Source organism: Escherichia sp. MOD1-EC5495 (genome assembly GCF_002965965.1).
GTDB lineage: Bacteria > Pseudomonadota > Gammaproteobacteria > Enterobacterales > Enterobacteriaceae > Escherichia > Escherichia ruysiae.
Window position 1 is genome coordinate 1 of record NZ_PTRI01000015.1, and the last position, 115,343, is coordinate 115,343.

General features: G+C 51.7%; 109 protein-coding genes, 1 tRNA gene and 2 pseudogenes (1 of these 112 running past the window's edge). 34 read left to right on the plus strand and 78 right to left on the minus strand.

The features are described from left to right. A partial coding sequence (locus BEG40_RS13355; RefSeq protein WP_123058468.1) for an Rpn/YhgA-type helix-turn-helix domain-containing protein occupies window positions 1-231 on the plus strand: 231 nt, incomplete at its 5' end. Further along, a pseudogene (locus tag BEG40_RS13360) lies at window positions 232-432 on the plus strand (Rpn/YhgA-type helix-turn-helix domain-containing protein); the annotation flags it as partial. A gap of 47 nt (window positions 433-479) precedes the next feature. On the opposite strand, the gene BEG40_RS13365 reads toward BEG40_RS13360, so the two are convergent. After that, the gene (locus BEG40_RS13365; RefSeq protein WP_105285547.1) at window positions 480-1,691 is read right to left on the minus strand and encodes a nicotinamide mononucleotide deamidase-related protein YfaY; all 1,212 of its coding nucleotides are present in this window, start codon (window positions 1,689-1,691) and stop codon (window positions 480-482) included. A gap of 99 nt (window positions 1,692-1,790) precedes the next feature. After that, window positions 1,791-2,333: a YfaZ family outer membrane protein gene (locus BEG40_RS13370; RefSeq protein ID WP_000712687.1), complete on the minus strand. Its 543-nt coding sequence runs from the start codon at window positions 2,331-2,333 to the stop codon at window positions 1,791-1,793. Window positions 2,334-2,610: 277 nt separating this feature from the next. Here BEG40_RS13370 and nudI point away from each other — a divergent pair, with 277 nt between their 5' ends. Further along, complete coding sequence (gene nudI / locus BEG40_RS13380; RefSeq protein ID WP_001249882.1) at window positions 2,611-3,036, plus strand: nucleoside triphosphatase NudI; 426 nt, start codon at window positions 2,611-2,613, stop codon at window positions 3,034-3,036. Between the two features lie 38 nt (window positions 3,037-3,074). Here the strand turns inward: nudI and ais are convergent, their stop codons facing one another. After that, window positions 3,075-3,677 carry a lipopolysaccharide core heptose(II)-phosphate phosphatase Ais gene (gene ais, locus BEG40_RS13385; RefSeq protein WP_016158670.1) on the minus strand — a complete coding sequence of 201 codons (603 nt, stop codon included), beginning with the start codon at window positions 3,675-3,677 and terminating at the stop codon, window positions 3,075-3,077. Window positions 3,678-3,993: 316 nt separating this feature from the next. Between ais and arnB the strand changes: the two genes are divergently transcribed. Genes arnB through arnF form a run of 7 tightly spaced genes read left to right on the plus strand, consistent with a single transcriptional unit; the run spans window position 3,994 to window position 11,344 of the window. Next, on the plus strand, window positions 3,994-5,133 hold the full coding sequence (gene arnB / locus BEG40_RS13390; RefSeq protein ID WP_105285548.1) for a UDP-4-amino-4-deoxy-L-arabinose aminotransferase: 1,140 nt from the start codon (window positions 3,994-3,996) through the stop codon (window positions 5,131-5,133). A gap of 3 nt (window positions 5,134-5,136) precedes the next feature. Then, window positions 5,137-6,105, plus strand: a complete 969-nt coding sequence (gene arnC, locus BEG40_RS13395; RefSeq protein ID WP_000461645.1) for an undecaprenyl-phosphate 4-deoxy-4-formamido-L-arabinose transferase — start codon at window positions 5,137-5,139, stop codon at window positions 6,103-6,105. Beyond that, a complete protein-coding gene (arnA, locus tag BEG40_RS13400) occupies window positions 6,105-8,087 on the plus strand; it encodes a bifunctional UDP-4-amino-4-deoxy-L-arabinose formyltransferase/UDP-glucuronic acid oxidase ArnA (protein WP_105285549.1) in 1,983 nt (660 codons plus the stop codon). Before arnC ends, arnA begins: the two co-directional genes overlap by 1 nt. Then, a complete protein-coding gene (gene arnD / locus BEG40_RS13405) occupies window positions 8,084-8,974 on the plus strand; it encodes a 4-deoxy-4-formamido-L-arabinose-phosphoundecaprenol deformylase (protein ID WP_105285550.1) in 891 nt (296 codons plus the stop codon). Before arnA ends, arnD begins: the two co-directional genes overlap by 4 nt. Further along, window positions 8,974-10,626, plus strand: coding sequence for a lipid IV(A) 4-amino-4-deoxy-L-arabinosyltransferase (gene arnT, locus BEG40_RS13410; protein ID WP_016158674.1), 1,653 nt, complete (start codon window positions 8,974-8,976; stop codon window positions 10,624-10,626). The genes arnD and arnT overlap by 1 nt, the downstream gene beginning before the upstream one ends. Continuing rightward, entirely contained in the window at window positions 10,623-10,958 is a 336-nt protein-coding gene (arnE, locus tag BEG40_RS13415; protein WP_105285551.1) for a 4-amino-4-deoxy-L-arabinose-phosphoundecaprenol flippase subunit ArnE, read from the plus strand. The genes arnT and arnE overlap by 4 nt, the downstream gene beginning before the upstream one ends. Beyond that, window positions 10,958-11,344 carry a 4-amino-4-deoxy-L-arabinose-phosphoundecaprenol flippase subunit ArnF gene (gene arnF, locus BEG40_RS13420; protein WP_000523875.1) on the plus strand — a complete coding sequence of 129 codons (387 nt, stop codon included), beginning with the start codon at window positions 10,958-10,960 and terminating at the stop codon, window positions 11,342-11,344. The genes arnE and arnF overlap by 1 nt, the downstream gene beginning before the upstream one ends. On the opposite strand, the gene pmrD is transcribed toward arnF, so the two are convergent. The 9 genes from pmrD to BEG40_RS13465 form a co-directional block, all read right to left on the minus strand. Then, window positions 11,338-11,604, minus strand: a complete 267-nt coding sequence (gene pmrD, locus BEG40_RS13425; protein ID WP_010350632.1) for a signal transduction protein PmrD — start codon at window positions 11,602-11,604, stop codon at window positions 11,338-11,340. The genes arnF and pmrD overlap by 7 nt on opposite strands. Window positions 11,605-11,713: 109 nt before the next feature. Next, the gene (gene menE / locus BEG40_RS13430) at window positions 11,714-13,069 is read right to left on the minus strand and encodes an o-succinylbenzoate--CoA ligase (RefSeq protein WP_105285552.1); all 1,356 of its coding nucleotides are present in this window, start codon (window positions 13,067-13,069) and stop codon (window positions 11,714-11,716) included. Continuing rightward, entirely contained in the window at window positions 13,066-14,028 is a 963-nt protein-coding gene (gene menC, locus BEG40_RS13435) for an o-succinylbenzoate synthase (RefSeq protein WP_105285553.1), read from the minus strand. Before menC ends, menE begins: the two co-directional genes overlap by 4 nt. Then, complete coding sequence (gene menB / locus BEG40_RS13440) at window positions 14,028-14,885, minus strand: 1,4-dihydroxy-2-naphthoyl-CoA synthase (RefSeq protein ID WP_000639990.1); 858 nt, start codon at window positions 14,883-14,885, stop codon at window positions 14,028-14,030. The genes menC and menB overlap by 1 nt, the downstream gene beginning before the upstream one ends. A 14-nt stretch (window positions 14,886-14,899) precedes the next feature. Next, entirely contained in the window at window positions 14,900-15,658 is a 759-nt protein-coding gene (menH, locus tag BEG40_RS13445) for a 2-succinyl-6-hydroxy-2,4-cyclohexadiene-1-carboxylate synthase (protein ID WP_105285554.1), read from the minus strand. Then, window positions 15,655-17,325, minus strand: coding sequence for a 2-succinyl-5-enolpyruvyl-6-hydroxy-3-cyclohexene-1-carboxylic-acid synthase (gene menD, locus BEG40_RS13450; RefSeq protein WP_016158678.1), 1,671 nt, complete (start codon window positions 17,323-17,325; stop codon window positions 15,655-15,657). The genes menH and menD overlap by 4 nt, the downstream gene beginning before the upstream one ends. An 88-nt stretch (window positions 17,326-17,413) precedes the next feature. Beyond that, the gene (menF, locus tag BEG40_RS13455) at window positions 17,414-18,709 is read right to left on the minus strand and encodes an isochorismate synthase MenF (RefSeq protein WP_105285555.1); all 1,296 of its coding nucleotides are present in this window, start codon (window positions 18,707-18,709) and stop codon (window positions 17,414-17,416) included. Window positions 18,710-18,787: 78 nt separating this feature from the next. After that, entirely contained in the window at window positions 18,788-19,093 is a 306-nt protein-coding gene (gene elaB, locus BEG40_RS13460; protein ID WP_000070621.1) for a stress response protein ElaB, read from the minus strand. A 54-nt stretch (window positions 19,094-19,147) separates the two neighbouring features. Further along, window positions 19,148-19,609 carry a GNAT family N-acetyltransferase gene (locus tag BEG40_RS13465; protein WP_000568143.1) on the minus strand — a complete coding sequence of 154 codons (462 nt, stop codon included), beginning with the start codon at window positions 19,607-19,609 and terminating at the stop codon, window positions 19,148-19,150. 64 nt (window positions 19,610-19,673) lie between these two features. Between BEG40_RS13465 and rbn the strand changes: the two genes are divergently transcribed. Next, complete coding sequence (rbn, locus tag BEG40_RS13470) at window positions 19,674-20,591, plus strand: ribonuclease BN (RefSeq protein WP_105285556.1); 918 nt, start codon at window positions 19,674-19,676, stop codon at window positions 20,589-20,591. A gap of 122 nt (window positions 20,592-20,713) precedes the next feature. On the opposite strand, the gene BEG40_RS13475 is transcribed toward rbn, so the two are convergent. Then, window positions 20,714-22,477: a vWA domain-containing protein gene (locus BEG40_RS13475; protein ID WP_105285557.1), complete on the minus strand. Its 1,764-nt coding sequence runs from the start codon at window positions 22,475-22,477 to the stop codon at window positions 20,714-20,716. Between the two features lie 136 nt (window positions 22,478-22,613). On the opposite strand from BEG40_RS13475, the gene BEG40_RS13480 reads away from it, so the two are divergent. Further along, a complete protein-coding gene (locus tag BEG40_RS13480) occupies window positions 22,614-23,585 on the plus strand; it encodes a M28 family metallopeptidase (RefSeq protein WP_105285583.1) in 972 nt (323 codons plus the stop codon). 101 nt (window positions 23,586-23,686) lie between these two features. Continuing rightward, window positions 23,687-24,190 carry a YfbM family protein gene (locus BEG40_RS13485; protein ID WP_000525339.1) on the plus strand — a complete coding sequence of 168 codons (504 nt, stop codon included), beginning with the start codon at window positions 23,687-23,689 and terminating at the stop codon, window positions 24,188-24,190. 68 nt (window positions 24,191-24,258) lie between these two features. Here the strand turns inward: BEG40_RS13485 and nuoN are convergent, their stop codons facing one another. The 14 genes from nuoN to lrhA form a co-directional block, all read right to left on the minus strand. Continuing rightward, window positions 24,259-25,716, minus strand: a complete 1,458-nt coding sequence (gene nuoN / locus BEG40_RS13490) for an NADH-quinone oxidoreductase subunit NuoN (RefSeq protein WP_000156703.1) — start codon at window positions 25,714-25,716, stop codon at window positions 24,259-24,261. A gap of 6 nt (window positions 25,717-25,722) precedes the next feature. Continuing rightward, entirely contained in the window at window positions 25,723-27,252 is a 1,530-nt protein-coding gene (nuoM, locus tag BEG40_RS13495) for an NADH-quinone oxidoreductase subunit M (RefSeq protein WP_000926452.1), read from the minus strand. A gap of 165 nt (window positions 27,253-27,417) precedes the next feature. Beyond that, window positions 27,418-29,259: an NADH-quinone oxidoreductase subunit L gene (nuoL, locus tag BEG40_RS13500; protein WP_001056629.1), complete on the minus strand. Its 1,842-nt coding sequence runs from the start codon at window positions 29,257-29,259 to the stop codon at window positions 27,418-27,420. After that, window positions 29,256-29,558 carry an NADH-quinone oxidoreductase subunit NuoK gene (gene nuoK / locus BEG40_RS13505; protein ID WP_000612644.1) on the minus strand — a complete coding sequence of 101 codons (303 nt, stop codon included), beginning with the start codon at window positions 29,556-29,558 and terminating at the stop codon, window positions 29,256-29,258. Before nuoK ends, nuoL begins: the two co-directional genes overlap by 4 nt. Further along, a complete protein-coding gene (gene nuoJ, locus BEG40_RS13510; protein ID WP_000393513.1) occupies window positions 29,555-30,109 on the minus strand; it encodes an NADH-quinone oxidoreductase subunit J in 555 nt (184 codons plus the stop codon). Before nuoJ ends, nuoK begins: the two co-directional genes overlap by 4 nt. 11 nt (window positions 30,110-30,120) lie before the next feature. Further along, complete coding sequence (gene nuoI / locus BEG40_RS13515; protein ID WP_000172749.1) at window positions 30,121-30,663, minus strand: NADH-quinone oxidoreductase subunit NuoI; 543 nt, start codon at window positions 30,661-30,663, stop codon at window positions 30,121-30,123. A 14-nt stretch (window positions 30,664-30,677) separates the two neighbouring features. Continuing rightward, window positions 30,678-31,655 (minus strand): NADH-quinone oxidoreductase subunit NuoH, encoded by a 978-nt coding sequence (gene nuoH, locus BEG40_RS13520; RefSeq protein ID WP_000118685.1) that lies wholly within the window; start codon window positions 31,653-31,655, stop codon window positions 30,678-30,680. Beyond that, entirely contained in the window at window positions 31,652-34,378 is a 2,727-nt protein-coding gene (gene nuoG, locus BEG40_RS13525) for an NADH-quinone oxidoreductase subunit NuoG (RefSeq protein WP_105285558.1), read from the minus strand. The genes nuoH and nuoG overlap by 4 nt, the downstream gene beginning before the upstream one ends. 52 nt (window positions 34,379-34,430) lie before the next feature. Next, window positions 34,431-35,768, minus strand: a complete 1,338-nt coding sequence (gene nuoF, locus BEG40_RS13530; RefSeq protein WP_000789511.1) for an NADH-quinone oxidoreductase subunit NuoF — start codon at window positions 35,766-35,768, stop codon at window positions 34,431-34,433. Beyond that, window positions 35,765-36,265 carry an NADH-quinone oxidoreductase subunit NuoE gene (nuoE, locus tag BEG40_RS13535; protein WP_000545042.1) on the minus strand — a complete coding sequence of 167 codons (501 nt, stop codon included), beginning with the start codon at window positions 36,263-36,265 and terminating at the stop codon, window positions 35,765-35,767. Before nuoE ends, nuoF begins: the two co-directional genes overlap by 4 nt. Before the next feature lie 2 nt (window positions 36,266-36,267). Next, window positions 36,268-38,070 carry an NADH-quinone oxidoreductase subunit C/D gene (nuoC, locus tag BEG40_RS13540; protein ID WP_000247878.1) on the minus strand — a complete coding sequence of 601 codons (1,803 nt, stop codon included), beginning with the start codon at window positions 38,068-38,070 and terminating at the stop codon, window positions 36,268-36,270. An 89-nt stretch (window positions 38,071-38,159) separates the two neighbouring features. Then, the gene (nuoB, locus tag BEG40_RS13545) at window positions 38,160-38,822 is read right to left on the minus strand and encodes an NADH-quinone oxidoreductase subunit NuoB (protein ID WP_000386733.1); all 663 of its coding nucleotides are present in this window, start codon (window positions 38,820-38,822) and stop codon (window positions 38,160-38,162) included. A gap of 15 nt (window positions 38,823-38,837) precedes the next feature. Beyond that, window positions 38,838-39,281 (minus strand): NADH-quinone oxidoreductase subunit NuoA, encoded by a 444-nt coding sequence (gene nuoA / locus BEG40_RS13550; RefSeq protein ID WP_000062994.1) that lies wholly within the window; start codon window positions 39,279-39,281, stop codon window positions 38,838-38,840. Window positions 39,282-39,909: 628 nt separating this feature from the next. Then, entirely contained in the window at window positions 39,910-40,848 is a 939-nt protein-coding gene (gene lrhA, locus BEG40_RS13555) for a transcriptional regulator LrhA (RefSeq protein ID WP_000622297.1), read from the minus strand. 920 nt (window positions 40,849-41,768) lie between these two features. On the opposite strand from lrhA, the gene alaA reads away from it, so the two are divergent. Both alaA and yfbR read left to right on the plus strand, forming a co-directional pair. Next, entirely contained in the window at window positions 41,769-42,986 is a 1,218-nt protein-coding gene (gene alaA / locus BEG40_RS13560; RefSeq protein ID WP_000074519.1) for an alanine transaminase AlaA, read from the plus strand. Between the two features lie 83 nt (window positions 42,987-43,069). Continuing rightward, window positions 43,070-43,669, plus strand: coding sequence for a 5'-deoxynucleotidase (gene yfbR / locus BEG40_RS13565; RefSeq protein WP_105285559.1), 600 nt, complete (start codon window positions 43,070-43,072; stop codon window positions 43,667-43,669). Between the two features lie 86 nt (window positions 43,670-43,755). On the opposite strand, the gene BEG40_RS13570 is transcribed toward yfbR, so the two are convergent. The 4 genes from BEG40_RS13570 to yfbV form a co-directional block, all read right to left on the minus strand. Next, window positions 43,756-45,588 (minus strand): SLC13 family permease, encoded by a 1,833-nt coding sequence (locus BEG40_RS13570; RefSeq protein WP_001012878.1) that lies wholly within the window; start codon window positions 45,586-45,588, stop codon window positions 43,756-43,758. Between the two features lie 86 nt (window positions 45,589-45,674). Beyond that, window positions 45,675-46,325, minus strand: a complete 651-nt coding sequence (gene hxpA / locus BEG40_RS13575; RefSeq protein WP_001203422.1) for a hexitol phosphatase HxpA — start codon at window positions 46,323-46,325, stop codon at window positions 45,675-45,677. 10 nt (window positions 46,326-46,335) lie between these two features. After that, window positions 46,336-46,830 carry a YfbU family protein gene (locus tag BEG40_RS13580; RefSeq protein ID WP_000426118.1) on the minus strand — a complete coding sequence of 165 codons (495 nt, stop codon included), beginning with the start codon at window positions 46,828-46,830 and terminating at the stop codon, window positions 46,336-46,338. Window positions 46,831-46,913: 83 nt separating this feature from the next. Further along, the gene (gene yfbV, locus BEG40_RS13585; protein WP_000106629.1) at window positions 46,914-47,369 is read right to left on the minus strand and encodes a terminus macrodomain insulation protein YfbV; all 456 of its coding nucleotides are present in this window, start codon (window positions 47,367-47,369) and stop codon (window positions 46,914-46,916) included. Between the two features lie 337 nt (window positions 47,370-47,706). Between yfbV and ackA the strand changes: the two genes are divergently transcribed. The 3 genes from ackA to yfcC all read left to right on the plus strand — a co-directional run bounded on the left by ackA (window position 47,707) and on the right by yfcC (window position 52,841). After that, window positions 47,707-48,909, plus strand: a complete 1,203-nt coding sequence (gene ackA, locus BEG40_RS13590) for an acetate kinase (protein WP_000095696.1) — start codon at window positions 47,707-47,709, stop codon at window positions 48,907-48,909. A 74-nt stretch (window positions 48,910-48,983) separates the two neighbouring features. Beyond that, window positions 48,984-51,131 (plus strand): phosphate acetyltransferase, encoded by a 2,148-nt coding sequence (gene pta / locus BEG40_RS13595; protein WP_000086701.1) that lies wholly within the window; start codon window positions 48,984-48,986, stop codon window positions 51,129-51,131. Between the two features lie 189 nt (window positions 51,132-51,320). After that, entirely contained in the window at window positions 51,321-52,841 is a 1,521-nt protein-coding gene (gene yfcC / locus BEG40_RS13600; RefSeq protein ID WP_105285560.1) for a putative basic amino acid antiporter YfcC, read from the plus strand. 32 nt (window positions 52,842-52,873) lie between these two features. On the opposite strand, the gene yfcD is transcribed toward yfcC, so the two are convergent. Genes yfcD through yfcF form a run of 3 tightly spaced genes read right to left on the minus strand, consistent with a single transcriptional unit; the run spans window position 52,874 to window position 54,726 of the window. Then, window positions 52,874-53,416 (minus strand): NUDIX hydrolase YfcD, encoded by a 543-nt coding sequence (yfcD, locus tag BEG40_RS13605; protein ID WP_000437935.1) that lies wholly within the window; start codon window positions 53,414-53,416, stop codon window positions 52,874-52,876. A 58-nt stretch (window positions 53,417-53,474) separates the two neighbouring features. Continuing rightward, window positions 53,475-54,026, minus strand: coding sequence for a phosphodiesterase (yfcE, locus tag BEG40_RS13610; RefSeq protein WP_010351461.1), 552 nt, complete (start codon window positions 54,024-54,026; stop codon window positions 53,475-53,477). A gap of 55 nt (window positions 54,027-54,081) precedes the next feature. Further along, window positions 54,082-54,726, minus strand: coding sequence for a glutathione transferase (yfcF, locus tag BEG40_RS13615; RefSeq protein WP_000042422.1), 645 nt, complete (start codon window positions 54,724-54,726; stop codon window positions 54,082-54,084). Window positions 54,727-54,860: 134 nt separating this feature from the next. Between yfcF and yfcG the strand changes: the two genes are divergently transcribed. From yfcG to BEG40_RS13630, 3 genes are read left to right on the plus strand one after another with little or no spacing between them, the layout of a single operon-like run. Next, window positions 54,861-55,508 (plus strand): GSH-dependent disulfide bond oxidoreductase, encoded by a 648-nt coding sequence (gene yfcG / locus BEG40_RS13620; protein ID WP_105285561.1) that lies wholly within the window; start codon window positions 54,861-54,863, stop codon window positions 55,506-55,508. A 56-nt stretch (window positions 55,509-55,564) separates the two neighbouring features. Beyond that, window positions 55,565-55,927, plus strand: a complete 363-nt coding sequence (gene folX / locus BEG40_RS13625) for a dihydroneopterin triphosphate 2'-epimerase (protein ID WP_000068454.1) — start codon at window positions 55,565-55,567, stop codon at window positions 55,925-55,927. 20 nt (window positions 55,928-55,947) lie between these two features. Beyond that, window positions 55,948-56,841: a TIGR01777 family oxidoreductase gene (locus tag BEG40_RS13630; protein WP_016158689.1), complete on the plus strand. Its 894-nt coding sequence runs from the start codon at window positions 55,948-55,950 to the stop codon at window positions 56,839-56,841. A 46-nt stretch (window positions 56,842-56,887) separates the two neighbouring features. Here BEG40_RS13630 and rpnB read toward each other — a convergent pair whose 3' ends face one another. From rpnB to pdxB, 16 genes are all read right to left on the minus strand, one after another. Then, window positions 56,888-57,778, minus strand: coding sequence for a recombination-promoting nuclease RpnB (gene rpnB / locus BEG40_RS13635; RefSeq protein ID WP_016158690.1), 891 nt, complete (start codon window positions 57,776-57,778; stop codon window positions 56,888-56,890). A 196-nt stretch (window positions 57,779-57,974) separates the two neighbouring features. After that, entirely contained in the window at window positions 57,975-58,748 is a 774-nt protein-coding gene (hisP, locus tag BEG40_RS13640; protein WP_105285562.1) for a histidine ABC transporter ATP-binding protein HisP, read from the minus strand. Window positions 58,749-58,755: 7 nt separating this feature from the next. Continuing rightward, window positions 58,756-59,472, minus strand: a complete 717-nt coding sequence (locus BEG40_RS13645) for an ABC transporter permease (RefSeq protein ID WP_000569957.1) — start codon at window positions 59,470-59,472, stop codon at window positions 58,756-58,758. Then, the gene (hisQ, locus tag BEG40_RS13650; protein WP_000965505.1) at window positions 59,469-60,155 is read right to left on the minus strand and encodes a histidine ABC transporter permease HisQ; all 687 of its coding nucleotides are present in this window, start codon (window positions 60,153-60,155) and stop codon (window positions 59,469-59,471) included. The genes BEG40_RS13645 and hisQ overlap by 4 nt, the downstream gene beginning before the upstream one ends. Window positions 60,156-60,244: 89 nt before the next feature. Next, on the minus strand, window positions 60,245-61,027 hold the full coding sequence (gene hisJ, locus BEG40_RS13655; RefSeq protein ID WP_000737621.1) for a histidine ABC transporter substrate-binding protein HisJ: 783 nt from the start codon (window positions 61,025-61,027) through the stop codon (window positions 60,245-60,247). Window positions 61,028-61,246: 219 nt separating this feature from the next. Beyond that, complete coding sequence (argT, locus tag BEG40_RS13660) at window positions 61,247-62,029, minus strand: lysine/arginine/ornithine ABC transporter substrate-binding protein ArgT (protein WP_000748253.1); 783 nt, start codon at window positions 62,027-62,029, stop codon at window positions 61,247-61,249. A gap of 263 nt (window positions 62,030-62,292) precedes the next feature. Continuing rightward, window positions 62,293-62,862 (minus strand): flavin prenyltransferase UbiX, encoded by a 570-nt coding sequence (gene ubiX / locus BEG40_RS13665; RefSeq protein ID WP_000825692.1) that lies wholly within the window; start codon window positions 62,860-62,862, stop codon window positions 62,293-62,295. Between the two features lie 94 nt (window positions 62,863-62,956). Continuing rightward, window positions 62,957-64,474, minus strand: coding sequence for an amidophosphoribosyltransferase (purF, locus tag BEG40_RS13670; protein WP_000334208.1), 1,518 nt, complete (start codon window positions 64,472-64,474; stop codon window positions 62,957-62,959). A 36-nt stretch (window positions 64,475-64,510) separates the two neighbouring features. After that, the gene (gene cvpA, locus BEG40_RS13675; RefSeq protein ID WP_000262106.1) at window positions 64,511-64,999 is read right to left on the minus strand and encodes a colicin V production protein; all 489 of its coding nucleotides are present in this window, start codon (window positions 64,997-64,999) and stop codon (window positions 64,511-64,513) included. A gap of 248 nt (window positions 65,000-65,247) precedes the next feature. After that, on the minus strand, window positions 65,248-65,910 hold the full coding sequence (gene dedD, locus BEG40_RS13680; RefSeq protein ID WP_000146984.1) for a cell division protein DedD: 663 nt from the start codon (window positions 65,908-65,910) through the stop codon (window positions 65,248-65,250). Continuing rightward, window positions 65,900-67,168, minus strand: a complete 1,269-nt coding sequence (folC, locus tag BEG40_RS13685; RefSeq protein ID WP_105285563.1) for a bifunctional tetrahydrofolate synthase/dihydrofolate synthase — start codon at window positions 67,166-67,168, stop codon at window positions 65,900-65,902. Before folC ends, dedD begins: the two co-directional genes overlap by 11 nt. A 69-nt stretch (window positions 67,169-67,237) precedes the next feature. Further along, on the minus strand, window positions 67,238-68,152 hold the full coding sequence (accD, locus tag BEG40_RS13690) for an acetyl-CoA carboxylase, carboxyltransferase subunit beta (RefSeq protein WP_000118402.1): 915 nt from the start codon (window positions 68,150-68,152) through the stop codon (window positions 67,238-67,240). 153 nt (window positions 68,153-68,305) lie between these two features. Next, window positions 68,306-68,965, minus strand: a complete 660-nt coding sequence (locus BEG40_RS13695; RefSeq protein ID WP_000364335.1) for a DedA family protein — start codon at window positions 68,963-68,965, stop codon at window positions 68,306-68,308. An 82-nt stretch (window positions 68,966-69,047) separates the two neighbouring features. Beyond that, on the minus strand, window positions 69,048-69,860 hold the full coding sequence (gene truA, locus BEG40_RS13700) for a tRNA pseudouridine(38-40) synthase TruA (RefSeq protein WP_105285564.1): 813 nt from the start codon (window positions 69,858-69,860) through the stop codon (window positions 69,048-69,050). Next, complete coding sequence (locus BEG40_RS13705) at window positions 69,860-70,873, minus strand: aspartate-semialdehyde dehydrogenase (protein WP_001289152.1); 1,014 nt, start codon at window positions 70,871-70,873, stop codon at window positions 69,860-69,862. Before BEG40_RS13705 ends, truA begins: the two co-directional genes overlap by 1 nt. A gap of 65 nt (window positions 70,874-70,938) precedes the next feature. Beyond that, window positions 70,939-72,075 carry a 4-phosphoerythronate dehydrogenase PdxB gene (pdxB, locus tag BEG40_RS13710; RefSeq protein WP_000699164.1) on the minus strand — a complete coding sequence of 379 codons (1,137 nt, stop codon included), beginning with the start codon at window positions 72,073-72,075 and terminating at the stop codon, window positions 70,939-70,941. A gap of 99 nt (window positions 72,076-72,174) precedes the next feature. Between pdxB and flk the strand changes: the two genes are divergently transcribed. Beyond that, window positions 72,175-73,170 (plus strand): flagella biosynthesis regulator Flk, encoded by a 996-nt coding sequence (flk, locus tag BEG40_RS13715; RefSeq protein WP_105285565.1) that lies wholly within the window; start codon window positions 72,175-72,177, stop codon window positions 73,168-73,170. Here the strand turns inward: flk and BEG40_RS13720 are convergent. After that, window positions 73,167-74,345 (minus strand): MFS transporter, encoded by a 1,179-nt coding sequence (locus BEG40_RS13720; protein ID WP_105285566.1) that lies wholly within the window; start codon window positions 74,343-74,345, stop codon window positions 73,167-73,169. The two genes, flk and BEG40_RS13720, sit on opposite strands and share 4 nt — an antisense overlap. A gap of 266 nt (window positions 74,346-74,611) precedes the next feature. Next, the gene (gene fabB, locus BEG40_RS13725) at window positions 74,612-75,832 is read right to left on the minus strand and encodes a beta-ketoacyl-ACP synthase I (protein WP_000817178.1); all 1,221 of its coding nucleotides are present in this window, start codon (window positions 75,830-75,832) and stop codon (window positions 74,612-74,614) included. A gap of 158 nt (window positions 75,833-75,990) precedes the next feature. Here fabB and mnmC point away from each other — a divergent pair, with 158 nt between their 5' ends. After that, entirely contained in the window at window positions 75,991-77,997 is a 2,007-nt protein-coding gene (gene mnmC / locus BEG40_RS13730) for a bifunctional tRNA (5-methylaminomethyl-2-thiouridine)(34)-methyltransferase MnmC2/FAD-dependent 5-carboxymethylaminomethyl-2-thiouridine(34) oxidoreductase MnmC1 (RefSeq protein WP_105285567.1), read from the plus strand. Between the two features lie 55 nt (window positions 77,998-78,052). On the opposite strand, the gene BEG40_RS13735 is transcribed toward mnmC, so the two are convergent. Genes BEG40_RS13735 through prmB form a run of 6 tightly spaced genes read right to left on the minus strand, consistent with a single transcriptional unit; the run spans window position 78,053 to window position 82,602 of the window. After that, window positions 78,053-78,331: a YfcL family protein gene (locus BEG40_RS13735; protein ID WP_000559764.1), complete on the minus strand. Its 279-nt coding sequence runs from the start codon at window positions 78,329-78,331 to the stop codon at window positions 78,053-78,055. Window positions 78,332-78,364: 33 nt separating this feature from the next. Next, the gene (gene epmC / locus BEG40_RS13740) at window positions 78,365-78,913 is read right to left on the minus strand and encodes an elongation factor P hydroxylase (RefSeq protein ID WP_001089209.1); all 549 of its coding nucleotides are present in this window, start codon (window positions 78,911-78,913) and stop codon (window positions 78,365-78,367) included. After that, on the minus strand, window positions 78,913-79,722 hold the full coding sequence (locus tag BEG40_RS13745; RefSeq protein ID WP_000447361.1) for a sulfite exporter TauE/SafE family protein: 810 nt from the start codon (window positions 79,720-79,722) through the stop codon (window positions 78,913-78,915). The genes epmC and BEG40_RS13745 overlap by 1 nt, the downstream gene beginning before the upstream one ends. After that, window positions 79,722-80,546 carry a penicillin-insensitive murein endopeptidase gene (gene mepA / locus BEG40_RS13750; protein ID WP_001043829.1) on the minus strand — a complete coding sequence of 275 codons (825 nt, stop codon included), beginning with the start codon at window positions 80,544-80,546 and terminating at the stop codon, window positions 79,722-79,724. The genes BEG40_RS13745 and mepA overlap by 1 nt, the downstream gene beginning before the upstream one ends. Window positions 80,547-80,549: 3 nt before the next feature. Further along, a complete protein-coding gene (gene aroC / locus BEG40_RS13755) occupies window positions 80,550-81,635 on the minus strand; it encodes a chorismate synthase (protein ID WP_105285568.1) in 1,086 nt (361 codons plus the stop codon). 34 nt (window positions 81,636-81,669) lie between these two features. Next, window positions 81,670-82,602 (minus strand): 50S ribosomal protein L3 N(5)-glutamine methyltransferase, encoded by a 933-nt coding sequence (gene prmB, locus BEG40_RS13760; protein ID WP_010351486.1) that lies wholly within the window; start codon window positions 82,600-82,602, stop codon window positions 81,670-81,672. 165 nt (window positions 82,603-82,767) lie between these two features. On the opposite strand from prmB, the gene smrB reads away from it, so the two are divergent. Continuing rightward, the gene (smrB, locus tag BEG40_RS13765; protein WP_000730806.1) at window positions 82,768-83,319 is read left to right on the plus strand and encodes an endonuclease SmrB; all 552 of its coding nucleotides are present in this window, start codon (window positions 82,768-82,770) and stop codon (window positions 83,317-83,319) included. A gap of 105 nt (window positions 83,320-83,424) precedes the next feature. Here smrB and BEG40_RS13770 read toward each other — a convergent pair whose 3' ends face one another. From BEG40_RS13770 to BEG40_RS13820, 11 genes are all read right to left on the minus strand, one after another. Further along, window positions 83,425-84,291 (minus strand): StfH/YfcO family fimbrial adhesin, encoded by an 867-nt coding sequence (locus BEG40_RS13770; RefSeq protein ID WP_105285569.1) that lies wholly within the window; start codon window positions 84,289-84,291, stop codon window positions 83,425-83,427. A gap of 1 nt (window position 84,292) precedes the next feature. Further along, window positions 84,293-84,832: a fimbrial protein gene (locus BEG40_RS13775; RefSeq protein ID WP_000847941.1), complete on the minus strand. Its 540-nt coding sequence runs from the start codon at window positions 84,830-84,832 to the stop codon at window positions 84,293-84,295. Beyond that, window positions 84,829-85,317, minus strand: coding sequence for a fimbrial protein (locus BEG40_RS13780; protein WP_105285570.1), 489 nt, complete (start codon window positions 85,315-85,317; stop codon window positions 84,829-84,831). Before BEG40_RS13780 ends, BEG40_RS13775 begins: the two co-directional genes overlap by 4 nt. Beyond that, a complete protein-coding gene (locus tag BEG40_RS13785; protein WP_000877922.1) occupies window positions 85,314-85,829 on the minus strand; it encodes a fimbrial protein in 516 nt (171 codons plus the stop codon). Before BEG40_RS13785 ends, BEG40_RS13780 begins: the two co-directional genes overlap by 4 nt. A gap of 15 nt (window positions 85,830-85,844) precedes the next feature. Continuing rightward, window positions 85,845-86,597, minus strand: a complete 753-nt coding sequence (locus tag BEG40_RS13790; RefSeq protein ID WP_000288638.1) for a fimbria/pilus periplasmic chaperone — start codon at window positions 86,595-86,597, stop codon at window positions 85,845-85,847. A 19-nt stretch (window positions 86,598-86,616) separates the two neighbouring features. After that, a complete protein-coding gene (locus BEG40_RS13795; RefSeq protein WP_105285571.1) occupies window positions 86,617-89,253 on the minus strand; it encodes a fimbrial biogenesis outer membrane usher protein in 2,637 nt (878 codons plus the stop codon). Window positions 89,254-89,333: 80 nt separating this feature from the next. Continuing rightward, window positions 89,334-89,897: a fimbrial protein gene (locus BEG40_RS13800; RefSeq protein ID WP_000033321.1), complete on the minus strand. Its 564-nt coding sequence runs from the start codon at window positions 89,895-89,897 to the stop codon at window positions 89,334-89,336. A gap of 671 nt (window positions 89,898-90,568) precedes the next feature. After that, window positions 90,569-91,054, minus strand: a complete 486-nt coding sequence (gene sixA / locus BEG40_RS13805; RefSeq protein WP_001195811.1) for a phosphohistidine phosphatase SixA — start codon at window positions 91,052-91,054, stop codon at window positions 90,569-90,571. 202 nt (window positions 91,055-91,256) lie between these two features. Continuing rightward, a complete protein-coding gene (gene fadJ / locus BEG40_RS13810; RefSeq protein WP_105285572.1) occupies window positions 91,257-93,401 on the minus strand; it encodes a fatty acid oxidation complex subunit alpha FadJ in 2,145 nt (714 codons plus the stop codon). After that, entirely contained in the window at window positions 93,401-94,711 is a 1,311-nt protein-coding gene (gene fadI / locus BEG40_RS13815; RefSeq protein ID WP_016231839.1) for an acetyl-CoA C-acyltransferase FadI, read from the minus strand. Before fadI ends, fadJ begins: the two co-directional genes overlap by 1 nt. 180 nt (window positions 94,712-94,891) lie before the next feature. Then, window positions 94,892-95,176, minus strand: a complete 285-nt coding sequence (locus BEG40_RS13820; protein ID WP_010353400.1) for a YfcZ/YiiS family protein — start codon at window positions 95,174-95,176, stop codon at window positions 94,892-94,894. A gap of 371 nt (window positions 95,177-95,547) precedes the next feature. On the opposite strand from BEG40_RS13820, the gene fadL reads away from it, so the two are divergent. Beyond that, window positions 95,548-96,888 carry a long-chain fatty acid transporter FadL gene (fadL, locus tag BEG40_RS13830; protein WP_010355469.1) on the plus strand — a complete coding sequence of 447 codons (1,341 nt, stop codon included), beginning with the start codon at window positions 95,548-95,550 and terminating at the stop codon, window positions 96,886-96,888. A gap of 61 nt (window positions 96,889-96,949) precedes the next feature. Here the strand turns inward: fadL and mlaA are convergent, their stop codons facing one another. Next, the gene (mlaA, locus tag BEG40_RS13835) at window positions 96,950-97,705 is read right to left on the minus strand and encodes a phospholipid-binding lipoprotein MlaA (RefSeq protein WP_000776783.1); all 756 of its coding nucleotides are present in this window, start codon (window positions 97,703-97,705) and stop codon (window positions 96,950-96,952) included. Between the two features lie 303 nt (window positions 97,706-98,008). On the opposite strand from mlaA, the gene BEG40_RS13845 reads away from it, so the two are divergent. Next, window positions 98,009-98,941, plus strand: coding sequence for a formate/nitrite transporter family protein (locus BEG40_RS13845; RefSeq protein ID WP_105285574.1), 933 nt, complete (start codon window positions 98,009-98,011; stop codon window positions 98,939-98,941). A gap of 75 nt (window positions 98,942-99,016) precedes the next feature. Then, window positions 99,017-99,091 (plus strand) — tRNA-Arg (locus BEG40_RS13850). Window positions 99,092-99,095: 4 nt separating this feature from the next. Here BEG40_RS13850 and BEG40_RS13855 read toward each other — a convergent pair. Next, the gene (locus BEG40_RS13855; protein ID WP_000639882.1) at window positions 99,096-99,338 is read right to left on the minus strand and encodes a YfdY family protein; all 243 of its coding nucleotides are present in this window, start codon (window positions 99,336-99,338) and stop codon (window positions 99,096-99,098) included. Between the two features lie 350 nt (window positions 99,339-99,688). On the opposite strand from BEG40_RS13855, the gene lpxP reads away from it, so the two are divergent. Continuing rightward, a complete protein-coding gene (gene lpxP, locus BEG40_RS13865) occupies window positions 99,689-100,609 on the plus strand; it encodes a kdo(2)-lipid IV(A) palmitoleoyltransferase (protein WP_000484420.1) in 921 nt (306 codons plus the stop codon). A 354-nt stretch (window positions 100,610-100,963) separates the two neighbouring features. After that, a complete protein-coding gene (gene ypdK / locus BEG40_RS13870) occupies window positions 100,964-101,035 on the plus strand; it encodes a membrane protein YpdK (protein WP_010723117.1) in 72 nt (23 codons plus the stop codon). 63 nt (window positions 101,036-101,098) lie between these two features. Here the strand turns inward: ypdK and alaC are convergent, their stop codons facing one another. Continuing rightward, a complete protein-coding gene (gene alaC / locus BEG40_RS13875) occupies window positions 101,099-102,337 on the minus strand; it encodes an alanine transaminase (protein WP_000785907.1) in 1,239 nt (412 codons plus the stop codon). A gap of 376 nt (window positions 102,338-102,713) precedes the next feature. On the opposite strand from alaC, the gene ypdA reads away from it, so the two are divergent. Genes ypdA through BEG40_RS13895 form a run of 3 tightly spaced genes read left to right on the plus strand, consistent with a single transcriptional unit; the run spans window position 102,714 to window position 106,030 of the window. Then, window positions 102,714-104,411 (plus strand): two-component system sensor histidine kinase YpdA, encoded by a 1,698-nt coding sequence (gene ypdA / locus BEG40_RS13885; protein ID WP_000544385.1) that lies wholly within the window; start codon window positions 102,714-102,716, stop codon window positions 104,409-104,411. A gap of 14 nt (window positions 104,412-104,425) precedes the next feature. Beyond that, a complete protein-coding gene (gene ypdB, locus BEG40_RS13890; RefSeq protein WP_001295458.1) occupies window positions 104,426-105,160 on the plus strand; it encodes a two-component system response regulator YpdB in 735 nt (244 codons plus the stop codon). 12 nt (window positions 105,161-105,172) lie between these two features. Continuing rightward, entirely contained in the window at window positions 105,173-106,030 is an 858-nt protein-coding gene (locus BEG40_RS13895) for an AraC family transcriptional regulator (RefSeq protein WP_105285576.1), read from the plus strand. A gap of 2 nt (window positions 106,031-106,032) precedes the next feature. Here BEG40_RS13895 and ptsP read toward each other — a convergent pair whose 3' ends face one another. The 6 genes and pseudogenes from ptsP to glk all read right to left on the minus strand — a co-directional run bounded on the left by ptsP (window position 106,033) and on the right by glk (window position 113,469). Continuing rightward, entirely contained in the window at window positions 106,033-108,528 is a 2,496-nt protein-coding gene (ptsP, locus tag BEG40_RS13900; protein ID WP_105285577.1) for a phosphoenolpyruvate--protein phosphotransferase, read from the minus strand. 24 nt (window positions 108,529-108,552) lie between these two features. Beyond that, window positions 108,553-109,590, minus strand: a pseudogene (ypdE, locus tag BEG40_RS13905) (aminopeptidase). Continuing rightward, window positions 109,590-110,675 carry an aminopeptidase gene (ypdF, locus tag BEG40_RS13910; protein ID WP_105285578.1) on the minus strand — a complete coding sequence of 362 codons (1,086 nt, stop codon included), beginning with the start codon at window positions 110,673-110,675 and terminating at the stop codon, window positions 109,590-109,592. The pseudogene ypdE and the gene ypdF overlap by 1 nt, the downstream one beginning before the upstream one ends. Before the next feature lie 14 nt (window positions 110,676-110,689). Further along, entirely contained in the window at window positions 110,690-111,937 is a 1,248-nt protein-coding gene (locus BEG40_RS13915; RefSeq protein ID WP_032225848.1) for a PTS fructose transporter subunit IIC, read from the minus strand. Between the two features lie 21 nt (window positions 111,938-111,958). Further along, entirely contained in the window at window positions 111,959-112,285 is a 327-nt protein-coding gene (locus BEG40_RS13920; protein WP_105285579.1) for a PTS fructose transporter subunit IIB, read from the minus strand. Between the two features lie 218 nt (window positions 112,286-112,503). Then, window positions 112,504-113,469 carry a glucokinase gene (gene glk, locus BEG40_RS13925; protein ID WP_000170360.1) on the minus strand — a complete coding sequence of 322 codons (966 nt, stop codon included), beginning with the start codon at window positions 113,467-113,469 and terminating at the stop codon, window positions 112,504-112,506. Window positions 113,470-113,672: 203 nt separating this feature from the next. Here glk and BEG40_RS13930 point away from each other — a divergent pair, with 203 nt between their 5' ends. Beyond that, window positions 113,673-114,929, plus strand: coding sequence for an ion channel protein (locus BEG40_RS13930; protein ID WP_105285580.1), 1,257 nt, complete (start codon window positions 113,673-113,675; stop codon window positions 114,927-114,929). A 114-nt stretch (window positions 114,930-115,043) separates the two neighbouring features. Continuing rightward, on the plus strand, window positions 115,044-115,343 hold the 5' portion of the coding sequence (ypeC, locus tag BEG40_RS13935) for a DUF2502 domain-containing protein YpeC (RefSeq protein ID WP_000490072.1). Its footprint extends 27 nt past the window's final position; the window shows 300 of its 327 coding nt (coding positions 1-300); its start codon is at window positions 115,044-115,046; the stop codon falls past the right edge of the window.

The following is a 115,343-nucleotide window of genomic DNA, read 5'->3' on the forward strand; positions in this document are numbered from 1 at the left end:
CGGCTACGGCAGGAAGGACATCAAATTGGCTGGCAGGAGGGTAAGATTGAAGGCTTGCAAGAAGGTAAATTAGAAGGTTTGCAGGAAGGTAAATTAGAAGGTTTGCAGGAAGGCATGCATGAACAAGCCATTAAAATCGCCTTACGAATGCTGGAACAAGGCTTTGAACGTGAGATTGTGCTGGCGACAACCCAACTCACTGATGCTGATATTCCACCGAACTGTCATTAAAAGGAGAGATTAATGACCATTGCTGAACGGCTACGGCAGGAAGGACACCAAATTGGCTGGCAGGAAGGTAAATTGGAAGGTTTGCACGAACAAGCCATTAAAATCGCCTTACGAATGCTGGAACAAGGTTTTGAACGTGAGATTGTGCTGGCAACAACCCAGCTAACCGATGCCAATCTCGCCCCATTAAGCCTGCAATGAACGCGACAACGTGCCGGGTAAAAGACTTCTCCCCGGCACGCCCTCTTTCACGCCCCCTGTGGCGACAGTGTCAACGACTCCACAACCTCAATCCAGCCATGCCCGCTGGCGATGTCCTGACCGTTCAGCCAGCGGCGCAGCATATTAAGCGCCATCATTGCGCACACCTCCTGACGGATAGCCTGGTTGTAGCGCGTGGTGCTGAAATGTACTCGCAGGGCGAAAGTGCCGTCTGGCGTAGCCAGCGCAAAGTTGAGATGTTCATCTTCCAGACCAGAAACCGCCAGCGCCAGCCCGGCGAAATGGTTAGCTCGGCGTTCCGTTATCCAGTGCGCAGTTTGCGCCAGGGTTTCTTCCTGTGAAGGAACCACTTCACACGCCAGTAATGGCGCCCCCGCGCGAGAAAGTTGCAAAGCCAGCAAGCCACCGGTGAATTGCTCGCTCAACGTCAGACTGAACTGGCGGCTTTGCAGTTCGCGGCTGATTTGCGCTGGCAGCCCTTCGGTGCCTTCGAAAATCATGCTCTGCCCGGCAACACGTTTAACATCCAGCCACAGTTTTTCCATCGCCTGTTGCTCGCTTGCCGGTCCGGTGAGTTTCAGTTCAATAATCGGCATGGAGGAGCGATAGCCCATCGTCACACCTGGCGGTAGTTGCAACGCATCCAGGCTTTGCGCCAGATCGCTTTCTGAACGACCAAAAGTGGTCAGCCGCAGACAAACCGGCGGTTGCGGCAAAGAAAAACGCTCACGCAGGCGCGGCAGGATTTCGTGCTCGACCATCACTTTAAATTCCGACGGCACGCCTGGGGTAAAGAACATCAGGCAACGGTTAAGTTGCACAGCAAAACCACAGGCCGTACCAACCGGATTATTGATAAATTCTGCACTGGCAGGCAGCTCCGCCTGTTTGCGGTTGCTCGGCGCCATTACGCGACCACGTTCGCGGAAATAGCGTTCCATCTCTTCGAGCCAGGCTTCATGAAGAACCAGGCTTTCACCTTTGGCGGTCGCTGCGGCGAGTGCGCTTAAATCATCACTGGTCGGCCCCAGTCCGCCATTGACGATCAGCACATCGGCGTGCTGGCTACGTTCGCGAAGAATGGTCACTAAATCCTCAAGGTTATCGCCCACTGTATTGCGGCGAGATAATGGCAACCCCTGATGAAAGAAAAAATCCGCCAGCCAGGCAGCGTTAGTGTCAACGATTTGCCCGTGTAACACTTCATCCCCGGTGGATAACATTTCCACTTTTAACATGGTTATCTCCTGCTTTTGTTATCGAATCACTATAACGCAAAGGGAGATAAGGCGTAGTAAGAAACTGAATGGCGCGGCAGAACGCCGCGCCGGAAGGCATCAGAAGCTGGCGCTAACCCCAACATACGGGCCGTCAGCCACCGCGTTGTCGCGATTGCCGTCTTTAGCCGACAGGTTCAGGTAGCGGTAGCCCGCCTCAATGCTGATCGGGCGCATGATGGTGTAACGCGCGCCAGCATTCGCTTCTTCATAACTTTTAATACCGCTGGAGAGCGAATCCGGAGAGTAGTAATACTCGCCAAACAGACGGAAGCTATCGCCAATTTGCCACTGCAAGCCACCGCCTACCGCTGCGGCATAGCCTTCATCGCCGTCGTTCGGGTTGGTGTAAACGCCTTTACCGCCCACAGTTGCCATTAACGGTCCCAGCGGCAGATTCAATCCCAGGCCAACGCCCGCGACATCACCGTCGTCATCGTTATGTGTCCAGTTACCGCTTAATGCCAGACCGGTCGATTCAGTACCGAAACCGACGCCAATATTGGTATATTCTTTTCCCGCCTGACCGCTAATGCTTATCGCATTTGCCGATGCAGAAACCAATAGCATTCCAGCCAGAACTGGCAGTGCAAATTTTTTCATTTTTACCTTTTCCCGCAAGAAGATAATTAAAAGTCCCCAAAGCTGCGGGATTGTACTGCCTGACACAGAGGATTCAATGCGTGAAAAAAGCGATCTGCTCACTTATTGTAACTAAATACTTCTTTAATAATTAAGTGCAGAAAAAGTAGCCACCAAAAATTGATTGCCAGAAAAATAATCATCGCGGTTATCGTCGCAAAAAAGGCCAATGCCACTTTCACGAGTTGATCCATTGCCGTATTCTTTTGTTTTATTTTCAGTGGTAAGGAATATTCCCATGCGGCAACGGACTATAGTTTGTCCCTTAATTCAAAATGATGGTGCTTATCTGCTGTGTAAAATGGCCGATGATCGCGGCGTTTTCCCCGGACAATGGGCGCTGTCTGGCGGCGGCGTAGAACCCGGTGAGCGCATTGAAGAAGCATTACGTCGTGAAATCAGAGAAGAGCTGGGCGAGCAACTGATTCTTACTGACATCACGCCATGGACTTTCAGTGATGACATTCGTATCAAGACGTATGCAGATGGTCGCAAGGAAGAGATTTATATGATTTACCTGATCTTTGACTGCGTCTCTGCCAACCGTGAAGTGAAAATTAACGAAGAGTTTCAGGAATACGCATGGGTAAAACCTGAAGATCTTGCTCACTATGATTTGAATGTCGCCACTCAGAAAACGTTACGTTTGAAAGGTCTGATGTAACAGTAATGACAGCCATTATTGGCTGTCATATTAACAAATCACCGATTAACAAACTCACCATCCAGTAAAACGTTGCCATTTTCAACATGCATTACCAGCCCATCCAGATAATCTGGTTTAAATGTCACGTTTCGTTTATCTTTAGCGATATAGGTCAGACAATGGTTATGGGTGAAAATAACGATATTTTTATCCGGCGCTTTACTTTGCAACTCCTTAATTGTGTTATAAATCTCATTTCTACATTGTAGAAAACGTTTATCTACCGTCAGTTTTTTTCCAGCAGAAAACCAGGTCGCTGATTGAATAGTCCGAACGGTATTACTGGAATAAAGATCGAAATCAGGGATGTCCGCGCTAAAAGCTTTGCCCAGTTCACGGGCATTCTGAGCACCTTTCACCGTAATGCCCGTTTTGTCTGACAAGCATTGATTAGAGGAGCGATCGCAGCGTTCCGCATGGCGAAACAGAACCACAACCGGGTGCTGCTGCGCTAATCTGGCCAGCGTTTTATTATCGATACGCGGCAAACCATTACTGCTCCAGGCAGCATGTGTACCCAGCCCCGCAATCGCCCCAAGCACCAGTAAAATGTAGATATATTTTTTAGACTTCAACGAAGTCCGACAAAAAGCTAACACTTAAGCTCCACCTATAGACAAGCGTAGCCAGCTAAATGACCGCGAAAACAAACGACATTTTCACTGGTAAATAGTGGCTGGGATAGTCTTAAAACATTACGATGCACGCAAAATGCCTTAAATCTTGTCAAATTAAAAGCCTGAATAAGATACAAAAACAAAAAAAATAATATTTAAGCCTTATATTCATTCCTTAAGGTTAAATTAATGTTCTGACCTTAGAATTTCATTCCAAATGGCAAAATACAAATAACATCCCCTATGAAAAATATTAGCAAATAGCGGGGAAAGGTATTCAATGGCCGAAGGAAAAACAATGTCAGACTTTTTACCTTTTTCGCGTCCGGCAATAAGCGCGGAAGAACTCGCTGCAGTTCAAGAGGTTTTCGAATCCGGTTGGATAACCACTGGTCCGAAGAATCAGGCACTGGAAGCGGCCTTTTGCCAGTTGACAGGAAATCAACATGCCATCGCAGTCAGCTCGGCCACTGCAGGAATGCATATCACACTGATGGCGCTGGGGATTGGCGCTGATGATGAAGTCATCACGCCCTCCATGACCTGGGTTTCAACCCTCAATATGATCTCCCTGTTGGGCGCAAAGCCGGTGATGGTGGACGTTGATCGCGATACGCTGATGATCACGCCTGAAGCGATCGAAGCGGCCATTACGCCCTACACCAAAGCGATTATCCCGGTGCATTATGCCGGAGCGCCAGCAGATATTGACGCCATTCGCGCCATTGCTGAACGCCACGGTATCGCGGTCATTGAAGATGCCGCCCACGCCGTCGGTACGTATTACAAAGGTCAGCATACTGGTGCAAAGGGCACCGCTATTTTTTCGTTCCACGCCATCAAAAATATTACCTGCGCGGAAGGCGGCCTGATTGTTACCGATAATGAAAACCTCGCCCGCCAGTTACGCATGTTGAAATTTCATGGTCTGGGTGTCGATGCATATGACAGGCAAACCTGGGGACGCGTGCCGCAGGCTGAAGTATTAACGCCGGGCTATAAGTACAATCTGACCGATATTAACGCTGCGATAGCTCTGACGCAGTTGAATAAATTAGAGCAACTAAATACTCGCCGTCGCGACATTGCCCTGCAATATCAGCAAGCACTGGCAGCTCTCCCTTTCCAGCCTTTAAGCGTTCCTGCATGGTTGCACGTTCACGCCTGGCATCTGTTTATCATACGTGTTGATGAACAACGTTGTGGTATCAGCCGCGATGCTCTGATGGAAGCGTTAAAAGAAAGAGGCATTGGAACCGGGTTACATTTCCGCGCCGCCCACACGCAAAAATATTATCGCAAGCGTTTTCCCACGCTGTCGTTGCCGAATACGGAATGGAATAGCGAACGCATCTGTTCGTTGCCGCTTTTCCCGGATATGACCACCGCCGATGCCGACCGCGTCATCACTGCCCTTCAGCAACTCGCAGGACAATAAGCCATGTTTGAAATCCACCCTGTTAAGAAAGTCTCGGTGGTTATTCCCGTTTATAACGAGCAGGAAAGCTTACCGGAATTAATCAGGCGCACCACCACAGCCTGTGAATCGCTGGGCAAAGAGTATGAGATCCTGCTGATTGATGACGGCAGCAACGACAACTCCGCACAAATGCTGGTCGATGCCTCACAAGCGGAGGGCAGCCATATTGTGTCTATTTTGCTTAATCGCAATTACGGACAACATTCGGCAATTATGGCGGGATTCAGTCACGTTACCGGCGACTTAATCATTACTCTTGATGCCGATCTCCAGAATCCACCAGAAGAAATCCCCCATCTGGTGGAAAAAGCCGATGAAGGTTACGACGTGGTAGGGACTGTGCGCCAGAACCGCCAGGATAGCTGGTTTCGTAAATCCGCCTCGAAGATGATTAACCGGTTGATCCAGCGCACCACCGGCAAAGCGATGGGCGACTACGGCTGTATGTTACGCGCCTATCGCCGCCATATTATCGATGCCATGCTGCACTGCCATGAACGCAGCACCTTTATCCCGATTCTGGCGAATATCTTTGCCCGCCGCGCCATTGAAATTCCAGTGCATCATGCCGAGCGTGAATTTGGTGAATCCAAATACAGCTTTATGCGCCTGATTAATTTGATGTACGACCTGGTGACCTGCCTTACCACTACGCCGCTACGTATGCTGAGTCTGCTCGGCAGCATTATTGCGATTGGAGGTTTTAGCATCGCGGTACTGCTGGTGATTTTACGCCTGACCTTCGGACCACAATGGGCGGCAGAAGGCGTCTTTATGCTATTTGCCGTGCTGTTTACTTTTATTGGCGCTCAGTTTATCGGTATGGGATTACTCGGTGAATATATCGGCAGGATCTACACCGATGTCCGCGCCCGCCCCCGCTATTTTGTTCAGCAAGTTATCCGTCCATCCAGCAAGGAAAATGAATAATGAAAGCCGTCGTTTTTGCCTACCACGATATGGGATGCCTGGGCATTGAAGCCTTGCTGGCTGCCGGTTACGAAATTAGCGCCATTTTTACTCATACCGATAATCCTGGCGAAAAAGCATTTTATGGTTCGGTGGCTCGTCTGGCGGCGGAAAGAGGCATTCCGGTTTATGCGCCGGATAACGTTAATCATCCGCTGTGGGTAGAACGCATAGCCCAACTGTCACCTGATGTGATTTTCTCTTTTTATTATCGCCATCTGATCAGTGACGATATTTTGCAGCTTGCTACCGCAGGCGCATTTAATCTGCATGGTTCGCTGTTACCGAAATATCGTGGTCGCGCGCCGCTGAACTGGGTGCTGGTAAACGGTGAAACGGAAACTGGCGTTACATTGCACCGAATGGTGAAACGCGCCGATGCCGGGGCCATTGTGGCGCAACTGCGCGTTGCCATTGCGCCAGACGATATTGCCATTACGCTGCATCATAAATTGTGCCATGCCGCGCGCCAGTTGCTGGAGCAAACATTACCCGCGATTAAACACGGTAATATTCTGGAAATCGCTCAACGTGAGAACGAAGCCACCTGTTTTGGTCGCAGAACACCGGAGGACAGCCGCCTGGAATGGCATAAACCGGCTTGTGTACTCCACAACATGGTGCGTGCCGTTGCCGATCCCTGGCCTGGCGCCTTTAGTTATGTTGGCAATCAGAAATTTACAGTCTGGTCGTCCCGCGTACATTCTCTTACTACTGCCGCACAACCGGGCAGCGTGATTTCTGTTGCACCGCTGTTGATTGCCTGTGGTTATGGCACGCTGGAAATCGTCACCGGACAGGCGGGCGACGGCATTACCATGCAAGGCTCACAATTAGCGCAAACACTGGGGCTGGTGCAAGGTTCTCGATTAAATAGCCAATCAACCTGCGCTGCCCGACGCCGTACCCGGGTACTCATCCTTGGCGTTAATGGCTTTATTGGCAACCATCTGACAGAACGCCTGCTGCGCGAAGATCATTATGAAGTTTACGGTCTGGATATCGGCAGCGACGCCATTAGTCGTTTCCTTAATCATCCGCATTTTCACTTTGTCGAAGGCGATATCAGTATTCATTCCGAATGGATTGAGTATCACGTCAAAAAATGTGATGTCGTATTGCCGCTGGTGGCGATAGCCACACCGATTGAATATACCCGCAACCCACTGCGCGTATTTGAACTCGATTTTGAAGAGAATCTGCGCATTATCCGTTATTGCGTGAAGTACCGTAAGCGAATCATCTTCCCATCGACTTCAGAAGTTTATGGGATGTGTAGCGATAAATACTTCGATGAAGACCATTCTAATTTAATCGTCGGCCCGGTGAATAAACCGCGCTGGATTTATTCGGTTTCAAAACAATTACTTGATCGGGTGATCTGGGCCTATGGCGAAAAAGAAGGTTTACAGTTCACCCTCTTCCGCCCGTTTAACTGGATGGGGCCACGGCTGGATAACCTTAATGCGGCACGAATCGGCAGCTCGCGCGCAATTACCCAACTCATTCTTAATCTGGTGGAAGGCTCACCAATTAAGCTGATTGATGGCGGAAAACAAAAACGCTGCTTTACTGATATTCGGGATGGCATTGAAGCGTTATACCGCATTATCGAAAATGCGGGAAATCGCTGCGACGGCGAAATTATCAACATTGGCAATCCTGATAACGAAGCGAGCATTGAGGAACTGGGCGAGATGCTGCTGGCGAGCTTCGAAAAACATCCACTGCGCCATCACTTCCCACCGTTTGCAGGCTTTCGCGTGGTAGAAAGTAGCAGTTACTACGGCAAAGGATATCAGGACGTAGAGCATCGTAAACCGAGTATCCGCAATGCTCGCCGCTGCCTGGGCTGGGAACCGAAAATTGATATGCAGGAAACCATCGACGAAACGCTGGATTTCTTCCTGCGCACTGTCGATCTTGCGGAAAAATCATCATGACCAAAGTGGGCTTACGCATTGATGTCGACACCTTTCGTGGCACCCGTGAAGGCGTGCCGCGTCTGCTGGAAATCTTGAGTAAGCATAATATTCAGGCCAGCATTTTTTTCAGCGTTGGCCCGGACAATATGGGCCGCCATCTCTGGCGACTGGTGAGGCCACAGTTTTTGTGGAAGATGCTGCGCTCAAACGCGGCATCGCTTTATGGCTGGAATATTTTACTGGCAGGTACGGCATGGCCAGGTAAAGAGATTGGTCATGCTAACGCCGATATCATTCGTGAAGCGGCTAAACACCACGAAGTCGGCCTGCACGCCTGGGATCACCATGCCTGGCAAGCCCATATCGGTCACTGGGATCGGCAAACAATGGTCGACGATATCGCACACGGCCTTCGCACTCTGGAAGAGATTATCGGCCAACCGGTAACCTGCTCCGCTGCCGCTGGCTGGCGTGCCGACCAGCAGGTGATCGAAGCAAAAGAAGCGTTCCATTTGCGCTACAACAGCGATTGTCGTGGGGCGATGCCGTTTCGTCCATTGCTCGAATCAGGAAAGCCCGGCACTGCGCAAATCCCGGTGACCTTACCCACCTGGGATGAAGTGATTGGTCGGGATGTGAAAGCAGAAGATTTCAACGGCTGGCTGCTCAACCGCATCCTGCGAGATAAAGGCACGCCGGTTTATACCATTCATGCAGAAGTTGAAGGCTGTGCTTATCAGCATAATTTTGTGGATCTCCTGAAACGCGCAGCTCGTGCAGGTATTATGTTTTGTCCTTTAAGCGACTTGTTATCAGAGAATTTACCGCTCGGTCACGTCGTTCGCGGAAGTATTGCCGGACGTGAAGGCTGGCTGGGTTGCCAACAAGCTGCGGGTAGTCGGTGATGAAATCGGTACGTTACCTTATCGGCCTCTTCGCGTTTATTGTCTGTTATTACGTGTTACCGATCAGCACACGTCTGCTCTGGCAACCTGATGAAACGCGTTATGCGGAAATTAGTCGGGAAATGCTGGCTTCCGGCGACTGGATTGTGCCTCATCTGTTAGGGCTACGTTATTTCGAAAAACCCATTGCCGGATACTGGATTAACAGTATTGGGCAATGGTTATTTGGCGCGAATAACATTGGTGTACGGGCTGGTGTTATCTTTGCAACCCTGTTAACCGCCGCGCTGGTGGCCTGGTTTACTCTGCGCTTATGGCGCGATAAGCGTCTGGCACTACTCGCCGCTGTGGTTTATCTCTCGCTGTTTATTGTCTATGCCATCGGCACTTATGCCGTGCTCGATCCATTTATTGCATTCTGGCTGGTGGCAGGGATGTGCAGCTTCTGGCTGGCAATGCAGGCACAAACGAGGAGAGGCAAAAGCGCGGGATTTTTGCTGCTGGGGTTAACCTGTGGCATGGGGGTGATGACCAAAGGTTTCCTCGCCCTCGCCGTGCCGGTATTAAGCGTGCTGCCGTGGGTAGCGACGCAAAAACGCTGGAAAGATTTCTTTATTTACGGCTGGCTGGCGGTTATCAGTTGCGTCCTAACGGTTCTCCCCTGGGGGCTGGCGATAGCGCAGCGGGAGCCTGATTTCTGGCACTATTTTTTCTGGGTTGAGCATATACAACGCTTTGCGATGGATGATGCCCAGCATAAAGCCCCGATCTGGTACTACTTACCTGTCATCATTGCCGGTAGCCTGCCGTGGCTGGGATTACTCCCCGGCGCACTTTACGCAGGCTGGAAAAATCGCAATCATTCCGCAACCGTCTATTTGTTAAGCTGGATGGTGATGCCGCTGCTGTTTTTCTCCGTCGCCAAAGGCAAATTGCCCACTTATATTCTCTCCTGCTTTGCGCCTTTAGCGATGTTGATGGCGCATTACGCTTTGCAGTCGGCAAAAAATAATCCTCTGGCGCTGCGAATTAATGGCTGGGTTAACATTGCATTTGGCGTCACGGGTATTATTGCCACGTTTGTTGTCTCCCCCTGGGGGCCAATGAATACACCTGTCTGGCAGACTTTCGAGATCTATAAAGTCTTTTGCTCATGGTCTATTTTTTCGCTGTGGGCATTTTTCGGCTGGTACACCTTAACAAACGTGGATAAAACCTGGCCTTTTGCCGCACTTTGCCCGCTGGGGATGGCGTTGCTGGTAGGATTTTCAATTCCTGACAGAGTTATGGAAGGAAAACATCCGCAATTTTTTGTCGAGATGACGCAAGAATCACTTCAGCCGAGCCGCTATATTCTTACTGATAGCGTCGGTGTTGCCGCAGGTCTGGCATGGAGCCTGCAACGCGATGACATCATCATGTATCGTCAGACGGGTGAGTTGAAATACGGCCTTAATTATACGGATGCGCAAGGGAGATTTGTCAGCGGTGATAATTTTTCCAAATGGTTAAATCAGCATCGCCAGGAGGGGATTATTACACTAGTGCTTTCGGTTGACCACGATGAAGACATCAACAGCCTCGCCATTCCGCCCGCTGATGCTATCGATCATCAGGGACGTCTGGTGCTCATTCAGTACCGCCCAAAATGATCTGGATGATTTTAGTCTTTGCCAGCCTGCTTAGCGTTGCCGGGCAGTTGTGTCAGAAACAGGCAACCTGCTTTGTGGCGATAAACAAACGGCGCAAACATATCGTACTGTGGCTGGGACTGGCGCTGGCTTGTCTTGGCCTTGCGATGGTGCTTTGGCTACTGGTCTTACAGAATGTACCGGTGGGCATTGCCTACCCGATGTTGAGTCTGAATTTTGTCTGGGTGACGCTGGCTGCGGTAAAACTGTGGCACGAGCCGGTATCGATGCGTCACTGGTGCGGGGTGGCATTCATTATTGGCGGCATTGTGATCCTGGGGAGTACCGTATAATGGGTCTGATGTGGGGATTATTCAGCGTCATTATTGCTTCTGCAGCACAATTAAGTCTGGGTTATGCGGCAAGTCATCTGCCGCCGATGACGCAGTGGCGGGATTTTATCGCAGCGTTTTTGGCTTTTGATACCGGTGCTCAGATGCTGCTGGTCGGATTGTCTGGTTATCTGATCTCCGTTTTTTGCTGGTATAAAGCGTTACATCAACTGGCTCTCAGCAAAGCCTATGCCTTACTGAGTATGAGTTATGTACTGGTATGGATTGCTTCAATGGTACTTCCCGGCTGGGAAGGGACGTTTTCACTGAAGGCACTGCTGGGCGTAACCTGTATTGTGAGCGGATTAATGCTGATTTTCCTGCCCACGACAAAACAACGTTACTGAGTTTTCCCAGCCGATTTACACTGCCGTTCCCACTCATCGGGGCTGTAACTGCTTGCCGAGAGGACTTTCACCGTGTGCAACTTTTCACGATTAATACAGTAAAGCGCATTCTGCAAAGGCGAGAGTAAATCCCCCACTTTCACGGCGAAGTCACTCTTCACTTCAGCGATCATTTTTATCGCACCTCCAGCACCGCAGAGCATAAGAACATGTCTGTTATCTTGTTTATCGCAACATGATTTTTTGACCAGCCATTCCATTGCATTATCCTGTTTGCTAAGAGTTTTCACATTAAGTTACAGATTAACAGATAAACTCTTTATCAACGGCAATGGAATGGCAAAAATGAGATGTGAAACGGATGATCCATTACTGCTGGCGTTGAACCCACGCTTTCAACGCCTGGCGTGAGATCTTAATGCCGCCGTTTTTCAATTCAGGCGGAAGCGTTAGCCAACGCACCGGTTGCTGAAAACGTGCCAGTTTATCTTTCACCCATTCGCTGAGATCAACGACTTCGCTGTCATACTCCACGACAGCCACCGGACGATGACCAAACTCCTTGTCTGCAACGGGGACGATAAACACCTGCAAAACCGCAGGATGCGCAGCAATAACCCGCTCCACTTCTTCCGGCTGAATACCTTCGCCACCGCTAAAGAACAGATTATCTAAACGCCCGACAATAGTCAGTTTACCGTTATGCATCTCGCCGCGATCGCGCGTAGCGTACCAGCCTTCGTCGTTCACCAGCGGCACCAGTTGCCCGTTACGCCAGTAACCTTCGGCCATACTGGCAGCGCGCAACCACACTTCATCGTTAACGATTTTTACTTCCCGACCGGGCAGCGGCGAACCGACGTCCACCAGACCGTCCGCTTCCTTTGCGCATACCGTGGAGGCGAACTCCGTCAGACCATAACCGCAAAAGCAACGGATGCCCTGCTCGCGCGCCTGTTCCGTCAACTCGACCGGGATCGCCGCGCCGCCAAGCAATACCGCTTTCAGAGAAACTGAACTACGGTTAACCAGCAAACGCCAGAGCTGCGTCGGCACCAGCGAAGCGTGAGTACAACCTGCCAGCATTTGCTCCAGTGGCTGTTTATCGCGTACCGTCATCCGCGCGCCAGCGTAGAACCAGCGCCACATAATTCCCTGACCGGAAACGTGAAATAGCGGCAAAGAGAGCAGCCAGTCATCGTGCTCGCCAAACGGAATCAGCGATAACACACCTTCGGCGCTGGCAAGATGAGCCTGATAAGTATGAACAGCGGCTTTTGGCAACCCGGTAGAACCAGAGGTCAACGTCATTGAGCACAGACGTGTCGGCTGCCACATAGCTGCATATGCGCCCTCTCCAGCCTGAATTTGCAGCGACGTTAACGCCGGAAAGGTGTTCTCCCCTTCCGGCACCAGCGCAAATTGCAGAGTAAGATTGGGCAGCAACTCCTCAAGCAACGGCTGCGGAAGCTGTGGGTTGACGGGAAGCACCCGCGCACCGCATTGCAGCAACGCCAGCCAGGCCAGCAGCGTTTGCGGTGTATTCCACGCCCGCAGCATCACGCCGCTGCCCTCAACCACGCCCTGCGCCGCAAAGCCCGACGCTAATTCATCGACGCGAGCACAAAGCTCGCGCCAGTTGAGTTGCTCATCATTGAGCCGTAAGGCGATGGCATCTCCCCGCACCTGCCGCCAGTGACGCCACGGCCAGTCAGAGAAGATCATAGCAGCCGCTCCAGTGCATCTGATTCCACTAACGGTAGCGGGCTACCCGGCCAGCGACGAACCTGCTGCGCCTGCATCAGATCCAGCGTGTCCAGCCCCGGAATGGTGTCTGGCGTTAACCAGGCAGCAATCCGCGCCAGTTGCGTTAAGCCTAAGCTAGACTCGATGGAAGAACTGATCACCGCCGTCAGCCCCAGCGCGTGCGCCGACTGCACCTGCTCGCGTACTTTTTCCACGCTGCCAGTGAGTGTGGGTTTGATAACCACCGCGCGCACACCCTCTTCCGCCACAAAGGCAAAATCCGGCTCGCGCAGGCTTTCATCCCAGGCAATGGCAATGCCGGTTTCACGGGCAAAGGCTCGCGAATCATCGCGGGTTTTGCACGGCTCTTCGAGAAAAGCGATGCGGTCGCGATAATCCGGGTTAACGTATTTGGCAAACTGCTGGCTCTTCAGCGGCGTCCAGGCGCGATTCGCGTCAAGACGCAAATGCAGATCCGGAACCGCTTCCAGCAACAGATTCACCACCATGCCGTCGCGCACGGCTTCGTATAATCCCACTTTGACCTTCGCCACTTTCTCACCTGGCATATCGGCAAGTTTGAGGATCAGATCGTCAGGATCGCCGTTACACAGCGGTGCCGCACGGTAATTAGCTGCTTGCGGCAACGTGTCTGCCAGCTCAGCCAATGCACAGCTTACGCCAAAGGCAACGGAAGGCATTTGCGGTAATTCGCAATCGCCTGCCAGCCAGTCATTTACCCAGGCAAGCAGCACACTCTGCGCCTCTTCCCAGGTTTCCTGACTGAAGCCCGGTAGTGGGGAGATCTCCCCCCACCCTTCGCGCTCGCCCTCACGCAGGCAAACGTACAGCCCGTCGCGGGTTTTTAACCGCCTGTCGCGCAGAACCACCCCCGCGTCCATGGGGATCTGCCAGCGGTATACCTGCGCGCTACGCATTACGGATTCCGTTTGAATTTGCTGAAATCAGGCTGACGTTTCTGGTTGAAAGCATTACGACCTTCCTGACCTTCTTCCGTCATGTAGAACAGCATGGTGGCGTTACCCGCCAGCTCTTGCAGCCCCGCCTGACCGTCACAGTCGGCGTTCAGCGCAGCTTTCAGGCAACGCAGCGCCATCGGGCTGTTTTGCAGCATTTCGCGGCACCAGCGGACGGTCTCTTTTTCCAGATCCGCCAGCGGCACCACGGTGTTCACAAGGCCCATGTCCAGCGCCTGTTTTGCGTCGTACTGACGGCACAGGAACCAGATTTCACGCGCTTTTTTCTGCCCGACAATACGCGCCATATAGGAAGCGCCCCAGCCACCGTCGAAGGAGCCGACTTTCGGGCCAGTCTGACCGAAGATGGCGTTTTCTGCCGCAATGGTCAGATCGCACATCATGTGCAGAACGTGACCGCCGCCGATGGAGTAGCCAGCCACCATCGCAACAACCGGTTTTGGACAGGTACGGATCTGACGCTGGAAGTCCAGCACGTTCAGGTGATGTACGCCGGAGTCATCTTTATAGCCGCCGTAATCGCCACGCACTTTCTGGTCACCGCCGGAGCAGAACGCTTTATCGCCTGCACCAGTCAGAATGATCACGCCGATGTTGTCGTCATAACGCGCATCCGCCAGTGCCTGGATCATCTCTTTTACCGTCAGAGGACGGAAGGCATTGCGCACCTGCGGACGATTAATGGTGATTTTTGCGATACCGTCGGCAGATTTTTCATAACGAATGTCCTCGAAACCTTCGGAACAGTCGTGCCATTCAACCGGTGCGTAAAGCATTGCTTCATCAGGATAAATCATATTGTGTCCTTTAGTCAGAAACGCAAGATCTGCGCCAGACTTGCGATTACGCCAGCGGGATTTTCCCGATGCGCGTTATGTCCGGCGCGAGGAATGACATGGCAGTCAGCAGCCAGTTCCGCCGCCAGAGCGCGGAATTTGCTGTCACGTTCACCACATAAATAATAAAACGCAAATGTGCGGGCTCTAAGGTTAGCACGTAAATCAGGCTGGACGGACAATGTGGTTGCTTCCAGCATGGCGGCAAGCGTTGCGCCGTTATTGTGGCTACGCAGCGTCACCAGTTCCTGGCGCTGCTCGTCGTTGAGCGAGGCAAAAACCGGTTGTTGATACCAGTCGGCAAAGACCGCCGTTAATGGTTCTGTGCGAAAACGCTGCGCCCAACGGTGATCCGAACGCTGGCGTTCCGCGCGTTGTTCAGCACTTTGCAGCCCAGGATGACCACCTTCGACAATAACGCCACAAAGCCCCGGCATCCCCTGACAGGCCGCCATCATCGCCACGCGTCCACCGAGCGAGTATCCCACCAGCCAGTGATTAAGTATGTTGTAACTAACAAGGGTTTTACGCAGTAAGTCGATGACATCATCAAATCCATCGACGCTAATTTCCGCCGAACCGCCGTGACCAGGGAGATCAACATACAACCGCGAGTAGTCGGCAAACGCTTCGCCGACTTGCTGCCACTCCTGGCAATCGCCGGAAAAACCGTGCAGAAAAACCAGCCAGGGTAAACCTGGCTTGCCGTGTTTTGCCTGCGCGTGCAGGATCATAAATGGCTTACCTGCGCCAGCAACTGCTGGAGGGTCTGCGCACCATCGGTGTCGTTAACCACCATCTCAATCACGGTGGTGGTCGGGGAGCGCCAGGCGTCGGCAAGCGCCGTTTCAAGTTCATGCCAGTTTTGCGGGCGATGATATTTCAACTCAAACATCGCAGCGGCGTGCTCAAAATGGACATTTTGCGGCATCAGATAGAAACGCTCACGCTCGCTTGTCGGCGTTGGTAGCAGCGAGAAAATTTGCCCGCCGTTGTTGTTCACCACTATTAATACCAGCGGCGCGGAAACCTGGCGCAGTAACGCCAGTGCGTTCAGGTCGTAAAGTGCGGAGAGATCGCCAACAATCGCCAGCGTGGGTTTACCACTCGCCCGCTGAACGCCTGCGGCGGTAGAGAGCAGTCCGTCAATACCGCTGGCTCCACGGTTGCTGTAAACCGGATAACCTGCCGGAAGTTGCGAGAGCGCATCGATCAGACGCACCACCAGGCTGTTACCGACAAACAGTTGCCCCTGTTCCGGTAGATACTCGCTGATGCGGTGTGCCAGTTGCGCTTCACCAAATGCATCACGGCGCGCAACAACCGCCTGCATTGCCTGTTCAGCCAGGCGCGGGAGTTCAACGCACCAGGGCTGGCGTTTTTCTGCCGGATGCAGCTCCAGCCAGTCGGCGATATTGGCAATCAGCCGACGTCCACGATGGTGCGCCGGGTCGAGTCGCCCTTCAATATTATCAACAATCCAGTACTCTTCCGGCTCACAACTCGCCTGCCATTGCAGTAACCGTTTGCCGGTCAGACTGCTCCCCAGTTGCACAACAATCTGCGCCTGCTGTAACTCGCTGGTCGCTTTGGCATTGCCTAACCACAGGTCAGCGCACGGCAGCGGCTGTCCGGTTTGCGACAGTACGTCGCCAATCAGCGGCCAGCCAAGAGTTTGCGCCCACTGGGCCACTTTTTTGCCCTCTTCCGCACTCATGCGACCCGCAACGACTACGCCGCGTTTTTGCCGCCAGAAGAACCAGTCGCGCTGTTTTTCACTTTCCAGACGAGGCGCTTCACGCAGCCACGGTTTATTGTCCTGCCACCAGTCGCCCAGACGTTGTTGCCACGCAAGTCCTGTGTCGTCCATCTCGCCATACAACGGTTCAGCAAACGGGCAGTTGATATGGACTCCGCCAGCATGAAGCGTACCGAGAGCATGGTCGATGGTAGAAACCAGCCAGCGAGCGGGAATATCCTGCGTCGGACGCGGTAGTGAAATGCTATGCATGGGGTGAGAGGCGAACATTCCCGGCTGGCGAATCGCCTGATTCGCGCCGCAGTCGATCAGTTCCGGCGGACGATCGGCGGTTAAGAGGATCAGTTTCTCTCCAGTTAACCCCGCTTCAATCAGTGCCGGATAGAGATTTGCCACCGCCGTGCCGGAAGTCACTATCACCGCCACCGGCTGTTTGCTGACTTTCGCCAGCCCCAGCGCCAGATGCCCCAGCCCACGCTCATCAAAATGGGTGTGGTGGATGAATGCAGAATTTTCCGCCGCCGCTAACGTTAACGGCGTAGAACGGGAGCCAGGGGCAATGCAGACGTGTCTGACGCCATGACGCGTTAATGCTTCCAGAATGACCGCCGCCCAGCGTCGGTTAAATGCGCTTACTGACATGAGTTTGTCCGGTATCAATATTGCGGCTAAGTATAAGGAGCTACAAAAATAGATTATTGATATGAATCGGTAATGATGCGACTCATTACTATTCCATTTGTAATAATGTTCGCAACCCTGCCGCTTTGTTGTCGATTTCCTGCCACTCCTGCTCGGGGTCTGAGCCTCGGACAATGCCTGCTCCGGCATATAATCGCACCACATTGTCACTGATTTTCGCCGAGCGCAGGGAAACGCAGAATTCGCTTTGTTGTAATGAGAGATAACCCGCAGAACCGGCATACCATTCACGGGTGAACGGTTCGTGCCGGGCGATGAACTGCCGCGCCAGATCGCGCGGTAAACCAGCAACTGCTGCCGTTGGCTGCAACTGATGTAAACAGATCACATCATCCGCTTTGTTGAGTGAAGTCCAGATACAGCGGCGCAGATGCTGCACTTTACGCAGACGCAGTATCTGCGGCGGTAACACATCCAGCGTCTGGGTATCGGCCTGCAATCGTTGGCAGATATCTTCCACCACCAGCATGTTCTCGCGCTGGTTTTTATCATCCGCCATCAGCCACTCACCCAACTGCTGCGCCTGCTTATCATCAGAATGATTTGCTACCGTTCCCGCCAGAGCTTCGGTACGCAGAGCTTTGTCTCGCCGCCGCCATAGCCGCTCAGGCGTTGAGCCAAGAAAAGCATTTTCGCCATCAAAGGCCATGTAAAAATGATAGCAGTTCAGATTGAGCCGCCGGCTGGCAGCCATCATCGCCGCCGCATTGACCGGACTTGCGAAATGCAGGTCAGTCGCCCGAGCAAGAACCACTTTGTCGAGCTCACCTTCGGCGATGGTTTTCGTTGCCAGTTCGATTAATCGCGTCCAGCCAGTTTTGTCCGGCCAGTGTTGTTCTTTCGTGGTGGTTAAACGTAACGCGGGCAAAGGTTTAATATTCGCCAGTGTGGCGATAAATTCTTTTGCCTTAACAGCATCGTGCTGAAGGGAATTTTCACTGAATAGCGTCAGCCGTAGCGTGGCTTTACCGCCACAGCGTCGCCATTCCAGGCGTGGTAAAAGTAGATTGCCCTGCGACGGGTCAAACGCATTCAGTCCCCAGATACGTAAGTCGGTGTGTTCCGGATACTGACGAAGAAAACGTTGCGCCTGATCTAACGACGTAAAGCGGGTGATTGCGCACAGCACGGCAGCTTCTTCATCGCCATTACGTTGTTGCCAGTAAAATTGCGGATACGTTTGCTGACTGGCCAGCCAGCTTAAGGCATCAAAAGCGTCATTGAGAGGGAAAGGAATGTCGAAAACCCGAATGCCGGGTGTCGCCGGAATCTCTTGCGACAAATGGCGCAGTAGATTTTCCAGCGCCGTAGTAAGTGATTGCACGCGGACCTCTCCCTGTTAAAAGCCTCACATTATACGGGGTACTACAGAAAAAATGCAGTACCCCAGTGTAGGGAGGTTTTAACGGCGAGCCAGCAACAGTCCTAATACCAGTCCAACAGCCGCGCCAACGCCAATTCCCTGCCAGGGTTTTTCGTGGACGTAGTCATCGGCGCGATAAACCGCCTGCTTCGCCCGATAGTAATAACTGTCAGAAGCCTGGCTTACCCTTTTTTTCACATCATCCAGCGCCTTTTCTGCACGCGCCTTTAACTCAACATATTTTTGATCGGCGGGATCGCCAGAGGAACGTAGTACCTCTTCAAGTGTTTCACTCAGCAACGTCAGGTCGTCATCGATACGTGTATCACCAAACTGATTAGACATTATCGTTCTCCATTTGCGTAAAACCTGCCACTAACTATAGACAACGGTTATCGATTACGCCTGAATAACCTCGCGCGCCATCCCGATATGCGGAATACCATCTTCCTCATAAATATCTGTCACAGGGATGAAACCAAATTGCCCATAAAAGTTTTGTAAATGCGCCTGCGCCCCCAGATAGATCGGCTTCTCCGGCCAGTGGCGAGTACACGATTCCAGCGCCTTACTCATCAATTGTTGACCGATTTTTTCGCCGCGTAAGTCTTCGCTGACAATCACCCGACCAATCACGACGGGTTGCAGTTCGTCGTCACTTTTCAGAATCCTCGCATACGCCACCAGTGTCCCGTTATGCCAACCGAGAATGTGGCGATTTTCTCCCTCCAGATCGTCACCATCGATATCCTGGTAAGGACAGTTTTGTTCCACTACAAATACCGCACAACGCAGCTGTAATAAGGCATAAAGCTGAGAAACGGATAAATCAGAATGATGCAGATCTTGCCAGTCGATCATGGAAGGCTCCTTTGTACTGTTTGCTTTATACTAGCCGGAATATTTTCAGCAGCGTGATGAACTCATGGAATTAATTTTTTTAGGTACTTCGGCAGGTGTTCCGACCCGGACACGTAATGTCACAGCCATATTGCTTAATCTGCAACATCCGACGCAAGCCGGGCTTTGGTTATTTGACTGTGGTGAAGGTACACAACACCAGATGTTGCACACGGCATTTAACCCAGGAAAACTGGACAGGATTTTTATAAGCCATCTTCATGGCGATCACCTTTTTGGCTTGCCCGGATTGCTATGCAGTCGTTCCATGTCAGGCATTATGCAACCATTAACGATTTATGGTCCGAAAGGTATCCGTGAATTTGTTGAGACAGCGTTACGCATTAGCGGCTCATGGACCGATTATCCGCTGGAAATTGTTGAAATTACGGCAGGAGAAATAGTTGATGATGGCCTGCGCAAGGTAACGGCATATCCAATGGAACATCCACTGGAGTGTTACGGCTATCGTATTGAAGAACATGATAAACCAGGCGCGCTGAATGCCCAGGCGTTAAAAGATGCCGGCGTACAACCCGGTCCGCTGTTCCAGGATTTGAAAAAAGGCAAAACAGTCACGCTGGAAGACGGTCGGCAGATTAACGGCGCTGATTACTTAGCCGCGCCTACGCCGGGTAAATCAATCGCCATTTTCGGTGATACCGGCCCTTGCGATGCCGCAATCGATCTTGCTAAAGGTGCCGACATAATGGTTCACGAAACGACGCTGGATATGGAGATGGAAGCCAAAGCTAACAGCCGTGGGCACAGTTCAAGCCGTCAGGCGGCGACTCTGGCTCGTGAGGCGGGTGTCGGCAAATTGATCATTACCCACGTCAGCTCACGCTATGATGATAAAGGCTGTCAGCATTTATTACGCGAGTGCCGGGCAATTTTCCCGGCAACAGAACTGGCGAGCGATTTCGCGGTGTTTAGCATTTAAATCGAAATGCGGTAGTTAGTTGGCGGATTAATTTCATGATGCCAACGTACTTATTCGACATATCTTTCATCTGTTTGCCGAATATGCTTGATGTCGATATCAGGCAAACAGATTTATCATTTTTAGTTTTGTAAATTGTCCAGACCTTCCGCCAGTTCAGTCAGACGAATAAATTCAGCTCTGTAACCTTGAGAATCTTGCCCTTTTGCCTGCCGCGCCCACTGTTTGATCTGCTGCCAGGATGTATTGTTCAGGTATTCAGAACCACGTAACTTTTGCCCATATGCAGCTACTGCTGCGCGAAAATACATATCTTCAGAAGGAGCATTAGTTGTCGGTAGCAGTGGAAATTCAACTAACTGACTTTCTTTTCCCTGAGGGTATTTCCAGCGTATCTTTAACCATGCCAGCTCTTTCGCTTTGTCCGATTTCGCTGATTTCTGATCCGGTGCATAGCGTAATTTATCAATTGACGCTTTTTGTCCGTTCAGCGTTAATTCAAATAACAAAGTTATATGTTTACCTGCGCCAATATCGCCAGCATCAACATTGTCGTTATTAAAATCTTCTGCCTGCAGTTGGCGCTTTTCATAACCAATCTGACGATATTCCGTCACCCACGCCGGGTTAAACTCAATCTGCGCTTTAACATCTTTCGCCACGGTAACCAACGTCTGATGCATTTCGCTGTTTAACACTTTCTGCGCTTCAGAGAGGGTATCAATGTAGCTGTAATTACCGTTGCCGACATCGGCAATTCTCACCATCATTGCCTCATTGTAATTATCCCCTCCTACGCCCAGCGTCGATAGCGTAACACCAGACTCCCGCTGTTTTTTCACCATTAATTCAATCGATTTTGGATCGTCAATGCCAACGTTAAAATCACCGTCAGTTGCTAATAAAATGCGATTGACGCCACCTTTAATAAACCCCTTCGCTGCCTGCTGATAAGCCATCTCCAGCCCGGCACCGCCATTAGTGCTACCTCTGGCATTCAGCGAATCAATAGCAGCATTGATTTCATCTTTATGATTCCCGAAGGTAGAAGGCAACGCAATACGGAAGTCACCGGCATAGGTCACGATAGAAATGTTGTCCTGATCACGGAGTTTTTTGACCAGCAATTTCAAAGAAGACTGAATTAGAGGTAAGCGTTCATCAGAATACATTGACCCAGACGTGTCGATAAGAAAGACCAGATTAGAAGCAGGAAACGCTTCACTTTTGAGATCTTTCGCCAGAATATCCACTTTCAGTAAGGTTCGCTGCTCATTCCATGGCGCCGGTGCCAGTTCGTGGCGCATAACAAAAGGTACAGGCTTACTGGCGGGAACAAGCTCTTTATTATTGCTTTTATCATTAATAACCCAGTCTGACGGAAAGTAATTCACCATCTCCTCCACCCGCACTGCATCTGGCGGAGGCAACTGCCCATGATTGAGAAAACGGCGTACATTTGCATAGCTGCCGGTGTCAACATCAAGGCTAAACGTCGCCAACGGGTTTTGCGCTACCTGCTTAACCGGATTGTCATCGAACTGCTGGTAGCGAGCGGTTCCAGGATTTGAGATATGTGTAGCTTTTGCTTTAGCCGCTCTTTCATATGTTGGCGCTTCCTGCAATCGCCCCTGTAAAGCTTGTTTGTCTGAGTATTGTTGCGCTTCTTGCTGGACTAAGGCTTTTGCTTTCGCGTCTGCAGCGGCTTTAGCAGCGGCGGCTCTTTGCTCAGCCACTTTTGTTGCCGCTTGTTGCGTGGCTCGCGCTTGCTGGTCTGTCGATGTAGTAGATTGGTGCTGCGGGTTTTCCTTATCATCAGGCTCCTGTCCGCATCCTGTCAAAATCAAACCACCAATAAGCAACATAATTATATTTTTATTTCTCATACAAATTCCTTTAAAAAAACTCATGAACCTGGCGTAAAATATATCTTTTGTATATTCCTGTCAGTATTAATTAAATACATTACTGGCACTCATCATGAATAATGATAAAACAACACATTTCATCAACAATAAATATATGAAAAGAATAATTCCTCTCTATATCATATTGCTAATATTTTCTCTCCCTTTACTTGTTTTATATCAACCTTACGTCAGCGCCTTACCCCCCACACCGCAACATGCCAGCCCTGAGCAGCTAGAAAAAACGGTACGTTATCTTTCACAAACACAGTATCCACGCAGTGCTGATCATATTGATAAATTGAATATATCTGCCAGCTATATTAAAAATATTTTCACACAAAGCGGGGCAAAAGTTACCGAACAGAGGGTTCCTATTATTGATGGGCCTTACAAAAACATTATTGCTGACTATGGTCCACAGGATGGACCGCTGATTATTATTGGTGCGCACTATGATTCCGCAACCAGTTATGAAAACGACCAATTAATCTATACGCCTGGTGCGGATGATAACGCCAGCGGCGTCGCAGGATTACTGGAACTGGCGCGTCTGCTACAACAGAAAGCACCAGCTATTGGCGTACAACTGGTTGCCTATGCTTCGGAAGAGCCGCCCTTCTTTCGCAGTGACGAAATGGGAAGCGCGGTACATGCCGTTACCCTGATGCGCCCGGTTAAACTGATGATATCCCTTGAAATGATTGGGTTTTATGATTCCGCGCCTGGGAGTCAAGACTATCCTTACTCTGCGATGTCCTGGCTTTATCCCGATCGAGGTGACTTTATTGCTGTGGTCGGCAGAATGCAGGATATCAGCGCCGTGCGTCAGGTAAAAGCCGCGTTGTTATCGTCAAAAGAATTATCTGTTTATTCTATTAATGCCCCTGATTTTATTCCCGGTATTGATTTCTCCGACCACCTTAATTACTGGCAGCAGGATATTCCCGCCGTCATGATTACAGACACAGCTTTTTATCGTAATAAACAATATCACCAGCCCGGCGATACAGCAGACAGACTGAACTATCAGAAAATGGCGCAGGTGGTGGATGGTGTTATAACCTTGTTGTACAACAGTAAATAATAAAATTTCCTCGAGGCGGCTCCAGAAAAAGCAGCTTGTATATTTTATTTTTCTCCGTCTGTTTTAAGATGCGCAAAAGGAAATCTGACGGGAGAAATAAGATGGGAATGATTGCGTATTTTGCGGAAATAAACTCAGAAAAGGCCAACAAGCTGATTGAGTCTAATGAAAAATCTTTAATGGACGATATTCATGAAACGCTTTCAGGCTCAAGGCGACTGGATATTGATAAACGCTGGGATTTTTTACATTTTGGCCTGACGGGCACCTCTGCCTTTGATCCAGCGAAGAATGATCCGCTGAGTCGTGCTGTGCTCGGTGAACATAGTCTCGAAGAGGGTATCGATGGTTTCCTGGGATTGACATGGAATCAGGAATTAGCCGCTACTATCGACCGCCTGGAGGCACTCGACCGAAATGAGCTGCGTAAACAGTTTTCCATTCAGCGGCTCAATGAAATGGAGATATATCCGGGAGTGACCTTTTCAGAAGAGTTAGAGGGGCAGCTCTTTGCTTCGATCATGCTTGATATGGAAAAGCTGATTAGTGCGTACAGACGTATGCTACGGCAAGGGAATCATGCGCTGACGGTTATTGTTGGGTGATGGTGTCAGGGCACCATAAAAAAACCGCCGAACATGTCGGCGGCTTTCTCAGCTTACAGACTGACGACTTACATCATCGGCATTGCCAAACGCACAATGCTAATCAGCGGTTGCGGCCATACACCCAGCACCAGAACCAGCAGTGCAGAGATTAGCACCACGATACCACCTGCTGTGTACTGCCAGTCTGACGGCGCATCACGGTTTGGCTGTTCTGAACCATGAAGGTACAGACTCACCGCCACACGCAGGTAGTAGTAGAGGCCGATTGCCGAACCGACAACCACAGCGCCCACCAGCCACCATAAGTGCGCCTGAACACCGACTGCCAGCACGTAGAACTTACCGATAAAGCCCAGCGTCATCGGGATACCGGCCAGAGACAGCATCATCACCGTCATCACTGCCGCGAGGATCGGGCGATGCCAGAACAGACCACGGTAAGAGAACAGGGAATCAGCATCCGGGCCACGGTACGGGCTGGACATCAGGCTGACCACACCGAACGCACCGAGGCTGCTGAACAGATAACCGGCCAGGTAAACCCCTACCGCTTCCATCGACATCTCGCCAGTTTGCAGCGCAATCAGCGCCACCAGCAGATAGCCGAGGTGAGAGATAGATGAGTAACCGAGCAGACGTTTGATGTTGGTCTGGCTCAGCGCCATCAGGTTACCGAAGATGATGGAGGCAAAGGCGATAATCGCCAGCACCACGCGAATCGCTTCGCTGTCACCCACCGGTGCGTAAAGGAACAAACGCATCACCACACCGAAGATAGCGATTTTGCTCGCCGTCGCCAGGAAGGTGGAAACCGGAGCTGGCGCGCCCTGGTATACGTCTGGCGTCCACAAGTGGAACGGCACCAGAGAGAGTTTGAAGCCGAGGCCAACAATCATCAGGCCGAAACCTGCCAGCAACAGCGGCTCGTTGAGCATACCATCGCCGAGGTTTTTACCCAGTGCAACAAACGACAGGTCACCAGACTGCGCGTACACCAGCGCCATACCGAACAGCAGAAAAGAAGACGCGGCGGCAGAGAGAATGGTGTATTTGATACTGGCTTCAAGCGAACGTTTCTGGCGGAAAGCGTAACCGACCAGGCCAAACAGCGGCAGAGAGATCAGTTCGATACCGAGGAACAGAGACGCCAGATGGTTGGCATTCGCCAGCAGGATCCCGCCCAGCGCGGCAATTAACACCAACAGGTAGAACTCGTCCTTGTTGTCGTTATAGCCTTCAAGCCACGGGTAAGCGAAAGTACAGGTGGCGAGGCTCGCCAACAGTACCAGCCCGGTGTAAAGCATGGCGAAACCATCAACGCGCATCAGCGGCGTAACGTCCATAGCGCCCGCCTGGCCGACAAACCAGAGCGAAACCAGCGCCGCGTTAAGCCCAATAACCGAGAGCGTAGCGTTGAGGAAATGATTGCGTCGCCACGCAATGGAGAGCATCACAACCACCACCGTCAAGCCGACGATCAGCAACGGTAGCAGTGCGATCAGGTTTTGTGGAGTTATTGTCATGGCGATTTACGGCCTTGTAGTAGTAACGGAATTAACAAACCACTGCTGGATATTGCCAATCGCGGAGTGCGAGGTATCCAGAATCGGCTGCGGATAGAAGCCCAGCAGTACCAGCAGCACCACCAGCAACAGGATCATAAACAGCTCACGCAGCGACATCCCTGGCAGTTCCTGGCTGGCAATCTGGCTTTTCGCTTTACCGAAGTAAGCGCGATGCAACATCGCCAGCGAATAAACAGATGCAAAGACCAGCCCAAAGGTAGAGATAACGGTAATCACCGGGACAACCTGGAAGCTGCCGAACAGAATCATAAATTCGCCGACGAAGTTACCGGTGCCTGGCATCCCAAGCGTTGCCACCGCAAAGAACAGGGACAGTGCTGGCAGCCATTTCATCTTGCTCCACAGACCGCCCATCATGCGCATGTCGCGGGTGTGGATACGTTCATAAAGCTGACCGCAGAGAATAAACAGACCCGCCGCCGACAAGCCGTGCGCAATCATCTGAATAACCGCACCCTGGTAGGCCAACTGGCTGCCGGTGTAGATAGCAATCAGCACGAAGCCCATGTGGGAAACCGAGGTGTAGGCGATCAGACGTTTGATATCAGTCTGGGCAAAGGCCATCCACGCACCGTAGAAGATGCCGATAACACCCAGCCACATAGCGATTGGCGCGAACTCTGCCGACGCGTTCGGGAACAGCGGCAGGGAGAAACGCAGCAGACCGTAAGCGGCGGTTTTCAGCAAGATCCCCGCGAGGTCAACGGAACCGGCAGTCGGTGCCTGGGAGTGCGCATCCGGCAGCCAGCCGTGCAGTGGAACCACCGGCATTTTCACCGCAAAGGCGATGAAGAAGCCCAGCATCAGCAGATATTCCACACCGCTGGACATTGGCGTATTCAGCAACTCTTCATAGTTGAAGGTCCAGACGCCGGTCGCATTGTAGTGAACGAAAACCAGCGCCAGGATGGCGATCAACATCACCAGACCACTCGCCTGGGTATAAATGAAGAACTTGGTTGCCGCCGTGATACGCGTTTTACCGTCAGAGGCTTTATGCCCCCACAGTGCGATCAGGAAGTACATCGGCACCAGCATCATTTCCCAGAAGAAGAAGAACAGGAACATGTCGATGGCAAGGAACACGCCGATAACGCCGCCCAGGATCCACATCAGGTTGAGATGGAAGAAGCCCTGATATTTTTCGATCTCATTCCACGAGCAAAGTACCGCCAGCACGCCGAGCAGACCGGTCAGGACGACCATCAGCAGCGACAGACCATCAATGGCGAGATGGATAGAGATTCCAAAACGCGGGATCCACGGCATGTCGAATTCAGACTGCCACTGCGGAATTCCGGCGGATTGCGTCAGTGAATAACCGCCCTGCAACCAGAGTTGCAGCGACAGCGCCAGCGTCAATCCCATGGTGATCAGCGCGATCCAGCGCGGCACCTTGACGCCAAAGCGTTCGGTCTGCCAGCACAGGAAGCCGCCGATAAAGGGAATTAATATTAGCCAGGGTAGTAACATGGCGATCTTTATTCCTTGTAAAAGTCCCGTCAGGACCGGATTTTCAACGAATTCTCACGACAGAAAATTCTCTTCGGATTGCGGTTGTAGTGTCGGATGCGCCGCGAAGGCGGCTTATCCGACCTACGTACTTATATGCCCAGGGGCGACCCCACAATCCTTAACTCAACGCAGTACCATCAACAGTGCCAGCACCACGACCGCACCGATGCTCATGGATGCCACATACCAGCGCAGGTAGCCGTTCTCACTGAACAGCAGACCTTTACCCGCAAGGCGCGAGAGAACCGCCGGAATGTTCATCATTGAGTTCAGCGGATCGCGTTTCAGCAACCAGGCGATACCCAGGAACGGCTTGACGAACACTTTGTCGTACAACCAGTCAAAGCCCCAGGCGTTGTACCACCAGGTTCCCAGCAGGCGACCCGGCGCACTGTTGGCAATGGAGGTCACCAGAGTACGTTTACCCAGCCACAGCCAGGCTGCCAGCAGAATGCCGACGACCGCAACCACGCCAGAGGTAATTTCCAGGGTCAACATGCTGCCGTGTGCCAGTTCCGTAGTTTGCGGAAGCACGCCCTGCAGCGGCGGTACAATCAGTGCGCCAACGAAGGTGGAAAGGATCAGCAGCACAATCAGCGGCAGGCTGTGGGTGATCCCTTTCACGGCGTGAGCGTGAATTTGTTCTTTTCCGTGGAAGACGATGAAAATCATACGGAAGGTGTAGAGCGAGGTCATAAACGCACCGACCAGACCTGCCACCATCAGATTGATATGACCATTCGCCATCGCACCCGCGAGGATCTCATCCTTACTGAAGAAGCCCGCAGTGACCAGCGGCAGTGCCGACAGTGCCGCGCCGCCCACCAGGAAGCAGAGATAAACCAGCGGAATAGATTTACGCAGACCGCCCATCTTGAAGATGTTCTGTTCGTGATGACAAGCCAGAATGACGGAACCGGATGCCAGGAACAGCAACGCTTTAAAGAACGCGTGGGTCATCAAGTGGAAAATCGCCGCATCCCATGCCTGTACGCCAAGCGCCAGGAACATGTAGCCAATCTGGCTCATGGTGGAGTAAGCGAGAACACGTTTGATGTCGGTTTGTACCAGCGCGGCAAAGCCTGCCAGCACCAGCGTCACCGCACCCACGATACCGACCAGATGCAGAATTTCCGGAGTCATCAGGAACAGACCGTGGGTACGGGCGATCAGGTAGACACCAGCGGTTACCATCGTTGCAGCGTGGATCAGCGCAGAGACAGGCGTCGGGCCAGCCATCGCGTCGGCAAGCCATGTCTGCAACGGCAGCTGCGCAGATTTACCGACCGCACCGCCCAGCAGCATCAGCGTCGCCCACATCAGCATGTTATTGCCTTCAGCAAAGTGCGCTGGTGCCAGTTCCACCATTTCGCGGAAGTTCAGGGTGCCCAGTTCGTTGTAGAGAATGAACAGCGCGAAAGCGAGGAACACGTCACCCACACGGGTCACGACGAACGCTTTCATTGCCGCTGCGCCATTCTTCGGATCGGTGTAATAGAACCCGATCAGCAGATAGGAGCACAGGCCCACGCCTTCCCAGCCGAGGTACATCAGCAGCAGGTTGTCGGCGAGAACCAGAACCACCATGCTGGCGATGAACAGGTTGGTGTAGGCGAAGAAGCGAGAGTATCCCTCTTCACCGCGCATATACCAGGAAGCGTACATGTGGATCAGGAAACCCACACCGGTGACCACCGAGAGCATGGTCAGCGACAGGCCGTCCAGCACCAGGTTGAAACCGATATTAAAGTCGCCTACCGACATCCACGTCCACAGCGGCTGGCTGTAAGCCTGCTCGCCATTAGCGAAGAAATCGACGCCAATAAAGGCAGTTACCAGCGCCGCCAGGCCTACAGAGCCAACGCCCACGATCGCCGAGACGTTTTCAGACCAGCGCCCACGGGAGAACGCCAGCAGGACGAAGCCAATCAATGGCAAAATAATGGTTAAGGCAAGCATGTTCATCCGCGCATCTCACTTACTGAATCGATGTTCAGGTTCTGGCGACGACGGTGAAGTTGCAGCAGCAGCGCAAGGCCGATACTCGCTTCCGCCGCCGCGAGGCTGATGGCGAGAATGTACATCACCTGACCGTCGGTCTGGCCCCAGTAGCTACCGGCGACCACAAAGGCCAGCGCGGAGGCGTTAATCATGATTTCCAGACCAATCAGCATAAACAGCAGATTGCGACGGATAACCAGACCGGTTAAGCCAAGAACGAATAAGATTGCCGCGAGGATCAGTCCATGTTGTAAGGGGATCATGCGCGCTCCTCCGTTTTTCTTTTCGCGCTGTCGTCTTTACGATTGCTCAGCACTTCACCCGCACGCTCTTCACGACCGACGTGGAAGGCCACAACCAGACCAGCCAGCAGCAGCATAGAAGCCAGTTCAACCGCCAGTACGTAAGGCCCGAACAGCGTAATACCCACTGCTTTAGCACTGATTGGCGTACCGTCGATACCCTGATCGTTAACACCGAGAATGGCGTAAACAATCACCACCAGCATGATGGCCGACAAAATTGCCGGACCAATCCACACCTGCGGTTTCAGCCACTGGCGTTCCTGTTCAATTTCCGAACCGCCCAGGTTGAGCATCATCACCACGAACACGAACAGCACCATAATGGCACCGGCGTAGACAATAATTTCCAGCGCACCGGCGAAGTAAGCGCCCAGTGAGAAGAACACCCCGGAAATCGCCAGCAGCGAAATAATCAGGTACAGCAGTGCGTGCACCGGATTGGTATGGGTGATCACTCGCAAGGTCGCAAGTATGGCTATCAGGCCACAGATATAAAAAGCGAACTCCATTGCCCCTCTCCTTACGGTAACAGGCTCTTGACGTCGATAGGCTTGGCTTCGTTCTCTGCTTCGCCCTTATCTTTGCCGTCGATTGCCATACCTGCCATCCGGTAGAAGTTATATTCCGGGTATTTGCCCGGACCGGAGATCAGCAGATCCTCTTTCTCGTAAACCAGATCCTGGCGCTTGTATTCCCCCATTTCGAAATCCGGGGTTAACTGGATCGCCGTGGTCGGACAGGCTTCTTCGCACAGACCACAGAAAATGCAGCGTGAGAAGTTGATGCGGAAAAATTCCGGATACCAGCGACCGTCTTTGGTTTCTGCTTTTTGCAGCGAGATACAGCCGACCGGGCAGGCTACCGCACAGAGGTTACAGGCCACGCAACGCTCTTCGCCGTCCGGGTCGCGGGTCAGAACGATACGACCACGATAACGGGGCGGCAGATAGACCGGCTCTTCCGGGTACATTCGCGTTTCGCGTTTGGCGAACGCGTGCAGGCCGATCATCCAGATACTACGAACCTGGGTGCCGAAACCTACTAACAATTCTTTTAAGGTCATGGTCTTAGTGCCCCTTATTGCGCCTGCCAGAGAATGACAGCCGCCGTTACCAGCAAGTTGATCAGCGTCAGCGGCAGGCAGATTTTCCAGCCGAAGGACATTACCTGGTCATAACGCGGACGTGGTAACGACGCACGAATCAAAATGAACATCATCATAAAGAACGCGGTTTTCAGCGCGAACCAGATGAATGGCGGTAACAACGGGCCTTGCCAGCCACCGAAGAACAGCGTCACCATCAGTGCAGAGATGGTCACAATCCCGATGTATTCACCCACGAAGAACAGACCGAACTTCATACCGGAATATTCAATGTGGTAACCATCCGCTAGTTCCTGCTCGGCTTCCGGCTGGTCAAACGGATGACGGTGACACACCGCCACGCCCGCGATGGCAAAGGTAATAAAACCAAAGAATTGCGGGATGACGTTCCACACATGCGCCTGGCTGTTGACGATGTCGGTCATGTTGAATGAACCGGCCTGCGCCACCACGCCCATCAGGGAAAGCCCGAGGAACACTTCGTAGCTCAGGGTCTGCGCAGAAGCACGCATCGCACCCAACAGCGAGTATTTGTTGTTACTTGACCAGCCCGCAAACAGCACCGCGTAGACCGCCAGACCTGCCATCATCAGGAAGAACAAAATCCCGATATTCAGGTCGGCAACCACCCAACCCGGACTGACTGGCACAATCGCAAAGGCCAGCAGCAGCGAGGTAAAGGCAATCATCGGTGCCAGGGTAAAGATGACGCGATCCGAGAATTTTGGGATCCAGTCTTCTTTAAAGAACATTTTGATCATGTCCGCGACCAGCTGGAGCGAACCGCCCCAGCCAACACGGTTAGGTCCATAACGGTTCTGGAACAGACCCAGCAGGCGACGTTCGCCAAAGCTCATGAATGCCCCGCAGGTGACAACCACCAGCAGGATCACCACCGCTTTGAGGATGGTCAGCAGGATCTCAATCAGTTCCGGTGATAACCAACTCATTGTTGTGCCTCCTTGAGATCCTCAAGATGCGCGCCAGCCAGCACTGGAGCAATGCCGGACATCCCCATCGGCAAGCCCACCTGCCCTGCCGTCAGCCCTTCGGCGATTTCAACCGGCAGCGTGACCGTGTTGCCATCGTAACTAAAGGAGACGCGTGTCCCCGCATTCACGCCCAACTTCGCGGCATCCGCTGGGTTGAGTTTGATGTACGGCTGCGGCATACGGCTCTGGAAGACCGGAGCACGCTGTGACAATTCATCGCTGCCAAACAGGTGGTAGTACGGCGCAATACGCCATTTCCCGTCCTGCGGCTGGAAGCGTGCCGGTACGCTGGTGAAGTAATCCAGACCATTCTCGCTGGTTTCAAACAGACGCACGCCCGGATCGCCAAAGCGCAGTTTGCCGCCCACTTCGTCCTGGAATTTGTTCCACGCCTGCGGGGAGTTCCAGCCCGGTGCCCAGGCAAACGGCACTTGCGAACGGTGCGCGGTCGGCTGGTTGTTACCTTCCATCGAGAAGGTGAACATGGTGTCAATATCCTGCGGCTGACGCGGCTCATGAACGCTGATATTGGCGCGCATGGCGGTACGACCGCTGTAACGGTGCGGTTCACGGGCCAGTTTCTGCCCACGAATACGGAATGTCGCATCCGGCGCAGCATCTTTGATACCCGCCAGTTCCGGGATTTTCGCCACAACAGCGTCAATTACATGGTCGAGCTGTGTCCAGTCCACTTCACGGCTCAGCAAGGTGCTGTGCAGCGAGTGCAGCCAGCGCCAGCTTTCCAGCATGACAGTTTTGCTGTCGTAATAAGCCGGATCGTAAACCTGGAAGAAACGTTGGGCGCGGCCTTCGTTGTTGATCACCGTACCGTCGCTTTCAGCAAAGCTGGCGGCGGAAAGCACCAGATGGGCGTTTTCCATGATCGCTGTGCGTTGATGGTCAACCACCATCACCAGCGGCGCTTTAGCCAGCGCAGCATTCACGCGGGTTGCGGAAGCGTGACGATGCAGATCGTTTTCCAGCACCACCACCGCGTCGGCGCGTCCGGTTTCCAGTTCGGTTAACGCTTCTTCAAGCGAACCGCCGCCCATAATGCCCAGCCCCATGCTGTTGACGGAACGGGCAATCATGGTGATACCTACGTCAGCGCCGCGACCTTTCAGGGCTTTCGCCACGTTAGCCGCCGCCTGAATCACTTCTGTGCTACCGGCGTTCGTCCCGGAGATAATCAACGGTTTCTTCGCACCAGCCAGAGCCTGCACGATGACGTCGATTTTGCTTTGCAGCTCAGGCTCGATACCGTCAACCGCTGGCGCGGAGTTATCCAGCGCATGGGCGATGGCAAATCCTAAACGCGCCTGATCTTCAACCGGTGCGCGATAAGTCCACGCCGCAATATCATCCAGACGGGTGTCATCAACGTTAGTGACAAACAGCGGATGCTTCGCACGTTGACCGATGTTGAGGATTGCCGCAATCTGCCAGTCAGCCACTTTCTGTGCTGCCGCCATTTCGCGTGCTTTACCTTTCACCGCCTGACGCACCGCCAGCGCGACGCGTGCGCCGGTCTGGGTAACGTCTTCACCCAGTACCAGTACCGCATCGTAAGATTCGATTTCGCGCAGTGCCGGCGTATAAATGCCGCCTTCACGCAGTACTTTCAGCGCCAGTTGCAGACGTTCCTGCTCACCGTGAGCAATACCGGTATAGAAGTTTTCTTCGCCCACCAGCTCACGCAGCGCAAAGTTGCTTTCCACGCTGGCACGCGGAGAGCCGATGCCGATGACTTTCTTCGACTGACGCAGAATATCTGCTGCGCCCTGCATTGCCTGTTCGGCGTTGAGGGTAATGAAATCATCGCCACGACGCTGTACCGGCTGACGCGGACGATCTTTCAGGTTGACGTAGCCGTAACCGAAACGACCACGGTCGCAGAGGAAGTAGTGGTTTACCGTACCGTTGTAACGGTTTTCGATACGACGCAGTTCGCCGTAACGTTCGCCGGGGCTGATGTTACAGCCGATGGAACATTGCTGGCAGATGCTCGGCGCAAACTGCATATCCCATTTACGGTTGTAACGCTCGGAGTGCGTTTTGTCGGTAAATACGCCGGTCGGGCAAATTTCGACCAGGTTACCGGAAAATTCGCTTTCCAGGGTGCCATCTTCCGGGCGACCGAAGTAGACGTTGTCGTGCGCGCCATAAACGCCCAGATCCGTACCGTCAGCGTAATCTTTGTAGTAACGCACACAGCGGTAACAGGCGATGCAGCGGTTCATTTCATGAGAGATGAACGGCCCCAGATCCTGATTGCGGTGGGTACGTTTGGTGAAACGATAGCGACGGAAGGTATGCCCGGTCATCACGGTCATATCCTGAAGGTGGCAGTTACCGCCTTCTTCACATACCGGACAGTCGTGCGGGTGGTTAGTCATTAACCACTCGACCACACTTTCACGGAACTGTTTCGCTTCTTCGTCGTCAATGGAAATAAAGGTGCCATCGGAAGCCGGTGTCATACAGGACATCACCAGGCGACCACGCGTGTCTTCCGCGTTTTGGTATTGCTTCACCGCACACTGGCGGCAAGCACCGACGCTTCCCAGCGCCGGATGCCAGCAAAAGTAAGGAATATCGAGCCCCAGAGACAGACAAGCTTCCAGCAGGTTGTCCGCTCCGTTGACCTCGTATTCTTTGCCGTCTACATGAATTGTAGCCATTAGCATGCTTCCAGTTTTCTCAGTCAGAGACTGAGCGTTAATCGAAATTCGGTTACCAGCGTTCTTTCAGCAGGTTCGGCTGAATCCCATTAATCAAATGGGTATTGCTGAACGGCTGTTTGATTCCCGCTTCAAATTCTTCGCGGAAATATTTGATGGCGCTCTGTAACGGCTCCACCGCACCAGGTGCGTGGGCACAGAAGGTTTTACCCGGGCCTAAGAATCGACACAGTTGCTCAAGTGTTTCGATATCGCCCGGCTGACCTTCGCCCCGCTCCAGCGCACGCAGAATTTTCACGCTCCACGGTAGACCGTCACGGCACGGTGTACACCAGCCGCAGGATTCACGGGCGAAAAACTCTTCCAGGTTACGCACCAGCGATACCATGTTGATCTCATGGTCAACCGCCATCGCCAGCGCCGTCCCCAGACGGCTGCCCGCTTTACCGATACTTTCGAATTCCATCGGCAGGTCAAGGTGGGCTTCGGTCAGGAAGTCGGTGCCCGCGCCGCCTGGCTGCCAGGCTTTGAATTTCAGGCCGTCACGCATACCACCGGCGTAATCTTCGAGGATCTCGCGTGCGGTAGTGCCGAACGGCAGTTCCCACAGACCCGGATTTTTCACCCGACCGGAGAAGCCCATCAGCTTGGTGCCAGCATCTTTGCTTTTCGAGATGTTCTGATACCACTCCACGCCGTTAGCAAGGATTGCCGGAACGTTACACAGGGTTTCGACGTTGTTGACGCAGGTTGGTTTACCCCATGCGCCGGAGGTTGCCGGGAAGGGGGGCTTCGAGCGCGGGTTAGCGCGACGCCCTTCCAGGGAGTTGATTAACGCTGTTTCTTCACCGCAGATGTAGCGCCCTGCCCCGGTATGGACAAACAGTTCAAAATCAAAACCTGTTCCCATAATGTTTTTGCCAAGCAGACCCGCTTCGGTCGCTTCAGCAATGGCACGGCGCAGATTCACTGCCGCTTCAATATATTCGCCACGCAGGAAGATGTAGCCACGGTAAGCTTTCAGCGCAAACGCGGAGATGAGCATACCTTCCACCAGCAGGTGCGGCAGTTGTTCCATCAGCAGGCGGTCTTTATAGGTGCCCGGCTCCATTTCATCGGCGTTACACAGCAGGTAACGGATGTTCATGGATTCGTCTTTCGGCATCAGGCTCCACTTCAGGCCAGTAGAAAAGCCTGCACCGCCGCGCCCTTTCAGGCCGGAGTCTTTTACCTGAGTAACGATTTCGTCCGGAGAAAGTCCGGTCAGCGCCTTACGCGCCCCTTCGTAACCGTTTTTGCTGCGGTATTCATCCAGCCACACTGGCTGTTTATCATCACGCAGACGCCAGGTCAGCGGATGCGTTTCGGGAGTACGGATAATGTTTTTCATTTATACCGCTCCAGCAGTTCAGGGATCGCTTCCGGGGTCAGATGCGCGTGAGTGTCCTCATCGATCATCATGTTCGGCCCTTTATCACAGTTCCCCAGGCAGCAGGTTGGCAGCAGCGTAAAGCGACCGTCAAACGTCGTTTGCCCTGGTTTGATGTTTAGTTTTTTCTCCAGCGCCGCCTGAATGCCCTGGTAACCGTTGATGTGACAGACCACGCTGTCGCAATAACGGATCACATGGCGACCAACTGGCTGGCGGAAGATCTGGCTGTAGAATGTTGCCACGCCTTCGACATCGCTCGCCGGAATACCCAGAACGTCAGCGATCGCGTGGATCGCACCGTCCGGCACCCAGCCACGCTGCTTCTGAACGATCTTCAGGGCTTCAATGGACGCCGCACGCGGGTCTTCGTAGTGGTGCATCTCGTGCTCAATCGCTTCACGCTCTGCCGCACTCAGCTCAAAAGCCTCGGTTTGTGGTTGTTGATTCTCGTGCATAATTAGCGGTCCACATCTGACATAACAAAATCGATACTGCCCAGATAAACAATCAGGTCAGACACTAGGCTGCCACGGATCGCCGCCGGAATTTGCTGCAAGTGCGCATAACTCGGCGTGCGGATACGGGTGCGATAACTCATGGTGCTGCCGTCGCTGGTCAGGTAGTAACTGTTGATCCCTTTGGTCGCCTCAATCATCTGAAAGGATTCATTGGCAGGCATCACTGGCCCCCACGACACTTGCAGGAAGTGGGTGATCAGGGTTTCGATATGTTGCAGCGTGCGCTCTTTCGGCGGCGGCGTAGTCAGCGGGTGATCCGCTTTGAACGGGCCTTCCGGCATGTTGTTGAGGCACTGCTCAAGAATGCGCAGGCTCTGGCGCAGCTCTTCCACTTTCAGCATTACGCGGGTGTAGCAGTCAGAAACGCCACCACCAACCGGGATTTCAAAGTCGAAGTTTTCATAGCCAGAATAAGGACGCGCCTTACGCACGTCGAAGTCGATCCCGGTGGCTCGCAGGCCAGCACCGGTGGTGCCCCACTCCAGCGCCTCTTTCGCACCGTAGGCGGCAACGCCCTGGGAACGGCCTTTCAGAATGGTGTTTTGCAGCGCCGCTTTCTCGTAAGACGCCAGACGTTTCGGCATCCAGTCGAGGAACTCACGCAGCAGACGATCCCAGCCACGTGGCAGGTCGTGCGCTACGCCGCCAATACGGAACCACGCCGGGTGCATACGGAAACCAGTGATTGCTTCCACCAGATCGTAAATTTTCTGACGATCGGTAAAGGCGAAGAATACTGGCGTCATTGCGCCGACGTCCTGAATAAAGGTCGAGATGTACAGCAGGTGGCTGTTGATGCGGAACAGTTCGGAGAGCATTACGCGAATCACGTTAACGCGATCCGGCACGGTAATTCCGGCCAGTTTCTCAACAGCCAGCACATAAGGCATTTCGTTAACGCAGCCGCCGAGGTATTCGATACGGTCGGTATACGGAATGTAGCTGTGCCATGACTGGCGTTCGCCCATTTTCTCCGCGCCACGGTGGTGGTAGCCGATGTCTGGTACGCAGTCGACAATCTCTTCGCCGTCGAGTTGCAAAACGATACGGAAAGCCCCGTGTGCCGACGGGTGGTTCGGACCGAGGTTGAGGAACATGAAGTCCTCGTTTTCGGTGCCGCGCTTCATCCCCCACTCTTCCGGTTTGAAGGTCAGGGCTTCCATCTCCAGATCCTGTTTGGCTTTGGTCAGCTCAAACGGCGAGAATTCGGTTGCGCGCGCCGGGTAATCTTTACGCAGCGGGTGACCTTTCCAGGTTTGCGGCATCATGATGCGGCGCAGGTTCGGGTGACCGTCGAAAGTAATGCCAAACAGATCCCAGGTTTCACGCTCATACCAGTTAGCGTTCGGGAACAATTTGGTAAAGGTCGGTACGTGCAGGTCGTTTTCAGCCAGCGCCACCTTCAGCATGATGTCGCGGTTACGATCGATGGAAATCAGATGGTAGAAAACAGAAAAATCCGCAGCAGGTAGCCCTTCGCGGTGGGTGCGTAGACGTTCGTCCATGCCGTGTAAATCAAACAGCATGACGTAAGGTTTCGGCAGTTTCTTTAAGAAATCGCCAACTTCCAGTAATTGTTCACGCTTGATCCACACAACGGGAACCCCGGTGCGAGTCGCCTGAACAGTAAAGGCATCCGGCCCAAAACGGTTGCGCAGTTCGCCTATCACCGGATCATCAAGATGATCGCGGGTCTGCCAGGCGGGTTCTTGCGCGGTTAAGTCGGTCATATTGTTCACCATTGCATATGGTCCGTGGTGACTGTCGGCGTGGCTTCGCGCAATAGATTTAGGAATAAGCGAAGAAAAATACCTTTGCCGACAGGCGCAAATTAAATCTCGTCAGGGGTGCGCAGGTTGGTAACGGCAATGCGTTCACCGCGCTTGCGTTCGCGCTCTGATTGCATATTGGCGCGATAAACGCCCTGATCGCCAACGACCCAGGAGAGCGGGCGACGTTCTTTACCAATAGATTCCTGCAACAGCATCAGTGCCTGCATATACGCTTCTGGACGCGGCGGACACCCCGGGATATACACATCAACCGGAATGAATTTATCAACGCCCTGTACAACGGAATAAATGTCGTACATACCGCCAGAGTTGGCACAGGCTCCCATGGAGATAACCCATTTCGGCTCCAGCATCTGGTCATACAGACGCTGAATAACCGGTGCCATTTTGGTAAAGCAGGTTCCTGCTACCACCATCAGGTCAGCCTGACGCGGCGAAGCACGCAATACTTCTGCGCCAAAACGCGCCACGTCATGCACCGCAGTAAATGAGGTCACCATCTCAACGTAACAGCAGGAAAGACCGAAGTTATACGGCCAAATTGAGTTTTTACGACCCCAGTTAACCATGTCATTGAGCTTGCCCATAAACACGTTTTTGTTAACTTCTTGCTCCAGAGGGTCGGTTACGATCTCCTGCTTTTGCAGGGGGTAACGGTCGTTCTCACCGTTGGGATCTATGCGGGTGAGCGTATAATCCATCTTAATGCCTCGCGGTTAGCGTTGACGATTAGCGATACTGTTCGTTTCCGGGTTCATACGCTCGCGGCGAGAACGCGCGGGCGTCCAGTCCAGCGCGCCAATACGCACCAGATAAACCAGACCAGCCAGTAACACAAAAATAAAAATTGCCGCTTCTACAAAGCCAATCCAGCCGCTTTCGCGAATGGAAGTTGACCATGCGAACAGATACAGCGCCTCAACGTCGAAGATAACGAAGAACATGGCCACCAGATAAAACTTGGCAGACAGGCGTAAGCGGGCGGAGCCGACCGAGTCGATACCTGATTCAAACGGCACGTTTTTCGACCTCGCGCGTGCGCGACCGCCTAAAAACCAACCGCCTACCAGCATCAGGCAACACAGGCCAATGGCAACGATAAGAAAGATAGCGAATGCCCAGTGATGAGCGATGACTTCAGTGGATGTTGACATACTCATTGCTTACTCATCAAAAGTAGCGCCAGACTCACTGCTCTTCACGGCAGATGGACGCCACATCGATTCATGGGGAGGAATAAAAAAAACCTTACAATCACTGTAGAAACTATTTTATACAGCTAATTGATGTGGTCTTTTACCCCTTTCTATAACCTTTTGTCAACTTTAACAAAGGTTTCTTCACATTAATTTACATGATATCAACAACTTTTGCATTTAATGCCCTATAGCCCCAGATTGTTGACAACTCCAGGAAAATTAGATGTTGTTGAATCGTGTCCGTTGTGAAGCAATGGAAAAAATACGGGTCTATTTTGACAGGAATTTGTGTCGATTCCTCCCCCCAAAAGAGAGTATTTTCTTGATCTGTGACACGCTTTTGTTAATCCATAACAAAAACACAGCAATAATTTTACGTATTTTTTAACATCATTGTAGCAGGAGATTTTTTTCAGGCGATTTTTTGTTCGTAAGCGTGGAGAATGGCTGATGATTGAAAAATGAACACTTTTGTTCGCCGTGAGGAAAATTCTTAAGGATTTATTGTAAAAAAAGCCACTGGCGTTTTATTAATCACCAGTGGCTTATTTTTACAAACTTATCATCAGAAATTGTTATTGCCAGACGATTATTCGTAATCCCCTTCTATCAACAGGGAATCGTCCCCCTCCTGGGGAGTCAGCGGGCTGTATTGCCATGGGTTGTGATAACTCTCCATTGCCTGGTATATCACCTGCGCCAACTCATTATTGCTGGACGGATCATAGCACAGCAAATATTCGGTATCTGGGAGTGGAGGTAAACCGTCTACCGCGCTCAAAACGCGCAGATCCGGACTCATCATCTCAACCGGTCTTGCTGTCACGCCAAGACCCGCTTTTACTGCAGCACGAACAGCCGGTAATGTGGAGGCAACATACGCCAGGCGCCATGGAATCTCCGCTTTATTGAGCGTTGCCAGAACCATGTCACGGAACGGACTAGGGTCATCCAGTAGCACAAGTGGGATCGGCTCGCCTTTTTGCAACACATATTCCGCAGCGCAATACCAGTGCGTTGGCGAAGTACGCAGGTTCAACGCCTTAAAGGTATCAGGACGATGAGTGGTAACCATTAAATCCACTTCCTGGGACTTCAACATTTCTGCCATATAGGCATTGCGTTTAACGCGGACATCCAGCGCAAGTTTCGGATAAACCGAACTTACGCGATTAAGCAGGAAAGGTAAGATCGTATCAGCAGATTCATCTGAAGCACCGATAGTTAACACGCCCTGAAGATTACTGAACATCAATGATGAGCAAGCCTCATCATTAAAACGCAGGATTTTCCTGGCGTAACCAAGAAGCTGAATGCCATGTTCAGTTAACAGTTTGTTGCGACCATGCCGAGCGAACAGTTCTTTCCCAACGAGTTGTTCCAGACGTTGCATTTGCTGGCTAACAGCGGACTGAGTACGACACACAGCGGCAGCTGCAGCAGCAAAAGTGTTCAGATCGGCAACAGCAACAAATGTTCTCAGCAGATCGAGGTCGAGGTTAATTATCGGACGATTTGCACTTATCATATATTATCACTTACTGGCGGCTCATACTGAGCTGGTTAATGCTGTGCACACACAAACAAGCAATTCCATTTGTAATGTGCCTCCCTGGCAGTTTCATCCGGAACCCGGATGAAAGTAAAAATGCATATGAGTTGCACTAAAAATGTGGCTCACATTGTTCCGTTATAATGCCTGAAGTAGATCACAGAATATATCTTCAGGGATCGCATATCTATTAAGTTACTCACTCTTTTCTATTTATGACATGCGAGAGTTTATGTAAATGTAAATGTTGCTCCCTGCTCCACTCCCTCGCAGCAGCGCGGCTAATACGTGTACGCGTACAAACAGCGAGGATGAGGCTGCATCAAAAGCAGGTGCTCCGTCATTAAAGTAGGCATTTTACCCTAAAACCCTTTTATTTATAAGGGTCATTGCGAATTATCTGATGCAAAGTTATGTTATGTTAGGCAAAGTAATCTTCTATTATTAATATGCACAACAAAGCCTTTTTGAATATTAAATAATAATTAATTAGCATCACCCGCATTCATTAATTCCTCTTAACAATAATTTCCCCCGTCATCACCTATACGACACATCGGCAATCACTACTCGTTAATTTTTCACTTATAACGAAAATATCATGAATGCTTTATGTTCGTGATTTCTTAAGCCGAAGAAATTTTACACATTTATCTATCAGACAAAAAAACCATACTCTGAATTGATATTCAGAATAAATCACTACCAAACATCACTTATTAAGTATATGCATCTTATTATTTTGCGATAATTAAGTTATTAACAGCACAATTCCTCTTTCTCTGCCAGCAAAATCTTGTTCTGCAGAACTTCAAAACGCCGCCTCGGGGGAGTACATTGTTCTAAGCTGACTTCCACGGCAGGGAGTGGCGATAACAGCAAAAAGGTCAAGATTCATGTCCCCCATTGAAAAATCCAGCAAATTAGAGAATGTCTGTTACGACATCCGTGGTCCGGTGCTGAAAGAAGCAAAACGCCTGGAAGAAGAAGGTAACAAGGTACTGAAACTGAACATTGGCAACCCAGCGCCGTTCGGTTTTGACGCACCCGATGAAATCCTGGTTGACGTGATACGCAACCTCCCGACAGCTCAGGGCTATTGCGATTCCAAAGGTCTTTACTCCGCGCGTAAAGCCATCATGCAGCACTACCAGGCTCGCGGTATGCGTGATGTTACCGTGGAAGATATTTACATTGGCAATGGTGTATCAGAGCTTATCGTTCAGGCAATGCAGGCATTGCTGAACAGTGGGGACGAAATGTTGGTTCCTGCGCCTGATTACCCTCTATGGACAGCGGCAGTTTCGCTCTCCGGCGGTAAAGCAGTGCACTATCTTTGCGATGAATCCTCTGACTGGTTCCCGGATCTCGATGACATTCGCGCCAAAATTACGCCACGCACGCGCGGCATTGTTATTATCAACCCGAACAACCCAACCGGCGCAGTATATTCCAAAGAGCTTTTGATGGAGATTGTGGAGATTGCGCGTCAACATAATCTCATTATCTTCGCCGATGAAATTTACGACAAAATCCTCTATGACGACGCTGAGCATCACTCGATTGCGCCGTTAGCTCCTGACCTGCTGACTATTACCTTTAACGGACTGTCGAAAACGTATCGTGTTGCTGGCTTCCGTCAGGGCTGGATGGTGCTGAACGGGCCGAAAAAACACGCCAAAGGCTACATCGAAGGTCTGGAAATGCTGGCCTCAATGCGACTGTGCGCTAACGTTCCCGCACAACACGCAATACAGACCGCACTCGGCGGCTATCAGAGCATCAGCGAGTTTATCATGCCGGGTGGACGTCTTTACGAGCAGCGTAATCGCGCCTGGGAATTGATTAACGACATTCCAGGTGTTTCCTGCGTGAAGCCGCGCGGCGCACTGTATATGTTCCCGAAAATCGACGCCAAACGCTTTAATATTCACGACGATCAGAAGATGGTACTGGATTTCCTGTTACAGGAAAAAGTTCTGCTGGTACAAGGAACTGCATTTAACTGGCCATGGCCGGATCACTTCCGCATTGTCACGCTGCCGCGTGTTGATGATATCGAACTGTCCTTGAGCAAGTTCGCTCGTTTCCTTTCCGGTTATCATCAGTTGTAATCTTAAATTCACTGCCGGAGATTGCATCCGGCAGTGTTATCCCTCCACAATGACCTCAGGATGTCATCACTCGTAAGGTCACTATGAAACAGAGCCATTTTTTTGCCCACCTCTCCCGCCTGAAACTCATTAACCGCTGGCCGCTAATGCGCAACGTGCGGACGGAAAATGTGTCCGAACACAGTTTGCAGGTAGCGATGGTCGCCCATGCACTGGCAGCCATCAAGAATCGCAAATTTGGCGGACAGGTGAATGCAGAACGCATCGCACTGCTGGCGATGTACCACGATGCCTCTGAAGTGCTCACTGGCGATCTCCCTACTCCGGTGAAATACTTCAACTCGCAAATCGCCCAGGAATATAAAGCCATTGAGAAAATCGCTCAGCAAAAACTTGTCGATATGGTTCCAGAGGAGCTGCGGGATATTTTTGCGCCATTAATCGATGAAAATGCGTATAGCGATGAAGAAAAGTCACTGGTTAAACAGGCGGATGCGCTGTGTGCGTACTTGAAATGCCTGGAAGAACTCGCGGCCGGAAATAATGAATTTTTGCTGGCAAAAACGCGACTGGAAGCAACGCTTAAAGCGCGCCGCAGCCAGGAGATGGACTACTTCATGGAGGTATTTGTTCCCAGCTTTCATCTTTCGCTCGATGAGATTAGCCAGGATTCACCGCTGTAAGCAGCCAGATACCAGCCGACACAGCCTGATAAGACGCGCCAGCGTCGCATCAGGCAATAAGCGACGGATGCGACATCTGGCTCTCGTCAAAATGGAAACAACATCGGGATCATGACCACACAAACAACCATCACGATAATGGTGAACGGTACTCCCAGCTTCACAAAGTCACTGAAACTGTAATTCCCCGGGCCTAAAACCAGTGTGTTAACGGGGGAAGAAACTGGCGTCATAAAAGCGGCGGATGCAGCCATCGCCACGACCATTGCGAACGGATAAGGTGATACGCCCATTGTTTTTGCGGCAGCCAGCGCAATCGGAGCCATCAACACCGCCGTCGCGGTATTAGAGATAAATAACCCAATAACTGCCGACAAGACAAACAAACAGACCAGCATCATATGCGGCCCGTAACCACCGCCGATGTCCATCAGCCCTTTCACCGCGAGCGCGACACCACCGGTTTTCTGTAATGCCACAGCAAACGGCATCATCCCAACGATCAAAATAATGCTCGGCCAGTGAATGGATTTATAGGCACTTTCGGCATCGATACAGCGGAATTTCCCCATCAGCAGGCAGGCAATGATAGCGGCAACAGGGTTAGGAATTTCATCGGTCAGCATTAACGCCACCATCAGCACCAGACAGAAAATGGCATGTGGCGCCTGGCTGTGTGCGGGTGATGCTTCACTCACTTCTTCCGGTAAATTCAGCGCCACAAAATCGCGGCCCTGTTTTGCCAGCATACCGATCAGTTTCCAGTTACCAACCACCAGAATAATATCGCCCAGCAGCAGAGGTTCATCCGCCAACGAACCTTCCAGCGCCACGCCATTGCGTTTCAGCCCCACGACATTCAGCCCGTAGCGGGTACGAAAGCCGATTTCGCGAACCGATTTACCAATAAGCTCTGACTCAGGAATTAATGAAATCTCTGCCATACCGACATCAAGAGCCTGATCGGAAAAATACTCGCCGCGCAAAACCATCGGCTCCAGTAATTGTTCACTGCAAAATTGCCGGAGATCGACGTCAGCCGCTGACATATCAATAAGCAAAACGTCACGCGCGCGAAATTCAGAAACCCCGTTCACATTCACAATAACACGACGAAAACGACGCCAGCGTTCAACACCAATGACGTTTGCGCCATAGCGTTCACGCAATTTAAGGTCGTCCAGCCGTTGACCGATCATCGGCGAACCGGGGCGGATAGCCAGACGGCGCGCACGCCCGGTAAGACGGTATTCACGAATAAGATCGCGGAAGGTGCGACGCGTCCAGCCTTCGCGCTGCGGGGTCTGGGAATCCCCTTTCAGCATAAAACGCATCACCAGCATGTATAAGATGCCGAGTACCAATACGACCAGGCCGATAGGCGTTACGCTAAAGAAACTAAACCCGTGATAACCCTCGCGTAGCAGTTCGCTGTTCACCACCAGGTTAGGCGGGGTCGCCACCAGCGTCATCATGCCGCTAATCAGCCCGGCAAAACTTAGCGGCATCATCAGGCGCGATGGCGACGTTTGCATACGCATGGCAACGCTTAACACCACGGGAATAAAGATAGCGACGACGCCAGTTGAACTCATAAATGCGCCAAGACCCGCGACAGTTAACATCAGTAAAACCAGCATTTTGATTTCACTGTTGCCGGCCACTTTGACCAGCCATGTCCCCATCACGGTGGCAACGCCGGTACGGACTAAACCATCGCCAATAATAAACAGGGCGGCGATCAGCACAACGTTAGGATCGGAAAAGCCGGAAAAAACTTCGGGGACCGTCAGCGTTCCGCTTAATGCAAACGCGACAATAACAAACAAAGCGACCGCATCCATACGCACTCTGCCTGTTGCAAACAGGACTATGGCAACGGCCAGTAATGAGAGAACCCAGATCAATTCACCGTTCACAACTTATCCTTGTTAATTGAGGGGGATGGCTTGATTCTGCCACAAAAAAGCCCCGACGAGACGGGGCTAAATCATGATTAGGTGTTTCACGAAATAATAACATCGCCATTTGGCTGTTTGGTCACAGTAATTTGCTCCAGACTATGGAGAACCAAATCTACCTCATTCAGACGTGGAGTGTCTGCCGGTGCATTAACCGCAATAACATGGCATCCCGCTGCCAGGCCAGAAAGCACACCTGCGGGAGCGTCTTCCACTACAACGCATTCGTGTGGTGCAAGACCCAGCAGTTGCGCGCCTAACAGATACGCGTCGGGCTCTGGTTTCCCACGTTTCACCCGCTCCGCAGTAACAAATACTTCCGGTGCAGGAAGTCCGGCTACTTTGTGGCGCGCTCGTGCAACTGGCATTGAACCTGAAGTCACAATCGCCCATGGAATACCCGCTTTATTCAAATGATTGAGTAAGGCGATTGCCCCAGGAAGTGCAGAAATTCCTTCGGTTTCCGTAGCCTCAATTTGCTCCAGACGCGTAAACTCTGCAGCAATTTCCGCCTCCGATTTCCCCACCATAAAATGGCGCAGAGACGTTATTGCCTGTTTACCGTGAATAAAAGCCAGCACTTCTTCCGGCGTTAATCCATGGCGTCTCGCCCAGTTGCTCCACGCCCGCTCTACCGCAGGCAGGGAGTCTACCAGCGTACCATCAAGATCAAACAGAAAACCTTTGCACCGCACGCAAGCCTCCTCAGGCGTTAATGATTTGATTAATTTCGTTTGTGCTCAGATGATACTGACGCGGGCAAGAATGCCAGACGTTCAACATGCGTTGGTATTTCTCCCACATTGGCGTCTGGGCATTAAAGCCGTGAGTCCCGGCATCAAAATGGGTGTAACGCCCTTCGACATTAACCATAAAGCGTACATAACCGAGATAACGTGCTTCGGTGGCAGCGTCGAAGCCGAGGAAAGTGACACGGCGTTCATCGATAGCTTGTTGATCCTGCAAATTAGACCAGGAGACATGCAGTGCGTGATACATCTCCATAATGTCGATGATAGTGCGGCAGGTTTCTTCTTTCAGCTCGCCAAACTCACGATCCAGTTCACGCATCTGCAATCCATAACCGCGTTCAATGATTGTTTGCAGACGACGATAACGTTCAGCATTTGCCGGATCGAGCATAGTCATCATTTTGTACTGGTTAGACAAAATAAGACGTTGCGCGTTGGTCATTTCCATTGTTGACTCCTGTATCACTTTACTACGGTGAAAAAAAAGAAGGCCGATGTCTGCCTTCTTTTATATGCGTAATCAGGGGTCAATTACAAATCATCAAGGAAAGTTTTATCCAGTTGTTTGAAGGCGCGCTTAAGCGTGTCAGCTAATGCCTGATAATCAGGCTTGCCTTCTACGGGTGCTAATGCTTGCCCGGCCTCCTGCAATTTACCGCGAACCTCATAAAACCAACTCAGGATCGCTGGTGGTAATGGCGTAACAGAACGTTTGCCCAGCCACCATAGCCCCTGCATCGGCAAACTCAGGGCGAACAACGCAGTAGCAACAGCCGGCCCAAGCTGACCGCCTAGTGCAATTTGCCAGCAGAGAGTGAACACAGCAATCGGCGGCATAAAACGAATCGCATAGCGCGTCATCTTGATAACGCGATTTTCAACAAAGACCGGGGCAAGGCGTTTTTCCAGCGGCCACGTCTTTGAGTAATGCTGTCCCCGGCGAAACAAGCTAAAAAAATTAACAGAACGATTATCCGGCGTTGACATGCTTCACCTCAACTTCACATATAAAGATTCAAAAATTTGTGCAAATTCACAACTCAGCGGGACAACGTTCAAAACATTTTGTCTTCCATACCCACTATCAGGTATCCTTTAGCAGCCTGAAGGCCTAAGTAGTACATATTCATTGAGTCGTCAAATTCATATACATTATGCCATTGGCTGAAAATTACGCAAAATGGCATAGACTCAAGATATTTATTCCATCATGCAAAAAAAATTTGCAGTGCATGATGTTAATCATAAATGTCGGTGTCATCATGCGCTACGCTCTATGGCTCCCTGACGTTTTTTTAGCCACGTATCAATTATAGGTACTTCCATGTCGAGTAAGTTAGTACTGGTTCTGAACTGCGGTAGTTCTTCACTGAAATTTGCAATCATCGATGCTGTAAATGGTGAAGAGTACCTTTCTGGTTTAGCCGAATGTTTCCACCTGCCCGAAGCACGCATCAAATGGAAAATGGACGGCAATAAACAAGAAGCGGCTTTAGGTGCAGGCGCCGCTCACAGCGAAGCGCTCAACTTTATCGTTAATAATATTCTGGCACAAAAACCAGAACTTTCTGCGCAGCTGACCGCTATCGGTCACCGTATCGTACACGGCGGCGAGAAGTATACCAGCTCCGTAGTGATCGATGAGTCTGTTATTCAGGGTATCAAAGATGCGGCTTCTTTTGCACCGCTGCACAACCCGGCTCACCTGATCGGTATCGAAGAAGCTCTGAAATCTTTCCCGCAGCTGAAAGACAAAAACGTTGCTGTATTTGACACTGCGTTCCACCAGACTATGCCGGAAGAGTCTTACCTCTACGCTCTGCCGTACAACCTGTACAAAGAGCACGGCATCCGTCGTTACGGCGCGCACGGCACCAGCCACTTCTATGTAACCCAGGAAGCGGCAAAAATGCTGAACAAACCGGTAGAAGAGCTGAACATCATCACCTGCCACCTGGGCAACGGTGGTTCCGTTTCTGCTATCCGCAACGGTAAATGCGTTGACACCTCTATGGGTCTGACCCCGCTGGAAGGTCTGGTAATGGGTACTCGCTCTGGCGATATCGACCCGGCTATCATCTTCCACCTGCACGACACCCTGGGCATGAGCGTTGACGCAATCAACAAAATGCTGACCAAAGAGTCTGGCCTGCTGGGTCTGACCGAAGTCACCAGCGACTGCCGCTATGTTGAAGACAACTACGCGACTAAAGAAGACGCGAAGCGCGCAATGGACGTTTACTGCCACCGTCTGGCGAAATATATCGGTGCATACACTGCACTGATGGATGGTCGTCTGGACGCAGTTGTATTCACCGGTGGTATCGGTGAAAATGCCGCGATGGTTCGTGAACTGTCTCTGGGCAAACTGGGCGTGCTGGGCTTTGAAGTTGATCATGAACGCAACCTGGCTGCACGTTTCGGCAAATCTGGTTTCATCAACAAAGAAGGCACCCGCCCTGCTGTTGTGATCCCAACCAACGAAGAGCTGGTTATCGCGCAAGACGCCTGCCGCCTGACCGCCTGATTCCACACCGCCAGCCCTGCTGGCGGTGCTGTTTTGTAACCCGCCAAACCGGCGGTAACGAAAGAGGATAAACCGTGTCCCGTATTATTATGCTGATCCCTACCGGAACCAGCGTCGGTCTGACCAGCGTCAGTCTTGGCGTGATCCGTGCAATGGAACGCAAAGGCGTTCGTCTGAGCGTTTTCAAACCTATCGCTCAGCCGCGTACCGGTGGCGATGCGCCCGATCAGACAACGACTATTGTGCGTGCGAATTCTTCCACCACGACAGCCGCTGAACCGCTGAAAATGAGTTACGTTGAAGGTCTGCTTTCCAGCAATAAAAAAGATGTGCTGATGGAAGAGATCGTCGCGAACTACCATGCTAACACCAAAGACGCTGAAGTGGTCCTGGTTGAAGGTCTGGTCCCGACACGTAAGCACCAGTTTGCCCAGTCTCTGAACTACGAAATCGCCAAAACGCTGAATGCGGAAATCGTCTTCGTTATGTCTCAGGGCACTGACACCCCGGAACAGCTGAAAGAGCGTATCGAACTGACTCGCAACAGCTTCGGCGGTGCAAAAAACACCAATATCACCGGCGTTATCGTTAACAAACTGAACGCACCGGTTGATGAACAAGGGCGTACTCGCCCGGATCTGTCCGAGATTTTCGACGACTCTTCCAAAGCTAAAGTCAACAATGTTGATCCGGCGAAGCTGCAAGAATCCAGCCCGTTGCCGGTTCTCGGCGCTGTGCCGTGGAGCTTTGATCTGATCGCAACCCGTGCGATCGATATGGCGCGTCACCTGAATGCGACCATCATCAACGAAGGCGACATCAACACTCGCCGCGTTAAATCCGTAACTTTCTGCGCACGCAGCATTCCGCACATGCTGGAGCACTTCCGTGCCGGTTCTCTGCTGGTGACTTCCGCAGACCGTCCTGACGTGCTGGTTGCCGCTTGCCTGGCTGCAATGAACGGCGTAGAAATCGGTGCCCTGCTGCTGACTGGCGGCTACGAAATGGACGCGCGCATTTCTAAACTGTGCGAACGTGCTTTCGCTACCGGCCTGCCGGTATTTATGGTGAACACCAACACCTGGCAGACTTCTCTGAGCCTGCAGAGCTTCAACCTGGAAGTTCCGGTTGACGATCATGAGCGTATCGAGAAAGTTCAGGAATATGTTGCTAACTACATCAACGCTGACTGGATCGATTCTCTGACTGCCACTTCCGAGCGCAGCCGTCGTCTCTCTCCGCCAGCGTTCCGTTATCAGCTGACTGAACTGGCGCGCAAAGCGGGCAAACGTATTGTTCTGCCGGAAGGCGACGAACCGCGTACGGTTAAAGCAGCCGCTATCTGTGCTGAACGTGGTATCGCAACTTGCGTTCTGCTGGGTAATCCGGCAGAGATCAACCGCGTTGCAGCGTCTCAGGGCGTAGAACTGGGCGCAGGCATCGAAATCGTTGATCCAGAAGTGGTTCGCGAAAGCTATGTTGCTCGTCTGGTCGAACTGCGTAAGAACAAAGGTATGACCGAAACCGTTGCCCGCGAACAGCTGGAAGACAACGTGGTTCTCGGTACGCTGATGCTGGAACAGGATGAAGTTGACGGTCTGGTTTCCGGTGCTGTTCACACCACCGCAAACACCATCCGTCCGCCGCTGCAGCTGATCAAAACTGCACCGGGCAGCTCCCTGGTATCTTCCGTGTTCTTCATGCTGCTACCAGAACAGGTTTACGTTTACGGTGACTGTGCGATCAACCCAGATCCGACCGCAGAACAGCTGGCAGAAATTGCGATTCAGTCCGCAGATTCCGCCGCAGCCTTCGGTATCGAACCGCGTGTTGCTATGCTCTCCTACTCCACCGGTACTTCTGGTGCAGGTAGCGACGTAGAAAAAGTTCGCGAAGCAACTCGTCTGGCGCAGGAAAAACGTCCTGACCTGATGATCGACGGTCCGCTGCAGTACGATGCTGCGGTAATGGCTGACGTTGCGAAATCTAAAGCACCGAACTCTCCGGTTGCAGGTCGCGCTACCGTGTTCATCTTCCCGGATCTGAACACCGGTAACACCACCTACAAAGCGGTACAGCGTTCTGCCGACCTGATCTCCATCGGGCCGATGCTGCAGGGTATGCGCAAGCCGGTTAACGACCTGTCCCGTGGCGCTCTGGTTGACGACATCGTCTACACCATCGCGCTGACTGCGATTCAGTCTGCACAACAGCAGCAGTAATCTCGTCATAATCCGCAGCCTTGCGCTGCGGATATCTGAACCGGAAATAGTCACTATTTCCGGTTTTTTATTCTCTTAATTTGCATTACTCCTTTCTGATTATCTTGCTTAACTGCGCTGCATCAATGAATTGCGCCATATCACTTTGCATACTTACCACTTTGTCTTGTGCAAGGGAAAATTTGCGCTATGTCCGCAATAACTGAATCCAAACCAACCAGAAGATGGGCAATGCCCGATACGCTGGTGATTATCTTTTTTGTCGCTATTTTAACCAGCCTCGCCACATGGGTTGTTCCGGTGGGGATGTTTGACAGTCAGGAAGTGCAGTACCAGGTTGATGGTCAGACGAAAACACGCAAAGTCGTAGACCCTCACTCATTTCGCATTCTGACCAACGAGACCGGCGAACCTGAGTATCACCGCGTACAACTGTTCTCGACGGGCGATGAACGCCCTGGCCTGATGAACTTCCCGTTTGAAGGGTTAACCTCCGGATCGAAATACGGGACAGCCGTTGGCATCATCATGTTTATGCTGGTGATTGGCGGTGCATTTGGCATCGTGATGCGTACAGGAACCATTGATAACGGCATCCTGGCGCTTATCCGCCATACTCGAGGGAATGAAATTCTCTTTATTCCTGCGTTGTTTATTCTCTTTTCGCTCGGTGGTGCGGTGTTCGGCATGGGGGAAGAGGCCGTCGCCTTTGCCATTATCATTGCCCCGCTAATGGTACGACTGGGTTATGACAGTATTACTACCGTCCTGGTGACCTATATCGCCACTCAAATCGGTTTTGCCAGCTCGTGGATGAACCCGTTCTGCGTGGTTGTCGCCCAAGGGATTGCTGGCGTTCCGGTGCTTTCCGGCTCCGGCCTGCGCATTGTGGTGTGGGTTATCGCCACTCTGATTGGCCTGATCTTTACCATGGTTTACGCCTCACGAGTGAAAAAGAATCCTCTGTTGTCACGCGTGCATGATTCCGATCGCTTCTTCCGTGAAAAGCAGGCTGACATTGAACAACGTCCGTTTACCTTTGGTGACTGGCTGGTATTGATTGTCCTGACCGCCGTTATGATCTGGGTGATTTGGGGGGTGATCGTTAATGCCTGGTTTATTCCAGAAATCGCCAGCCAGTTCTTCACTATGGGGCTGGTGATTGGCATCATCGGCGTTGTCTTCCGTCTTAACGGCATGACGGTAAATACCATGGCTTCATCCTTTACCGAAGGCGCGCGCATGATGATCGCCCCTGCCCTGCTGGTGGGTTTCGCCAAAGGGATTTTGCTTCTGGTGGGTAACGGTGAAGCTGGTGAGGCCAGCGTGCTGAATACTATCCTCAACAGCATTGCCAATGCCATTAGCGGTCTGGATAACGCTGTCGCGGCCTGGTTTATGTTGCTCTTCCAGGCGGTATTCAATTTCTTCGTGACATCCGGTTCTGGTCAGGCTGCGCTAACCATGCCGTTACTGGCACCGCTTGGCGATCTGGTCGGTGTTAACCGTCAGGTTACCGTGCTGGCGTTCCAGTTTGGCGATGGCTTCAGTCACATCATTTACCCGACCTCGGCTTCGCTAATGGCGACGCTCGGCGTTTGCCGGGTGGACTTCCGTAACTGGCTGAAAGTGGGTGCGACACTGCTTGGACTGCTGTTTATTATGTCCAGCGTCGTGGTGATCGGCGCTCAGTTAATGGGCTACCATTAAAAATGTTAAGAGCCGCAATTGCGGCTCTTTTTTCATTCTGCCGTTTCAGTCTCTACGGCTTCATTTTTGGCATTGCGCTTCATCCACAACGCCAGAGCTTTCAGCGAGTCTGGAGTAAACTCATCGCAACGTGCGGTGATTTCTTCCGGCGTTAGCCAGCAAACTTCACTGACTTCATCTTCCTGGAGGGCGAATGGACCGTGAGAGACACAACTGAACAGCGCGCCCCAGACACGGCAATTTTTATCTTCGAAATAGAACTGCCCGTGCTCGGCAAAGGGGACACCAGCAATGCCCAACTCTTCTTCCGCTTCGCGACGTGCGGATTCCAGCAGTTGCTCATCGGCCTGGACCACACCACCAGCGGTCGCATCTAACATGCCGGGTAAAAAGTCTTTTGTCTCGGTACGACGCTGCACAAGAATTTTGCCCATGCCATCATGCACGACGATATAAGTTGCACGATGACGCAGACACTGTGCCCGCATTTGTTCCCGGCTGGCTTGTGCAATGACTTCGTTCTCTTCATTGACAATATCCACCCATTCAGTACTTGCCAAACGACGCTGTTCCATTATCAGGAAACCTTCTTTTTCTGGCGCTCTTACGGCGCATTTTGAGTTGTGGAGTAAATTACGGATTAATCGCGATCTGCGCAATGATACTTTGATCATTGAGTGCGATTACGCTTAGTACGTCATCATCCAACATGCCATAGCTCGCCGGATAGCCGCCTTTCGGAATGCTTACCGAACCGGGGTTAAAGTGGAAAATTTCACCCCGCTGTTCCGCCACTGGTAGATGGGTATGACCGTACACCAGCACGTCGTTCTGGTTTAAAGCCGGCAGATTATCCGGGCCAAACAGATGACCATGCGTCAGAAACAGACGTTGCTTTTCCAGTAATACCTGTTGCCACGGTGCGGTTATAGGGAAGTGCAGCAGCATCTGATCCACTTCGCTATCGCAGTTGCCGCGCACGGCGATAACTTTATGCGCCACCTCATTCAGCCGTTCGGCTACTTTGGCTGGCGCATACCCTTCAGGCAGGGCGTTTCTCGGGCCATGATTCAGCACGTCGCCAAGAATCACCAGCCACTGAGCTCCGCTCTGGGCAAACAAATCCAGAACACGTTCCGTCGCCGGTAACGACCCATGAATGTCCGATGCAAACATCAGTTTCATCACTCACTCCTCGTCGAAAAAACGTAAGCTATGATACTGGATTCTATCGCCTCTATCAGCCAGATTGCTTCGCCGAAAGTGCAATAAAAAGCTGAACTGAAGCCCGCTGCCACTGGAATGCTGCATAATCCACCAGACGTTCCGGCACCTCATCACCCTGTAATACCAGGCGGTTAATCATTAACGCCAAATCAGTATCTGCAATACACCACTCACCAAACAGATTCGGCTGGTCATGCGCCAGTAAATGTTCTGCCATCGCGAACAGTTTCTCTGCACTGGCCTTTCCCTCCACCGTTAATGGCGCTTTTTTCGCACCAGCAAAGACAACATCCGTCGGACGCTCTTCGCGGATGGGCATCAGATCGCTGCGTAGCCAGGCCTGAATCTGCCGTGCCCGCGCCCGATTTTGCAAATCAAGCGGATAAATGCGCTCCCAGGTCGGCGGCGCAAAACGATCCTCCAGATATTCTGCAATGGCAGAGGATTCACTTAACTCAAAATCATCAATTTGTAACAACGGCACGCGCCGTGTCTGTCCGTAACCTTGCCACGTCGGCCGCAAATGTTCACCGCTGTCGAGGTTGATAGTTTTTATATGAAAAGGCAGGCCTTTCTCCTGCAACGCCACCCAGGCGGATAACACATAAGGGGAGAAAAAATGGGCATCTGACCACAGCGTGATTGCAGGTTTACTCATTATGTCCTCAGCGATAAATGGGCTTGCTATCAAACTATAGAGCCTTTTTGTCACGGTTACTTGATGAAAACTTACACAAGTCGCTGCGCTTTCTATACTTGATGTGTTCAGATTATTAGATAACCGGAGCTGCAATGATCGATCTCTATTTCGCCCCAACGCCGAATGGTCACAAAATTACGTTGTTTCTCGAAGAGGCGGGACTGGATTATCGCTTAATCAAAGTTGACCTCGGTAAAGGCGGTCAGTTTCACCCGGAGTTTTTGCGCATTTCACCCAACAATAAAATTCCGGCGATTGTTGATCATGCCCCGACTGACGGCGGTGAACCATTAAGCCTCTTTGAGTCAGGTGCAATTTTGTTGTATCTGGCGGAAAAAACAGGGCTATTTTTAGGTCATGAACCGCGTGAGCGCGCCGCCACATTACAGTGGTTATTCTGGCAGGTTGGAGGCCTGGGGCCGATGCTCGGGCAAAATCACCATTTTAATCATGCAGCGCCACAGACTATTCCCTATGCAATTGAGCGTTATCAGGTTGAAACTCAGCGTCTGTATCATGTGCTGAATAAGCGCCTGGAAAACTCGCCTTGGCTGGGCGGTGAAAACTACAGCATTGCAGATATTGCCTGCTGGCCGTGGGTTAATGCCTGGACTCGCCAGCGAATTGATCTCGCGATGTATCCGGCAGTAAAAAACTGGTATGAACGAATCCGCTCACGTCCTGCTACCGGGCAGGCGCTACTAAAAGCACAAGTAAATGATGAGATTTCGAATAGTTAACAGAACCTGGTTCTCGTGTATTATTTAATCCTAAATAAAACAACGGAGAACCTGCAATGGCACAACCTGCCGCGATTATTCGTATAAAGAACCTTCGCTTACGTACATTTATCGGAATTAAAGACGAAGAGATTAACAACCGTCAGGATATCGTTATCAACGTGACGATCCATTACCCCGCCGATAAAGCGCGTACCAGCGAAGATATTAATGACGCGCTGAATTATCGCACCGTTACCAAAAACATCATTCAACACGTAGAGAATAACCGTTTCTCTTTGCTGGAAAAATTAACTCAGGATGTGCTCGATATCGCACGTGAACATCACTGGGTGACGTATGCTGAAGTGGAGATCGATAAACTTCACGCGCTGCGCTATGCCGATTCGGTATCCATGACCTTGAGCTGGCAGCGTTAACCGCTATATCGGGAGGCTGCATGAATATAGTGATCACCGGAGGGACGGGATTAATTGGTCGCCATTTAATCCCACGCTTGTTGGAACTGGGTCATCAGGTAACGGTGGTAACGCGTAACCCGCAGACAGCCAGTTCCGTTCTCGGCTCCCGAGTGACACTATGGCAAGGGCTTGCCGATCAAAGCAACCTCAACAGCGTTGATGCAGTAATCAACCTGGCCGGAGAACCGATTGCTGATAAACGCTGGACTCGCGAGCAAAAAGATCTCCTCTGCCAAAGCCGCTGGAATATCACGCAAAAACTGGTGGATTTGATTAACGCCAGTGACACGCCGCCGTCAGTGCTCATTTCAGGCTCGGCGGCGGGATATTATGGTGACTTAGGTGAAGTCGTGGTCACCGAAGAAGAACCGCCACATAACGAATTTACCCATAAACTCTGCGCCCGTTGGGAAGAAATTGCCTGTCGGGCGCAAAGCGACAAAACACGAGTGTGCCTGCTGCGTACCGGCGTAGTACTGGCTTCGGATGGCGGTATCCTCGGCAAAATGCTGCCTCCGTTTCGCCTTGGCCTGGGCGGTCCGATAGGCTCCGGTCGGCAGTATCTGGCCTGGATTCATATTGATGATATGGTCAACGGTATTCTCTGGCTGCTGGATAACGATCTGCGCGGGCCATTTAATATGGTCTCGCCATATCCGGTACACAATGAACAATTTGCCCATGCGCTTGGTCATGCACTGCATCGCCCGGCGATTTTGCGCGTCCCTGCCACAGCTATTCGCTTGCTGATGGGGGAATCATCGGTTCTGGTATTGGGCGGACAACGCGCCTTGCCAAAACGGCTTGAAGAAGCGGGGTTCGCTTTTCGCTGGTACGATTTAGAAGAGGCGCTGGCGGATGTCGTTCGCTGATGTGGTCTATTGCAAACATCCGCCAGTTAATCCCAGTGTTACAGGATTAGTGGCTTTGCGCGATAAGATCGTCTGGCGAAAGTCTGGTCACCATCAGAACTAACTCTCTGTCTAACCCTCTCTCCAACATCTCCTGAGCAATACGCAGGGCTTCTTCGTGTTTGCCCTGCATTGCGCCTTCTTCACGTAATCTGTCAGCAATGGTCATCAGTTTCTCCTTTTCTTGTGGTGCACGTTCCGTTATCTCACCAATAAATGCTCGGAAACGCTGGGCATCCCCCGTTTGTAATACGTAATTAAACAGGGCTTTTAGCTGTCTGTCATTAGTGTTCCCTGTAACTAGCAGCGAAACAATTTGGTCGACTAATCCCAACAGATCGCGCTGACGAATATGTTTCTGAATTAACTCCAACAGCGCCATTTTGCGATGTTGCATAATCTCGTCATCCGGCACCACGGTAATATCCACCAACGGAAACGCTGATGAATATATTTTGCGGGCAATCGCAGGCTCGGCAAATTCATCAAGCCAGCAGAGTGAATATGGATAAGGGCTTCTGCAGCCATGATAAAACAGCATCGGGATCACCAATGGAAGCTCTTTATAGCCCGCATCAAGATGGTTTTGCATTGCCGCAATGGAATAACGCATCATGCGAAAAGCCATTAATTCTTCCGGCTTACTTTGGTGCTCTATCACTACATAAATATAACCCACTCCCTCCTGCGTTTTCACAGACCACAAGAGGTCGGAATAATATTGCCGCAGGTCTTCATCAATAAAACTGTTGGGTTCCAGTTTAAGCGTCGTTAAATCACACAGTTTGCGCAGCGGCGCGGGAAGGTGAATATCAATAAAATCCCGCGCGGTGTCTGGATGGCGTAAAAAAGATTTAAATACCGCATCATGCGGCGTGGAAGTTGCCGATATTGTCATGGCGTTCCGTCACCCCTCAAATTTAAGATGACGCGACAATAACCACGATTAACACCCAATGCAGCAGGCAGTTTTTATCTTTGGACAGCGAATTCAGAAGTATTTTTAGCGGACTGCAACTTTTACATTTCAGCGGAAGCTGACTCGCAAATTCCCCCTGAAAATACTCCGGCAGCATTAGCCACCGGAGAGATAATTATTTCAGCGATCCCTTAAGGAACTGTTGCAGACGCGGACTTTGCGGGTTGCCGAATAACTGTTCTGGCGTACCCTCTTCTTCAATTTTCCCTTGATGAAGAAAAATTACATGCGTGGAGACGTGGCGGGCAAAGCCCATTTCGTGGGTCACTACCACCATGGTTTTCCCCTCTTCTGCCAGTTGCTGCATAATACGCAACACTTCGCCTACCAGTTCAGGATCGAGCGCCGAGGTAGGTTCATCAAACAACAGAACTTCCGGTTCCATTGCCAGCGCCCTTGCGATGGAAACACGCTGTTGCTGACCACCGGACAGGTGCACCGGATATTTCCCCTGCGCACGTTCGTCTATCCCGACTTTTGCCAGATACTTCACCGCCCGCTCGCGCGCCACCTGCTTGCTCAGGCCCAACACCTGAATCGGCGCTTCCATGACGTTTTCCAGCACCGTCATATGGCTCCAGAGATTGAAGTGCTGGAACACCATCGTCAGGCGTGTGCGCAGTAAGCGCAGCTGATTTTTATCGGCGACTTTGAGTTGACCGTCTTTGTCACGCACCAGATTGATCGTCTGACCATTAACCACGATCGATCCTTCGCTCGGCTTTTCGAGGAAGTTAATGCATCGCAAAAAGGTACTTTTCCCCGATCCCGACGACCCGATGATGCTTATCACATCTCCGGCGTTCGCCTGCAGGGAAACCCCTTTCAGCACTTCATGTTCGCCGTAGCGTTTGTGCAAATCGATAACGTTTAATTTATTCTCGGACATCGTATTCTCAGTGCGTTGAAGAAGGTTTCACATGCTGCAACCAGCGTTTTTCCGCTTTACGGAACAGGCTTATCAGGACATAAGAGATAATTAAATAGAGCACAGCGGCAATGCCGAAGGCGGTAAATGGTTGATAAGTGGCGGCGTTGATATCGCGAGCAATTTTCAGCAGATCCGGCACCGTGGCGGTGAAAGCCAGCGCAGTAGAGTGCAGCATCAGGATCACTTCGTTGCTGTATGCCGGTAACGCAATACGCAGCGCAGAAGGCAAAATAATGCAGCGATACATTTTAAAGGTCGAGAAGCCATAGGCTCTGGCGGCTTCAATTTCCCCATGCGGCACTGAACGAATTGCCCCGGCAAAAATCTCGGTAGTGTAAGCGCAGGTGTTAAGCGTCAGCGCCAGCACGGTACAGTTCAGGCCACTGCGGAAAAAGGCGTTAAGGAACTCGGTTCCCTTAACAATCTCCAGCGTGTACATGCCGGAATAGAACACCAGCAACTGAACATACAGCGGCGTACCGCGAAAAATATAGGTAAATAACCAGATTGGAAACTGGATGTATTTATTACTTGAGACACGACCAATCGCCAGAAACAGCGCCAGGACTCCGCCTATCACTACCGACAAAATAAGCAGCCACAGAGTGATCGCCACACCAGTAAAGCGATAACCGTCGGTCCACAGCAGCGGTTTCCAGTATTCATGTAAGATTTCGATCACAGGTCAGCCCTCTTCACACCCACGGAGTAGCGGCGCTCAAGGAACAGCAGCACACCATTGGAAACGGTGGTGAAAACCAGATAAATCACGCCGCAGACGATGGCGAAATAGAACGGTTCCCAGGTACTTTTACCCGCAAGTTGCGTGGCTTTGACCACATCTTCCAGGCCGAGTAACGAAACCAGAGCGGTAGATTTAAGGATCACCTGCCAGTTGTTGCCAATGCCTGGCAGGGCGTAACGCATCATCGCCGGAAACATGATCCGCCGAAACACTTGCCCACGAGTAAAACCAAACGCCGTCGCCGCCTCTATATGCCCTTTCGGCACTGCCATAAAAGCACCACGGAACGTTTCGGTAAAATAAGCACCGTAGATAAAACCGAGAGTGATAATACCAGCGACCATCGGATCGATATCAATCTGCCCGACGCCCATCGCCTCCGTCACCGTGTTTAGCGCAATCTGCAAACCGTAGAAAATCAGCAGCATCAACACCAAGTCCGGCACGCCACGAATCAGCGTGGTGTATCCTTCGAAAATCAGCCCCGAAAACCGATTTTGCGAGAGCTTACCGCCAGCGCCAATTAAACCGATGATTACAGCGAGCACTACAGAGCTGATAGCCAGCTCCAGCGTGACGAGCGCACCCTGTAAAATAACACCTGAAAACCCATACAACATGCTGCCTGTCCTGTCGTGTGTGGTGAATTACCGCCTCTTGTCTCCCTCCGGTTACCCGAAGGGAGCGGGCTTTCTTTCACCGATGGCGATTAGCCACCATAAACATCAAAATCGAAGTACTTTTTCGCTAATTTCTCGTAAGTACCGTCAGCGCGCATTTCGGCAAAGGCTTTGTTCAGTGCCTCGCGCAGTTCGTTATCTTCTTTACGCAGGCCCATGCCGGTCCCTACGCCAAACAGTTTTTCATCTTTAACAGACGGACCACCGAATTTGTAATCTTTACCGACGGGTTGTTTGAGGAAACCTTCGCTGGCAGCGACCTCATCCTGGAACGCGGCATCAATACGTCCGGCAGTCAGGTCAGAATAAATGTTGTCCTGCCCCTGATACGAGACGATTTCAATGCCTTTTGGTGCCCAGTGTTCATTACCGAACGTCTCCTGGGTGGTGCCCTGCAATACGCCTACCCGTTTGCCTTTCAGCGACTCGACTGTCGGCTGAATGTCGGAATTTTTCGCCACCACCAGACGAGAATCGGCAGCGTACAGTTTGTCGGTGAAGGCAATTTCTTGCTGACGTTTTTCCGTAATGGAAAGCGATGACATGATGGCGTCAATCTTCTTCGCTTTTAAGGACGGGATTAACGCATCCAGCGGGTTTTCGACAAACGTACATTGCGTATTGATGCGCTTGCACAACTCCTTCGCCAGATCGATATCGAAGCCAACCAGTTCGCCTTGTGAATTTTTTGATTCAAATGGCGCATAGGTCGGATCGGTGCCGATGCGGATGTTTTGCGGGATCGCAGCAAACGCTGCAGTTGCGCTGGAGAAGGCCAGAACCAGAGAGAGCGATAGCACCAGTTTTTTCATAATGTCCTCAACTGACAGTCTTTTTATAGGGAATATTTACAGGTTTGTTACACTTATCGTGCCATAAAATTGACCATCAAGGCAAAATATCCCGCCCCGTTAGACGTATTATTTTTCATTAAAAATGCTTAAGTATGCATTTCAATGCACCACGATAGTGCAACAAACCTGGCGTGCACCATGATGATTCCCCATCAGGCGCTACTTCCCTGCGACGTATCAGTCACCATAGACATTAAAGTCGAAATACTTTTTCGCCATCTTGTCGTAGGTGCCGTCCTGACGCAGTTCGCCAAGCGCCTTATCAAAGGCGGCTTTCAGTTCGGCATCATCTTTACGTAGCCCTACGCCTGTACCATCACCGAAGTATTTTTTGTCTTTCACTGATGAGCCAGCAAAGGCGAACTCTTTACCGGCGGGTTGCTTGAGGAAACCTTCGCTGGCAGCCACTTCATCCTGCAGAGCGGCATCCAGACGACCTGCATCCAGATCGGAATAGACCAAATCCTGGTTAGCATAGGCCACCACATCGACGCCTTTACTGCGCCAGTTGTCATTGGCATACGCTTCCTGGGTGGAGCCTTGCAGCACGCCAACATGTTTACCTTTCAGTGAATCCAGCGTCGGCTGGATCGGCGAACCTTTGGCAGCAATCAAACGGGAATCTGCGGCGTACAGCTTGTCGGAGAAGGCAATCTCCTGCTGACGTTTATCGGTAATGGAGAGCGACGAAATAATGGCGTCGATTTTTTTCGCTTTCAGTGAGGGGATCAGCGCATCAAAGTCACTGGCAACCCAGGTACATTTCACCTGCATCCGTTTGCACATCTCGTTACCGAGATCGATATCAAAGCCAACAAAGTCACCTTTGGCATCTTTCGATGAGAACGGTGCATAGGTGGTATCCGTTCCGATACGTACCGTCTCCGGCAGCGCCGCATAGCTGGAAGCCGCTGCGGAGAGACCGACTAACAAAGACAGAGCGAGAATCGACTTCTTCATACATAACCCTCAAGTGAAATGGCTTTTTTATGTTGTGTATTGTGTTGTGTGTTGCAGGCTCTTTCATGCAGGTCTTATGCCATCTTGCCGACAGCAGAAACATTCGATGTTAAATATGTTAATAAGACGTTGCGTTATTGTCCTGAAGTTGAAGATAGCAGGTATGACGGTTCAATCGCAGCGTTTCGATTCAATGACAGGAACAAAATGTCGAGGATTTGATCGCGGTTGCAAAATTGCCCTGAAACAGGGCAACAGCAAAGTTATACGCCCTGCCAGCGGGCAAAGAGATCTTCGGGAAGGGTTATCGCAAACTGGTCAAGTACACGGTTAACCGTCTGATTTATCACATCATCAAGCGATTGTGGGCGATGATAAAACGCCGGAACGGGAGGCATAATCACCGCACCAATTTCCGCCGCCTGAGTCATTAACCGCAGGTGGCCTAAGTGCAATGGTGTTTCACGCACGCAGAGCACCAACGGGCGACGCTCTTTCAGCACCACGTCTGCCGCACGGGTCAGTAAACCATCGGTATAGCTATGGACAATGCCGGAAAGGGTTTTGATTGAACAGGGTAAAATCACCATCCCCAACGTCTGGAAAGAACCGGAAGAAATGCTGGCAGCAATATCGCGCGCATCGTGCGTCACATCGGCTAACGCTTGCACCTCGCGCAGGGAAAAATCCGTTTCGAGGGATAAGGTCTGGCGCGCCGCCTGGCTCATCACCAGATGCGTTTCAACATCTGCGACATCGCGCAGAACCTGTAATAAACGCACGCCATAAATCGCGCCACTGGCACCGCTGATGCCTACAATGAGTCGTTTCATAAATAGTTGCCCTGTCAAACTTGCAGGCAGACTTTGCAGGATTTCGGCGGGAGTTGCAAGTCAGGGTGCCAGACCGGCACCCTGCGTGAAGGCGTCATCCTTCGTTATGCATTTCCAGATTTTCTACTTCGTTCTGGCGCTGCACCGCTTTGGCGTCGTCATTACGTAAAGTATCGAGGAAATCGAGGTAGCCCTGATCAACATCTTTGGTGACGTAGACGCCGTTGAACACCGAGCATTCAAACTGCTGGATATCCGGGTTTTCAGCGCGAACGGCTTCGATCAGATCGTTGAGATCCTGGAAGATAAGTCCGTCAGCACCAATGATCTGGCGAATTTCATCCACTTCACGACCGTGGGCGATAAGCTCCGTGGCGCTCGGCATATCAATACCATAAACGTTCGGGAAGCGAATTTCCGGTGCCGCAGAGGCGAGGTAAACTTTCTTCGCGCCGGCTTCACGCGCCATCTCGATAATCTGCTCAGAGGTGGTGCCACGGACGATGGAGTCATCAACCAGCAGGACGTTTTTATCGCGGAACTCGGCGCGGTTAGCGTTCAGTTTACGACGCACGGACTTACGACGCAGTTGCTGACCCGGCATGATAAAGGTGCGACCAACGTAACGATTTTTGACAAATCCCTGGCGGTACGGTTTACCCAGAATTCGAGCGATTTCCAGCGCGATATCGCAGGAAGTTTCCGGGATTGGAATAACCACGTCGATATCCAGATCTTCCCATTCACGGGCAATTTTTTCGCCAAGTTTCGTTCCCATATTGACGCGGGCGCTGTAAACGGAAATTTTGTCGATGAACGAGTCCGGGCGGGCGAAGTAAACATACTCAAACAGGCACGGATTGCTGACCGGATTGTCGGCACACTGGCGGGTAAACAACTGTCCGTCTTCAGTGATGTAAATCGCTTCACCTGGTGCGACATCACGCAGGAACTCAAAGCCCAGGGTGTCGAGCGCAACGCTTTCAGAAGCGACCATATATTCTGTGCGATTCTCATCAATATCGCGCTTCCCTAACACCAGCGGACGAATGCCGTTAGGATCGCGAAACGCGACCATACCGTGGCCGATAATCATCGCCACACAGGCATACGCGCCACGGATCTGGCGGTTTGTGGCGGCAATGGCGGCAAAAATGTTGTCGGCTTCCAGCGGGTAATGACGAAAGTTATCCAGTTCGCTGGCGAAGATATTGAGCAGAATTTCCGAGTCGGAAGTGGTGTTGATGTGGCGGCGTTTTTCTTCAAACAGCTTTTTACGCAACTCGTGAGCGTTAGTCAGATTGCCATTATGGGCAAGCGTGATGCCATACGGGGAGTTAACGTAAAACGGCTGTGCTTCAGAGGCGCTGGAGCTGCCAGCCGTAGGGTAACGCACATGACCAATGCCCATATTGCCCTGCAAACGCTGCATATGGCGAGCTTCAAATATATCGCTCACCAGACCGTTCGCTTTACGCAAACGGAAGCAGTTATTGGCATCAATGGTGATGATGCCAGCGGCATCCTGACCGCGATGCTGAAGCACCGTTAAGGCATCATAAATCGATTGGTTAACCGGCATAACACCGGCGATACCGACAATACCGCACATACGTCTTTTTCCTCGTTAAGCCACATCTCAGAACCGTTAGATCCTGGGCAAGAAACTTGACGAGCTTTGCAGATAATCAAAAAACCATCTGATGATAAAACTGAACTGCGGGATCAGCTGTGATTTGCTCCAGTCTTCGCTTTTCGACACTCCGGTAAAGGAGTCGAGAAAGAAAAGAATGGCAGCAACAATCAGCACACCACGCAACGCACCGAAACAGACGCCCAGCACCCGATCGGTGCCTGACAACCCTGTTTTCTCCACTAGCTGGCCTATCACGAAGTTCACGATAGCGCCAACGATAAGCGTGGCAATAAACAGTACCGCGATGGCAATCCCATTTCGAACCAGTTCGTCTTCAAAGCCCGTAAACCAGGGTGACAGGTAAGTGTAGTAATGACTGGCGACAAAGAAAGCACAACCCCATGTCACCAGCGATAACGCTTCACGAACAAAGCCACGGATCAGGCTAACCAGAGAGGAAAAAGCAATCACCGCGATTATGGCGTAATCAATCCAGACCATATGTGTCCCACGATTTTACGCCCTGTCATCCTGTTCGGGGCGCATTCTAACAGAAAAAGAAAACGTTTGCGTAGGGATTTCCTTCCCGCGCATCAATAAAAATGGCGCTGAAAAAATATTCAACGCCATCGGTTTTTTTTGCCTTTGCGGCATCGGGCAATACGTGTCGGATGCGGCGTAAACGCCTTATCCGACCTACAGGGCTGCTCCTGTTCGGGCCTGATAAGATCGCATCAGGCAAGACCGTATTAATTCGGCGTATAGCCCATTACCACGCCGCTTAAGCCAGAAAGTTGCTTCAGCTCACCCAGCGAGCCTTTCAGCTTCTCTTTCGAGGCATCCGGCCCAACCAGAATACGGGTAATTTTACCCTGTACTGGCGTTGACGGCGACGTATAAACCCGGTATCCCGCACCGCGCAATTTACCAACAATCTCATTCACTTTGTCGGCATTTTTCAGCGCGCCCAGTTGCACAACATACGCTTTACCCGTCGGTGCAGCTTTTTCCTCCACGACCGGTTTCGGTTCTGGCTTCGGCGCAGGCGGTGCTTCTACTTTCGGCTTAGGCGGCTCCACCGGTTTTGGTTTCGGTGGAGCGACCGGTGCAGGTTCCGGTTCAAACTCGGTATTATTGGCCGCAATAATTGCCGGATCGAGCGAAGGTGCCGCAGCATCGCCCGCACGCACCTCCTCTGCAGCCCCTTCAGGCGGCTGTGTCGGCAATGCCTGGGTAGCGGCTGGCATCATATCAGGCTCATCGCGATCGCCCGCTTTAGGCACCAGCGGGATTGCCGCGAACTCATCCTGATAATGTTTTTTCTGCCCGTCCAGCAGCCCTGGCAGCACAATCACTCCCAGCGCCACCAGCACTATTGTGCCAACTAACCGATTCTGAAACTTACTCGCCACCGCTTCTCCTCGCGTCAATCACTTCCATGACATGTGCGACCGTGTGGAATGAACCACACACCAGCACGGTATCTTCCGGTTTAGCGTCCGCCATTGCAGCATCCCATGCCTGCGCAACGCTATCAAATGATTTGCCGTTACCCAAATGCTCAAGCAGTTGTTCTGCCGTGGCACCGCGCGGCCCTTCCAGTGGCGCACAATACCAGTCATCCACCACGCTTTTCAACCAGGCCAATGTCCCAGCAATATCTTTATCATGTAGCATACCGATTACTGCCAGTACGCGCCCGTTTTTCGGTAACGCTTTCATACGCCCGGTAAGATATTCTGCCGCATGGGGATTATGGGCGACATCAAAAATGACGCGTGGCGACTCGCTCACAATCTGGAAACGTCCCGGCAAAATTGCGCTGGCAATACCATCGCGAATTGCCTGCTCACTGACCTCCAGGCCGCTGGCACGCAGCGCCGCCAGCGCCGTTGCGGCATTCGGTTGTGGGACAAGCGGTAACGGCAGGTTTTCCAGCGTACCGTGTGCGTCGGTAAACGACCAGTCATGGTCGCTGACGGAATAATTCCACTCTACGCCTCGACGTCGCAACAGTGCGCCCTTCTCATGCGCCACATCGGCGATGGTGTACGGCATTTCAGATTCACCAACGATCGCCGGTCTTTCACTGCGGAAGATCCCTGCTTTCTCGCGACCAATGCTTTCGCGATCTGGCCCCAGCCAGTCGGTATGATCCAGCGCAATGCTGGTCACCACGGCTACATCAGCATCGACAATATTGGTGGCATCCAGACGACCACCCAGCCCCACTTCCAGAATTACCACATCAAGTTGCGCCTGTTTAAACAGCCACAGCGCCGACAACGTGCCGAATTCAAAATAGGTCAGGGAAATATCACCGCGTGCCGATTCAATCTCAGCAAAAGAGGCGGTGTGGGCCGATTCTGGTAGTTCCTGACCCTGTACACGAACGCGCTCGGTATAACGCACCAGATGCGGCGAACTGTAAACACCCACTTTGTACCCTGCCGCCATGAGTATCGATTCCAGCGTGCGGCAGGTTGTGCCTTTGCCATTAGTACCCGCAACGGTAAACACAAACGGTGCTGGTTTCAGAACGCCGAGACGCGCTGCCACCTGGCTTACGCGCTCAAGGCCGAGATCGATAGTCTTACTGTGCAGGTTTTCCAAATAAGAAAGCCACGAAGCCAAAGGCGACGCGGCTTGAGGTGTGCGTTTGATAATCATGGTATCCGCTGATTCATTACGGGGATAATAGCAAAAGGGCAGAGCCAGCGGCCCTGCCCTTATCAGTTATCAGGCCTCAGGTTCCTGATCCGGTGCTGGTGGCACCACTTCGCCTTCACGTGGCGCTTCAGGATTTGGCGCTGGCAGATTCATCAGCTTCGCCAGAATGCTCGCCAGTTTCAGGCGCATTTCCGGACGGCGGACGATCATGTCGATCGCGCCTTTTTCGATCAGGAACTCACTGCGCTGGAATCCCGGCGGCAGTTTTTCGCGAACGGTCTGTTCAATAACACGCGGGCCGGCAAAGCCGATCAACGCTTTCGGTTCAGCAATATTGAGATCGCCAAGCATCGCGAAACTTGCAGAAACGCCGCCCATGGTCGGATCGGTCAGTACGGAAATGTACGGCAGACCGCGCTCTTGCATTTTCGCCAGCGCCGCAGAGGTTTTCGCCATCTGCATCAGCGACATCAGCGCCTCTTGCATACGTGCGCCACCAGAGGCGGAAAAGCAGATAAGCGGGCAGTTGTCTTCCAGCGCCTGCTCAACGGCACGCACAAAACGAGCACCCACTACGGATCCCATTGAACCGCCCATAAAGGCAAATTCGAAGGCAGCAGCAACGACCGGCATTCCATACAGGGTGCCTTTCATTACTACCAGCGCGTCTTTTTCGCCGGTTTCTTTCTGTGCTGATGCCAGACGATCTTTATACTTTTTGGAGTCACGGAACTTCAGCACATCTTTCGGCTCAAGCTCGCTACCCAGCTCCACAAGGCTTCCTTCATCTAACAGGCTATGCAGGCGATTACGCGCCGTCATACGCATGTGATGGTCACACTTCGGACAGACCTCAAGATTACGTTCCAGCTCTGCACGGTATAAAACCTGACCGCAGCTATCACACTTAGTCCACACACCTTCAGGAATGCTTGCCTTGCGGGTGGGAGTAATGTTGCTTTTAATTCGTTCAATCCAGCTCATTAGGGACCTTTCTGTCTGAACCTGGTTCGATGCCAGTTTTATCTTTGGGGACGCATAATGCCATTTTTGCCCCCAACAGACCATCAATGTTGCACATTAAAACATAACAGCCCGAAACTTTGGATAAAAAAGTGGTCGAACCGCCGAGTTACTTTATTTTGCGGCGCGTGCCGCAGCGCGTTTGTGACGGATAATTTCGATGACGCCCGGCAATATGGAAACCACAATAATCCCGACGATCAGCAGCTTAAGGTTATCCTGAACCATTGGGATTGTACCGAAGAAATAGCCTGCGTAGGTAAAAAGCAGTACCCATAACAGCGCGCCGATCACATTGTAAGCGGCGAAATGACGGTACGACATGTGGCCCATCCCCGCAACAAACGGGGCGAACGTTCTGACGATCGGCACAAAACGGGCGAGAATAATGGTTTTGCCGCCGTGTTTCTCATAAAACTGATGCGTTTTGTCGAGATAGCTACGACGGAAAATTTTCGAGTTCGGATTACTGAATAATTTCTCCCCGAACAACCGTCCGATGGTGTAGTTAACTGCATCACCAACAATCGCGGCAATTAACATCAGTACGACCATCATATGAACATTGAGATCGTTGGTTTCAAGCGAAGCCAGTGCTCCAGCGACAAACAGCAGCGAATCTCCCGGCAGAAACGGTGTCACCACCAGACCGGTTTCACAGAACAAAATCAAAAACAGGATGGCATAAACCCAGACGCCATACTCTGCGACCAGCTCCGCCAGATGCACATCAATGTGCAGGATAAAATCGATGAGGAAATAAATCAGGTCCATAATTGCCTATGCCTTGTGCTCTTACTCTTTCAGGCCGTAACTACGTTGGCTACAGCCTGAAATGTTCAGAGCATTATTCTCATTAGTCCGCCAGAAATAGCGGGCCCATTGGCGGCTTTGGAAGTTCAAATCGGTCAGGGTAATCCACCGCAACCAGATACAGCCCTTCCGCTTTCGCCGTTGCTGCCGCCAGCGTTCTGTCCTTTGCCGCCAACAGCTCTGCTATCCAGCTCTCTGGCTGGTTGTGGGCACCGACTTCCATCAGGCTGCCGACAATATTCCTCACCATATGGTGTACAAAGGCATTCGCTTTGATATCCACCACCACATAAGGACCGTGACGCGTGACGTTGATATGCATAACGTTGCGCCACGGCGTTCGGGACTGACATTGCACCGCGCGAAACGAGGTGAAATCATTCTCGCCCAGCAGACATTGCGCAGCCCGATGCATCCGTTCGGCGTCCAGCGGTTCGTAAAAGTGGGTTACCCCTTTACTCAGCACTGCCGGGCGCAGCCGATGATTGTAGATGATGTAGCGATAACGGCGAGCCGTGGCGCTAAATCGGGCATGAAAATCATTGGGTACAGCTTTAACCCAATGCACGGCGATGTCACCAGGTAAATTCGCATTTACGCCCAACGTCCACGCAGCGTCTTTACGCTGCGCGGTGGTTTCGAAATGCACAACCTGCCCGGTGCCGTGTACGCCTGCGTCGGTACGCCCGGCGCAGAAGACGGTGATCGGTTCGTTCGCCACCTGCGAGAGCGCCTTTTCCAGCTTCTCCTGCACGCTGCGAACTTCGTTCTGCCGTTGCCAGCCGTAATATCTGCTGCCGTCGTACTCAATGCCCAGCGCAATTTTATAAACTGGCGGTTGTTGCTGGTCGGACATTAGTACAGGTACTCCTGCACCAGTTTTTCAGCGATCTTCACTGCCATCAATGCGCCGCCAAAGCGAACGTTATCAGCCACCGACCAGAACTGAATTTGTTCCGGCATACCATAGTCATTACGCACACAACCAACAGAAAGATGCGGCGACCCGGAAGCATCGCCCACCTGCGTTGGAAATTCATTCTCTTCAGAAAGCTCAATATCTTCGCTTTGAGCAAACGCATCACGCGCTTCTTCCGCCGCCAGCGGACGCAGTGCTTCAAAGTTGACCATCTGAGCATGACCATAAAATACCGGTGCCTGGACGACACTTGCCGAAATCATCAGTCCTTCGTCCTGCATGATTTTGCGCACTTCATCGACGATACGGCGTTCTTCGCGCACGCTACCTTCGCGATCCGGCAACAGGGGTAGCATGTTGAACGCCAGCTGACGACCAAAGAAATCTTCTTCATCAATCGGAATACCGTTGAGCAATTTCGCGCTCTGCCCTGCTAACGCATCGACCGCTTTTTTACCCTGGGCGGAGGCAGAAATCAGGCTGGTGACGCTGATACGAGACAAACCGCCTTGATCGATTAACGGTTTCAGTGCTGCCAGTAACTGACTGGTCAGGCTATCAGGAACAGCAATAACGTTGCGATTACGGTAGTCCGTCAGTACAAAAGGATTCACTTCCGGCACCACCAGCGGTACGTCGGGTTCGAGAGCAAACAATCCGCTGCTGTCGATCACCAGACAACCCGCGTTGGTCGCTTCTTCAACCCAGGCAGCGGTCGCTTCTTTGCCTGCGACAAAAAATGCAAGTTGCGCCTGCGTCCAGTCAAATTCAGCGGCATCCTGCACGGTGATTGTCTTACCACCAAAGCGCAGATGTTCACCTGCGCTTTCGTTACGTGCCAGTGCATAAATTTCCCCAACCGGGAACTGGCGTTCAGCCAGCGTTTCAAGCAGGGCTTCGCCCACAGCGCCAGTTGCGCCCAGGACGGCAATGTTCCAGCCTTCAGACATGGTGGTTTACTCCAGAAATAGCAAAGCTCCCTGCCAATATTACAGCAGAGAGCATGAAGAAGAGATTAACGTGCCGGATGATGAACGGCGTTAAAACCCAGTTTACACAGTAATGCCGCCGCGCTGGCGTCATCACAGATCACATACAGAGACGACCATTCACGGCGCTCAAGGTAGTTTTTGCGCAGTTTATCAAACTCACCCGGTATCCCGGCGACTTTACGCAGCGGTGCGTCATCGCGGCGCACATCATACACCAAATGCACCAGCCTTTTCAGCGTTGGCTGATCGAGCGAGCCATGCAGCGTAATGCGACCAAACTCTGGCGTTGGCAATAAGGTATCCAGCGCAACGTGCTGCTCATGACCAATAAATTTGCTGTATGCTTCAAATACTTGTGTGGTTCCGCGCGCTTTTCCTTCCAGGGTATAACCGGCGATATGCGGCGTGCCGATATCCACTTTCTTCAACAGTTCTACGTTGAGTTCCGGCTCCCCTTCCCAGACATCCAGCACCACGCTTAACTTCTGGCCTTCGTTCAGGCAAGTCAATAACGCGGTATTATCAACGACCGCGCCACGGCAAGCGTTAATCAAAATCGTCCCTGGCTTCAGGCGGCGGATCAATTTTTCATCCGCCAGATGTAGCGTTTTGTACGGCCCATCTTTAAAGAGCGGTGTATGGAAAGTCAGAATATCCGCGTGCTGAACCAGCTCATCAAGAGAACGGAAATCTCCCTCATCCCCACGATCGGCGCGTGGCGGATCGCAAAGCAAGGTTTTAATCCCCAACGCCTCCAGCCGCGCCTGTAATCGACGACCGACATTACCGACGCCCACGATCCCCACGGTACGGTCATGCAGTGAAAATCCATCGCGTTCGGCAAGCATCAGCAATGACGAGAAAACGTATTCCACTACCGCAATCGCATTACAGCCTGGTGCCGCAGAAAAACCAATTCCCGCCTGCTTCAACCATGCCTCATCAACATGGTCTGTCCCTGCCGTGGCAGTGCCAACAAATTTTACCGGTTTCCCCGTCAGCAGCGACGCGTTCACTTTTGTGACTGAACGCACCATCAGCGCATCTGCATCATCCAGTTCAGCGACTGGAATTGGACGCCCCGGAACCGCTTTCACCTCACCCAGACGGCTAAATAATTCGCGGGCATAAGGCATATTTTCATCAACAAGGATTTTCACGTTTGTGCTACCTGTATGAGAACGAGAGTTAACCGGACAAGTGTGCCATAATCTCGCGGCCAGGCATACTTGCGATGATTTCAGGTATAAGGATACGTAATGATACAACCTCTTTCAGGCCTTCCACCTGCGCAACCACCAGGTCAGGGGGATAACCTGTCGTCTGGCGCAGGCAATCAGCCTTTATCCAGCTTGCAACGTACCGCGTTGGAAAGTTTGATGACCAAAATAACTTCGCTGACGCAACAGCAGAGAGCGGAATTGTGGGCCAATATAAAGCACGACATCGGTCTGCCGGGTGATTCACCTTTGCTTTCACGCCACTTCCCGGCCGCAGAACAAAACCTTGCGCAACGTCTGCTGTCTGCGCAAAAAAGTTATTCTGTCCGCCAACTTCTGGCTCAATTGGGGGAGTATTTACGTCTGGGGAATAATCGTCAGGCCGTCACGGATTATATCCGGCATAATTTTGGTCAGACGCCGCTGAATCAACTCTCACCAGAGCAGTTAAAAACCGTCCTGACTCTGCTACAGGAAGGGAGGATGGTTATCCCGCAGCCGCAACAGCGCCAGGCGACCGATCGACCTTTATTACCAGCGGAGCACAATACGCTCAAACAACTGGTCACAAAACTCGCGGCAGCCACGGGGGAACCCAGTAAACAGATCTGGCAATCGATGCTGGAACTTTCAGGGGTGAAAGATGGCGAGTTGATTCCGGCGAAACAGTTTAACCATCTGGTCACCTGGTTACAGGCGCGTCAGGCGTTAAGTCAGCAACACACACCGACGCTGGAGTCGCTCCAGATGGCGCTAAAACAGCCACTGGATGCCAGCGAGCTGACGGTATTATCGACCTATGTTGAGCAAAAGTATGGCCTTTCTACGCATTCAGCCCTGACTTCTGCACAGGCCGAGGATATCCTTAACCAGCTCTATCAGCGGCGGGTAAAAGGCATTGAACCGCGTGATATTCAACCGCTGTTCAATCCCTTTACCCCATTAATTGACACGATACAAAAAATGTCAATGCGCCCCAGCTTGTGGATATTATTCGTCGTCATCATTGTGATGTTGTTTTGGCTGGTGAGTTAACCCCGGCGAAACGCCAGTATCGTCACGATAATCCCCAGCACCGCCGATATCGCCCCGGCAAGAAATACTGAAGAGTAGCCAAACGAGGTCGCCAGCACTCCCGCCAGCGGCCCGGAAACGCCGAGGGCGATATCCTGAAACGCGGCATAGCCGCCGAGCGCAGTACCGCGAACCTGGGAAGGAACACGTTTAACCACTTCCACACCCAGCGCAGGGAAAATAAGCGAACACCCTGCTCCGGTTAACGCCGCGCCAGCTAACGCGACCCACGCACCCGGCGCCTGCCAGAGCAGCAACAGGCCTACCGTTTCCACCAGCAGGGAGACAATCGCCACTTTTACGCCGCCAAAACGGTCTGGCATCCAGCCAAACATCACGCGCATAACGACAAATGCGCCGCCAAAGGCAGTGAGCGTAAAGCCCGCCATCGCCCATCCTTTGCTGGCAAAGTAGAGCGAAACAAAAGTCCCGATAACCGCAAAGCCAACACCCTGAAGCGCCAGTCCTAGCCCTGGTTTCCAGATAAGCCCAACAACGCTCCACAGCGATGGGCGTTCTCCCGCCATTGCCGGTACTTTGCGTACTGTGCCATTGCAGCCCCACGCCAGTAACGGCAATGCCATTGTAGTAAGCGCCAGTGCGGCAAAACCATAATGGCTATGAATCAGTAAGCCAAGCGGTGCGCCGACTGCCAGTGCGCCGTAAATGGCCATTCCGTTCCAGGACATCACTTTACCAGAGTGTTTCGGCCCGACAATGCCTAATCCCCATGTCAAAGCCCCTGTCAGCAACTGACTTTCACCAAAGCCAAGAATCAAACGTCCGACAACCAGCAGAGTAAATTTAATCGGTGCAGAAACGGGCAAAAGTGCCGCCAGCAGCAACGCGCCGCCAGCCAGACCACAAGCTAACATCCCCTGAAGCGCCGAACGTTTTGCGCCATATTGATCGGACAGCCGCCCGGCGTAACCACGCGTCAGCACCGTAGCCAGAAACTGAATGCCGACGGCAATCCCGACCATGGTGTTGCCATAGCCCAGTTCATGATGAACAAACAGCGGGATAACCGGCAACGGTAACCCAACGGTCATGTAAGTTAGAAAAACAGCAAAGGCGATACGAAAGAGTGAAAAATTGGCAGAAGATCGTGTTTCTGTTTGGCTTACAGCAGTCATGCATTACTCCAGAATGCAGCGCAAGGCGAGGAGTGTCCCCGTCTCATCTCTCTGGTTTTCAGGGTTACGGTGCGTTGGCAGGATTTAACGCGTACGTCTTTTCAGAAGGAAATCGACAAAGCGGGAAGTTTGCCTGGAACAGGCGGCGATTGTCAATAATGTGAAAAAGGGAACCATAGGGTTCCCTTTTGCGTTAGTGCCGGAGGCCGCATTGGCGCGTTACTGTCGGATGCGACGCTGACGCGTCTTATCCGACCTACTCCGAATTAATCTTTCAGCTTACGCATTACCAGCGTGGCGTTAGTGCCGCCGAAGCCGAAGCTGTTAGACATAACGGTGGTCAGTTCGCGATCGGTTGTTTCGGTCACGATGTTCAGACCCGCCGCCTGCTCGTCCAGCTCTTCAATGTTGATGCTCGGGGCGATAAAGCCGTGTTCCAGCATCAGCAGAGAGTAGATAGCTTCCTGCACACCCGCCGCGCCCAGTGAGTGACCGGTCATTGCTTTGGTTGCAGAAATTGCCGGGCTCTTGTCGCCAAACACTTCACGGATAGCCGCCAGCTCTTTCACGTCGCCAACCGGAGTTGAAGTACCGTGAGAGTTCAGGTAGTCGATTGGGGTATCAACGCCGTGCATCGCCATCTTCATGCAGCGAACTGCGCCTTCACCAGACGGAGCAACCATATCTGCGCCATCAGACGTTGCGCCGTAGCCAACGATTTCAGCGTAAATGTGAGCGCCACGTGCCAGAGCGTGTTCCAGCTCTTCCACCACGACCATACCGCCGCCGCCAGCGATAACGAAACCGTCACGATGAGCGTCATAAGTACGGGAGGCTTTTTCTGGGGTGTCGTTGTATTTGGTAGACAGCGCGCCCATTGCGTCGAATTCGCACGCCATTTCCCAGCACAGCTCTTCGCCGCCGCCAGCAAACACGATATCTTGTTTGCCCAGTTGGATCTGCTCGACTGCGTTACCGATACAGTGTGCGGAAGTCGCACACGCGGAGCTGATGGAGTAGTTAACACCGTGAATTTTAAACGGTGTGGCGAGGCAGGCAGAAACGCCAGATGCCATCGCTTTGGTGACCACATACGGGCCAACCGCTTTCAGGCCGCGCGGGCCGCGCATTGCGTCAGCACCGAACACCTGGAAACGCGGGGAACCGCCGCCGGAACCTGCAATCAGGCCAACGCGCGGGTTATTCTGGTAAGCTTCCGGAGAGAGGCCAGCATCTGCAATTGCCTGCTCCATAGAAAGGAATGCATAGATGGATGCGTCGCTCATAAAGCGCACAACTTTGCGGTCAATGAGGCCAGTGGTATCCAGTTTTACGTTGCCCCAGACGTGGCTACGCATGCCGGAATCCTTCAGCTCCTGAGAGAAAGTGATCCCTGAGCGTCCTTCACGCAGAGATGCCAGGACTTCCTGCTGGTTATTACCGATGCTGGAAACAATGCCCAGGCCAGTAATCACTGCACGTTTCATTCAATACCTCTGTAAGTCGCACATAGAGTAAGTTTCGAATGCACAATAGCGTACACTTGTACGCCGAACAAGTCCGATCAGACAATTTATAGAGAAATTTGCGCGGCCTGACACACATCGCTAAGATCGAGCCACCGCCTGTAAGACGAGTAACTTACGTGAAACACTACTCAATACAACCTGCCAACCTCGAATTTAATGCTGAGGGTACACCTGTTTCCCGAGATTTTGACGATGTCTATTTTTCCAACGATAACGGGCTGGAAGAGACGCGTTATGTTTTTCTTGGGGGTAACCAATTAGAGGCACGTTTTCCTGCTCATCCAGATCCTCTGTTTGTGGTAGCGGAGAGCGGCTTCGGCACCGGATTAAACTTCCTGACGCTTTGGCAGGCATTTGATCAGTTTCGCCAGGCGCATCCGCAGGCACAATTGCAGCGATTGCATTTCATTAGTTTTGAGAAGTTTCCCCTCACCCGTGCTGATTTAGCGTTAGCGCATCAACACTGGCCGGAACTGGCGCCGTGGGCGGAACAACTCCAGGCGCAGTGGCCTTTACCCTTGCCCGGTTGCCATCGTTTATTGCTCGATGAAGGACGCGTAACGCTGGATTTATGGTTTGGCGACATTAACGAACTGACCAGCCAACTGGACGATTCGCTGAATCAAAAAGTGGATGCCTGGTTTCTGGACGGTTTTGCGCCTGCGAAAAACCCGGATATGTGGACGCAAAATCTCTTTAACGCCATGGCACGTCTGGCGCGTCCTGGCGGCACGCTGGCGACCTTCACATCTGCCGGATTTGTCCGTCGCGGTTTGCAGGAAGCCGGATTCACAATGCAAAAGCGTAAGGGCTTTGGGCGGAAACGGGAAATGCTTTGCGGCGTGATGGAACAGACATTACCACTCCCCTCCTCCACGCCGTGGTTTAACCGTACAGGTAGCAGCACACGGGAAGCCGCAGTTATCGGCGGCGGTATCGCCAGCGCGTTATTGTCTCTGGCGCTGTTGCGGCGCGGCTGGCAGGTAACGCTTTATTGCGCGGATGATACCCCTGCGCTGGGTGCTTCTGGCAATCGCCAGGGGGCGCTGTATCCGTTGTTGAGCAAACATGATGAGGCGCTGAACCGCTTTTTCTCTAATGCGTTTACTTTTGCTCGTCGGCTTTACGATTTATTGCCCGTTAAATTTGATCATGACTGGTGCGGCGTCACGCAGTTAGGCTGGGATGAGAAAAGCGAGCATAAAATCGCGCAGATGTTGTCGATGGATTTACCCGCAGATCTGGCGATGGCGGTCGATGCAAATGAGATTAAAGGCGTTACAGGTGTTGCGACAAATTGTGGTGGTATCACTTATCCGCAAGGCGGCTGGCTGTGTCCGGCAGAACTTACCCGTAATGTGTTGGAACTGGCGGAACAGCAAGGTTTGCAGATTCGTTATCAGCATCAGTTAAAGGATTTATCCCGTAAAGATGATAAGTGGCAACTGACATTTGCGGATAGTCAGCAAACGATGCATAGCGTGGTGGTACTGGCGAACGGGCATCAAATTAGCCGTTTCAGCCAAACATCGCCTCTGCCGGTGTATTCAGTTGCCGGGCAGGTTAGCCATATTCCGACAACGCCGGAACTGGCGAAGCTTAAGCAGGTGCTGTGTTATGACGGTTATCTCACGCCACAAAATCCGGCGAATCAGCATCATTGTATTGGCGCCAGTTACCATCGCGGTAGTGAGGACACGGCGTACAGTGAAGATGATCAGCTGCAGAATCGCCAGCGGTTGATTGATTGTTTCCCGCAGGCGCAATGGGCGACAGAAGTCGATGTCAGTGAAAAAGAGGCTCGTTGCGGTGTGCGTTGTGCTACCCGCGATCATCTGCCAATGGTGGGAAATGTGCCCGATTATGACGCAACGCTCGCGGAATATGCCTCGCTGGCGGAACAGAAAGATGAAGCGGTAAGCGCGCCGATTTATGACGATCTGTTTATGCTTGCAGCTTTGGGTTCGCGTGGTTTGTGTTCTGCCCCACTGTGTGCCGAAATTCTGGCGGCGCAGATGAGCGACGAACCGATTCCGATGGATGCCAGTACGCTGGCGGCGTTAAATCCGAATCGGTTATGGGTGCGGAAATTGTTGAAAGGGAAAGCGGTTAAGGCGGGGTAATCTGCTCTGGCATTGCTTGCCGGATATGGCGTGAACGCCTTATCCGGCACATTACTTACTGCTGTGACGCCTGCTGAAACAGGTTTTCCCACATATCGGTCACCAGCGCCTGGTCACGCGGCGACAACTCACCTGCACCAATGGCTTTTTCCAGACTCTGGCTAACGGTTGTATGCACCGCCTGGGCGGAGTGGTCATCACCACTTTCCAGTTCTGCGATGGCTAATGTCAGGTGGCCACGCAAATATCCACTGGCAAACAACTCATCATCACTGGCATGGTCAACCATACCGTCGATTAATGCCAGAATGCGTGATTCAAACTCCGCGATCATCTTCTTTCCTCATTGTAAAACGTGGCGCTGACTTCAGTTGAGCTCTTCCGGCCACGGGAACTGTTCCGCCGTAAGTTCCGGCGTGTGATAATAATTTTGTAATGCGTTTATGAAGCGTGCCGGACGTTCGGGAATACCGTTTGCCAGATAATCCATGACCTGAGCATGTACCCGCCGTTGAAACACCACGCGATCCGGTTCGAAGTCGCCTTCCAGATTGTCGCAGCTAACATTAAACGGATATCCCGCCGCCACGCAGAACAACCAGTCGAGCGCCTGCGGCTTAACTTCAACATCTTCAAACTGGCTTTGCGTCTGGGCATCGCGTCCGTCCGGGCAATACCAGTAACCGAAATCAACCAGTTCACGGCGGGCTTTCCCGGCAATACACCAGTGCGAAATCTCGTGGATGGCGCTGGCATAAAAACCATGAGCAAAGACGATTCGGTTATACGGTACTTCCGCATCAGCAGGAAGATAGATCGGCTCGTCGTCGCCTTTAATCAGACGGGTATTAAATTCATCGGCAAAGCAGCCATTAAAAATTTCAATCAACTGCTCGTAGTGGTGTGTACTGTTCATTAGTTCATCCCCAACCAGTGGAGGATCTCCTGTCCGTGGCTATCGTAAAGTAATTTGGCACTCATCACCGCCGAGACGATAACAATCATCGGGCGGATCAGCTTTTGTCCTTTGCTCAACACCAGTCGTGAACCCATGCGCGCGCCGAGGAACTGCCCCACCAGCATCACAAAACCCGTCGCCCAGATCACTTTGCCGCCGAGAATAAACAGCAGCAGGCCGCCGATGTTTGACGTCGCGTTGAGTAATTTGGCGTGGGCGGTGGCTTTGGCAAGATTAAATCCGCACAGCGTAACGAAGGCCAGCGCATAAAACGATCCGGCTGCCGGACCAAAGAATCCATCGTAAAAACCGACACAACCACCGGCAATTAACGCAAAAGGTAGGCCGTACATCCGGCGCTGGCGATCTTCTTCTCCCAGTTTGGGCATCAGCAAGAAATAGAGGCCGATACAAATTACCAGAATGGGCAAAATCTGCCGTAAGACATCAGCCTGAACGTATTGCACCAGCAGTGCGCCGCTCATTGAGCCGACAAAGGTCATGGCGATATTGAGTTTCTGATCGCTTAAGCTGACGACTTTGCGGCGAATAAAATAGATAGTGGCGGAAATAGAGCCACCGCAGGCTTGCAGTTTATTAGTTGCCAGCGCGTTAGCCGGAGACATCCCCGCCGCCATCAATGCCGGAATGGTGAGTAACCCACCGCCACCGGCAATCGAGTCAATAAATCCCGCCAGCATGGCGACAAAAAAGAGAACGCCCAGCAATAGCGGGGAGACCATAAACAGGCTATTAAACGTTTCCATTAGATCACGTGCTCATCCAGTAGCGCCTGGCAGGAAGGCGGCAACGGAGGCGGTGTCTTCTTCTCAGGCTTGGTTGTTCCTGGTTTCGGTGGTTCAAACCAGCTTTGCAGTTCAGCCCCGCAACCATCGCCTGGTGGCGGTAAAGGTTGATCTTCACACTCCAGACTATCGGCAGGACAACGTAATCGTACATGCATATGCGCACGATGCTGGAACCAGGGTCGCACTTTACGCAACCAGTCGCGATCGGTGCCCGCATCAAGGCAAAGTTGTTGTTTAATCGCCGGATTAACAAAAATGCGGGTGACGTCTTTGTCCTGCGCAGCGAGTTTGATCAAGCTGAAAATTTCCGGCTTCCACAGCGTGGGGACAACGTGTTTGCCGTCGCGGGAAACTAAGTCCAGTGCCTGCGGGCGCAAGAGCTGCGCGGAGGTCCAGCGTTTTTTCGGCAGTTGCAGGAAGATATCGACATCCAGTCCGGTCTGGTGGCTGGCGTGACCGCCGTTAAAACGCCCACCAGCGGGCATCCCCATATCGCCAATCAGCACCGTGCCCAAACCCAGATTGCTCACCTGGCTACTCAGGCGTTGAATAAACATCACCAGATCCGGGTGTCCAAAATAGCGACGCTGGTCAGTACGCATCACCTGATAATGTTCGGACTGTACCGGCAGCGTGTCAGCGCCGACGATACAACCATTAGAAAAACTGCCTATCGATTGTGCGCTACCCGGCACAGGTTGGGTTATTTTTTGCCACGGCGTCGCTGCCAGGCTGGCGCTACTGGCAAGCAGGGCCAGCAGCGCAATCGCGGTTTTGTTCATGTTTTACCAGCGTGGAATATCAGTCTTTACATCGGCATTTTGCGCCCGCTGCCGTAACAGGTGATCCATCAAAACGATCGCCAGCATCGCTTCAGCAATCGGCACCGCACGTATCCCGACACAAGGATCGTGACGACCTTTGGTGATCATCTCAACTTCTTCGCCAAAGCGGTTGATCGTGCGCCCAGGCACGGTAATGCTGGAGGTCGGTTTCAGCGCCATATGGGCAATGATTTGTTGCCCGCTGCTGATACCACCAAGAATGCCGCCTGCGTGGTTGCTCAGGAAACCTTCTTTGGTGATTTCGTCGCGATTCTGGCTGCCGCGCAGCGCCACCACGTCAAAACCATCGCCAATTTCCACGCCTTTCACCGCGTTGATGCTCATCAGCGCGTGGGCGATGTCGGCATCCAGGCGATCAAAGACCGGCTCGCCAAGTCCGGCGGGGACGCCACTGGCAATAACGGTCACTTTCGCGCCGATAGAATCGCCCTCTTTTTTCAGCGCGCGCATCAGTTCATCTAAGGCGTCGATTTTGTCCGGGTCCGGGCAGAAGAACGGATTTTGCTCGACCTGCGACCAGTCTTTGATTTCCAGCGGAATGTCGCCCATTTGGGTCAGGCAACCACGAATCTCAATACCAAATTTCTCAGCGAGATATTTTTTGGCAATCGCCCCTGCCGCAACGCGCATGGCGGTTTCACGGGCGGAAGAACGTCCGCCGCCGCGATAATCGCGCAGGCCGTATTTTTGTTCGTAGGTGTAATCGGCATGACCCGGACGGAAAACGTCTTTAATTGCGCTGTAATCCTGGGAACGCTGGTCGGTGTTTTCGATCAGCAAGCCAATGCTGGTGCCGGTGGTGACGCCTTCAAAAACGCCGGAGAGAATTTTGACCTGATCCGGTTCACGACGCTGGGTGGTATAGCGCGATGTCCCAGGGCGACGACGGTCGAGGTCATGTTGCAGATCCGCTTCCGTCAGCGGAATTCCTGGCGGAACACCATCGACGATACAGCCGAGCGCCAGCCCGTGCGATTCGCCGAAGGTGGTTACGCGAAAGAGTTGTCCAATTGTGTTTCCAGCCATCACGGCTCCGTTATTGTTGTGTTTGCGTGTTTACTTAATCTTTATAAATTCCAAAATGTTCCCGTGCCGCAATAAGCTGCGCTTTGGTGAGCATAAACACACCATCGCCGCCGTTATCAAACTCCAGCCAGGTGAACGGAACATCCGGATATTGTTCCATAAGATGTACCATGCTGTTGCCCACTTCACAAATCAGCACGCCATCATCAGCAAGGTAATCTGCCGCGTTACCGAGAATGCGGCGCGTCAGTTTCAGGCCGTCGGTGCCAGATGCCAGACCCAGTTCCGGCTCGTGGCGGTATTCATTTGGCAGGTCGGACATATCTTCCGCATCGACGTACGGCGGGTTAGTGACGATCAGGTCGTACTGCACTTTCGGCAAGTCACGGAACAGATCGGATCGAATCGGAATGACATTGTGGATCAAACCGTGTTCTTCGATGTTCTGTTCGGCAACCGCCAGCGCGTCGGGAGAGATATCCACCGCGTCGACTTCCGCTTCCGGGAAAGCATAAGCGCAGGCAATGGCAATGCAGCCGCTGCCAGTGCACATATCCAGAATATGCTGCGGTTGTTTGCTGATGAGTCCGGCAAATTTATTGTTGATCAGTTCACCAATCGGCGAACGCGGCACCAGTACGCGTTCATCGACGTAAAATTCATGACCGCAGAACCAGGCTTTGTTAGTCAAATAGGCCACCGGAATGCGTTCGTTGACGCGGCGGATCACGCGCTCAACAATACGGTGTTTTTCGCTGGAGGTCAGGCGGGCGTTACGCATATCTTCCGGAATATCCAGCGGCAGGTAGAGCGACGGCAACACCAGTTGCACTGCTTCGTCCCACGGGTTGTCTGTGCCGTGACCGTACCAGATATTTGCCGCGCTGAAGCGGCTAACCGACCAGCGCAACATGTCCTGAATGGTTTGCAGCTCATTTACTGCTTCATCGACGAAAATTTTATCCACGTATTCCTCCAGGGCATGGTCGCATTAATTTCGGCGGCTAGTTTGCCATGAAGATGACGATAAATCAGCATTCACGCGGCGATGACACAGGAAAATTATGTTTTGACCGATCGATTGCGCTGCGAGTCGGGTAAACTGTAGGAAAATTAAAATAGAGATGCATAAATGAAAAAGAAAACAACACTCAGCGAGGAGGATCAGGCACTGTTTCGCCAGCTGATGGCGGGCACTCGCAAGATTAAGCAGGACACGATTGTCCATCGACCACAGCGTAAAAAAATCAGCGAAGTGCCGGTCAAGCGGTTGATTCAGGAACAGGCGGATGCCAGTCATTATTTCTCCGATGAGTTTCAACCGTTATTAAATACCGAAGGCCCGGTGAAATATGTCCGCCCGGATGTCAGTCATTTTGAGGCGAAGAAACTGCGCCGTGGTGATTATTCGCCAGAGCTGTTTCTGGATTTGCATGGTCTGACGCAGCTTCAGGCCAAACAAGAGTTAGGCGCGTTGATTGCCGCCTGCCGCCGTGAGCATGTGTTTTGTGCCTGTGTGATGCATGGTCACGGGAAGCATATTTTAAAACAGCAAACACCGCTGTGGCTGGCGCAGCATCCGCATGTAATGGCATTTCACCAGGCACCGAAAGAGTATGGTGGCGACGCGGCGTTGCTGGTGTTGATTGAAGTGGAAGAGTGGCTGCCGCCAGAATTGCCCTGAATGGCAACATCCGGATATGGAATTTGTAGGTCGGATAAGATGCGTCAACATCGCATCCGACAAGAAATGCCGGATGCGGCGTAAACGCCATATCCGGCATGGGCGCTACAACATATTTAATATGTACTGGAATCGGCACGTAGCGTCTATAGGCTGCCTGCTACTGGTATCGACACGCACTAACATATCGTGCAGTTGCCGATCGGTAATCGGGTGCCTGGTTGGCGCCACCGTCACTTTAGCGTTATCGCATCCTTCAGCAGTAAAGGTAATCAATTGATTTACATAGCGACAATACGCGGCGCGTTCATCCGTTCCGCTGCCATCGCAGAGCTGACCATCTTTCATCAGGTAGGTCGATAAGTTTTGTTCAATCACGGCCCCGGTTGATTTCAGATTCAATAGCTGGCTGTGGACAACGCGACTAGCACTCCAGGAGATATCATAATTTGTTAATGGCTCACCTGGGCAAGTTGTTGTATAGGTGGTAGGCCCCCTATAATTCTCTACCCTCGGTTGATAATTATAATATACAGTTACAGAACTGTTTGCCGTCATCCCCACCATCCACGGGCACGTCTCTGCCGAACCGGAGACTTCTATAGTCATTACGAGATCGGAACATCTCCAGTTAAAATTTGGATCAATCTCTTTAACACCCGGACAATGTGAGTCTTGTGTAAAATCCCCCGACTTTATCGTTATTTTGGGTGCAGGAATGTTTCCCGGCCCAGTCCATGACTTATTAGGAAGATCCCCAATAGCGACGCCATACGATCGATTCTGATAATACTCCCCATGATAAACTCCATTGGTGGTGAGTAAATCCAGGTAGAAACGAAGCGTTGCATTGGCACCAACCGTACCATAATAGATCGTCACGTTATTATAGACTGCCCCCAGTTTCGCCTGAGCTCCCTGGCTAAAACACAGCACCAGCATGGCGCAAAGCAGTAATCGTATTTTTTTCATCTTATATATACTCAAAGGTTGCCGTCAGGTTGGCGGTAAAATCACCGAGCGTGACATCGCGACCGCTTTTCGCCTGCAGCCAGGCCCTGAAATTAATGTCATTGCTGCCATCGCTGAGTGTAAATTTCGCCCCGGTCGGGTTGTTAATCGACACCCGCACACCGTCGGTCGTCTCCATCCCAATCCCGACGCCCTGAGCGGCTGAGGTGGTATCCAGCGCAAGGAAACCCGGTTGCTCGCTGTCTTCCGTACCGGTAAGGGTCACCTGCACCTGGTAACTCGCTGGCCCCTTACAATCTTTCAACTTAAACACCACCGGAACGCGCGGGGATTCCCCGGCGACCATAAGATCCTGACGGCTGATGGCAGGAAAATGCACTTCTGCCAGATTTCCGCCATCAACCACCAGCGTGCAGGAACGGCTTAACAAGTTGCCGGAAAAATGCAGGTTGTTGTCCACGGCCAGAGTACGAGTACTACCGGTCAGCAGCAGACCCGCTAACAGCGCGTAACCGAGCGAATAAATGCGTCCTGTCTTCATTGATAATCCACCCGTAATGTTGCCCAGGCCGAAAACGTGGTATCACTCAACACCGCATCAGCCGATTTTACCGGTACAGCCTCCAGCTTCGGCTTTTGCGTAAAATCGGTGGCGTTAATGGCAAGCGGCGTATTCAGCTTAAAACGCTGACCATCGTGCTGAAGCTCAATACCAAAGCCGGGAACGTCTGTTTCGATAGCTGCGTCATTGTACGAGGTCTGCGTCCCCGTCCAGGTGAGCGTCATATTCCAGTCGGGATCGCGAACTGCGGAGTCACAGCTCAGGTCATAGTTCACTTCCTTGCGACCATAGTCCCCGTTGATGCTGTCGATGATGAGATCGCGAAATTCCACTTCGATGGTCTTTCCACCGCTGATAGTACAGACAGGCGGTGCCACCAGCGTACCGTGGAAGGTGATGTCATCGTCAGCGGCCAGAGCCATGCCGCCATACGCGCAGAGTAAAAAGAACGTGAGTTTTTTCATTGGTAATCCACCACCATCGTCATACTGGCGTTAAATTCCGCTGGTGTAAGCTGCACTCCACTTTGTTTTACCGGCACGGCTTTGAGATTGGGTAATTGGTTAGTATTGAAATCAGACCAGTTACCTTCACCCACTTTAAACAGGGAGTTATCGGCGCCGTTTTCAATGCGAATGCCCAGGCCTGAAATTTCGGTCGCAATGACCGTTTCCCCGTTAATCACGGTGGTGGAGCCTTTAAGCTGCATCCGCAGATCATCAACACCTGCTATTTTGTTACCGCAGTTCAGGGTATAAAGCGCATCCGTCGTGCGGTAATTTGTGCCATTTATTTTGCTAATGTACACATTGCCAAATTCAACATTGCTCCCCTTCACGGAACAGGGCGGTGGCGCATCGACCAGAATGCGCAACGATAATGACACCTTTTTACTTTCCCCTGCGACGGCAATGTTGCCCGTCAGCCAGCCGCTCAGGAGCAAAATGCCCGTTCCCACCAGAAACGTGTATTTCATAAGACTCTCCCGGCATTAACCTTTACGGCTCTGCTCTGCATCCACCTGGCAACTATTGCCGTTGCATTTAAAGATCAGCGAAAGTCGCGCGCCGTAGTCGTTGACGTAAGTCAGCACCGGCACACTGTCCATCTTCACATTCAACGGCGCAGATGTTTTAGGCGGCATCACCAGCGGCGTAAACCCGGCTGCCGGATTACCATTTTTCTGCGTACTGGCGTTGCTGAGGATCACGTAATACGGCGTTGGGTTATTAACGGTGAAGGTCTGACCATTGCGGGTTAAGGTCACCTTGTGCTGCCACGGATCTCTCATGTTGATTTCTGCCAGCGCCTTGGGTCGCCAGAACAATTTGATACGCGTTTGCAGCGCAATTTGCAGGGTGTTAGGTTTGTTCGATTTTGGCGGAATTTCACGCACGTTAAAGTAGAACATGCTCTCACGATCGGCGGGTAACTTGCTGATATCCGGCATTCCCTGGACTTTTACCTGACCATTCATCATCGCATCAATGCGCTGTACTGGCGGCAGTACCGTCAATGGAGAGCTGATTTTGTTGCCCTTTTCGTCTTCTATCCAGCTTTGCGCCAGGTATGGCAGCTTAGGATCGTTATTACGCAACGTGACGCTGATGGATTTGTCACTTTCTTTGAAGATCAAGCGGGTGCGGTCGGGCGTTACCGATGCGTGGGTTGTAAAACTGGCGGCGGTCACCAGCAGCGCCAGCGCCGGGGCAACCATTTTTGCAGTATTAGTCTGTGTATACATGGATCATTCCTTAATCACGTTATTGGTTAGCGGAGATAGCGACTGGCGGTGTACCCGGCGTGACCTGTTGCGTCTGTTCCTGAATCACCGGTTTGATTTCCACCGGCGTGGCAGGCACCACCGCGCCTTTTTGCTTACACGGCAGTAACAGGCCATTGAACAAGTCAGCAGGCAATGGATCTGGCAGGGAGATCTCACAGTGGGAAGCCCCATTCCATGAGACACTCATACGTTCGCCAGCTTTTACCCCAGCCAGATAGACGTTGCCGTCGTCATCGACCAGGCCGACCTGTTGGTCGTGTTCGTTTTTCACTTCTGCACCAAATGGTGGATAACTACCATCACTCATGCGCAAGACGGCCATCGCCTTTTGTCCACTGATGACCGCAAATTTACGGTAGCCAATGGCTCCTTCGGTCAGCGTCGCCTGCACCACTGACTGCGTGGCTTCGGCGTTCTCTGGCAGTTTAGTCAGGTCAATAGTGGCCTGGTTACGGTAGTAGTTATTGACGTCCGCAACGACAGCTTTACCGAACATGTTGGTGTAAACCGCTGAACCGTTACCTTCGACCGGTACGTCAGCCACGCCGTCAGCGTCGATAAGCAGGCGCGTACCGCCCATGTTTTGAGTACGATGCAACGCGCCACCGTGCGCCGTTAACGTGGCTCCACCTTGCAGCGACAGCCCGGCAGAAGTGTATTGCCCTTCATGGTAGTTAGCACTCAGATCCACGTGTGCCATAGAGCCGTCATGGCTGTAATAACCATCGACGCTGGAGTGATTTTCACTGCTGCCAACGTTTATCTGATAGTGGCTGGCGTCATCAATACGGTTGAAGTATCCCACCTGACTGCTGTCTGAACCGCTGCCGTAGTTGCCGTTGTAACTCACGGTGCTGTTATCACCCCACGGCATACTTAAGGAGATATAGACGCCTTTGTCGGCGCTGTTGTCATACTCGTAGCGATAACCTGTCAGGGAGATACTCATGTTGCGAATGCCGCCCATATTGAAATAATGGGAAAGCATGACGTTGTAGTTGGTCTGCTCCTCGCGATCCCAGTAGGTATGGCGCGTATAGTTCAGATAAACAGAAACGCCGGCATCCCTGAAGTTCTGGTTATAGGTGGCGGTGTACATCTCTTTATCGTTGCCGGCGCGAACCATTTCGCTGTCATTCGCGTCCAGATACTCGCTCATGGTCATATAGTTCTCTTCAGAGAAGCGGTATCCGGCGAAGGTGACGCGGCTGTTTAGTTCATCAAAGTCTTTGGAGTAGCTGACGCGGAAAGAGTTACCGTCGAGCGTACCCTTGCCGTAAGCGGTTGAATCGTCGAGTCGGGTATGCGAGTGGGTAATATCAAACGCCATCGCGCCGAAAATGGAGAGATCGCGCCCGATGCCAAGCGCGGCAGACTGGTAGTTTTCATCGCCCAGCGCCCCGCCGTACAGCGACCAGCCGTTGGCTATCCCCCAGGACACTTCACCACCGGAGAAGAATCCGCCCTGTACATGGTGTCCCCATTCCTGCGGACGCCCCATCATCACTTTGTAGCGCACCTGACCCGGGCGCGTCAGGAACGGCATGGAAGCGGTGCTAATGTCATACTCCTGCACCTGACCGTTCAGCTCTTCAATGCGCACATGCAGCGTACCAGAGTTAAATTCACCGAGATCCTGAATACGGAATGGCCCGGCAGGCACCTGGGTTTCATAAATTATGCGCCCGGCCTGACTAACGGTGACTTTCGCCGCTGTATGCGCCACGCCGGAAATATCCGGGGCGTAGCCGCGCAGGTTCGGCGGCAACATTTGATCGTCGGTACTGATGCTACCGCCGATGTAGTTAAAACCATCAAAAATATCGGAGTCGAGATAGTCTTCGCCAAGTGCCAGTTTGGCTTTCAGGCTCGGTAACGCACGCCAGGCGTAGTAACGGCTCCAGTCCCAGTTTCTCTCGGTGCTGTTATCCGTCTCTTCATCGTTGCTGCGGGTGTGCTGATAATCGCTCTGCCAGTCGGCGCGCAGACGCCACGGCCCAAGGTTAACGCCAACCGTACCATTGCCACTGATGTCGTTGCTGTCATCGCCGCCATTTTCTTCGTGTCGGGTTTGGGCGTTGATGCTGTAATCGGCAATGAAACCGGGGATGCCATCATCCCAGCGCGAAGGTGGGTCCCAGTCTACATCGCTGTATTCAAGATAAGCCTGCGGTAAGGTGATGAGCAGCGCGGACTGGCTTAAATCAGCACGTATTTCCAGACCGTCAAGTTGACCTGGTTTGAGGCATTTACCATCGCGATCCCATTGCAATTTTTGTGCAATATCTTCTTTAAAACCAAGCTGCACCACCAGCTCTGGCGACAGGCAGGCGTAAGTTTTATTTTTATCGTTTTCTGACGCATACCAGTAAATATCATATTCATCGGGTAACGGCTGTTTATTTACCTGAACCTGTAAATTATATTTACCCGGTTCAACATAACCCTGACTGGAAAAACGCTTCAGATCAATTTTCGTGTCGCCTTTTAATTCCAGAAAACGGGAATCAAACTGAATATCTTCGTCGGCCCAGGCATTGATATGGCATCCAGATATTGCCATAGCAACACACCAGGGAAGCGCCCGTAAGCGGAAAAGGGAATGGTCAGGCATACACGTATCCATCCGTGGTTATTTAAACTATCGAAACGCTAAAAACCCCTCATAGCATTGCTGCTATGAGGGGACATACCTTAGAGATAAGTAATCTGGAAGGTGGTATTAGCTTCAAAACCACCCAGGTCCGGCGCGTCAGTCGCACCTACCAGCCAGGCTTTAAAGTTTAAAGTTTGTTTCGGTTTGCCTTTGGAGGTTGCAGTATCTTTTACGATCTGCTGATTAATGCCAGCGCCACTTTTGTAAGAGGTTCCTTGTTGATCACCAATCGCCAGGCTCACGTTGTTAAACGCCGCACCGGTATCAGTATTAAAAATGGTGTAATAGTTGCCGCTATTCGCCGTAGACACAGTACCGGTGAAGGTAGTGGTCATGGTAGTTTGGGTATCAAACACACAGTCCTGCAAACGAATCTGGAAATCTTTCGGCGTGGTAGTGCCGTTGTTTTTCAGTTTATCTGCACCGATATTACCCATATCCACTTCCAGTTTGTGATCGTCTGGTACGATTGAGCAAACTGAATCTTCAATGGTGCCGTAAAAACGGGCAGTACCGTTGTTACCTTCTGCGAAAGAAGATGTTGAAGTGAACGCACCCATTACCATTGCTGCTGCAATAGCTGTTTTTACAAACTTACTCATTATTTGTCCTTAAACCATAAATAATTAGAATATAAGCTAACTGAAATATTGACGATAAAATCCCTCAATCTTTCTTCAGCAGCTTTTAACCAACCATTGAATAGGATTTCTGATCCATAAAATACGGGTTGCACGAGATGATATTCTTTGGCGTGGCGGCAATGTTGATATTTTAATGAGACTGATTCAATTTAAATTTACTAACAACACAGTGTAGAAATTTTTAAATAATCAATAGCACAAATAATAGCTTGAGGGTTATCTCAAAAAGCAGCAGAACATTTCATCAAAACGGTACAAACACTTTATACCATGAATGATTCTGGATCATAAAACAGCTAAAAATAAATATGGCAATTGTGACTTTAGCTTCTCGAAGATATAATATTAATCTTTCTGAATTAATATTATATCAAGACCCAAAAATATCTACTCAGCAATGTTATCTTTTATTTTTTAACACCTCTTTTCGAAAAATAATAACCCATGCAAAAAAGCAACAATTACTTCCATATGTAACTTTGTGAAAATAAATAAGCACCATTACTATAAATGGAAACATTTATTTTTTCACACCAGGACGATTAAACGCATTTAAATAGCAATGATTTCAATACAGTAAGCAAAACTAAGGCCCGACAGCTTACGCCAGCGGGCCTTACACGTTCATATCAAATTGCTTTTGCCATCTTCAGATTACACGGACTCATCTGCCAGTTGAATTGACCTTTTCCGCTTTCATCAAGCGTTACGCTGGCAATGGCCGAGGTGGTAAACATAGGCGGCGTTTCGCCCGGACATAACTCGGCGACCAGATACCCGACTAATGGTAAATGGGAGATCACCAGTACCGAAGCAACACCTTCATTGGTCAACGCCTGCAGATAGGCACTGACCAGGCCAACATCGCCGCAGGGCGTTAACTCCGGCAGAACTTCTGCACTGGAAGGCAGGTTCAGACAATCCCCTACTTCGTCCAGTGTTTGCTCGGCTCGCAGGAACGGGCTCACCAGAACGCGTTCGATTTCCACTTTTTGACCTTTCAGCCAGTTCGCCATCAGGCGAGATTCGTCACAACCGTTAGTGGTCAGAGGACGAACCGAATCACTGGCGGCATCGAGGGCTGCGTCGCCGTGACGCATGATAAAAACTTGCATATTGCACCGCTTTTGTTAACCAGATTCGCCCGTCTTCTTTCATCTGAAACCAGATAAAGAGGACGGTGGCCGGCATTGTGCCTTATCCATTCACCGAATGAAACGCTGTTTTTTACCTCAATGGCGTAAGTATAGTCAATATGTGTTTACATTTTGACCAGCACTCCACCACTCAGCGCGGATTCATATAGCTTTGACCTTCTTATTGCAGGTCAGTTGCAGTTGTTTTCCAAAAACTTTCCCCTCGCTCGCTCATCTCTACTAAACGCTCGCAAGGAGTAAAACGAGAACCATATTGCGTGGTCAGTCGCTGCATTATTGCAACCACTTCACCCGCGCCGAGAGAATCGATATAGCGGAACGGCCCACCAAGAAACGGTGGAAAACCAATGCCAAATACCGCGCCAATGTCCCCGTCACGCACGCTACGGATAACCTGCTCATCCAGACAACGTACTGCTTCATTCAGCATCAACATCACACACCGTTCAGCAACCTGCGGTGCGGAAAGCCGCCCCTGCCCTTGCGCGCCAATCAGCGGGTAAATAGCGGGATCGACCTGTTTTTTGCTTTTACGCCCTTTCTGACCATAAAGATAGAAACCCCGGCCATTTTTTCTGCCTTTGCGATCGTCGTTCAAAATTGAAGAAACAACATTTGCAGGCGCGCTAAAACGTTCTCCATAAGCTGCTTCCAGTACAGGAATAATTTTAGTCCCGGTGTCGATTCCTACCTCATCCAAAAGTTGGATTGGACCTACCGGAAAACCAAATTTCACCAGCGCGGCATCAATGTGCTCTACCCGCTCACCTTCGGTCAACATGCGGATAGCTTCATTAATGTAAGGCGCTAAGATGCGATTGACGTAAAACCCGGCTTTATCACGCACGACAATTGGCGTTTTACCCTGTTTTTTCGCCAGTTTTACCGTAGTGGCGATGGTTTGCGCCGATGTCCCCGCATGAGGAATAATCTCCACCAGCGGCATTTTTTCCACCGGACTGAAGAAATGCAGGCCGATAACTTGCTCTGGTCGCGTGGCGTGAGCGGCGATATCGCCAATCGGTAAAGATGAGGTATTCGAAGCAAAAATGGTATGAGTGGCGCAGTTTTGCTCAACTTCTGCCACCATCTGTTGTTTTAATTCGAGATTTTCAAATACTGCTTCAATAATCAGATCGCGATGGGCAAAGCCGCGATAATCCGTCGCCCCCGAAATCAGCGCCAGCTGTTTGTCGCGTTCACTGGCTTTGAGATGACGGCGGCGCACTTTGCTCTCCAGCTGATCCCAACTGTATTTCAGCGCATGATTAATCCCCTGAGCGTTGATATCTTTAATTCGTACCGGCAGACCCGCTTTACAGGCAGTGACGTAAGCAATACCGCCGCCCATCAAGCCGCCGCCTAAAATCCCCACGCTGTTTAAGGGAGCGGGTGCAACATTGCTGCCAGGATCTTTCTTCACATCAGTACTGGCAAAAAAGATATTGCGCAATGCCTTTGATTGCGACGTCATCGCCAGTTCACCAAAGGCTCTTGCTTCAGCGTCATAGCCGCTGCTGGTGCCCTGCGCTAACCCTGTCTCGACAACCTCAAGAATACGTTCCGTCGCCGGATAGTTACCCTGGGTTTTCTGTTCTGTTTTTTTGCTTACCATTTTGAATAACAGCGCACGACCTAATGGCCCCGCCATCACACGTTCGCGAACCGGGAGTGTCCGCGAAACCGGACGATCCTGCTTCGCCAGCTCCACAGCGGCTTCCAGTAAAATGGAATGCGGAACGACATCATCCACCAGCCCCAGCTTTAACGCCTGTTTTGCCCGAAGCTGCTTGCCGGTGAGGATCATCTCTAATGCTGTGCTGACGCCTATCAGGCGCGGTAAACGCTGGGTTCCACCTGAACCGGGTAACAACCCAAGCTGAACTTCAGGCAAACCGAGTACCGTTTTAGGATCGTCAGTACAAACACGACCGTGGCACGCTAATGCCAGCTCCAGCCCGCCGCCCAGGCAAGCGCCGTGAATAGCGGCAATAACCGGAACTGGCAAGGCGTGAATTTCCGCCATCAACTGTTGCCCCTGCCGCGCCAGTGCTTCCGCTTCTTGCGCCGTTTTGCAGTTGCCGATCATGTTGATATCCGCGCCGGCAATAAAGTTGTCTGGTTTCGCGGAGATAAACACCACGCCGCGCAGATCTTTATTTTCGCGGAGTTGCTTAATAATGGCGCGCACCTGTGAGGCAAACTCCGCCTTCAGGGTGTTCATTTTCTCACCGGGAACGTCGATGGTGATGATGGCAATGTTGTCCAGACGCATATTGAGGGTAAATGCTGATGCCATTTCCATTATTCCGCCTCCAGAACCATTGCTGCGCCAAGCCCACCGGCAGCACAGGCGGTCACTAAACCAAATCCACCGCCGCGTCGGCGAAGTTCATGCAATGTCTGAGTTATCATCCGCGCGCCAGTCGCCGCAAAGGGATGCCCGTAAGCTATCGAGCCGCCAAGCACGTTAAATTTGCTGTCGTCCACTTCACCAGTGGCATGTGCGCGCCCCAGCACATCGCGGGCAAAACGTTCGCTACCCAGTAACTGAATATTCGCCAGCGTCTGGGCAGCAAAGGCTTCGTGCATATCAATCAATGTCAGATCGCTCATCGTCAAACCGGCACGTTCCAGCGCCAGCGGTGTTGACCAGGCCGGGCCGAGCAGCATGTCCTGCCAGACATCTATCGCGGTAAATGCATAACTGCGCAGATATCCCAGCGGCACCAGCCCTAATTCTTTCGCCCGCGATTCGGTCATCAGGATCACCGCCGCAGCACCATCGGTCAGCGGCGTACTGTTTGCCGCCGTTACCGTTCCGTGTTTGCGATCAAACGCCGGACGCAGCTTTGCGTAATCGGCAAGCGTGGAATTACCGCGAATATTATTATCTTCCGCGAACGGTTGTTTATAAGGAGGGATAAAGGCGGTCATCACTTCTTCTTTGAGTTTACCTTCCGACCACGCCTGAGCGGCTCGCTGATGCGAACGATGCGCCAGCGCATCTTGCTGTTCGCGAGTAATACCGTAGGTTTTCGCCATTTGTTCGGCGGTGTCACCCATCCGCAAGCCTGTGGAATATTCTGCTACCGCAGGCGGTACAGGCATTAAGTCACGCAAACGCAGGCGAGAAAAGAGTTTCAGCCGTTGGCTCATTGTGCGTGCTTTGTTGACATCCACCAGCACGCGCGCCAGCTTTTTACTAACGCCAATCGGCAATACCGATGAGGAATCTGCCCCACCGGCAATCCCCGCGCGAATAGTTCCCGCCATCAGGCTTTCGGCAACGTTTGCCACAGCCTGGAAACTGGTGGCACAGGCACGACTGACGCTGTAAGCATCGGTATGGACGTTCATTCCGGTGCCAAGAACAATTTCACGCGCAATGTTGGGGGCTTCCGGCATTTGCACAACCTGACCAAATACCAGTTGTTCAATCACTTCGGCGGGGATCTCGCTACGAGCAAGCAGTTCTCCGACGACCATCTTCCCCAAATCAACAGCGGGAATGCCATGAAAAGCCGTCGCCTGGCGAGCAAAAGGCGTGCGTAATCCGCTAACGATGGCGATACGATCGCCCTGACGGGTAACCAGCGGTAAAACCTGACCCATAACACTCCCCTGTAAAAAAATATATAAAGTGGTCTGACCTGATCATAGTCTTAACAATTTTTTTACATTTAGCCAAGTGGAGAAAAGGGAAAGTGGGAGCTATGACACAGAGAGAAAAGAAGAAGAGAAAACAAAACGCCCCAGCCAGCAACTGGCAGGGGCGTGCGTACCTGAGAGGAATTAACGCAGACCCAGCTGGAAGATCAGCATTTCAGCTTCGCAGGCAAAAGTGAAATCGATATCCAGGCGAACACCGTCAGACTCTTCAGTGAAAGTCGGGGTGATTTTGCAAGGTTCGGATTCCACGCCACGGGCTTTTTCAGTCAGCGCCGCCAGCATTTGTTCTGCTTCTGCGCGGTTTGCAAACACGCGGCTATAAGACGCGGTGCAATCGGAGTTGTCCATAATGGTGCCAACATCCATACAGCAGCAAACCGGGGTTTCATCAGCACTACATTTACTCATCGTTGATTTCCTCTGTATGTGCACCCAAGGTGCCAGATAAACGTTGCGGATATTTTACGCTTCCGGAAAGTGCTGCTCCAGTTGTTAATTCTGCAAAATCGGATAAGTGACCGAAATCACACTTAAAAATGATCTAAAACAAAATTCACCCGGATGGATGAGTGCGCCACCTCCAAATTTTGCCAGCTTGATCGCGTTTCTTAGATCATATTTGAAAAAAGATAGAAACATACTTGCAACATCCCATCTGGTCAGACCTATACTCTCGCCACTGGTCTGATTTCTAAGATGTACATCAGCCCCTACACTTCGCGCTCCTGTTACAGCACGTAACATAGTTTGTATAAAAATAAATTATTGAGGTTATGGTCATGAGCCAGAAAACCCTGTTTACAAAGTCTGCTCTCGCAGTCGCAGTGGCACTTATCTCCACCCAGGCCTGGTCGGCAGGCTTTCAGTTAAACGAATTTTCTTCCTCTGGCCTGGGCCGGGCTTATTCAGGGGAAGGCGCAATTGCCGATGATGCCGGTAACGTCAGCCGTAACCCCGCGTTGATTACCATGTTTGACCGCCCGACTTTTTCTGCGGGTGCGGTTTATATTGATCCGGATGTAGATATTACCGGACATTCTAATTTAACCGGTCAGAGTGCAAATGCTAAAAATATCGCACCGACAGCGTGGGTACCTAACCTGCACTTTGTCGCGCCTATTAACGATCAGTTTGGTTGGGGGGCATCAATAACGTCCAACTACGGCCTGGCTACGGAATTTACCGACAACTACGCTGCTGGTATCTATGGCGGTAAAACCGATCTGCAGACAATCAACCTTAACCTTAGCGGGGCTTATCGCCTTAACAATAGCTGGAGTTTTGGTCTTGGTTTTGATGCTGTTTACGCCAAGGCAAAAATTGAGCGTTACGCCGGTTCGCTGGGGCCTTTGTTGTCTCAACAGTTGATTGCCCAGGGTGTACCCGCTTCATTGACCAATGGTATTAATACTCCGGACTCTCAAATTGCTCATCTGAAAGGTGACGAGTGGGGCTTTGGCTGGAACGCGGGTATTCTTTATGAACTGGATAAAGATAACCGTTGGGGCCTGACATATCGTTCAGAAGTTAAAATCGACTTCGAAGGGGATTACAAAAGCTCCATTAACCCAAATCTGAACAACATTTTGGGTAACATGGGCTTGCCGTATGGCACGATGGGTGCAACACAAAATGGATCCTTGACACTCAACCTGCCTGAGATGTGGGAGATTTCTGGTTATAACCGTGTTGCGCCGCAGTGGGCAATTCACTACAGCATGGCCTATACCAGCTGGAGCCAGTTTCAGGAGCTGAAAGCGAAAGGCGATAGTGGTCAGACGCTGTTCTATAAAGATGAAGGATTCCGTGACGCATATCGTATCGCGTTGGGTGCAACCTACTATTACGATAAAAACTGGACCTTCCGTACCGGTATCGCCTATGACGACAGCCCGGTTCCGGCAGATAAACGTTCTATTTCCATTCCTGACCAGGATCGCTTGTGGTTAAGTGCTGGGTTAACCTACGCATTTAATGAAGATGCATCCATTGACGTTGGCGCATCTTATATGCATGGTCAGAAAGTGAAATTCACCGAAGGTGAAGGCGCGGCAGCTTATTCCTTCGAGTCTGAAGGTAAAGCCTGGCTGTTCGGGACTAACTTTAATTACGCGTTCTAATAACACGTTAGCTTAGTAAGAAAAAAGGTGAGTTTTACGACTCACCTTTTTTATTTGCGGCTTATTCAGAATCGATATCTTTTAAATCATCCTGAATCGCTTGCGCATTCGGGTTTTCTTGTGGTTTGAGTTCACCGCCATTGGCGATGAAATCATGACGCTGGAAGTAAGCCTCGCGCACCATGATATAAGGATCGGAGGACTGGCGAAGCAAGCCGTCAGAATCCAGCAACTGCGCACGAGTTTCGATCCCTTCAAGCGTCCATTTACCCACCGACATCGGCCAGGTCAGCCAGGAAAGTACCGGGTAAAGACTATCTGCCATATCACCGCCGTCATCACGCAGCGTAAAGCTACCGTAGAACGGTAACTGAACGTACGGCCCATAGCCCACGCCATAGTGACCGAGCGTGCTACCAAAACGGTGAGGTTCAGTGCGTTGCAGTTTCGGATTCGCCATCCCCGCAACATCAATAAAGCCGCCCATACCCAAAATGGTGTTCAGGAAAAAGCGGGTAAAGTGAACCATCCCCTGATAAGGGTCGCCCTGCAAGAAGTAGTTAACCATCACCGCAGGTTCTTCAAGGTTGCCGGTAAAGTTGCTCAAACCGTTACGCGCCGGTTGCGGAACATAATCACGCCAGACGACAGCTACCGGTCGAACCACATACGGGTCTAACACATTGAAGTTAAAATTGTACATGGTGCGGTTGAACCCTTCTAACGGGTCAGAACGCCCTTGCTGATCTGTACCGGAACTCGCACACCCCACCAGAAGCGTAGTTCCCAGAGCAAGCGCCGACAGGCGAAGCTTCATAAATGTCTCCCTGTTTTTTATGGCTTTTTTATGGCTTATGCAGTTTGCCATCCATGACGGAACGATACCGTATCCGCCTGTTTAGGTGTGGGCGATTGTAACAGCACGTCAACTGATGTCCAGACGCCCTGGAATGCTGACTTGATCATAGCCTGGTAATCGCCGCCCTGTAGGCTACTTGATTCTGTAGAAACAGAAAAAGGCAAACGCAGTCTTTTATACATTTTCAGAGTAACTCCCGCCAGTTGCGAGCAAAAAAGCCGCTACGCTTTAGCTATACGTGCTAATTCAAGAGACGACACCATGGACAATGACAAAATAGATAAACACAGCGACGAACTTGAAGTAGAGAGCGAAGAAAAAGAGCGTGGAAAAAAAATAGAAATCGATGAAGACCGGCTCCCCTCCAGAGCGATGGCTATTCACGAACATATCCGCCAGGACGGCGAAAAAGAGCTGGAGCGCGACGCAATGGCGCTACTATGGTCAGCCATTGCAGCGGGTCTGTCGATGGGCGCATCTCTACTGGCAAAAGGGATATTTCATGTCGAACTGGAAGGTGTACCGGGGAGCTTTTTGCTGGAGAATCTGGGTTATACCTTTGGTTTTATTATCGTCATTATGGCTCGCCAGCAATTATTTACTGAGAATACCGTAACTGCGGTACTGCCGGTGATGCAAAAACCGACTATCGGCAACATCGGCTTACTGATGCGGTTATGGGGTGTCGTACTGCTGGGTAATATTCTCGGAACAGGTATTGCGGCGTGGGCGTTTGAGTATATGCCTATCTTTAATGAAGAAACCCGCGATGCGTTTGTCAAAATCGGCATGGGTGTGATGAAGAACACCCCCAGCGAGATGTTTGCCAACGCGATCATCTCCGGCTGGCTTATAGCCACAATGGTATGGATGTTCCCTGCTGCGGGAGCGGCAAAGATTGTCGTAATTATATTGATGACATGGCTTATCGCACTGGGCGACACTACCCACATCGTCGTCGGTTCTGTAGAGATCCTCTATCTGGTCTTTAACGGCACGCTGCACTGGAGCGATTTCATCTGGCCATTCGCGCTACCTACTCTGGCGGGAAACATCTGCGGCGGCACCTTCATCTTCGCATTAATGAGCCATGCGCAAATCCGTAACGATATGAGTAACAAGCGTAAAGAAGAGGCACGCCAGAAAGCAGAACATGCGGAAATCATTAAGAAAAATGATAAAAATCTGCTATAAGTGGCGAGGGTTTAAGCAATCGAGCGACAGTGTACTTACCCCGCTGTTTAATAGCGGTTATACTCATGCCGCATTGTCCTCTTAGTTAAATGGATATAACGAGCCCCTCCTAAGGGCTAATTGCAGGTTCGATTCCTGCAGGGGACACCATTTATTACCGCCTTCCATACCCCACCATAAAGCGGATCATCAAGCCACAAGCTGGGGCAATAAACATAAATATCCCCGTTACCAGCTCATTACCGCCAGTTAACCACATAGTGAAGTAATAAATGAGGGCGGCGAGGATCACCATGCCGAAAAATGAAGAGACAGCAGATACTACATTTAGTACCTGGCCAATATATCCGCTGACACAAACGATACACAGAGCGAGAAACATCCATAAATAAATCATAGCTCAACCTCCTGCCGCGCTAAAAAACCTGTTACTTCAGGTAGTTTAATAGTAAGACAATTCTTAATCGCTGGCAATTTTTGCCAGGTTCTAATAAAAACAAGATGTTAAAAATAGAGCTTCCAGTTCTGAAAAATATTTACTTGAGTGATTAATAATCAGTAGCTGAAAACAATCGGCTGATGATAAAATGGAAGTACCGCATTCATGCTCCTCGTGGTTTTGTCCTGGCTAGTCTTTACACTCTTTACAGGAACCATTGTCGTACATGATGGCCTAATATATTGAGTGTACCGCTGTCGACATGGAATCTTCTGCGATACAACAATTCGTATCTACAGAAGGTAACTATGTTTCCACAACGCAAATTTTCCCGCGAGTTTCTCCATCCTCGCTACTGGCTCACGTGGTTTGGTCTGGGCGTACTCTGGCTTTGGGTACAGCTTCCTTATCCTGTCCTGTGTTTTCTTGGCACACGTATCGGCACGATGGCCAGACCATTTCTGAAACGTCGCGAATCCATCGCCCGCAAAAACCTTGAACTTTGCTTCCCGCAGCATTCATCTGAAGAACGCGAGAAGATGATTGCCGAAAACTTTCGTTCACTCGGCATGGCGCTGGTAGAAACCGGCATGGCGTGGTTCTGGCCCGATCGTCGCGTGCGTAAATGGTTTGATGTTGAAGGTCTGGATAACCTGCAACGCGCGCAAATGCAAAATCGCGGCGTGATGGTAGTCGGCGTACATTTTATGTCACTGGAACTGGGCGGCCGCGTAATGGGGATTTGCCAGCCAATGATGGCAACTTATCGTCCGCATAATAATCAATTGATGGAATGGGTGCAGACCCGTGGTCGGATGCGTTCGAATAAAGCGATGATCGGCAGAAATAATCTGCGCGGTATTGTTGGTGCTTTGAAAAAAGGTGAAGCCGTATGGTTCGCTCCCGACCAGGATTATGGTCGTAAAGGAAGCTCCTTCGCTCCGTTCTTTGCGGTAGAAAATGTTGCGACAACCAATGGCACTTACGTATTGTCACGCCTCTCAGGTTCCGCCATGTTGACTGTGACGATGGTACGAAAAGCCGATTACAGCGGATACCGTTTGTATATCACCCCAGAAATGGAAGGCTACCCGACAGATGAAGGTCAGGCTGCGGCTTATATGAACAAGATTATTGAGAAAGAGATTATGCGCGCACCGGAGCAGTATCTCTGGATCCACCGCCGCTTCAAAACGCGTCCGGTGGGTGAAGCGTCGTTATACGTTTAACAAACGACCAGCTCTTCTTCCCTCCTCAAATTAGCCATAATAACTCAATGGTTTTTATGGCTTTTTTCTTAAGGCTTTCCCCTTCGCTGAATCATGAATTATTACTGACAGAAATTAAACTGTCGCCGATATGAGACACTCGTAAGTTACTAAAAGTAAATAAGAAAATGCCACTTGTTTCAATTTAGTTTTAGGCGTACATTAGCGCCGTCTCGAGCAAATCAGCTCAGAATTCTGGGGTGATGCCCACGGCAAAACAGAGGCCTGTTAAGGTCGTTTTCCCGGTGTCAGCTCACTGTATCAGATGTAATGAAGTCATTCAGGCGTAACTGTAATTACGCGGAGAGATGTAAAGTGAAATATTTCTTTATGGGCATTTCTTTTATGGTCATCGTTTGGGCCGGTACTTTTGCCCTGATGATCTAAAAGCAAACTGTGCAACGAAAAACAGGAGCCATCTGGCTCCTGTTTGCTTTTCTGAGAATGCATTTATTCGGCGTTTTCGTGAATATGTTTACTGCTGGCGGGCAGTAAACCGTCTGCGCGGAACATCGCTTTAATCCCGCGTATCGCCTGACGAATACGGTCACGGTTTTCAATCAGCGCAAAGCGTACATGCGTGTCGCCGTAGTCGCCAAAGCCAATCCCCGGAGAGACACAGACCTTCGCTTCGTTAAGCAGCTTTTTGGCAAACTCCAGCGAGCCTATTGCCGCATACGGTTCAGGGATTTTTGCCCAGACATACATCGAAGCCTTCGGCATTTCAACCATCCAGCCCGCTTCATGCAGCCCTTTTACCAGCACATCGCGGCGGCGCTTATACTGTTCGGCAATATCGCGCACGCACTGTTGATCGCCTTCCAGCGCGGCAATTGCAGCCACCTGCAATGGCGTAAAAGTACCGTAATCGTGGTAGCTTTTGATACGCGCCAGCGCACTGACCAGCGTTTTGTTACCGACCATAAAGCCAATACGCCAGCCTGCCATGTTGTAACTTTTCGACAAGGTAAAGAACTCGACCGCCACGTCACGTGCGCCCGGAACCTGCATGATTGACGGCGCTTTCCAGCCATCGTAGACGATATCGGCATAGGCCAGGTCGTGAACCACCAGTACATCGTAGCGTTTCGCCAGCGCAACAACCTTTTCGAAGAATTCCAGTTCCACACATTGCGCGGTTGGGTTCGACGGGAAGCCGAGGATCATCATCTTCGGTTTCGGATAACTTTCGCGAATTGCGCGTTCCAGTTCATTGAAGAAATCAACACCCTCCACCAGTGGCACTGAACGTACCTGCGCACCGGCAATCACCGCGCCGTAGATATGAATCGGATAACTTGGATTCGGCACCAGCACAGTGTCGCCGTGATCCAGCGTCGCCAGCATCAGGTGCGCCAGCCCCTCTTTCGAGCCAATGGTGACGATGGCTTCTGATTCCGGATCTATCTCAACGTCGTAGCGATCCTGATACCAGTGGGAAATGGCGCGACGCAACCGGGGAATGCCGCGTGAAGTGGAATAGCCGTGTGTGTCCGGGCGCTGCGCCACGGTACAGAGTTTTTCGACGATATGCGGCGGGGTCGCGCCGTCCGGATTCCCCATACTGAAATCGATAATATCTTCGCCACGCCGGCGCGCAGCCATTTTCAGTTCAGCGGTAATGTTAAAAACGTAGGGCGGGAGACGATCAATACGCGTAAAGCGACGTTCAGGGCGAGTGTCAGCCATAATTTCCTCAGATTAACGTTAGCGCCCGGACCGTCCGAGCGACGCTGCCACGATGGTGGCTGTTTTGAAAATAGCCTGATTAATTTCTGTCTGTCGAGCGTTTTAGCAAATATTTTTTTCTACCAAAAAAAGAGGAAAACCTGTAATAAAACGGGAAATCCTTACTTTCTTTCAGGAAAATTAAATTCATATTAATTAACATTATAATTTCAATAAATTTACTTATTGAGTGTGCATTATCAAGAGATGCATTGCCAATACACCATTTGCCTGACAATCCCCTTTTAAAATTGTGGTTTTTCCTCAAAAACGGCCTGCTGGTCATCAGCCTTCAGGTTACCTATCATAGAGGTTTAATCCTTATCCAGAGTTACCCGTGCACGAAATATTCAACATGCTGCTGGCGGTCTTCGATCGGGCAGCGTTAATGCTTATCTGCCTGTTCTTTCTCATCCGTATCCGCCTGTTTCGCGAACTGTTGCACAAGTCGGCACACTCACCGAAAGAGCTGCTCGCCGTTACCGCCATTTTCTCGCTGTTTGCCCTGTTCAGCACCTGGTCCGGTGTGCCGGTGGAAGGCTCACTGGTTAATGTACGTATTATTGCGGTGATGTCCGGCGGGATTTTATTTGGCCCGTGGGTGGGGATCATTACCGGCGTGATAGCCGGGATTCACCGCTATCTTATTGATATTGGTGGCGTGACGGCGATCCCCTGCTTTATCACCAGTATTCTGGCGGGATGTATATCGGGCTGGATCAACCTGAAAATCCCCAAAGCGCAGCGTTGGCGAGTCGGTATTCTCGGCGGCATGTTGTGCGAAACGCTGACCATGATTCTGGTGATTGTCTGGGCGCCGACCACTGAACTGGGGCTGGACATTGTGTCAAAAATCGGGATTCCAATGATCCTCGGCAGCGTCTGTATCGGTTTTATTGTGCTGCTGGTGCAAAGCGTTGAGGGCGAAAAGGAGGCCAGCGCCGCGCGGCAAGCCAAGCTGGCGCTGGATATCGCCAACAAAACGCTGCCGCTGTTTCGCCATGTCAATAGCGAGTCATTACGCAAGGTCTGCGAAATTATCCGCGATGACATTCACGCCGATGCGGTAGCAATCACCAATACCGATCATGTGCTGGCCTACGTTGGCGTGGGTGAACATAACTATCAGAATGGTGATGACTTTATTAGCCCAACCACACGTCAGGCGATGAATTACGGAAAAATCATCATTAAAAATAATGATGAAGCTCACCGCACACCGGAAATCCACTCAATGCTGGTGATCCCGCTTTGGGAGAAAGGAGTCGTTACCGGGACGCTGAAAATTTACTACTGCCACGCACATCAGATCACCTCGTCATTGCAGGAAATGGCGGTCGGTTTGTCGCAAATCATCTCCACGCAACTGGAAGTTTCTCGCGCCGAGCAGCTGCGTGAAATGGCAAATAAGGCAGAGCTTCGCGCCCTGCAAAGCAAAATTAATCCCCATTTTCTGTTTAACGCTCTGAATGCAATCTCCTCATCAATTCGCCTGAATCCGGATACCGCTCGCCAGCTGATCTTTAATCTGTCACGTTATCTGCGCTATAACATTGAATTAAAAGACGATGAGCAAATCGATATCAAAAAAGAGCTGTATCAAATAAAAGACTATATCGCCATTGAGCAGGCTCGCTTTGGCGACAAGCTGACGGTTATCTATGATATTGATGAAGAGGTGAATTGCTGTATACCCAGCCTGCTGATCCAGCCGTTGGTGGAGAACGCTATTGTCCACGGTATTCAGCCTTGCAAAGGTAAAGGCGTTGTCACCATCAGCGTTGCAGAGTGCGGTAATCGGGTACGCATTGCGGTGAGAGATACCGGGCACGGCATCGATCCGAAAGTGATTGAGCGGGTCGAAGCGAACGAAATGCCGGGCAATAAAATTGGCCTGCTGAATGTCCATCATCGCGTGAAGTTATTGTATGGCGAGGGGCTGCATATCCGCCGCCTGGAGCCGGGGACGGAAATTGCGTTTTACATTCCTAACCAACGCACCCCAGTCGCCTCACAGGCTACGTTATTGCTTTGAGCCGGAGTGATATTGTGAAAGTCATCATTGTTGAAGACGAATTCCTGGCACAACAGGAACTGAGCTGGCTAATTAAAGAGCACAGCCAGATGGAGATTGTCGGCACCTTTGACGACGGTCTGGACGTGTTGAAGTTTTTGCAGCATAACCGCGTCGACGCCATTTTTCTGGATATCAATATTCCGTCGCTGGATGGCGTGTTGCTGGCGCAAAACATCAGCCAGTTCGCCCATAAACCATTTATTGTGTTCATCACTGCGTGGAAAGAACATGCGGTAGAAGCGTTTGAACTGGAGGCGTTTGACTACATTCTCAAACCGTATCAGGAGTCACGCATTACCGGGATGCTGCAAAAACTGGAAGCGGCCTGGCAACAACAGCAGACCAGCAGTACGCCTGCCGCGACGGTAACGCGTGAGAATGACACCATTAATCTGGTGAAAGATGAGCGAATAATCGTCACGCCAATTAACGATATCTATTACGCCGAAGCGCACGAAAAAATGACCTTTGTCTATACGCGGCGTGAATCCTACGTAATGCCGATGAACATTACCGAGTTTTGCAGCAAGCTACCACCGTCGCATTTTTTCCGCTGCCATCGCTCGTTTTGTGTCAATCTGAACAAAATCCGCGAAATCGAACCGTGGTTTAATAACACCTACATTCTGCGACTGAAAGATCTGGATTTTGAAGTGCCGGTCAGCCGTAGCAAAGTAAAAGAATTCAGGCAGTTAATGCATCTGTAATCGGGAACTTTCATGAAAGCAACAGACTTGCCCGCCGATCAACAATTTTTCGCCGATCTGTTCAGCGGCCTGGTGCTTAACCCGCAACTACTGGGGCGCGTCTGGTTTGCCAGTCAGCCCGCCACGTTGCCGGTGGGCAGTTTGTGTATTGATTTTCCCCGTCTGGATATTGTGCTGCGCGGCGAATACGGCAACCTGCTGGAAGCAAAGCAGCAGCACATGGTGGAAGGAGAAATGCTGTTTATTCCGGCGCGCGCGGCTAATTTACCAGTGAACAAAAAACCGGTGATGCTGTTAAGCCTGGTGTTCGCGCTGACCTGGCTGGGGTTATCGTTTTACGATAGCCGTACCACGTCGTTACTGCATCCGGTTCGCCAGCTCCAGCTTCCCAGCCTGCAACGTGGCGAAGGTGAAGCGATGCTTACTGCCCTCACCCATCTCAGCCGTTCGCCGCTGGAGCAGAATATCATTCAGCCGCTGGTGTTAAGTTTGCTGCATCTTTGCCGAAATGTGGTGAACATGCCGCCGGGCAATTCACAGCCGCGCGGCGATTTTCTCTATCACAGCATTTGTAACTGGGTTCAGGATAACTACGCCCAGCCGCTCACCCGCGAGAGCGTGGCGCAGTTTTTTAATATCACGCCCAATCATCTGTCAAAACTGTTTGCGCAGCATGGGACGATGCGTTTTATCGAATATGTGCGTTGGGTGCGAATGGCAAAGGCGAGGATGATTTTGCAGAAATATCATCTGTCGATTCATGAAGTGGCACAGCGTTGCGGCTTTCCAGACAGCGACTATTTTTGTCGCGTCTTCCGGCGTCAGTTTGGCCTGACGCCGGGAGAGTACAGCGCCCGTTTTCAGGGCTAACTTTAGAAGGTTAATTCTGTTTCCAGCAGCGTCAGGATGCTTTGTGCATCTTGCGCGGCGAACAGCGACTGGCGGAAGTTTTTATTCACCAGTTTGCGCGCCAGCTGCGAGAAGACTTTCACATGATTCATCCCTTCGCTAGCGCCCAGCGTCAGCATAATCACCAGCTCGACTTCGCCCATTTCTGACTGCCAGTCAATCGGTTTCACCAGCCGGGCAATGCTGATACTGGAATGGCGGATCCACTGAGATTTAGTGTGCGGGATCGCCACGCCAAAACCAACGCCAGTGGTGACAATCTCTTCCCGCTGCCAGACATCTTCTTCCAGCTCGAACGGATGTTCAGTGCGCCCGTTAACGCCGAGGTTGCCGCACAGGAACTGAATCGCCTGTTCTTTATTGCTAAAGGACTGATCAACAAAGATATTCTCTAGCGCCAGCAGCGGACGAACGTCTTCTTCCGGCGTAAACGCGGTGAGTAACGCTTCAATTTCCTGCGCGCTGCGACATTCACATGCCTGACGTGCCAGTTCCCGACACGCCTCGCTATCCAGTTGACGCAACTGGCTTTTCACCGCCGGAATGCGTGGGCTACTCATGCTTAACTCATCCAGACCCAGCCCAAGCAGTAGCGGCAGGTAACGGCTTTCACCACCCAGTTCACCACAAATGCCCACCCATTTTCCCCGCTGATGCGCAGTGGTCACTATCTGCTGCAACATGCGCAGGAACGATGGTGTAATCGGGTTATACAGCGGCGATACGCGCGGGTTATTGCGATCGACCGCATACAGATACTGGGTCATATCGTTGGAACCAATACTGAAGAAATCGACCTCATCGCAGAAGTGGTCGATGATGTAGCAAACCGACGGCACTTCCACCATGATACCCAACGTAATCGCCTCTGCATGACGCAGGCCATCGCGCTTAAGCTCAACGATTGCTTTCTGGATCTCGCTCTTCACCCATAAGATCTGATCGAGGCTGTGAACCATCGGAATCATCAACCGGGCGTTGCCAAAACTGGCAGCTCGTAAAATCGCCCGCAGTTGAGTGCGAAACAGGCCGGCAAATTCCGGGTAAATACGTACCGCGCGATAGCCGAGGAACGGGTTCTCTTCCTGGGGAATGTTGAGGTAAGGAATGCTTTTATCGCCGCCGATGTCCATCGTGCGGAAGATAATCGGCTTGTCGCCCGCCGCCAGTAGCACTTGCTGGTAGGCTTCAAACTGTTCCTGTTCGTCCGGCGCGCTGTCGCGATCCATATACAACATTTCGGTACGGAACAGCCCGACGCCTTCCGCGCCATTGGCAAACGCACCTGGTGCTTCCAGAGCAGTGCCAATATTCGCCGCAATATCGATACGCTTGTTATCACGGGAATAGGCCAGCTGCGCGGCGGCCTGCGCCTGTTGCTGCTGACGTTTATCCGCCAGCGTCTGCGCGACCTGGTAATAACCGCTCACCGCGTCATCAGGATTGATCGCCAGCACGCCGCACTGGGCGTCAAGCACCGCAGGTTGCCCGGCATAACGGGCTATCGCATCCAGCGGCAGGCCGCTCAGTACCGGGATCGCCGAGGCGCGGGCCAGAATCAGGGTATGCGAGGTGCGCCCGGTTTTCTCCAGAATCATGCCCGCAAGATTTTTTAAATCGAGGCTCAAAAACTGGCTTGGGGTTAAATCTTCTGCGACCAGAATGGTCGGTTTTTCAAGCAGCAGATTATTGCGCGGTTTCAACTCCGGCCAAGTGATATGCAGCAACTGTTCGCTGATATCACGAATATCACTAACTCGCTCACGCAGATAATCGCTGGCAGAAGCAGAAAGTTTGTCGCAAACCTGCTCCATATTGCTGACGATCGCCGCCCCCAGCCCCTGATGTTGTTCAGCCATCAGACGACGGATATTCCCCGCAAACTCTTCATCCTGAATCAGCGACAAATGGGCGCTAAGAATGGTTTTACTTTCGCCGTCACGCTCACGTAGTTGCTGGTTCAGTTGCTCGGCAAGCGTTGCCAGGCTGTGTTCCAGGCGAGTGGAGTCTTGCGCACTGGCAGGGATCGCCCGATAACTGTCGAGGCTGTCGCTCTGCAACAACGTTAACGAACCAACGCCGACGCCGCTCGCCAGCACGTTACCGTACAGCAAATCCGGGTTAAGGCGACTTAATGAACGTGGCAGCGGATGCGCCGTCAGTTCTGCTTGTGTCGGTTGGATGCTGTCGCTGTCGATAAAGCGCACCTGGATGTACTCTTCGAGTACGCGCCGCGCCTGCTCTTCGTCGCTGCCGCTAATGCTCAGGCTGCAACTGTCATTAAATAAGGTGCCGGTGCCAATCAGCGCCAGTGAACTTTTGGCATCGGCCTTGGCGTTCTGCCGATGGTTGATGAAGATCACTTCACTTTGCCACTGGCTGCACTGTTCTTTAAGTTCCCACGCCGGACGGGCATGAAGGCCGTTAGGCAAAGGACAGAGAAATTGAATTGTTAACATAACCGCTCCGGGTTAATCGGGAAATCATCTGAAATCCGTCAGTTGAACAACCGTCTCACGGGTAAGACGTTGAATAAGGGCAGATAAAAGTTGCTGCATCTGCAAAATGTCGCGGCAATCGGCAATCGATGCGGCGCAATGTCCGTGGCGGGTGGCTGGCCCCATCACCACCGTAGGTACGCCAGTACCGGTTAAATGCACCGCTCCGCCGTCCGTACCGCCGTTGCTGAACATATCGGCCTGTAACGGCACGCCAATTTCTGCCGCCACGGTTTCGATTCAGGCGGTGAGTTTTGGCGGCGCAATCAGCGATTTATCGCTTAACACCAGCATCGGACCGTTACCAATCTGGCGATGGTTCGCCGCGCCATAATCAAAGTTTTTCGCCCAGCAGGCGGTATCAAGCACAATGGCGACGTCCGGCGACACCGCGCGGGTGGCAGTTTGCCCGCCGCGTAACCCCACCTCTTCGCTGGAGCTGGCTACCAGCCACACTTCCGCAGGCAGTTCGGCGTCGTGCAGTTCGCGCAGTAAGGTCACTAACAGGTAGCAACCGAGACGATCGTCAAAAGCTTTACCCATCACCCGCTGGTGAGGGAGAACCTGAAAAGTGGTATCAAACGTGACGCGATCGCCTGGACGAATTCCTGCCTGTATCACTTCGTCATACGAACGCGCACCAATGTCTACGCGCATGGCGCTGACGTCATTCCCCTGCCTCTCGCCGTCAAGCAGGCCAGGTATTTTGCACTCTTCACGGGTGGTGATGCGCACCGGCTGCAACTGGCGGGCAGCCATGCGCACGTTGCCAACCGGCAACACATCGATCGCGCCTTCGCGGGAGATGCTGCGCACCATAAATCCCACTTCGTCCATATGCGCACAGATCATCACTTTCGGACCTGTCGATTCATTGAGGTGGATCAGCACCGATCCCAGACCATCAAATCGCACTTCTTTTTGCAGTCGATCCGCTTCATCCAGCAGAATCTGCCGGACTTCCTGTTCCGAGGAGGCGATCGCATCTGCCTCACTCAACGCTTTTAATAGCGATAAATCCATTATGCCTCTCCCGTGAGCAACACTGTTTTCGGCATGGCGTAGAGCACTTCTGCGCCTTGCGGGGTAACCAGCACGACATCTTCGATGCGCACGCCCCCTTGCCCTGGCAAATAAATCCCCGGCTCTACGGTCAGTAACATGCCTGGCTGGAGCATCGTGGTATCACGTGTTGAAAAACGCGGATCTTCATGAACGTCAATGCCGATAGCATGGCCGGTGTTATGGCCGAAATACTCGCTAAAACCAGCCTCTGTAATCACCCGGCGCGCGGCGTCGTCAACCTGCTGGCAACGCACGCCGGGGCGAATCGCGGAGATTGCCGCCTGCTGCGCTTGCAGGACAATCTGATACACACCAAACAGCGGGTGAGATTCGGCGCTCACCCCTTCGCCATTAACCAGGAAGGTGCGCGTCATATCAGAGCAGTAGCCCTGATACAGCGCACCAAAATCGAGGGTGACAAACTCGCCCGCTGCAACCACTTTGTCGCTGGCTTTACCGTGCGGCAGCGCCCCACGCCAGCCGCTGGCAACAATGGTGTCAAAGGAGGCTTTTTCTGCGCCCTGCTGGCGCATAAACCACTCCAGTTCAGCAGCTATCTCGCATTCGCTCATCCCCGCCTGAATAAAGCGGCGAATATGCTCCGCTCCGCGATCGGCAATCCCACAGGCGAGGCGGATTTTCTCCACCTCCTCTGGCGTTTTGATTTGCCGCAGCACATCCGGCGTGGCGCTTACCAGTTTCGCATTGAGTTCAGACTGCCAGCGGTGCGCGGTTTCCCAACTCACCTGCTGGCCTTCAAAACCGAGCGTTTGCAACTGCTCATCGGCAATGATTTGATTGACGATGGTTGCCAGCATGTGCGTCGCGTCAAGCAAATGCAGCTGGTAGCCTTGCGTACGAGCTTCCACCTCCGCGTAATAGCGCGAATCCACCAGAATGTGCGCACTTTCACGGCTAATCACTACATAACCTGATCCGGTGGAGATCCCCAGATGCGGCTGTTTGTTCTGTCGTGAGGAGAGAAGCACCGCATCCAGTTGTTGCGCCTTAAGCCAGTCACGCAGCGAAGCGAGTAATGTCATCTGAATTTTCCTTCTTACAGGCTATCGATTAACAATTTGCCTTTGCGGAACATCATCAAACGCAGGAACACCACCATCAGCGCGGTAATGATTGCCCCCAGCGCGATCCCCGCCATGTAGACGCCCAGATTAGTCACCAGCGGCCACGCCCAGATTGCTGATTCAGGGAACCATTGCACTGCACCCAACCAGACAGCGGCGGTGGAGCCGACAACCGCACCGACCATATAGGACGGAATTGCGGTGATGGGGCTTTCCAGCGCAAACGGAATCGCACCTTCACTGATCCCCATAAACGCCAGGAACATGGCGGTTTTACCCTGCGGATAAAGCTGGGCGTTAAACAGGCGTTTGCCGGTTAAACGACGGTCGATAATAGTCGCCAGACCCAGACCAATCGGCGGAATGACGATTGCGATAGAACGCGCGGTAACCGGTAATACGTGGTCAGTGGTAAAGCTGAAAGCAACGAAACCTGCTGCTTTGTTGATTGGGCCACCGAGGTCGATTGCGGTCGCTGCTGCGATACCCATCGCATACATCAGCGCCCCCTTCTCACCTGCAGCGGTCAATACGGCACGGATCCCACCGTTGATCCAACCCCCAAATGGGGTGATGACGTAATACATCGCCAGCATGACAAAAATGGCGGAAAGAATCGGTAGCAAAAATGTGGTTTTGAACGCTAACAGGAAATCCGGTAACTGGATTTTCTGGTTCATCCACTTCACGAGATAACCCGCAACGATGGAAATAATCAGTGCACCAATGAAGGTAGACGGCACCGGTGAAGAGGTCGCCCACTGCATAGTACTGGGATCAAAGTTCAGCAGTTGCGTTGGCTGGGTAGACATCAACCCGCCAATAAACCCAGCCGGGAACGCCAGTTTGCCGCCGATAGAGTTCGCCACAAAAGCGGCAAACATCGGAATGGCAAAACCAAACAACACGCCGCCGAAGGACTGCGACAGCCAGGCAAATTTCAGTAAGGAGAGGTCGAAACCGGAAAATTTCCCGCTATTAAGTGCATCCATAATGCCAATGTCAGCGGGAATTTTTAGCCAGCTATAAGCAATCAGCTGGCTGAAAGCGAGGATCACGCCGCCCATAATTAAGGTCGGCACCATGCGTGAAATCCCTGACATCACATGCTGCGGAAGTTCACCCCAGAAGCTGCTTTTAGAGGCCTGCGGATTCTTAATTGCCGCTGCCGCACCGGATGCGCCAGGCACAACGGTTGCACTGCGTTTTTTAATGGCCATAACAATTATCCCTGTCGAAAATTACGGTTGTTCAGCGGCAATCATCTCTTCGATTTCTTTGATGATGCCCGCAGCGTTTTTAATTGCGTCCTGCAAAGTGATTTCATAAACGTCGCGGGATTCGAAACGTTCGTTATCTTCCGGGGTAACAGCTACGGAGTGGATGATGATGGTTGCTTCGGCGATATCCTGCGCCGTCAGGCGATTCTGGATGCCGTCTGCGCCCTGGGTTTCAATCTTCACTTCATAGCCAGCTTCCACCGCAGCCTCTTCCAGCGCCTGAGCCGCCATAAAAGTGTGCGCAAGGCCCATCGGGCAGGCACATAAGGCAATCAGTTTATTACTCATCGTTATTTCCTCGTTCGTTTATAGTTAACGAGTGAAATTATGAACGTGCAAAACAAATTGCCGTTACCAGACAAATAATGCATTTACTGGAGAATTAATCCCGTAGTGCGGAAGTGTGACGCAGGTCGGCCTTGTGATGAAACACAAAGAAAAATTGAACTAACCGCATGATTTAAAAGGTTATCGGGAGAGTTGCCTCCCGATATGGCAGGAAGGATTTACAGGACGTACCCTAAGGTCTGGCGTAAATGTGCGCCTGAGCCGAGAAGACCCGGATTGTCATGGACGATGAGATAAGCCGGAATATCATGGACATATTCTTTAAAGCGGCCTTTGTCTTCAAAAGCGGCACGGAAACCAGAGGCTTTGAAGAACTCAAGGAAACGCGGCACGATACCGCCTGCAATATACACGCCGCCAAATGTGCCGAGATTGAGCGCCAGATTGCCGCCAAAACGGCCCATAATCACGCAAAACAGCGACAACGCGCGGCGGCAATCGGTGCAACTGTCGGCCAGCGCGCGTTCGGTAATATCTTTTGGCTTGAGATTTTCTGGCAGGCGGTTGTCGGCTTTCACAATCGCGCGGTACAAATTCACCAGGCCTGGTCCAGAGAGCACGCGTTCAGCAGAGACATGGCCTATTTCAGCACGCAGTATTTCGAGAATAATGGCCTCTTCTTCGCTGTTTGGCGCAAAATCAACGTGACCGCCTTCGCCTGGCAGGCTTACCCAGCGTTTATCGACATGAACCAAATGCGCCACGCCCAGCCCTGTTCCGGCACCGTAAACCGCGATAGGTTTACCTTCAACCGGTTCCTTACCACCAAACTGGATCAGATGCTCTTTTTTCAGCATCGGGATCGCCATCGATACAGCGGTAAAATCGTTAATAATTTCCAGATGGCTAAAACCGAGATTCTTTTTCATTTCGGCAATTGAGAACGCCCAGGTATGGTTGGTCATTGCCACCCAGTCACCGGTAATTGGGCAAGCGATGGCAATACAACCGTCTTTCACCTCGACCTTATGTTCTTCGAGATAAACGCGGATAACGGCTTCCAGGCTGGGATAATCAAGCCCAGAATAGGTTTTAGCCTGCGAGATTTCACCACTGGCAATATCACACAGAGCAAGACGTGCGTTGGTGCCGCCCACATCACCGACTAATGCATACTTTGTCATTCTTCTACTGCTCCGCTAAAGTCAAAATAATTCTTTCTCACACTGTAAATACCTGGGAGCCTAACAACAACGCCGGAAAGGCGGGCTCCCTGTAAATATCGATCTGGGTCACACTATTACTTTATCGTTTCAGCACCAATTGCAGCGATGCCTTTATGCAAGCTGGGCAAACTAAGTATCTGACCCCGCATAAGGAATAGAACATGCTCCATTCGCGAGCCAGAACCATGTTGTTATTATCGCTTCCTGCCCTGGCAATTGGGATTGCGTCCAGTCTTATTCTGATTGTGGTGATGAAAATCGCCTCGGTATTACAGAATTTACTCTGGCAACGACTGCCGGGAAGTCTGGGGATAGCCCAGGATTCACCGCTGTGGATCATCGGAATATTAACGCTGACGGGGATCGCAGTGGGACTGGTTATCCGTTTCAGCCAGGGTCATGCCGGACCAGACCCCGCCAGTGAACCGCTGATCGGCGCGCCAGTCTCCCCTTCTGCGCTACCAGGGCTTATCGTAGCATTAATTCTCGGTCTTGCCGGTGGCGTCAGCCTGGGGCCGGAACATCCGATTATGACCGTTAATATCGCCCTCGCAGTGGCGATAGGCGCTCGTCTGTTACCTCGAGTTAACCGGATGGAATGGACTATTTTAGCCTCAGCCGGAACTATCGGTGCGCTATTTGGCACACCTGTTGCGGCGGCGTTGATATTTTCGCAAACCTTAAATGGCAGTAATGAAGTGCCGCTATGGGATCGACTCTTTGCGCCGTTAATGGCAGCGGCGGCTGGTGCGCTGACGACAAGTCTATTTTTCCATCCTCATTTTTCGCTGCCCATTGCGCATTACGGACAGATGCAGATGGCAGACATCATCAGCGGTGCGATTGTAGCGGCGATTGCCATCGCTGCGGGGATGGTCGCCGTATGGTGTCTGCCACGGTTGCACGCAATGATGCATCAGATTAAAAACCCTGTGCTCATGCTCGGGGTTGGCGGGTTTATTCTCGGTATTTTGGGCGTTATTGGTGGGCCGGTTTCACTGTTTAAAGGGCTGGATGAGATGCAGCAAATGGTGATGAATCAGGCTTTCAGCACCAGTGATTACTTTTTACTGGCGGTGATTAAGCTCGCCGCTCTGGTCATTGCCGCCGCCAGCGGGTTTCGTGGCGGGCGAATATTCCCGGCAGTGTTTGTTGGCGTGGCGTTAGGTTTGATGCTACATAAACACGTTCCCGCAGTCCCGGCGGCAATTACTGTCTCCTGCGCTATTCTCGGTATGGTACTGGTGGTAACGCGCGATGGCTGGTTAAGCCTGTTTATGGCGGCGGTCGTTGTACCTGATACCAATCTGCTACCGCTACTTTGTATCGTTATGCTTCCGGCATGGCTATTGCTGGCTGGCAAACCAATGATGATTGTGAATCGCCCGAAGCAGCAACCACCCCACGATAGCCTTTAGCAAAAAATGCTCTCCCTCATGATTTAAGAGTTATGGCGATGAAACGGGGCTTTACCTCCCCGTAATATTGCGTTAACAGGCCGCAGACGGCTTCGATCGTGAAGGAGAATAACAATGTTCAGGTCACTGTTTCTGGCGGCCGCCCTGATGGCTTTTACCCCGCTTGCGGCAAACGCAGGTGAAATTACCCTACTGCCATCAATCAAATTACAAATTGGCGATCGCGATCATTACGGTAATTACTGGGATGGTGGTCACTGGCGCGACCGTGATTACTGGCACCGTAATTACGAATGGCGTAAAAACCGCTGGTGGCGTCACGATAATGGCTACCACCGTGGCTGGGATAAGCGTAAAGCGTATGAGCGTGGCTATCGTGAAGGCTGGCGCGACCGTGATGATCATCGCGGGAAA

Excerpts from the sequence above, each read along its gene's own strand:
- BEG40_RS13920 (WP_105285579.1), bottom strand. The coding sequence starts at position 112,285 with ATGAGTAATAAACTGATTGCCTTATGTGCCTGCCCGATGGGCCTTGCG.
- nuoM (WP_000926452.1), bottom strand. The coding sequence starts at position 27,252 with ATGTTACTACCCTGGCTAATATTAATTCCCTTTATCGGCGGCTTCCTG.
- yfcG (WP_105285561.1), top strand. The coding sequence starts at position 54,861 with ATGATCGATCTCTATTTCGCCCCAACGCCGAATGGTCACAAAATTACG.
- fadI (WP_016231839.1), bottom strand. The coding sequence starts at position 94,711 with ATGGGTCAGGTTTTACCGCTGGTTACCCGTCAGGGCGATCGTATCGCC.
- arnA (WP_105285549.1), top strand. The coding sequence starts at position 6,105 with ATGAAAGCCGTCGTTTTTGCCTACCACGATATGGGATGCCTGGGCATT.
- BEG40_RS13930 (WP_105285580.1), top strand. The coding sequence starts at position 113,673 with ATGCTCCATTCGCGAGCCAGAACCATGTTGTTATTATCGCTTCCTGCC.
- fadL (WP_010355469.1), top strand. The coding sequence starts at position 95,548 with ATGAGCCAGAAAACCCTGTTTACAAAGTCTGCTCTCGCAGTCGCAGTG.
- nuoL (WP_001056629.1), bottom strand. The coding sequence starts at position 29,259 with ATGAACATGCTTGCCTTAACCATTATTTTGCCATTGATTGGCTTCGTC.
- glk (WP_000170360.1), bottom strand. The coding sequence starts at position 113,469 with ATGACAAAGTATGCATTAGTCGGTGATGTGGGCGGCACCAACGCACGT.
- aroC (WP_105285568.1), bottom strand. The coding sequence starts at position 81,635 with ATGGCTGGAAACACAATTGGACAACTCTTTCGCGTAACCACCTTCGGC.
- accD (WP_000118402.1), bottom strand. The coding sequence starts at position 68,152 with ATGAGCTGGATTGAACGAATTAAAAGCAACATTACTCCCACCCGCAAG.
- nuoB (WP_000386733.1), bottom strand. The coding sequence starts at position 38,822 with ATGGATTATACGCTCACCCGCATAGATCCCAACGGTGAGAACGACCGT.
- fadJ (WP_105285572.1), bottom strand. The coding sequence starts at position 93,401 with ATGGAAATGGCATCAGCATTTACCCTCAATATGCGTCTGGACAACATT.
- ackA (WP_000095696.1), top strand. The coding sequence starts at position 47,707 with ATGTCGAGTAAGTTAGTACTGGTTCTGAACTGCGGTAGTTCTTCACTG.
- hisP (WP_105285562.1), bottom strand. The coding sequence starts at position 58,748 with ATGTCCGAGAATAAATTAAACGTTATCGATTTGCACAAACGCTACGGC.
- nuoC (WP_000247878.1), bottom strand. The coding sequence starts at position 38,070 with ATGGTGAACAATATGACCGACTTAACCGCGCAAGAACCCGCCTGGCAG.
- arnF (WP_000523875.1), top strand. The coding sequence starts at position 10,958 with ATGGGTCTGATGTGGGGATTATTCAGCGTCATTATTGCTTCTGCAGCA.
- BEG40_RS13795 (WP_105285571.1), bottom strand. The coding sequence starts at position 89,253 with ATGCCTGACCATTCCCTTTTCCGCTTACGGGCGCTTCCCTGGTGTGTT.
- nuoE (WP_000545042.1), bottom strand. The coding sequence starts at position 36,265 with ATGCACGAGAATCAACAACCACAAACCGAGGCTTTTGAGCTGAGTGCG.
- nuoK (WP_000612644.1), bottom strand. The coding sequence starts at position 29,558 with ATGATCCCCTTACAACATGGACTGATCCTCGCGGCAATCTTATTCGTT.
- elaB (WP_000070621.1), bottom strand. The coding sequence starts at position 19,093 with ATGTCTAATCAGTTTGGTGATACACGTATCGATGACGACCTGACGTTG.
- BEG40_RS13790 (WP_000288638.1), bottom strand. The coding sequence starts at position 86,597 with ATGTATACACAGACTAATACTGCAAAAATGGTTGCCCCGGCGCTGGCG.
- smrB (WP_000730806.1), top strand. The coding sequence starts at position 82,768 with ATGAAAAAGAAAACAACACTCAGCGAGGAGGATCAGGCACTGTTTCGC.
- BEG40_RS13780 (WP_105285570.1), bottom strand. The coding sequence starts at position 85,317 with ATGAAAAAACTCACGTTCTTTTTACTCTGCGCGTATGGCGGCATGGCT.
- nuoG (WP_105285558.1), bottom strand. The coding sequence starts at position 34,378 with ATGGCTACAATTCATGTAGACGGCAAAGAATACGAGGTCAACGGAGCG.
- flk (WP_105285565.1), top strand. The coding sequence starts at position 72,175 with ATGATACAACCTCTTTCAGGCCTTCCACCTGCGCAACCACCAGGTCAG.
- alaC (WP_000785907.1), bottom strand. The coding sequence starts at position 102,337 with ATGGCTGACACTCGCCCTGAACGTCGCTTTACGCGTATTGATCGTCTC.
- yfcF (WP_000042422.1), bottom strand. The coding sequence starts at position 54,726 with ATGAGTAAACCTGCAATCACGCTGTGGTCAGATGCCCATTTTTTCTCC.
- BEG40_RS13915 (WP_032225848.1), bottom strand. The coding sequence starts at position 111,937 with ATGGCCATTAAAAAACGCAGTGCAACCGTTGTGCCTGGCGCATCCGGT.
- nuoF (WP_000789511.1), bottom strand. The coding sequence starts at position 35,768 with ATGAAAAACATTATCCGTACTCCCGAAACGCATCCGCTGACCTGGCGT.
- nuoN (WP_000156703.1), bottom strand. The coding sequence starts at position 25,716 with ATGACAATAACTCCACAAAACCTGATCGCACTGCTACCGTTGCTGATC.
- menC (WP_105285553.1), bottom strand. The coding sequence starts at position 14,028 with ATGCGTAGCGCGCAGGTATACCGCTGGCAGATCCCCATGGACGCGGGG.
- pmrD (WP_010350632.1), bottom strand. The coding sequence starts at position 11,604 with ATGGAATGGCTGGTCAAAAAATCATGTTGCGATAAACAAGATAACAGA.
- BEG40_RS13735 (WP_000559764.1), bottom strand. The coding sequence starts at position 78,331 with ATGATCGCGGAGTTTGAATCACGCATTCTGGCATTAATCGACGGTATG.
- BEG40_RS13745 (WP_000447361.1), bottom strand. The coding sequence starts at position 79,722 with ATGGAAACGTTTAATAGCCTGTTTATGGTCTCCCCGCTATTGCTGGGC.
- BEG40_RS13480 (WP_105285583.1), top strand. The coding sequence starts at position 22,614 with ATGAAAAGAATAATTCCTCTCTATATCATATTGCTAATATTTTCTCTC.
- arnC (WP_000461645.1), top strand. The coding sequence starts at position 5,137 with ATGTTTGAAATCCACCCTGTTAAGAAAGTCTCGGTGGTTATTCCCGTT.
- arnT (WP_016158674.1), top strand. The coding sequence starts at position 8,974 with ATGAAATCGGTACGTTACCTTATCGGCCTCTTCGCGTTTATTGTCTGT.
- yfcD (WP_000437935.1), bottom strand. The coding sequence starts at position 53,416 with ATGGAACAGCGTCGTTTGGCAAGTACTGAATGGGTGGATATTGTCAAT.
- BEG40_RS13845 (WP_105285574.1), top strand. The coding sequence starts at position 98,009 with ATGGACAATGACAAAATAGATAAACACAGCGACGAACTTGAAGTAGAG.
- purF (WP_000334208.1), bottom strand. The coding sequence starts at position 64,474 with ATGTGCGGTATTGTCGGTATCGCCGGTGTTATGCCGGTTAACCAATCG.
- menH (WP_105285554.1), bottom strand. The coding sequence starts at position 15,658 with ATGATCCTGCACGCGCAGGCAAAACACGGCAAGCCAGGTTTACCCTGG.
- folX (WP_000068454.1), top strand. The coding sequence starts at position 55,565 with ATGGCACAACCTGCCGCGATTATTCGTATAAAGAACCTTCGCTTACGT.
- ubiX (WP_000825692.1), bottom strand. The coding sequence starts at position 62,862 with ATGAAACGACTCATTGTAGGCATCAGCGGTGCCAGTGGCGCGATTTAT.
- BEG40_RS13820 (WP_010353400.1), bottom strand. The coding sequence starts at position 95,176 with ATGAGTAAATGTAGTGCTGATGAAACCCCGGTTTGCTGCTGTATGGAT.
- BEG40_RS13800 (WP_000033321.1), bottom strand. The coding sequence starts at position 89,897 with ATGAGTAAGTTTGTAAAAACAGCTATTGCAGCAGCAATGGTAATGGGT.
- hisJ (WP_000737621.1), bottom strand. The coding sequence starts at position 61,027 with ATGAAAAAACTGGTGCTATCGCTCTCTCTGGTTCTGGCCTTCTCCAGC.
- BEG40_RS13695 (WP_000364335.1), bottom strand. The coding sequence starts at position 68,965 with ATGGACCTGATTTATTTCCTCATCGATTTTATCCTGCACATTGATGTG.
- BEG40_RS13580 (WP_000426118.1), bottom strand. The coding sequence starts at position 46,830 with ATGGAAATGACCAACGCGCAACGTCTTATTTTGTCTAACCAGTACAAA.
- BEG40_RS13365 (WP_105285547.1), bottom strand. The coding sequence starts at position 1,691 with ATGTTAAAAGTGGAAATGTTATCCACCGGGGATGAAGTGTTACACGGG.
- yfcC (WP_105285560.1), top strand. The coding sequence starts at position 51,321 with ATGTCCGCAATAACTGAATCCAAACCAACCAGAAGATGGGCAATGCCC.
- rbn (WP_105285556.1), top strand. The coding sequence starts at position 19,674 with ATGGAATTAATTTTTTTAGGTACTTCGGCAGGTGTTCCGACCCGGACA.
- menB (WP_000639990.1), bottom strand. The coding sequence starts at position 14,885 with ATGATTTATCCTGATGAAGCAATGCTTTACGCACCGGTTGAATGGCAC.
- arnB (WP_105285548.1), top strand. The coding sequence starts at position 3,994 with ATGTCAGACTTTTTACCTTTTTCGCGTCCGGCAATAAGCGCGGAAGAA.
- BEG40_RS13705 (WP_001289152.1), bottom strand. The coding sequence starts at position 70,873 with ATGTCTGAAGGCTGGAACATTGCCGTCCTGGGCGCAACTGGCGCTGTG.
- lpxP (WP_000484420.1), top strand. The coding sequence starts at position 99,689 with ATGTTTCCACAACGCAAATTTTCCCGCGAGTTTCTCCATCCTCGCTAC.
- BEG40_RS13855 (WP_000639882.1), bottom strand. The coding sequence starts at position 99,338 with ATGATTTATTTATGGATGTTTCTCGCTCTGTGTATCGTTTGTGTCAGC.
- BEG40_RS13465 (WP_000568143.1), bottom strand. The coding sequence starts at position 19,609 with ATGATCGACTGGCAAGATCTGCATCATTCTGATTTATCCGTTTCTCAG.
- nuoJ (WP_000393513.1), bottom strand. The coding sequence starts at position 30,109 with ATGGAGTTCGCTTTTTATATCTGTGGCCTGATAGCCATACTTGCGACC.
- arnE (WP_105285551.1), top strand. The coding sequence starts at position 10,623 with ATGATCTGGATGATTTTAGTCTTTGCCAGCCTGCTTAGCGTTGCCGGG.
- ptsP (WP_105285577.1), bottom strand. The coding sequence starts at position 108,528 with ATGTTAACAATTCAATTTCTCTGTCCTTTGCCTAACGGCCTTCATGCC.
- BEG40_RS13895 (WP_105285576.1), top strand. The coding sequence starts at position 105,173 with ATGAAAGCAACAGACTTGCCCGCCGATCAACAATTTTTCGCCGATCTG.
- ypdF (WP_105285578.1), bottom strand. The coding sequence starts at position 110,675 with ATGACATTACTCGCTTCGCTGCGTGACTGGCTTAAGGCGCAACAACTG.
- epmC (WP_001089209.1), bottom strand. The coding sequence starts at position 78,913 with ATGAACAGTACACACCACTACGAGCAGTTGATTGAAATTTTTAATGGC.
- sixA (WP_001195811.1), bottom strand. The coding sequence starts at position 91,054 with ATGCAAGTTTTTATCATGCGTCACGGCGACGCAGCCCTCGATGCCGCC.
- rpnB (WP_016158690.1), bottom strand. The coding sequence starts at position 57,778 with ATGACAATATCGGCAACTTCCACGCCGCATGATGCGGTATTTAAATCT.
- nuoI (WP_000172749.1), bottom strand. The coding sequence starts at position 30,663 with ATGACCTTAAAAGAATTGTTAGTAGGTTTCGGCACCCAGGTTCGTAGT.
- nuoH (WP_000118685.1), bottom strand. The coding sequence starts at position 31,655 with ATGAGTTGGTTATCACCGGAACTGATTGAGATCCTGCTGACCATCCTC.
- yfbR (WP_105285559.1), top strand. The coding sequence starts at position 43,070 with ATGAAACAGAGCCATTTTTTTGCCCACCTCTCCCGCCTGAAACTCATT.
- menD (WP_016158678.1), bottom strand. The coding sequence starts at position 17,325 with ATGTCAGTAAGCGCATTTAACCGACGCTGGGCGGCGGTCATTCTGGAA.
- BEG40_RS13720 (WP_105285566.1), bottom strand. The coding sequence starts at position 74,345 with ATGACTGCTGTAAGCCAAACAGAAACACGATCTTCTGCCAATTTTTCA.
- cvpA (WP_000262106.1), bottom strand. The coding sequence starts at position 64,999 with ATGGTCTGGATTGATTACGCCATAATCGCGGTGATTGCTTTTTCCTCT.
- fabB (WP_000817178.1), bottom strand. The coding sequence starts at position 75,832 with ATGAAACGTGCAGTGATTACTGGCCTGGGCATTGTTTCCAGCATCGGT.
- yfcE (WP_010351461.1), bottom strand. The coding sequence starts at position 54,026 with ATGAAACTGATGTTTGCATCGGACATTCATGGGTCGTTACCGGCGACG.
- BEG40_RS13770 (WP_105285569.1), bottom strand. The coding sequence starts at position 84,291 with ATGAAAAAAATACGATTACTGCTTTGCGCCATGCTGGTGCTGTGTTTT.
- hisQ (WP_000965505.1), bottom strand. The coding sequence starts at position 60,155 with ATGTTGTATGGGTTTTCAGGTGTTATTTTACAGGGTGCGCTCGTCACG.
- BEG40_RS13630 (WP_016158689.1), top strand. The coding sequence starts at position 55,948 with ATGAATATAGTGATCACCGGAGGGACGGGATTAATTGGTCGCCATTTA.
- nudI (WP_001249882.1), top strand. The coding sequence starts at position 2,611 with ATGCGGCAACGGACTATAGTTTGTCCCTTAATTCAAAATGATGGTGCT.
- BEG40_RS13370 (WP_000712687.1), bottom strand. The coding sequence starts at position 2,333 with ATGAAAAAATTTGCACTGCCAGTTCTGGCTGGAATGCTATTGGTTTCT.
- argT (WP_000748253.1), bottom strand. The coding sequence starts at position 62,029 with ATGAAGAAGTCGATTCTCGCTCTGTCTTTGTTAGTCGGTCTCTCCGCA.
- BEG40_RS13785 (WP_000877922.1), bottom strand. The coding sequence starts at position 85,829 with ATGAAATACACGTTTCTGGTGGGAACGGGCATTTTGCTCCTGAGCGGC.
- mlaA (WP_000776783.1), bottom strand. The coding sequence starts at position 97,705 with ATGAAGCTTCGCCTGTCGGCGCTTGCTCTGGGAACTACGCTTCTGGTG.
- arnD (WP_105285550.1), top strand. The coding sequence starts at position 8,084 with ATGACCAAAGTGGGCTTACGCATTGATGTCGACACCTTTCGTGGCACC.
- nuoA (WP_000062994.1), bottom strand. The coding sequence starts at position 39,281 with ATGAGTATGTCAACATCCACTGAAGTCATCGCTCATCACTGGGCATTC.
- alaA (WP_000074519.1), top strand. The coding sequence starts at position 41,769 with ATGTCCCCCATTGAAAAATCCAGCAAATTAGAGAATGTCTGTTACGAC.
- truA (WP_105285564.1), bottom strand. The coding sequence starts at position 69,860 with ATGTCCGACCAGCAACAACCGCCAGTTTATAAAATTGCGCTGGGCATT.
- mepA (WP_001043829.1), bottom strand. The coding sequence starts at position 80,546 with ATGAACAAAACCGCGATTGCGCTGCTGGCCCTGCTTGCCAGTAGCGCC.
- menE (WP_105285552.1), bottom strand. The coding sequence starts at position 13,069 with ATGATCTTCTCTGACTGGCCGTGGCGTCACTGGCGGCAGGTGCGGGGA.
- lrhA (WP_000622297.1), bottom strand. The coding sequence starts at position 40,848 with ATGATAAGTGCAAATCGTCCGATAATTAACCTCGACCTCGATCTGCTG.
- BEG40_RS13475 (WP_105285557.1), bottom strand. The coding sequence starts at position 22,477 with ATGAGAAATAAAAATATAATTATGTTGCTTATTGGTGGTTTGATTTTG.
- BEG40_RS13775 (WP_000847941.1), bottom strand. The coding sequence starts at position 84,832 with ATGAAGACAGGACGCATTTATTCGCTCGGTTACGCGCTGTTAGCGGGT.
- folC (WP_105285563.1), bottom strand. The coding sequence starts at position 67,168 with ATGATTATCAAACGCACACCTCAAGCCGCGTCGCCTTTGGCTTCGTGG.
- BEG40_RS13485 (WP_000525339.1), top strand. The coding sequence starts at position 23,687 with ATGGGAATGATTGCGTATTTTGCGGAAATAAACTCAGAAAAGGCCAAC.
- yfbV (WP_000106629.1), bottom strand. The coding sequence starts at position 47,369 with ATGTCAACGCCGGATAATCGTTCTGTTAATTTTTTTAGCTTGTTTCGC.